Here is a 101,537-nt window from a genome sequence, read left to right on the forward strand (position 1 = left end):
CCCCGTCGTCCACGCCGACCTCTACCGCGTGCGCGACCCCGGGGAACTGGTGGAGCTCGGCTGGAACGAAGCCTCGGAGGGCGCGCTGGTCATTGTCGAATGGGCGGAGCGCGCGGGAGGCGAATTGGCGGCGGACCGTCTCGACATTGCGCTCGCCACCGACGCCAGCCGCGGCCCCGCCTTCCGGCGCGCCGACATCCGCGGCCACGGGGCGATGGCGGCGCGTCTCGCCCAGACGCGCGGCGCCAAGGCGGTTCTGGAGCGCTCGGGCTGGCGACACGCGGAACGCACGCGCCTGCAGGGCGACGCGTCGAGCCGCGCCTATGACCTGCTGCGCCGTCCCAATGGCGAAACCGCGATCCTGATGATTTCGCCGCCGCGCCCCGACGGCCCCGTCATCAAGAACGGTAAATCCTACAGCGCGCTGGTGCATCTGGCGGAAAACATCGGCCCCTTCGTCGCGATCGATGAGGGATTGCGGACCCTTGGCCTCTCGGCGCCGGCGATCCACGCCGTCGATCTCGAGCATGGTTTCGCCGTGCTCGAAAATTTCGGCAGCGACGCGGTCGTCAACGACGCCGGCCCCATTGCGGACCGCTATCTCGAAGCCGTCAACGTCCTAGCCTTTCTCCACAACCGCGATCTGCCGGACACCCTGCCGCTCGGCGAGGGGCAATACGCCATTCCCACCTATGACCTCGACGCGCTGCTGACCGAAACCGAACTGCTCCTCGACTGGTACGCGCCGCACATCGCCGGGGTGTCCTTCGCTTCCGGCGCGCGGGCCAAACTGGAAAACGCCTGGCGCGCGGCGCTGGCGCCTGCGCTGGCGGAGAAGAAAACCTGGTGCCTGCGCGACTACCATTCGCCCAACCTGCTCTGGCTGGAGAACCGGCCGGGCTTGCGTCGCGTCGGCCTGCTGGATTTCCAGGATTGCGTGCTCGGCCCCGCCGCCTACGACGTTGTCTCCTTGGCGCAGGACGCGCGCGTAAATGTTTCAGACGAACTTGAATTGAAACTGCTCGGCGGCTATGCGCTGGCGCGCAAGCGCGTGTTCCCGGACTTCGACATGGCGGCTTTCGCCGCCTCCTATGCGGTGATGGGCGCGCAAAGGGCGAGCAAGATCATCGGCATTTTCGCGCGCCTCGACCGCCGCGACAACAAACCGGCCTATCTGAAGCATTTGCCGCGCGTGATCGGCTATCTCAACAAGAATTTGAGGCACCCCGCGCTGCGCGAGCTCAAGGACTGGTTCGACCAGAATCTGCCCAAACTCGTATCGGAGGTTTGACATGACCTCCCGTCCCGAAAAGGCCTTTGTGTTCGCCGCCGGTCTCGGCACGCGCATGCGCCCGCTGACCCTGACCCTGCCCAAACCGCTGATTCAGGTCGGCGGCAAGACCATGCTTGATCACATGCTCGACCGTCTGGCCGAAGCCGGGGTGAACGAGACCATCGTCAACGTGCATTGGCTCGCGGACCAGATCGAGGCCGCGCTGAAAAAGCGCCGGTCGCCCGCGATAAAGATCTCGGACGAGCGGGCGCTGTTGCTCGACCAGGCCGGCGGAATCATAAAGGTTTTGCCTGATTTCGCGGGCAAGCCGTTCTTCATCTGCAATACGGACGCGCTGTGGATCGATTCGCCTGCCCCCGAGGTCACGCGGCTGCGCGACCACTGGGATGGCGACAAGATGGACGTGCTGCTGCTCCTCGCCAAAAGCTCCGAAAGCCTTGGCGTCGAAGGCCGCGGCGATTTCTTCATGGACGCGTCCGGCGCGCTGTCCCGTCCCGCGCCGGGCGAGGAGGCGCCCTACACCTATGCCGGCGTGGGCGTGATCAAATCCGCGCTGTTCGCGAACCGGGCGGTCGAGCCGTTGCGCTTGGCCCCGTTCTTCTTCGACGCCGCCGCCCGCGGAAAACTTCACGGTCTGGTCCTGCAGGGGCGCTGGCTGCATGTCGGAACGCCCGATATGATCGAACGCGCTGATGCGGCCTTCGCATCGCGATCGGAGGCCAAGACGTGCCCCCCCGCGTTTTCAACATAGCTCCGGGCTGCCCGTTCCTCGAAACATTTGTGGCAGCCTTTTATGAAGGCCGCGTGATCCCCGGGCTGAGCCGATCGTCCCCCAGCGATTTGGCGCGATGCCGAATTTTTGTGCCCACACAGCGCGCTGCGCAGGCTCTGGCCCTGGAGCTGAAGCGGCAGAACCGCGGCGGCCGCCTGCTGCCCGCGATCCTGCCGCTCGGCGCCCTGGAGGACGACGGCTCCGCGCTCCCCGACGATTTTTTCGACGCGCCGGCGCCCCGCGCGGCGGGCGAACTCGAACGCCGCATGATTCTCGGCGAACTGATCTTGGCGTGGTCGGCGCACCTCAAGCAAGCCATCGTCTCCATCGACCGCGACGGCTCCATCCGCCACGCCCCCGAGCCGCTGCTGGTGGGAACGCACCCGGTCGACGCCTGGCGCCTGTCCGGCGAACTTGCGCGCCTGATCGACGAAATGATCATCGAGGACGTCGCCTGGAAAAACCTCGACGCCCTCAACCTCGATTTCGACGAATACTGGCGCCTCACCCTGCACTTCCTCGACATCGCCGTCGAAGCCTGGCCGGCGATCCAGCGCGAGCGCGGCCTCGTCGATCCCGCGACCCGCCAAAAAGAGTCGATCAAGCGCGCGGTCGAAACAGTTTCGAATGCGGACCATCCGGTGATCGCTCTGGGCTCGACGGGCTCCAACATCAGCACGGCGCAATTGCTCGCGGCGATTGCCCGCGCCAAGCGCGGCGCCGTCGTGCTCCCCGGACTCGACACCCATCTGGACGCCCGCTCCTTCGCCGCCTTGCGCGACGCCGTAGTGTCGAAGCCGACCCACCCCCAAGCCTTTTTGGCGCGGCTGATCGCCGGCATCGGCATTGATCGGGACGACGTCGTCCCGCTCGGAACCGCTGCCGCAAAACTGGCGAAGCGCGAGGAATTCATCTCCGAAAGCTTTCGGCCCGCCGAGAGCACGGACCTTTGGCGGCATTGGCGCGCCCTGCAACACCCGGCTGACCTCCGCGCCGCGCTGGACGGCGTTTGCGTCATCGAAGCCGCCAACGAACGCGAGGAAGCGCTCGCCATCGCCGTTTGCCTGCGCGAGGCGCTTGAGGACGAGACGCGAATCACCGCCTTGGTGACGCCGGATCGCGCGCTGGCGAGACGCGTGCGCGCGGAAATGCTGCGCTGGGACGTCGAGATCGACGACACCGGCGGCGTCTCCCTCGGCCTGACGCAGGCCGGGACTTTGGCGAGCCTCCTCCTCAAACTGTTGGACGCAACGTCCTGGGCCGCCTTGCTCAGCCACCCGCTGGCGACATTCGGCCTGGAATCGCAAGCGCCGGACCTTGCGCGTCTGTTCGAGATCGGCGTGCTGCGGTCAGGCGCGCGCGTCACGGGGCGCTGGCGCCCGGAAGTGGACCGCGCCCGCGAGGCGGCGCAAAGGCGCGACGCGCATCCCCGACAAAAGGCGATTTCGGAGGAGCAATGGCTCCAACTGGAAGATTTTGCCGACCGCCTCGACGCCGCCCTGGCGCCGCTTCAATCCCTGACCGGCCGCTTCCCGCTGAGCCGCTGGCTCGAGGCGCATCGCCAGGCGATTGTCCTCACGACCGGCTCGGACATTCTTGCCCCCGGCGAGGATGGCGAGGCCCTCGCCGCCCTTTTCGACGACCTGTCCGGCGCGGCGAGCGCGCGTTACGTCTTCGATCTCGAGGCCTACACGACCTTCTTCGACGCCCTGGTCGGAGAGCGCGTGTTGCGCGGCGCCGAGAGCGGCCATCCGCGTCTCAAAATTCTGGGACTTTTGGAGGCGCGGCTGTTCGGCGCGACGCGCGTCGTTCTGGCGGGGCTCGACGAAACCGTCTGGCCGCCGGAGGCGCCGAGCAGCTCCCTGTTGAGCCGCCCGATGCGCGAAAAGCTCGGCCTCTCCTCCATCGACCGCAGGATCGGACAGACGGCCCACGATTTCTGCCAAGCGCTCGGGACGCAAGAGGTGATCATCACCCGCGCCCGGAAACGCGGCGGCGTCCCCACCATTCCCTCGCGCTTCCTGCAACGCATGGAGGCGCTGGCCGGCGCCGAGATTTTTGACGACCTGCGCGTGCGCGGCGCGCGTTGGCTCGATTTCGCCCGCCGCCTCGACCAATCCGCGCCCGTCGCCCCGTTGAAACGGCCGGACCCGAAGCCGCCGATGGAGCTGAGACCCAAAACCCTCTCGGTCACCAAGATCGAGACGCTGCGCCGCGACCCCTTTTCCATCTACGCCCAGCACATCCTGCAGTTGGAGCCGCTGCCGCCGCTGGATGAGGAAACCGGCGCGCGCGAGATCGGCGTCGCCGTCCACGCCGTTCTGGAAGAATTTTGCCGCGCCCACCCGCACGGCCCCCTGCCGGAAGACGCGCGCGAAAAACTCCTGGACCTCCTGAAACGCCAGCTCGGCGCCCTCGCCAATGATCCGGAGTTCCAGACGTTTCGCTGGCCGCGCCTGCAAAACGGAATTGACCTCTATCTCGCCTACGAGGCCGAGCGCCGTCCGGCGCTGAAAAAACTGTTCATCGAGGAAGGCGGCGCGCTCTCGATCCCATTGCGCGACGGCTCGGAATTCCTGCTGACCTGCCGGGCGGACCGCATCGAATTTTCGGTCGACGGAAACATGGCCGTTTGCGATTTCAAGACCGGCGCAGTCCCGAGTTTTGCGCAGATCAGCGCCGGCTTTTCGCCGCAACTGACCCTGGAAGCCGCGATGATCGCGCGCGGCGGTTTTAGGCGCATCAAACCCGGCCCGGTGACCTCAGGTTTTTACATTCCGCTCGGCGGCGCGCCAAAAAGCGCGGTCAGCGAAATCAAACCGGGCCCGCGCGCCCGCGAGAAACTGACCTTTGAGGAGCTCGCGGAAGAGCATTTCAGCGAACTGCAAAAACTGCTCAACGATTTTCGCGATCCCAGGCGCGGCTATCCCGCCCGCCCCTTCCCGCAATTCGCCTCGCGCTACAACGATTACGATCATCTGGCGCGCACGCGGGAATGGTCCATCGTCGGCGCCAATGAAGCGGACGACGCATGAAGCCGCCGATTCCGGAAAAGACGCGGTACGATCAAACGCGCGCCTCGGACCCGCAAAAATCGGCCTGGGTCGCCGCCAATGCCGGCTCGGGCAAAACCCATGTCCTGGCCCAGCGCGTCATCCGCCTGCTGCTCCAGGGCGCCCGCCCCGACCGCATCCTGTGCCTGACTTTTACCAAGGCGGCGGCGACCAATATGTCGGAGCGCGTGTTCCGCACGCTGGCGAATTGGGCGACCTTTTCGGATGCCGAACTCGGCGACGCCATCGCGGCGACCGGAGAAAAGCGCCCCGAGCCGGCGGGTCTTGCGGCCGCACGCAAGCTTTTCGCCCGCGCGCTTGAGACGCCCGGCGGCCTCAAAACCCTGACAATCCATGCGTTTTGTGAGCGGCTGCTGCACATCGCCCCGTTCGAGGCCAACGTTCCCGCGAATTTTTCGGTGCTGGAAGACCAGCAAAAGAGCGAACTGCTCGACCGCGCCCGCGCCGATGTCTTGGCTGCGGCCGCCGAAGATGCTGCGCTTCGCTCTGCGCTCGAAATCGTCGCCCGCGACGGCGGCGTCGATTTTGAGAAGACCATCGGCAGCGCCCTGGAAAAGCGCGCCGCCTTCCGCGAACTGAATCAAGAAGACGCCCAACAACGCCTCCGCACGGCGCTGGGCGCCGGCGCGCATGACACGGTCGAAACGGTCCTGCGCGCCATAGGCGCAGGAGACCTGCCCCCGGAGGACTGGCCGAAAGTGGCCGATTTTTTGGCCACCGGCTCAGCCACGGATCAAAAAAACGCCTCCGCCTTTCGCGCGGCGCACCAGCATTGGCGCGCAGAAAAGCTTGAGGCGGCCAGCCAGTCGCTGGCGTCGATCTATTTGAAAAGCGATGGCGGACCAGCAAAACTGCTGACCAAGGCGCTCGCGACCGCTCGGCCCGACATGCTGGCGGCGCTGGAGGCCGAGCAAAGCCGCCTGATGCTGCTGTGGGACAGATTGGCCGCCGCGCGCGTGTGCGAGCGAACCCTCGCCCTGGCTGTGGTCGTCAACGCCGTCGCGGATCGCTACGAGCGCGACAAGTCGATGCGCCAATGCATCGACTTCGACGACATGATCGAACGCACCTCGACGCTGTTGACCCGATCCTCGGCGGCCTGGCTCCTCAAAAAACTCGACGGCGGCATCGACCACATTCTGCTCGACGAGGCCCAGGACACATCGGCGTCGCAATGGGAGATCGTCGAGCGCATTTCGGCGGATTTTTTCGCCGGCGAAGGCCAAGCCAAGCACGTCCGCACCCTGTTCGTCGTCGGCGACGAAAAGCAATCCATCTTTTCTTTCCAGGGCGCGCAGCCCGAGCTGTTTTCGACGAAGCGGCGCATGTTCGCGCAAAAAATTCGCGAGGCGGACCAGCAATTCGAATCCGTCGAACTGCACCTGTCCTTCCGCTCGGCGCCCGGCGTTCTGGCCGCGGTCGATGAGATTTTTTCTTCGCCCGAGCGCAGCCGGGGCCTTTACGGCGGGCAGGAGCACGTCAAAACCGTGCACGAGGCCTGGAAACGCGAGCAGCCGTCGATCGTCGAACTCTGGGACGTGATCGCGGCCTTAGAGAGCGAACCCAGCCGCGACTGGCGCCTGCCGCTGGACTATCGCGACGAGACCGATCCGGCAGTCGCCTCCGCCCGGCGCATCGCCGGCGTCATCGCCGGCTGGCTGCGCGACGGCGAACCGATCGGAACGGGTCAAAACCGTCGCGCCATAAGGCCCGACGACATCATGATCCTGGTGCGCCGCCGCGACGCATTTTTCGAGGCGATGATCCGCGCCTTGAAGGAAAAGGGCGTGCCGACCGCCGGTTCCGATCGGCTGGCGCTCGCCGAGCATATCGCCGTCATGGACCTGCTGGCGATCGCGCGCTTCGCCTTGTTGCCCGAGGATGACCTTACGCTCGCGACGGTTTTGAAAAGCCCGGTGTTCGGCCTCGGCGACGAGGACCTGATCGCTCTGGCGCCGAACCGCGAAGGCGCGCTCATCCGGGCGCTGCAAACGTCCGAGCGCCCCGAACATCAGGCCGCCTGCGCAAAACTCGACCTGCTCGGCCGCATGGCGCGCGAGCTCCCCCCCTTCGATTTCTTCGCCAGACTTTTGGGGCCGATGAGAGCGCGCGAAAAAATCCTGGCCCGTCTCGGTCCGGAAGCCGGCGACGTCCTCGACGAATTCTTGAACCTCGCCCTCCAGCATGAGGGCAAGACGACGCCGAACCTGCGCACTTTCGTCGCCGAGGTGGAATCGTCGGAGGGAACGATCAAGCGCGATCTCGACACCGGCGCCGGCCAGGTCCGCGTCATGACCATCCACGCGGCCAAGGGGCTTGAAAGCCGGATCGTCTTCCTGCCCGACGTCTGCGCGACGCCGACCACCCGCCTGGATTTCCCGATCTTCCTGTTCGAGACGCCAGCCGGCCCGCTGCCGGCATGGTCGCCGCGAAAGGAGCTGGACTGCGCGCGGGTCGGGGCCCTGCGGGCGGACAAGAAGGAAGCGGGATTGCAGGAATACCGGCGACTGCTCTATGTCGCCATGACACGGGCCGAGGAACGCGTCTATATCGGCGGCCATCGCGGCAAGAACGCGCTTCAGCCGGAAAGCTGGCGCCTCATGCTGGAGCAGGCCCTGAGCGCAAACGCCCAGACCGCTCCCGCGCCGTGGAGCCAGGACGAAACCGTTCTGCGCTACGCGGACCAGCCGTCCGATGGGCCATGCGAAAAGCCCGAGGCCGCTGGTCCCGCGGAAAAAACGGAAATGCCGGATTGGCTCACCCGCCCGGCGCCCGCGCCACAAGCTTGAGCGCTATGCCTTTGTTAACCATAAATGCCTAACGCTAGAGCTGGCGTGATCGCGCGCCGCTCTAGCGAGGTTCAGGTGTCGAGTTTTCCGCGTCGAGGCGTTCGCCGGGCCGCGCTGTCGCTGACGGCGCTGCTTGCGTTCGCGCCGATCTGGACCGCCGGCGCGCAGCAGATCGATCGCCTGTCGAAGCCCGGGCCGCCCGCGCCGGCGCCGATGGACGATTCGCTCAGGCTCGGCGACGACGGATCGGCGTCCCTGGACGCAGCGGGCGCGCCGCCCGAAGGCGGCGCCGGCGAGCTTCCCGGAACCGACGCGATGGATTTGCGCAGCGGCGCCGACGACGAGGACAGGCCGGCGCCCCGGAGACCCGGCCAAAGACCGCCAAAGAGAATGCCGGCTCTGCCGCCGCTCGTCCCCTATGCGACCTCCGCCGAGGCGCGGCGGGCGGCGAGGCTGAACCACGTCCCGGTTCCCGGCGACGCCGATTACATCGCCCCCTCGCCGACCACGGCGGCGCCGCCGCCGATTCCGAGCAAGCCCCGCCCCAGGGTCGAGGAGCGGCCCTATGCGCCGATCGGGATCGATGTCGGCCTGCTGCGGGTCAGGCCGTATTACGAAAGCGATATCGGCTTCAACAACAACCCGGGCGGCTCGCAAAGCGGGAACGTCACCCCTTCGGCCTTCACCCGCCAGGAGATCGGCGCCGCAGCGGAATCCGATTGGGGCGCCCACAGCTTCACCGGCAAGATGCGCCTCGGCTATTACGACTATTTCAACGCGCATCCCTCCGATGCGCCGGACGGCGTGGGCGATTTCCTGCTGCGCCTCGACGCCGCCCGCGACCTGAAGATCAATGTGGACGGCGCCTACAGCCTGGGCACGCAAGGCGCGAGCTCGCCGAACATCATCAATGCCGGCCAGCTCTCGAACCGCCCGATCGTCGCCATTTTCAGCGGAGGTTTGGGCTTCACCAAAACCTTCAACCGGCTCGACCTCACCCTGCGCGGCTCCGCCGAGCGGGACTACTGGCAGGACGCCCATTTCACCGACGGCTACACGCAGAACCTGTCCGCCTATTCCTACAACGCCTATGGCGTGAGCGGGCGCGCCTCCTACGAGCTGAACCCGGGCGTCAAACCCTTCATCGAGGCGAATGTCGACACGCGCCTCCACGACGGCGCCTATTGGCGGGATTCCAACGGCGTCCAGGTTCGGGCCGGCACGTCGTTCGAGATCACCCGCTTGCTCACCGGCGTGATCAGCGTCGGCTATGGCCAGCGCAATTATTACCGCGATCCCCTGCTCATCCCGCTGCGCGGCCCGCTGCTCGATTCGTCCCTGCTCTGGACGGTGACGCCCCTGACCCGGGTGAGCCTGCGCGGGACGACCACGATGGACGAGACCACCATGCCCCTCTCGCCCGGCGCCCTCACCCACGCCGTCAATCTTGAAGTGGCGCATGCGCTGATGCGCAATGTGACGCTGACCGCCTTGGGCAGCGTCACGAACTCGCGCTACGAGGGCGTCAATCTGATCCAGACCACCTATCAGGGCGGTCTCCAGGTGGAATACAGCCTGACGCGCTCCGTCGTGGTCAAGGGCTCGTTCACGCATCAGCGGCTGGACTCGAACCAGCCCGGAAGCGATTATACGGCCAACATCATCATGGTCGGCCTGCGGCTACAGCGCTGAAGTCGGAAAGGTTTAGACAAGGTTAACGCGATTAGACTGCGCGACGCCACGCCCGCGCAAAGTGCTCCCGCCATGCTGAACCTCCTGAAGCCGAAGCGAACCGAACAGGTCGCCATCGCCCCCCCGAGCGAACCCGACAGCGCGCAAGCGCAACAGGATCTGCTCAGGCCCATCGCCGAAGCCATCTACCGGCTGCGCGCCGGCCTCCGGCCCGAAGGCGCGTTTCCCGATCCCGTGGGCGCGGCGCTGCTCGCCCTGTTCGAGGCGCTCCAGGCGCGCGACGAAGCCGGCTTGAGGCAGACCGTCGGGCTCTCGACCCAGGCCAGCGAAGCCATGGCGTCCTTCTCGCGCACCACCGTGGAAGTGCGCGAGATCGACAAGCTGGTGCAGGACATGTCAGCGGCGCTGGGACGCCTCGACGGCTCCATGAAAAACCTGGACGCGGTCGGCGGCCAGACCCGGACCGTGATGCTGGAGAGCGCCCAGCTCGTCCGCGAGGGCGCGCAAGCCGTGGGCGCCTCAACCGCCTCGGTGGAGCAGATCGGCGAAGCGCTGAAGAAACTCGCCGCGCGCGCCGCCGCGCTCACCGAGGCGACCGCGCAAATCACGGGCATTGTCGGCAATATCGAGGCCATCGCCTCGCAGACCAACATGCTGGCGCTCAACGCCACCATCGAGGCGGCGCGCGCCGGCGAAAGCGGCCGGGGATTTGCGGTGGTGGCGCAGGAGGTCAAGGCGCTCGCCGGCCAGACCGCCAAGGCCACGGACGATATCCGCCGGCGCATCGAGCGCCTGCGCGGCGACACCGAGGGCCTCGGCGCTTGCGTCGTCGACGCGGAGGCGGCGATGGAGCATTGCCGGGAGGTCAATGCCGAAGCCCATTCGAAAATGTCGGCGGCCGAGGCGGCGCGCGAATCCAACGCGGGCCGGATGAGCGAGCTTTTTCAAATTCTCGGCGAACAGACGGCGACGACCTCGCAGCTGGCGACGACCGCCGCGAAAATCTCAAAGCAGCTCGACAAGACCGTCGTACATTCCAACGCCGCCGTCGCCGCCTGCAAGGCGTCGGACAAGCTGATCGAAGCCCAGCTCGCCGAGTTCGACACGCGCAGCCCGCGCGACTACGTGCTGCACCGCGCCAAGTCGGACCACATGCTGTGGAAGAAGCATTTGAACGAAATGCTCGCGGGTGTGTCAAAGCTCGAGGCGTCGGAACTGGTCGATCATCATTCCTGCCGGCTCGGCAAGTGGCGCGACGGGCCGGTCGAGCCCTCGATCAAGCGGCATCCGGCCTTTGCCGCGCTGGAGCGGCCGCATGAGGCCGTTCACGTCCACGGCCGGCGCGCGGCCGAGTTTTTTGCGCGGGGCGACCGCGCCGGCGCCTTTGCCGAAGTCGAGAAAATGGAGGCGGCCTCGACCGAGGTCGTCCGCCTCCTGGATCAGCTGATCAACCGATGATCAGAGCGCCCCGACGATTCGTTTCAGCTCAGCCCTGAATTCCGGCTCGATATCCGGCCGCGCCAGGGCGAAGGCGACATTGGCCGCCAGGAACCCGACCTTGGAGCCGGTGTCATAGGTCTTGCCGTCAAAATGGTGGCCGAAGAATTTCTGCGCCTTGGCCAGTTCGATCATGGAATCGGTGAGCTGGATTTCGCCGCCGGCGCCCTTCTGGCCCTTGCCGAGCAGGTCGAAAATCTGCGGCTCCAGGATATAGCGGCCGGAAATGATGAAATTCGACGGCGCGGTTCCCTGCGGCGGCTTTTCCACCATTCCAGTGATTTCAAAGGCCTGGCCGAATTCCTGGCCCCGCGCCACCACACCATATTGATGGGTCTGGTCGTTCGGCACGGTTTCGACGGCGATCACATTGCCGCCATGGGCGTTGTAGGTGTCGACGCATTGCTGCAGGCAGCGTTTGCCGCTGGCGCCCGGCAAGGTGATCATGTCGGGCAGCAGGACGGCGAAAGGCTCGTCGCCGACGATATCGCGCGCGCACCAGACGGCGTGGCCGAGGCCAAGCGGCGACTGCTGGCGCGTAAAACTGGTGGCGCCCGCCGCCGGCAGGTCGGCCTTCAGCCCGTCCAGCTCCTTCAGCTTGTTGCGGCGCTGGAGCGTGTCCTCGAGTTCGTAGGCGATATCGAAATGGTCCTCGATCACCGCCTTATTGCGGCCGGTGACGAAGATGAAATGCTCGATGCCGGCCTCGCGCGCCTCTTCGACGCAATGCTGGAGCACGGGGCGATCCACGACGGTCAGCATTTCCTTGGGCACGGTCTTGGTCGCGGGCAGAACGCGGGTGCCGAGACCAGCGACGGGAAATACGGCTTTACGAATTTTCTTCATGGATCGTCCATCTCAGCTGATGAAGCTTCGGTAAGCTCATAGCACCGCAACGGTGGCCGCGTTAAGGAGATTGCGGCGCCCGCCCGCCTGCCGCTTTAGTCTATCCCCTTCCGTTCACGGGCGGATTCGACTAAATCGGGACGATTCCCGCGACGTCTCGTCGCATTGCACAGGATTTCACATGACCGTCCTCGTTACCGGCGGCGCCGGCTATATCGGTTCGCACATGGTTTTGGAGCTGGTCGAGGCCGGCGAAAAGGTCGTCGTGCTCGACAATCTCTCGACCGGCCGCCGCGACGCCGTGCATCCTGACGCGGAACTGGTGGTCGGAGAATTCGGCGACGCCGCTTTGGTGAAAGACTTGCTCGCCAGCCGGGGCGTCGATGCCATCATCCATTTCGCGGCGAAAATCGTCGTGCCCGAATCCGTGTCCGACCCGCTCGGCTATTATCTCAACAACACAGCCTCGGCCCGCAGCCTGCTGGCCTGCGCGGTGGAAAGCGGCGTGAAACATTTCATCTTCTCCTCAACCGCCGCCGTCTATGGCGATCCCGAGCAGAACCCGGTCACCGAGGACGAAACGCTCAAGCCGGTTTCGCCCTATGGCCGCTCAAAACTGATGGTCGAATGGATGCTGGCCGACACCGCCGCCGCCCATGACCTCAAATATGTGGTGCTGCGCTATTTCAACGTCGCCGGCGCCGATCCCAAGGGGCGCACCGGCCAGTCCTTCCCCAACGCCACCCATCTGATCAAGGTGGCGGTGCAGGCCGCTCTGGGCATGCGCAAAGGCATGGAGATGTTCGGCACGGATTATCCGACCCCCGACGGCACCTGTCTGCGCGACTACATCCAGGTCACCGACCTCGCCCGCGCCCATATGGACGCGCTCAAACATTTGCGCGCGGGCGGCGACAACCTGACCTGCAATTGCGGCTACAAGCGCGGCTATTCCGTGAAGGAGGTGATCGAGACGGTGAAAAAAGTCTCGGGCGTCGATTTCCCGGTGAAAATTTCGGGACGCCGGCCCGGCGATCCCGCGGCGATCGTCGCCGACAACGCCCGCGCCAAATCGGTGCTGGGCTGGACGCCCGAACATGACGATCTCGAAGAGATCGTGCGCCAGGCCCTGGCGTGGGAGAAGAAGCTCTTGGCGGAACAGGCGGACTGATCCGCCTCAATCCTCGACGGGACGGTAGAGGGAGGAATACAGCCGCGCCACGCCGAGCCGGCAAAAGGCGTTGGCGCTGAGATACATCGTGCCATCCCATCCCTTGTATTTGGCGTCGCATTTCGCTTGCAGGCCGTTATAGACCTGCTTGTCCGCGGCGCTCAGCTTTTGCCAAAAGTCCAGTCCGCACTTGCGTTCGGCGACAGGCGCGATGTCCAGGTCGCCGGAGGCCCCGAAGGCGCAGGACTCGGCGATTTCAGCGCCTTGCTCGCAGCCCGGCGCTGCCTTGATCGCCCGATTGACGCGGTCGATATAATCAGGCCCATGGTCCTTCACGGGACAGTCCAACGCCCAGGCGGGCCCGGCGCAAAGCAGCGCCAGCAAAGCGGTTTTGCGCATCGTCAGCGCTCCGTTTCGCGCCGCAGCCAGTCCAGATAGGAGGGATCGCCCGCCACGACAGGCGTGGCGATGATCTCAGGCAGTTCGTAGCTGTGCAGCGCGCGGATCGCGGCGGCGACGGCGTCGAAATCGCCGCGCCGCGCCTTGGCGGCCAGCAAATATTCTTTTTCGCGCGCCGCCGCGCCCTTCCAGACGTAATGGCTGACGACTTCCGTCACTTGCACGCAGGCGGCGAGCTTTTGCGTCACCAGCGCGGCGGCCATCTGGTGCGCCCTGGCCTCGTCGTCGACGGTGGTCTGGACGACACAAAAGGCTAAATCCATCCGCCGGTCTCCGCGCGAACAATGTCCTCCAGGACGTCGATGGCCTCTGGCCCATCGTTCAGGCAGGGGACGAGCGCGAAATTTTCGCCGCCGGCGTCCAGGAAGGCGTGGCGGTTTTCGACCCCCAGCTCCTCCAGCGTCTCCAGGCAGTCGGCAAAAAAGCCGGGAGCGATCACCACGATGTTCTTCGCCCCTTCGGCGGGCAGGCTTTCGACCGTCTCCAGCGTATAGGGCTGGAGCCATTCCTTGGGGCCGAACCGCGACTGGAAGGTCATGACCATCTTGTCGGCGAGGCCGGTGGCGAAGCCGAGCAGGCGGGTGGTCTTGGCGCAATGGCAATAATAGGGATCGCCGCGCTCGGAATAATCTTTTGGTATGCCGTGCCAGGACACGACGATGCGGTCGGGCGTGAACGGCAATTCCGTCAGTCTTTTGCGCAGGGTCGAGGACAGCGCCTCGATATAGATGGGACGCTCGTAGAAGGGCGCGGCGATGCGCAAAGTGGGCTGCCAGCGCATTTGCTTCAGCGCATCAAAAACCTTGTCGGCGACCGTGGCGAAGGTTGCGGCGCAATATTGCGGGTAGAGCGGGACCACCAGCAGCCGGTCGCAGCCCTGCGCCTGCAAGTGCAGAATTTTTTCCGCGATCGCCGGCTTGCCGTAGCGCATGGCCCAGTCGACGATGATGATCCGGTCGCCTGCGTCCGAAAGTCGCGCCGCGAGCTTTTCGGTCTGCGAGCGGGTGACCGTCTTCAACGGGCCCTCGTCGCGCTCATGGTTCCAGATCGCCTCATAGTCCTTGCCTTTTTGCGTGGAACGCTTGGGCAGGACCATCAGGTGGAGGATCGGCAGCCAGAGCCAGGGCGAGGTCTCGATGACCCGCCGGTCCGACAGGAATTCCGCGAGATAGCGGCGCATGGGCCAATAGGATGTCGCCTCGGGCGTGCCGAGGTTGACCAGCAGCACGCCGATCTTTCCGAACTGTGGCGGATGGAGTGTCGAAGAGGTCATGGCTAAATCGGGAAAACTCGTCTATTGTTATTCCGATAACGCTGCGCGGAAAGCAATGGATCAGGCCAGGGCCGTTTGATCCGCGTCAAGGAGCGCGCGCGTGACTTGTGTCTAAGAGGGAACATGAGCACTCTTTCGTCCAGTCTGGTCCTAGCCGAAAAGTCGGTCCCTCGCTATACGAGCTATCCGACCGCCCCTCATTTTTCCGACGCCGTGGGCGCCGAAAAGGCCGGAGAGTGGCTGCGCGCCCTCGATCCGCGCGCGCGTCTGTCGCTCTATGTACACGTCCCATATTGCCGGGAGCTGTGCACTTATTGCGGTTGCCACACCAAGGCGACGCAAAAAGCCGAGCCGCTCGACGCCTATGCGGCGACGCTCGAGCAGGAAATTGAGCTGGTCGCCAATGCGACCCCTGCGCGCACCGTCACCCACGCCCATTGGGGCGGCGGCACCCCGAGCCTGCTCGGCGGCGCCCGCCTGCTCGCCCTCACCGACGCTTTGCGCAGCCGCTTCGCCTTCGCCCCCGGCGCCGAAATCTCCATCGAGATCGACCCGCGCCACGCCGACCGCGAGCTGACCGACTCCCTGGCCGTCGCCGGCTTCAATCGCGTCAGCCTCGGCGTGCAGGACCTCAACGATCACGTCCAGCAGGCCATCGGCCGCGTCCAGCCGTTTGAAGTGGTGGAAAAGTGCGTCGCCGACCTCCGCGCCAGCGGGTTCAAGGCGATCAACCTCGACCTCATGTACGGCCTGCCCTACCAGACCGAAGAGGATGTGATCCGCACCGCCGAACTCGCGGCCTCGCTGAACCCGAGCCGCCTCGCCATTTTCGGCTATGCCCACGCCCCCTGGTTCGCCAAGCGCCAGCAGCTCATCAACGCCGCCGCCCTGCCTGGCGCCGCCGAGCGCCTGCGCCAGGCCGCCATCACCCGCGAAACGCTGGTGGCCAAGGGCTATCAGGCCATCGGCCTCGACCATTTCGCCTTGCCGTCCGACCCTATGGCGATCGCCGCCCGCAACGGCACGCTGCGCCGCAATTTCCAGGGCTATACGGTCGATCAGGCCGACGCCATGCTGCCCTTCGGCGCCTCGTCAATCGGCAAGCTGCCGCAGGGCTATATCCAGAACGCCCCCGATGTCGGCGGCTGGCGCCGCGCCGTCGAGGCCGGCCAGTTCAGCGTGGTCAAGGGCGTCGCCTTCACCCGTGAGGACATTGCCCGCGCCGCGGTGATCGAGCGCCTGATGTGCGATTTCAGCGTTGATTACGGCGCGATCGCCGAAAAAATGCTCGGCGACGTCGCCGCCTTCGACGGGGCGCAAGAGGAACTGTCGCAACTGGTCCGTGACGGCGTCGCCACCCAGGAAGGCCGCACCGTGGCGCTCACCGAACCCGGAAAACCCTTCATGCGTCTGGTCGCCGCGGCCTTCGACGCTTATCTCAAGGCGCGCGCCGCCAAGCACAGCGTCGCCGTCTAAGGCGAGACACGCAATTGGAGCCGGCGGCCGTTCAAAACGTCGCCGGCTTTTTCGTTTCGACGCGTTTGTTCGTGAAAACGCTATGGCCGCCGTGCGCAAAACCGACATAATGGCCGGCGAAAACCAGTCGAGCCACCGGAGCGCCCCGCCCGCATGATTTCCGAAAAACTCGTCTTTTCCCGCCGCGCCGTCCTCGCCGCCGCCGCGACCCTGCCGCTTCTGCGCAACGCGCGCGCCGAACAGGCGACGCATCGCAGCCACGGCCTGTCCTCCTTCGGCGATCTCGCCCTTCCCGCCGATTTCAAAGCGTTCCCCTACGCCCAGCCCGATGCGCCCAAGGGCGGTCAATTGATCATGGAGGCGGGCGGCAGCTCCTGGGATTCCCTCAACGGTTTCATCCTCCAGGGCAATCCGGCCCAGGGCCTGAGCCTTGTCTATGACACGCTGATGGCCGGCAGCCTCGACGAGGACAACACGCTCTACGGCCTCGTGGCCGAAGCGGTCGAATATAGCGACGACAAGAAGACCTATCGTTTCTTCCTGCGCAAGCAGGCGCGCTTCCATGACGGCTCGCCCCTCACCGCCACCGACGTGGTTTTTTCACTCAATGTGTTGCGGGAAAAGGGCCATCCGCTGATCCGCCAATTGCTGCGCGATCTCGATCGCGTCGAGGCGGAGGCCCCCGACCGGGTGCTGGTGGTGCTGAAGGACGGGTTCGGGCGCGACTCCATCCTCAATGTCGCGGGCCAGCCGATCTTTTCCGCCGCCTATTACGCCAAGCGCGATTTCGGCCGCGCCGGACTGGAGCCGCCGCTGGGCTCCAGCGCCTACAAGATCGGCGCGTTCGAGCAGGGCCGCTACATCTCCTACGAGCGCGTCAAGGATTATTGGGGCAAGGATTTGCCCGTGAATCGCGGCCAGGGCAATTTTGACTTGATCCGCTACGATTATTTTGGCGAGCGCGCGGTCGGTTTCGAAGCGTTCAAGTCGGGACAGGTGAACCTGCACGAAAGCTTTACGGCGTCCGAATGGGCGACCGGCTACGATTTTCCGGCCATGCGCGACGGGCGGGTGAAAAAACAGGAATTTCCGGACAAACGCAGCCCGGGTTTCCAGGGCTTCTTCTTCAACATGCGCCGTCCCCAGTTCAAGGACCCGCGCATCCGCGAAGCCATGGGCCTGTGCCTCGATTTCGAATGGTCGAACCGCAACCTGTTCTATGGCGCCTATACGCGCAACGTCAGCTATTTCGAAAACACCGAGATGAAAGCGGTGGACCCGCCCTCGCCCGAGGAGCTGGCAATCCTGGAACCCCTACGCGACAAAATCCCCGCGGAAGTGTTCGGCATGCCCTTCATGCCGCCGGTGTCGGACGGTTCGGGACAGGATCGCGCGCTGCTGCAACGCGCCAGCGTGCTGCTCAAGGAGGCGGGCTGCCAGCGCAAAGGCACGCAACTTTTCCTGCCCGACGGGACCCCGCTCGCCTTTGAAGTGCTGGAGTTCAACAACGCCTTCGACAAGGTGGTGCAGCCCATGTTCAAGAACATGCGCCTGCTCGGCATCGAGGCGAACCTGCGCGTGGTGGATTCCGCCCAATACAAGTCGCGCATCGACAATTACGATTTCGACATGATCACCGATCGAAAAATGATCGGCGGCGTCCCCGGCGACGAACTGCTGGCCTATTTCGGCTCGGTGTCCGGTAAATCGCCGGGCGGCATGAACCTGCCGGGCATCGACAATCCCGCCGTGGACGCGCTGGTGGATCAGGCGCTCCAGGCCAAGTCGCGGGCTCAGCTGATCGTGATCTGCCGCGCCCTCGACCGCGTGCTGCGCGCCGGCCGCTACTGGATTCCGCACTGGCACGCCTCCTCCCGCCGCGTCGCCTCCTGGGACTTTTTCGGGCATCCCAACGTCACCCCCCGCCTCGATCTCTCCTATTCCCAATTGTGGTGGTGGGACGCGGAAAAAGCCGCCGCGACCAAGGCCCGGGGCTGATGCTCTTTTACATCGCGCGCCGGCTTCTGCTGATGATCCCGACCCTGTTCGGGATTTTGGCCCTGTCCTTCCTCATCGTGCAGTTCGCGCCCGGCGGTCCCGTCGAGCGCGTCATCGCCCAGATGCAAGGCCAGGATTCCGGCGCGACCTCTCGATTCGGCGGCGGCGCGCAATCGACGCTCGCCGGCGCCCGCCCCGGCGCTGGCGCGGAATTTTCCGGCAAATATCGCGGCGCGCAGGGGCTCGACCCCAAATTCATCGCAGAGCTGGAAAAACAATTCGGCTTCGACAAGCCTCCGCTGGAGCGGTTCTGGCTGATGATCCGCAATTACGCGGTGTTCGACTTCGGCCGCTCCTATTTCCGCGACGCCCCTGTCCTCCAACTGATCAAGGACAAGCTGCCGGTCTCCATGTCGCTCGGCCTGTGGATGACGCTGCTGTCCTACGCCATTTCCATCCCGCTCGGCATCGCCAAGGCGCGCCGCGAGGGCGAGCGGCTCGACACCTGGACGTCCGCCGTCATCATCGTCGGCTATGCCATCCCGAGTTTTCTCTTTGCCATCCTGCTGATCGTGCTGTTCGCCGGCGGCTCGTTCTGGCAGATTTTCCCGCTGCGCGGCCTGACTTCGGACGATTTCGCCCAGCTTTCGACGCTGGAAAAAATCAAGGACTATCTCTGGCATATCGTGCTGCCGGTGAGCGCGCTCACGCTCGGCAGTTTCGCCACGACGACCTTTCTCACCAAGAACGCCTTCCTCGAAGAAATCCGCAAGCAATATGTCACGACCGCGCGCATGAAGGGTCTGACCGAGCGCCGTGTGCTCTACGGCCACGTTTTCCGCAACGCCATGCTGATCGTGATCTCCGGCTTTCCCGGCGCCTTCATCTCGGCCTTCTTCACGGGATCGCTGCTGATCGAAACGATCTTCTCGCTCGACGGCCTGGGCCTGCTGTCGTTTGAATCGACGCTCAACCGCGACTATCCCGTGGTCTTCGCCAACCTTTACATTTTCGCCCTGCTCGGCCTGTTCATCAACCTGCTGTCAGACCTCACCTATGCCTGGATCGATCCGCGCATCGATTTCGAGACGCGGGAAACCTGATGAAACTCACGCCGATCACGCGCCGACGCCTGCGCGCCTTCGCCAGCAACCGCCGCGGTTTCTGGGCGCTGTGGCTGTTCCTGATCGCCTTCGTCCTGTCGCTGGGCGCGGAATTCATCGCCAACGACCGCCCGATCCTCGCCTGGTACAAGGGCGAATTGCTGTTCCCGGCGCTGCAAAATTACCCGGAAGAAAAATTCGGCGGCTTTTTGGCGGAAACCGACTATCGCGACCCCGTCATCCAAAAAGAGATCGAGAGCAACGGCTGGATGCTTTGGCCGCCGATCCGCTATTCCTACAACACCCACAATCTCAGCCTGCCGACGCCGGCGCCTTCGCCCCCGACCTGGATGCTCACCGACGCGCAATGCGCGCACGGCAAGACTTTTGCGGGCGGCCCGGCGAAAAATTGTGCGGACATCGAATGGAATTGGCTCGGCACCGACGATCAGGGCCGCGACGTGGTGGCGCGGTTGATCTATGGGTTTCGCATTTCCGTCCTGTTCGGCCTGCTGCTGGCGTCAATCTCGTCGGTGGTCGGGGTGAGCGCTGGCGCCGTACAAGGCTATTTCGGCGGCTGGACCGACCTGTTGTTGCAGCGGTTCATCGAAATCTGGTCGTCGCTGCCGAGCCTCTATCTGCTGATCATCCTTTCCGCCATCGTGACGCCCAGCTTTTTCGTGCTGCTTGGCATCCTGCTAGCGTTCTCGTGGGTGAACCTCGTCCATGTGGTGCGCGCCGAATTTTTGCGCGCAAGAAACTTTGATTATGTGCGCGCCGCGCGCGCGCTCGGCCTGAGCAATCGAAAAATCATGGTGAAGCACGTGCTGCCCAACGCCATGGTGGCGACGCTCACGTTTTTGCCCTTCATCCTCAGCGCCTCCATCACGACGCTGACCTCGCTCGATTTCCTAGGATTCGGCCTGCCGCCGGGATCGCCGTCCCTTGGTGAATTGTTGTTGCAGGGCAAGAGCAATTTGCAGGCGCCCTGGCTGGGCCTCTCCGGCTTCGCGGTGATCGCCGTGACCCTGTCGCTGCTGGTGTTTATCGGCGAAGCCCTGCGCGACGCCTATGATCCGCGAAAGACGGTGTGATGGACCAGCCCCTCCTCCACATCCAAAACCTTTCCGTCTCCTTCGGCGACGCTCCTGCGGTGCGCAACGCCTCGCTCACGCTGTCGCGCGGCAAGACGCTTGGGCTTGTCGGCGAATCCGGCTCGGGCAAATCGGTCACGGCGCTGGCCGTGGTGCGCCTGCTGGCGCCGGGGGCGAAAATCGTCTGCGGCTCCATCCATTTCGACGGGCAGGAGCTCACCTCGGCGCCGGAAAGCGTGCTGCGCGACCTACGCGGCGTGCGCATCGGCATGGTGTTCCAGGAGCCGATGACCTCGCTCAATCCTCTTCATGTCATCGAAAAGCAGATCGGCGAAATCCTCGAAATCCATGGCATGGCTTCGGCGCAGGCGCGGCGCGCCCGAACGCTGGAACTGCTCAAGGAAGTCGGGCTGCAAAACGCCGAAGCGCGCATGGGCGCCTATCCCCATGAATTGTCCGGCGGGCAGCGCCAGCGCGTGATGATCGCCATGGCGCTCGCCAACAATCCCGACTTGCTGATCGCCGACGAACCGACCACGGCGCTCGACGTGACCGTGCAGGCGCAAATCCTCGACCTGCTGCGCGATCTGCAAAAACGCCATCGCATGGCCATCCTGTTCATCACCCACGATCTCGGGCTGGTAAAAAAAATGGCCGACGAGGTCGCGGTCATGCGCGGCGGCAGCGTGGTCGAAACCGGCCCCACCGCCGAGATTTTCGCGGCGCCCAAGCACGAATACACCAAGATGCTGCTCGCCGCCGAGCCGCAGGGCGATCCGCCGCCAGCGGATCCTTCCGCGCCAGAAGTGTTGTGCGCGGAAAATCTGCGCGTCTGGTTCCCGATCAAATCAGGACTGTTTCGCCGCGTCACCTCGCATGTGAAGGCGGTCGATGGTGTTTCGATCCGCCTGCGAAAAGGCCAGACCCTGGCCGTCGTCGGCGAGTCCGGCTCCGGAAAAACCACGCTGGGGCTGGCGCTGCTGCGGCTGATCCGCTCGGAAGGGCCGATCCTCTATCTCGGACGAAACATCGACACGCTCGGCGCGAGCAAAATGCGGCCGCTGCGCAAAAACCTTCAAATTGTATTCCAGGACCCCTACGGCTCGCTGTCGCCGCGCCTGTCGGTCGCCGAGATCGTCGAAGAGGGTCTGATCGTCCAAGACAAAGGTCTGTCAGCAAACGAACGGAGAAAACTGGTCGCCCGCGCGCTCGCCGATACCGGGCTCGATCCCGCGACCATGGACCGCTATCCCCACGAATTTTCCGGCGGCCAGCGCCAGCGCATCGCCATCGCGCGGGCGCTGGCGCTCGATCCCGACGTCATCGTGCTGGACGAACCGACCTCCGCGCTCGACCGCTCGGTGCAAGCCCAGATCGTCGATCTCTTGCGCGCACTGCAGGACAAGCGGAGCCTGTCCTACCTGTTCATCAGCCACGATCTGAAAGTGGTGAAGGCGCTGGCGTCGGAAATCATCGTCCTGCGCGACGGCAAAGCCGTCGAGCAAGGGCCGGCAGCGGAGATTTTCGCCAACCCGCGGGCAAAATACACGCAAGACCTGTTCGCCGCCGCCTTCGACGCCTGAAAAAAAAGCGCGGGCTTTTGGCCCGCGCTAAAAAATCACTTCCAGGCGTCGGCCTGTACCAGGCTGTCTTCCTTCCACGCATCCTGGGCCGCCTTGTCGGCCTGCCATTCAGGCAGGAAGGTGAAGGCTTCGTCCAGGATGTGCGGCGTGTGCTGGCCGTGCGAATATTTCAGGGCCCGCTCGAAATATTCATTGAGCGCCGGCTTGAAATAGGGATGCGCGCATTTGTCGATGATCACCCGCGCGCGCTTCCTCGGCGCCAGGCCGCGCAGATCGGCCAGGCCTTGCTCCGTGACGATCACCTGCACGTCGTGCTCGGTGTGGTCGACATGCGTCACCATCGGCACGATGCAGGACACCGCGCCATTTTTCGCCGACGACGGCGTCATGAAGATCGAGAGCCAGGAATTGCGGGCGAAATCGCCGGAGCCGCCGATGCCGTTCATGATGCTCGACCCGCGAATATGGGTGGAGTTCACATTGCCGTAGATGTCGGCTTCGATCAGGCCGTTCATCGCGATCAAGCCAAGACGGCGAATGACCTCGGGATGGTTCGAAATCTCTTGCGGGCGCAGCAGGATTTTTTCGCGATAGAGATGCACATCGCGATTAAACTCTTCCGCCGCCTCCGGGCTGAGCGACAAAGCCGTCGCCGAGGCGAACGACATTTTGCCGGAGCGCAGCAGGTTGAACATGCCGTCCTGCAGCACTTCCGTATAGGCCATGAGATTGTCGTAGGGCGCGTCCTGCAACTGCTCCATCACCGCATTGGCCACATTGCCGACGCCGGATTGCAGCGGCAGCAGCTCCTTGGGCAAGCGGCCGCGCTTCACCTCATGTCCGAAGAAATCGATGATGTGGCTAGCGATTAGGCGGGAGTTCTCATCGGGCGGCGTGAACGGCGAGTTGCGGTCGGGCGCATGGGTCTCGACAATGGCAATGATTTTTGACGGATCGCAGCGCAGAGCGGTTTCACCGATGCGGTCGGAGGCCGTGATCATCGGGATCGGCTTGCGCTTCGGCGGCAGTTGCGTGCCGTAGTAGACGTCGTGCATCCCCTCCAGCGCTTCGTTCTGCCAGTTGTTGACCTCGATGATGATCTTGTCGGCGCAATCGAGCCAGGTCTTGTTGTTGCCGACCGAGGACGAGGGGATCAGCGAGCCGTCCTCGCGAATGCCGACCACTTCGATAATGGCGACGTCGAGCTTGCCGAGATAGCCGCCCCAGACGAACTGGCCGACATGGGAGAGGTGGATGTCGAGATATTCCATCTCGCCGGCGTTGATGCGCTTGCGGCAGGTCGGATCGGACTGATAGGGCAGGCGCAGCTCCATGCCATCGACCTTGGCGAGGGCGCCGTCGAGCTCCGGAGCGGTGGAGGCGCCGGTCCAGACCGAGATCTTGAAATCCTCGCCGGCGGCGTGGGCGGCGTTCATGCGGTCGGCGAGCGCCAGCGGCACTTCCTTGGGATAGCCCGCGCCGGTGAAGCCGGACATGCCGACATTGCAACCCTTCGGAATCAGAGCGGCGGCTTGATCCGCCGTCATGATCTTGCTGCGAAGCTGGGCATTGCGAATGCGGTTACCGGCCATAGCTTAAAATCCCTGGGGATGACGGAAAAGTGCGTATAAGCTCCCGCCTGGAAGTTTAGCTATGCGACGATGGAATAATCACACCGTTGTTCCCGCGGGTTTTTGCTCCCGCGTTTCGCTGCAGCGCGGTGCGACGACGGCTGCAAAACATATACAAATCAAGGGCCAGACTGGCTTGCTGCACCTGCGAATTTCAAGTAAATTCGCACACCAACCATGCAATTATCGCATAACTGTTCGTCCGCCCTTCGGCAACTCATGGCCTTGTGCGCGGTAAGACTTTGGCGATAATCGCAGTTCAATCGGGGGCATCATGGGCAAGACGATCAGCGTCGACGTGCCGCACAAACTGGGCGCGGCGGAAGCCGAGCGCCGGGTCCGCAACGGATTCGGCGCGGTTCAGGACAAGCTCGGGGACAAGCTCTCGGCGGTGGATATCATCTGGGGACAAGGCCGCGCCGACCTCACCGTCACCGCCATGGGCCAGACGCTGAGAGGCGGGCTCGAATTCCTGCCCGAAGTGGTGCGGGTCACCATCGACCTGCCCTGGCTGCTCGCGGCGATCGGCGAAACCATCACCAACAAGATCGCCAGGAAGACGGAAGAGGTCCTGCGTCTGCCTCCCCCGAAAATTTGACGGTTGCGGCAAAGCGCGAGCGGACCGGCCCGATGGACCGTTCCGATGTCATGCGCGCGGTCAAGGGGCGAGACACCACGCCCGAGCGCCTGGTGCGCGGCCTGCTGCGGGAGATCGCGCCCGGCTATCGCCTGTGCCGGCGCGACCTTCCGGGCGCGCCCGACATCGCCTATATCGGCCGGAAAAAGGCGATTTTCGTCCACGGCTGTTTTTGGCACGGGCACGATTGCAAGCGCGGCGCGCGCCTGCCGAAAACCAACGCCGAATACTGGAGCCGCAAGATTGCGGGCAACCGGGAACGAGACGAGAAAATTCTGGCGCTCTATGCCGCGCAACGCTGGAGCGTACTGACTATATGGGAATGTGAAACCCGCGACCGCCAAAAGCTCGCGGCGCGACTTGAAGATTTTTTGCGAGGTTGATTTGCAATCCATCGAAACGCTTCGCCGCACGCCGGCCTGGTCCATCGCCGCGCCGCTGCTGGCGTTGGCGCTGCTGGCGGCGAAATTCGCCCATCTGATCGACCTCGATTCGTCTGTCTTGAAATTTTTCGCTTCCGGCCTGCTGGTCGCCGTGGTGTTCGCTTCGGTGCGCCACGCGCAGGCGGTCGCCGCCAAGATCGGCGAACCCTATGGCGCGCTGGTGCTGGCTTTGGCCGTCACCTGCATCGAGGCGGGGCTGATCGTCTCGCTGATGGCCGCAGACCCCGCCCGCAACGCGGCGCTGGCGCGCGACTCCCTGTTCGCCGTGGTGATGATCGTCTTGAACGGCCTGATCGGCGCCTGCCTGGTGATCGGCGACCTGCGCTATCGCCGGGTCGAGTTCCGCCTGGAGGGCACCACCGGCGCGCTCGTGACCCTGGCGACGCTGGCGGTGCTGACCCTGGTTGAGCCCAATGTCACCGAGACCGCGCCCGGCCCGCATTTTTCGACGCCGCAACTGGTGATGGTGGCGAGCGCCGCCCTCTGCCTCTATCTGGTGTTCGTCTTCGTCCAGTCGGTGCGCCACCCCCTCGATTTCCTCAGCGAGGCCAACGGCCTCGAGTCGCACGATGAGGATCGCAGCGTGCTGAGCTGGCCCCGCACTTTTGCAAACTTCGGCCTGTTGACGGTTTCGCTGACGGCCGTCGTGCTCTTGGCGAAAAGCCTCACCCCCGCGCTGGAGGAAATGGTGTTCGCCGCGGGTCTGCCGGCCGCCGTGATCGGCGTCTGCGTCGCCACGCTGGTCCTGTTGCCGGAGGTGATTTCCGCCCTGTTCGCGGCAAACCGCAATGAGACCCAGACCAGCCTCAATCTCGCCATCGGATCGGCGCTGGCCAGCATCGGCCTGACCATCCCAGTCGTGGCCGTGGCGAGTTTCATCCTGGGCGCGCCGCTGGTGCTCGGCCTCGACCGGCTCAACACCTCTCTGCTGCTGCTCACCCTGTTCGTCAGCACGGTCACGCTCGGCATCGGCCGCGCCACCCTGTTGCAGGGCGCCGTGCACCTGACGATCTTCTTCGTCTTCATCGGGTTTACGGTTTTCCCCTAAGTATTTGCCGCAAGCCCCCAGGCCTCATCCCATCGCCGCTCTTGGAAGGGCGGCGAAAATTCCTTACAAGCGCGCCCAGCTTTCGAAAAACTGGGAACGCCGCCATGTCCGCCTATGCCCCGCTGTTTCCTCTCGGCAAGGATGAAACGCCCTATCGCAAACTCACCGACAAGGGCGTGCGCGTCGAAAAATTCGACGGCGAGGACATTTTGGTGGTGGAGCCCGAGGCCATCCGCCTGCTCGCCGAGACGGCGATGGGCGACATCAACCATCTGCTGCGCCCTGGCCATCTCGCGCAGCTTCGCAAGATTCTCGACGATCCCGAAGCGACCGGCAACGACAAGTTCGTCGCCTTCGACCTGCTGAAGAACGCCAATATCGCCGCCGGCGGCGTGCTGCCCATGTGCCAGGACACCGGCACCGCCATTGTCCTGGGCAAGAAGGGCCGTCGCGTCTTCACCAAGGGCGGCGACGAGGCCGCTTTGTCGCAAGGAATCAAGGACGCCTACGAAAAGCGCAACCTGCGCTATTCCCAGCTCGCGCCGCTCTCCATGTTCGAGGAGAAGAACACCAAAAACAACCTCCCCGCCCAGATCGACATTTTCGAAGAGGGCGAGGATTATTACAAATTCCTGTTCATGGCCAAGGGCGGCGGCTCCGCCAACAAGACCTATCTGGTCCAAGGCACCCCCTCCCTGCTCACCCATGACCGGCTGCTCGAGGTCTTGAAGAAGCAGATCCTGGCGCTCGGCACCGCCGCCTGCCCGCCCTATCACCTCGCCATCGTCATCGGCGGCCTGTCGGCGGAGCTGAACCTCAAGACGGTCAAACTCGCCTCGGCCCGCTATCTCGACACGCTGCCGACCGAGGGCGGCGAAGACGCCCACGCGTTCCGCGACCTCGCGCTCGAAGCCGAAATCCACAAGCTCACGCAGGACCTCGGCGTCGGCGCGCAATTCGGCGGCAAGTATTTTTGCCACGATGTCCGCGTGATCCGCCTGCCGCGCCACGGCGCCTCGCTGCCGATCGGCATTGGCGTGTCCTGCTCTGCCGACCGCCAGTGCCTGGGAAAGATCACGAGAGATGGCGTGTTCGTCGAGGAGCTTGAGCACAATCCCGCAAAATATCTGCCAGCGGTCGAGGGCGAGCTCGGCGGCGACGTGGTCAAGATCGACCTGAACCAGCCGATGAAAAAAGTCTTGGAGACCCTGACCCGATATCCCGTAAAAACCCGGCTGTCGCTGACCGGCACGATCGTCGTCGCCCGCGACCTCGCCCATGCGAAAATCCGCGAGCGGCTGGAAAAGGGCGATCCCATGCCCGACTATCTGAAAAACCACCCGGTCTATTACGCGGGACCTGCCAAAACTCCGGCCGGTTACGCCTCGGGCTCGTTCGGGCCGACCACGGCGGGGCGCATGGACGCCTATGTCGATCTGTTCCAGTCGCATGGCGGCTCGATGGTGATGCTGGCCAAGGGCAACCGCTCCGCCCAAGTGACGGAAGCCTGCAAGAAGCACGGCGGCTTCTATCTCGGCTCGATCGGCGGCCCGGCCGCGCGTCTGGCGCAGGACTGCATCAAGAAGGTCGAACTGCTCGAATATCCGGAACTCGGCATGGAGGCGATCTGGAAGATCGAAGTTGAGGATTTCCCGGCTTTCATCGTCGTCGACGACAAGGGCAACGACTTCTTCAAGGCGCTGAACCTCTCCTGAGCTTTCCGCGCCGAAGCGAGCCCGGAGGATTGCTCCGGGATCGCGAGGGTCGAGAACCGCATCGGGTGCGGTCCATCCTGGCGTGGCGCCCACCGCAATCCAAGCGCGCTTCAAAAAGCTGGGCTCGCCCTGAACGACCTCGTCATCGACGGCGGCCGCATCGCGGCGCCGCGGACCACAGACCGGGGATGTTGATTCCGTGCAACGCGCGCCCGCGCAATTTGCAGCTACGTAGTTGCAACGCTTGAAAAACTCGCGGGAAAGTCGGGAGATAACGTAAGCAAGTTTCCGATCGGATCGGGGGCAAAAAACTCAGGGAGCCGAGCCATAGGCTTGGGATTTTTGATGCAGAGCCTGCAGCTTCTCACCCGCATACCGACCGTGGATCGCGACTTCATCGCGTCACGTCTCGAGGCCATCAACAACCGGTTGGTTGCAAGGGATCTGCCCGGGCTGCTCGCGCTGTTTTCGGACGATGTCGTTTTCGAGCTGATCGGCAACTGGAGCATCTTTCCCAGCGCGCGCCGCGCGCGCGGCAAGGAGGCCTGGACGCGGGCGCTCACCACGATCCACACGCAAGTGCAAAACCTGGGTTCGACGGTGAATGACGTCGTGATCGACGGCGAATTCGTCGCCTTGCGCCGCACAACCCGGTTGCGCAACTACGGCACGGGACGCGTCGGCGACGTGGAGATCGCGGATTTCTTGCGTTTCCGCGACGGCCTGATCGTGGAGATCACCGAAATCGTCGACTCCCTCGCCATCGCCCGCCTCGAAGACTGTTGATCCTGCGCAAGGCGGAGTTTCGAAAATACACCTAATGGGTTGTATTCCGTCAATGACTCGGCGCGGGTCAGTCCGCCAGAGGCCACTTTGCGCGAGTCCGGGAGCGCCGATGCAAAGCCTTCAGAACCTTGCTCGCGTTGCATCTGTCGATCGCGAATTGTTCGAAACGCGCGTCCACATGATGCTGGATCTGTGCGCCGCCCGCGACATGGCTGGCCTGCTGGCGCATTTTGCGGAAGACATTTCCTTCCAGGCGATCGGCAACTGGAACATGTTTCCGTTTCCAGGCCCCGTGCGCGGCAAGGCGGCGACCTCGCGGGCGCTCGGCATCATTCTCACCCAAGTCCAATGCCTCGATTCCGAGGTCCACGACATTGTCGTCGACGGCGACCGCGTCGCCGTGCGCCGCACGGCGCGCCTGCGCCATCTCGGCACCGGCCGCAGCGCGGGAATCGCGGTCGTGGATTTCCTGCGCTTTCGCGACGGACTGGTGACCGAACTCACGGAATTGCTGGATTCACTCGCCATGGCGCGGCTGGAGGAGGGCTGATTTGCGCAGCAAGGACACACTCAACGCGCTGGCCGAGGTCGACCGCCAGCTGATCGAAACCCGCATGCAACGCCTGCTCGAGCTTCGCGCGGAGAACAATCTGCGCGCAATGCTGGAGTATGTGGCGGAAGACATCGTCTTCGAGGTGATCGGCGACTGGATGGCTCTTCCCTTTTCCGGTCCGGTGAAAGGCAAGGCCAATGTCGCGAAAGCGATGATGAGCCTCATGACCCAATATGAGAACCTCGGCTCGACCGTGCACAGCCTCAGCATAGACGGGGAAAATGTCGCGCTGCGGCGCACGGCGCGCGTGCGCCATCGCGGCACCAACCGTGTCGCCGATGTCGCCTTCGCCGACTTCATCCGCTTCCGCGACGGTTTGGTCATCGGCTTTTCCGAAGTGGCCGACACGGTCACGCTCGCCGAGCTCGACGAGATCTAGATTTTTGTTTGAACGCATTTTCTTCACGCGAACCGGCATCCGCTTCGCTCGAAAATGCTCTATCGCAAAATGATCTGGACGCGCACGCGCCCCTTGGGCGCGGGCTTTTCGACGACGCCCGCCGGCAAATGCGGGCGTGGCGGTTTTGCCGGCGTCGCGCGATGCGACACGCGCGGGGTCTTTTGGACGACGGGCGCCTCGTCGCGCGGCGCCGCGCCGAGGGAGCGCGAGCGCGCCACCGGCCCCGATCCCGCAAGGCAATAATTATAGGCGTCGGCGTCGACATATTTCGCGCAAGGGTCCGACGCCCCCAGAGCGGCGCCGTCGCAGCACGCCATCAAAATCGACAAGGCCGCGACGACCCGCATCAACGCTTCGCCGCGACCAGGGCGAAATAGGCGCCTTGCGGATCGAAGAATTGCGCGATCCAGGCGCCGCCGGGCACTTCGGCGGGCCCCATGAGCTTGGTCCCGCCCGCCAGTTCCACGCGTTGGATGGCGGCGTCCAGCGCATCGACAACAAAATAATAGCCCCAGAACGCCTGCGGAATTTGTTCCGGCCGCTTCATCATGCCGCCCACCGCCAGGCCGCCGGTCGCGAACAGCCGGTACACCCCCATCGGCCCCATGTCGAGGTCCTGGGTTTTCGTCCAGCCGTAGCGCGCGGCATAAAAATTCATGGCGGCGTCGACGTCGTCGGTGAACAGCTCATGCCAGCCCACATGGCCAGGCGTCATCGGCGGGACCTCCGCCGGCTTCTCGCCGCCCAAATCCTGCCAGAGGCAATAGGCGGCCCCGAGCGGATCGGAAACCACGGCGAACCGGCCAATGTCGGCGACGGTTTCCGGCGCGCGCCAGATTTTTCCGTCGGCGGCGGACACCGCCGCAACCTCCGCGTCAATGTCCGCGCAGGAGACATAGCCCATCCACGAGGGACGGGCGCCCTGCGCCTTGGCCTCGTCGGGAAGCCGCATCAGCCCCGCGACGGGAATTTGGGCGGCGGAGAAGATGTGGTAGGCGCGATCCCCCGGCGCGGGCGCCTCGGTCCAGCCGATCACCCTGCCGTAGAAATCGCGGGCGGCTTCAATGTCTTCCGTCAGCAGTTCGACCCAGCAAAAGCTTTCCGCCATCTCCGCCTCCCAAATTAGCCCCGCAATTCGGCCCCCGTCTTCTTGCCGACTTCGGCGACAATTTTCGAACTGATCGCCTCGATCTCTCCATCCGTGAGCGTTTTTTCGCGAGGCTGCAAGGTAACGTTGAGCGCCACGGACTTTTTCCCATCAGGAACGCCTGGCCCCTGATAAAGATCGAACACGCCGACATTGACGATCATCTGCCGATCAGCCCCTTGCGCCGCCTTGATCAAATCTGCGGCTTTGACGTGTCTGTCGACGATGAAGGCGAAATCGCGCTCCAGCGGCTGGAAGTCGGACAGCTCCAGCTTCGGTTTGGCGCGCGTCGGCTTCGCCTTCGGCGCGGGCAGAACATCGAGGAGAATTTCAAAGGCGACCAGCGGTCCCGTCGCATCCAGCGCTTCGAGCGCGCGCGGATGCAGCTCGCCGAACCAGCCCAGAATGTTTTTGGGGCCGAATTGCAGCGTGGCCGAACGCCCCGGATGCAGGAAGGCTGGACCGCCTGAAACGAGTTGCACCGACTGCGCGGAAACGCCGAGCACCGAAAGCAGCGCGAACAGGTCGGCCTTGACGTCGAACACGTCGACCGCGCCCGCCTTGCCGTCCCAGTGGCGGCCAGCGCCGGCCGGCTTGGCGGTTCCGCGCCGCAGACCCGCGGCAGCGATGAACTGGCCGTCCGCCGCATCGGTCTTGAAAACCTGACCGACCTCGAACAGCGCGGTGTCGCCGAACCCCCGCGCGGCATTGGTCTTGGCGGCGGCGATCAGGCCGGGAACCAGGCTCGGCCGCATATCGGAGAGATCGGCGGCGATCGGATTTGCGAGCGCCAATTCCGGCGCGCCGCCGCCGAAAAGCTCGGCCTGCGCCTTGGAGATGAACGACCAGGTGACCGCCTCGACCATGCCGCGCGACGCCAGGGCGCGCCGCGACGCGCGCACCCGCCGCTGCAATTGCGTCAGCACCGCGCCAGCGACAGACCCTTGGCGCTCCAGCGGCGTCGGCGTGACGCGGTCGAGACCGGCCAGACGAATGATCTCTTCGACAAGGTCGGCCTTGCCCTCGATGTCGGGACGCCAACTCGGGGCGCGGACCTGCACATGGCTGGCGTTGCAGGGCTGCGCCGCCAGGGCGAAACCGAGCTCCTCCAGCTTGGCCTTCATGTCGCTGGGATCGAGTTCAACGCCGGTCAGGCGCTGCACTTCGGAGAGCGGGAAATCGATGGGTTCGGCGGGCGCGGGAACGACGCCAGCAACGGAAATTTTTGACGGCTCACCGCCGCAGAGGTCCAGGACCATGCGCGTCGCCAACTCAAGGCCGGGCACGGTGAATTCAGGGTCGACGCCGCGCTCGAACCGATAGCGCGCGTCCGAGACAATGCCGAGTTTGCGTCCGGTCTGAGCGATGTTCGCCGGGTCCCACAGCGCAGATTCGATCAGCACATCGGTGGTGGCGTCGTCGCAGCCAGTGCTTTCGCCACCCATCACGCCGGCAAGCGATTCCACGCCACGGTCGTCGGCGATGACGACAACGTTTTCATCCAGCGCATAGGTCTTGCCGTCGAGCGCGACAAGGTTTTCGCCGGCCTTGGCGCGACGGATGACCAGATCGCCCGAAACCTTGGCGGCGTCGAACACATGGAGCGGGCGTCCGCGGTCGAACGTCATGAAATTGGTGATGTCCACCAGCGCGTTGATCGGGCGCAGGCCAATGCTTTTCAGACGCTTTTGCAGCCATTCCGGGCTCGGGCCGTTCTTGACGCCGCGCACGAGGCGCAGCGCGAACAAAGGCGCCAGCTTGGCGTCTTCAGCGGCGAAATCCAGCTTCGGGGTCACCGGGCTGGGAAAGGCGCCGGCGACCGGCGACGGCGCCGAAGTCTTGAGTGTTCCCAGACCCGCAGCCGCGAGGTCGCGGGCGATGCCGTAAACGCTCGCCGCATCCGAGCGGTTGGGCGTGAGGTTGATCTCGATCAGCGGATCGTCGAGCCCGGCATAGGCGGCGTAGGACGCTCCGACCGGCGCGTCCTCGGCCAGTTCGAAAATGCCGCTCGAATCCCCCTCGAGGCCCAGTTCTTCCGGCGAGCACATCATGCCGCCGGATTCGACGCCGCGAATGACGCCCTTGGCGATGGTGAAATCCTTGGCCGGGATATAGGTCCCGGGCGGGGCGAACACGGTTTTCAGGCCGGCGCGGGCGTTAGGCGCGCCGCACACCACCTGCAAGGGCGCGGCCTCGCCGACATCGACCTGGCAGACGCGCAGGCGGTCGGCGTTGGGATGCTGGTCCGCCGTGACAATCCGCGCGATGCGGAAGCCGCCGAGCGTTTCGGCCGGGTTTTCCAAACCTTCGACTTCAAGGCCGATGCGGGTCAGGGTCTCCGCGATTTCGGTCAGCGACGCCTGGGTATCAAGGTGGCTTTTCAGCCAGGAGAGCGTGAATTTCATCGTCTGTCTCTGAAAGGCGCGGGTTCAGCTCGAAAGGCCGCCGGCAAGCGTCGGCAGGTCGAGCGGCCGAAAACCATAGTGCTGCAGCCAGCGCACATCGGCTTCGAAGAAGGCGCGCAGGTCGTTCATGCCATATTTGAGCATGGCGATGCGATCGATGCCCATGCCCCAGGCAAAACCCTGGAATTCATCGGGGTCGAGGCCGCAATTGCGCAGCACATTGGGATGGACCATGCCGCATCCCAAAATTTCGAGCCAGTCGTCGCCCTCGCCAAACCGCATTTCACCGCCTTTTCGCGAGCACTGAATGTCGACTTCAGCGGACGGCTCGGTGAAGGGGAAAAAGCTCGGGCGAAACCGCATCTTCACATTGGGCACTTCGAAGAAGGTCTTGCAGAATTCTTCGAGAACCCACTTCAAATGGCCCATATGCGCCTTGCGGTCGATGACAAGGCCTTCGACCTGATGGAACATCGGCGTGTGCGTCTGGTCGGAATCGCAGCGATAGGTGCGGCCCGGGCAGATCACGCGGATCGGCGGCGGATTCTTCAGCATGGTGCGCACCTGCACCGGCGAGGTGTGGGTGCGCAAAAGCTTGCGCTCGCCATCGGCCTTGCGGTTGAAGAAGAAGGTGTCGTGCATTTCGCGCGCGGGATGGCCGGGCGGGAAGTTCAGCTTGGTGAAATTGTAGTCGTCGCTTTCGACATCCGGCCCTTCGGCGATGGAAAAGCCCATATCGCTGAAAATCGCGGTCAGTTCGTCCATGACCTGCGAGATCGGATGGATGCGGCCGGTCTCCAGCGCGCCGGCGCGGGTCGGCAGGGTCACATCAATCGTTTCGCTCGCCAGCCGCGCTTCCAGCGCGGCCTCTTTCAACACGCTTTTGCGCGCGGAAAGCGCCTCGCCGACCTTGTCCTTCAGCGCATTGATCTTCGCGCCTTCGGTCTTGCGCTCCTCAGGCGACATTTTACCCAGAGTGGCGAGCAGGGCGGATATGGAGCCTTTTTTCCCGAGCGCGGCGACGCGGACGTTTTCCAGCGCGGCCTCGTCGGCGGCGGCGTCGACGGCGGCGAGGGTTTCGGCTTCGAGTTTTGTGAGATCGGACATGTGAAAACCTTGCGTTGCAGCGGGTAATGCCACGCGGAGGGAACGCTGGAAAGCAAAAAAGCCCGCCGGGTCGCAGCGGGCTTCTTCAAATCGCGTGCGCGAAAATCAGGCGGCGGCGGGCAGCGCGGCCTTGGCCTTTTCGACGATGGCGGCGAAAGCCGTCGGCTCGGAAATGGCGAGTTCCGACAGAACCTTGCGGTCCACTTCGACGCCAGCCTTGGAGAGGCCGTCGATGAAGCGGCTGTAGGTCAGGCCGAATTCACGCACGGCGGCGTTGAGGCGCTGAATCCACAGGGCGCGCATGGTGCGCTTCTTCGCCCGGCGGTCGCGCGTCGCATATTGCATCGAGCGGTCGACGGCGGCCTTGGCGGCGCGGATGGTGTTCTTGCGGCGGCCATAAAAACCCTTGGCGGCCTTGAAAACTTTCTTGTGCTTGGCGTGCGAGGTGACGCCGCGTTTGACGCGAGCCATGGATGATCTCCAGTTTTGACTTGGTTACGGACGGGCTGGGGATCAGCCGTTGGGCAGGAAGAATTTTTTGACGTTATCCCCGTCGGTCTTGAACATGATGTTCGTGCCGCGCAGATTGCGGATCTGCTTGTTCGTCCGCTTGATCATGCCGTGGCGCTTGCCGCGCTGGGCATAGACCACCTTGCCGGTGCCGGTGATCTTGAAGCGCTTTTTCGCGCCGGATTTGGTCTTCAGCTTGGGCATTTCGCTCTCTCGTTTGGGGGCCTTGCGGCCCGAGTGTTTCGGCAGGAGCCAAAAAACCCGCCACGGCAGCCCTTTACTGGCCGGGCGGATTGAAGCGGCGCTTATAGGGGCAAACACGGGCGTTTGGCAAGCGCCTACGCGATATCTCGCAGAAAATCCCCCACCGCCGACAAAACCTCGTCCGGCTTTTCGCGATGGGGAATGTGGCCGCAGTTCTTCAAGATCAAGGTTTGTCCATGCGCCGGAAGCGCGCCGATGCGTCGCGGGTGCGCCACAGACCCATATTCGTCGTGTTCGCCGTGGATCGCCAGGACCGGGCAGGTCACGCGCCGCAACGCTTCGTCAAGCGTCCAACCGGCGAACGCGTCGGAATGCCAGGCCTCGGTCCAGGCGTCGAGCACCCATTGCGCGTTATCGCCGTGGTAGCGGCGCAACCGGTCGAATTGCCCGGGCTTTTCGAATTCCGCCTTGGCCGCGCGAATACCGTCGAGAATGCAGTCCTCGACAAAAGCTTGCGCGGCCTCGGTCACCACCGCCGCCGTGACGGAGGGAAATTGCGCAGCCGCCGACAGCGCCATGCCGCCGCCGACGCTATGGCCGAACAGGACCACGCGATCCCAAGCGAATTTCGCGCACAGATAGGGAAGATTGAGCGCTTCATCGTCGATGAAGCTGGTCGGCAGCCGGCCTCGACGCGGATCGGAGCGTCCAAAGCCCAATCGATCATAGGCGAGCACGGCGCGCCCCGTCGCCTCCGACAAAAGCGCGGGAAAGCCGCGCCACAAGTCCACCGACCCCAGCGAGTCATGGATCAGGATGATGGGCGCCAGCGGCCCCTCCGCAGGCCAGTGTCGGGCGAAAAGCCGCCCCTGCGGCGTCGAGACAAAAAAATCTTCCATTCATTCCAACAAGGTGTTGTCCGCGTTTTCCCGATCCAGCATCGACGTTTTCTTTGTGTCGGGCAGAAAGAAATAGACCAGCAGCGAACAGAAAATCACCGCGCTGGCATAATAATAGAAGCCGCTCTCAAATCCCACCGACTTGAACCACAAAGCGACATATTCCGCCGTGCCGCCGAAGAACGACACCGCGACGGCATAGGGCAGGCCGACGCCTGTGGCGCGCAAACTCGCGGGGAAGAGTTCGGCCTTCACCACGGCGTTGATCGAAGTGTAGGGCGCCGTCATGATCCAGCCGAGCGCGACGAGGAAAAACGCCTCCCACGGCCCATGCGCCCGCGACAGGACCGAGAGCAGTGGAACCGTGCCGAGCGCGCCCATGATTCCAAAGGCCAGCAGCACCGGGCGGCGGCCGATGCGGTCGGACAATGCGCCATAGAGCGGCTGAATCAGCAAGGCGAACACCAGCGCTCCGGCGCTCACCCAGGTGCTCTCCCTGTCGCTCAAACCCACGGTGAGCTTCAAGAATTTCTGCATGTAGATCGTGTAGACATAGAAGGCGAGCGTGCCGCCCATGGTCAGACCGACAACGATCAGCGCCTCGCGCCTGTGCGCCCACAGGGCGCGCAAGCCGCCGCCCGCTCCCCGCGCCTTGGCGTTCTTGAACGCTTGCGTCTCCTCGAGGTCACGGCGCATCCACAGCGCGAACAGGGCGAGGCCTGCGCCGATGAAGAAGGGAATGCGCCAGCCCCAGGCGCGCAACTCCTCCGGCGTCAGCACGAGATTTTGCAGGACCAGCAGGACCGAGAGCGCGCCAAGCTGCCCGCCGATCAGGGTCACATAGAGAAAACTGGAATAAAACCCACGCCGCGAACTCTCGCCCATTTCGGCGACATAGGTGGCGCTGGCGCCATATTCGCCGCCCAGGCTCAGGCCCTGAATCAGGCGCGCCAACATCAGCGCCGCCGGCGCGAGCACGCCGATCTGCGCGTAAGTCGGGGTGAGCGCGATCAGCAGCGAGCCGCCGCACATCATCAGCACCGACAGCATCAGCGAACGCCGGCGCCCATAGCGGTCGCCGATCAGGCCGAACAGCCAGCCGCCGATCGGCCGCATGAAGAAGCCCAGCGCAAAAATGCCGGCCGACGACAGCATCTGCGCGATTTCGTCGGATTTGGGGAAGAAGGACGGCGCGAAATAAAGCGAGAAGGCCGCGTAGACGTAGAAATCGTAATATTCGACGAGATTGCCGAGCGAGCCGACGACGATCGCCTTCAGGCGCGACGGATCGATTTTTTCGGCTCCAGCCATTCCCGTCCTCCCGCCCGATCAGGGTTCGAGCGGGAAGAATGGGAGAAAGCGGACGCCATAAGCAATTCTTATTATTTGGGCGCGGCTCCAAACGTCATTTTGGAGCGAGCACCATGATCATCTGGCGACCGTCAAGCGAAGGCTCCAGTTCAATCTTGGCGATGCCGAGGGTCTCAGCCTTGACGCGCTCCAGAACCTTGAAGCCGAGATCCTGGTGGGCCATTTCGCGGCCGCGGAAGCGCAGCACGAACTTGACCTTGTCGCCTTCCTCGAAGAAGCGTTTTACAGCCTTCATCTTGGTTTCGTAATCATGGTCGTCAATGCCGGGACGCAGCTTGATTTCCTTGATTTCGACGACCTTCTGCTTCTTGCGGGCTTCGGCGGCCTTTTTCTGCTCGTTGAAACGATATTTGCCGTAATCGAGGATCTTGCAGACCGGCGGATTGGCGTTCGGGACGATTTCGACCAGATCGAGTCCCTCGCTCTCGGCGAGTTGCAAGGCCTCGAGCGTATCGGTGACGCCACGGTTCTGGCCCTCCGAATCGATCAGCTGGACTTCGCGAACTCGAATTTCCCGGTTGGTGCGGGGTCCCTCCTTCTGCGGAACCGGGGGGGCTTTCATGGGACGGCGAATGGCGTGTTCTCCTTGAATTGAACGGGTCAGCCCCGGCGTCGGGCGGCCGGATCGCCGGCCTGCGACGAAACGCCCCGCGACCGAAACCACGAGGACTGAACCCGGGTACATTGTGGCGATTCCCGCCAAAGTCAACGCGCTTTTACCGCAGCTGAAGCGATTTTGACCTGGATCATGATTTAATTGTTACACACGAAAGTGGCGCGCGTAAGTCGAAAGCGTCAGCGCGCTCATGCGCTCGGCGGAGAAGGCGCGCGCATGTTCGGCGCCGCGCAGAGCCAGCGCTTCGCGCGCCGACGCGCCAAGCCGCAGCGCCTCCTCAGCGGCGCGGGCGAAGGCGGAGGGCTGATCGGGGGCGATGATCCAGCCGGTGCGCCGCGCCGGATCGACCTGCGGCGGCGTCAGCACGGTTTCGACATATTGATCCGCCGCGCTCTGCAACACCGCGGTGGGCGCGCCCAGCGCCTGCGCCTCCACGCTCAGGCGCGCGTCCCCCGCCGGGGTCGCCACAAGAGCGGCGGCAAGGCAAGCGGCCGCGGGATCGCCGCCCGCCACGCGCAGCACATGGCGGTCGAGCCCGAGCTGCCGGGCCTCGGCCTCGAACGGGCCGGAGGAGAGGTCGGCGCCTTCGGCGTCGCGCCAGACGAACCGAACCTCTTGCGCTTCATTGTCCAAAAAATTGCGCTTGGCCAATTGCGCCGCCGCCAGCAGGAAGAATTTCTGGCGATCGGACGGCAGGCCGAGCCCGACCACCACGCGTTCATGCGGGCGCACGCCCCAGCCCTCACGCAATTTCTTCACCCGCGCGGGGTCCATGGGCTGGGAGAGGCTGGCGTGCAAATCGACCCCACGCAATCCCCGGACGAATCGTTGCGCGAGATGCGGCCATTCAGCTTCGGCCGCCTCCAGGGCCTGCCGGCTATGCACGACGATTGTGTCCGCTTCCAGCGCGGCCGGACCGAAATCCTCGGCGACCAGAGGGATGCGCAATCGGCGCGCCGCGTGCAGCGCCGCCGCGAACCCGGCCTCGCCGCGCAGATGAATCAATTCGACGCCTTCGCGCTCGGCCAGAACCGCGAGACGGCTGCGGTTCATCGAGGCGGTGATCGGATTGCGCGCCGCGAGATCGAACGGCAGGAACACGCCGCCGCGCGCCTGCAATTCGCTGACCAGCGGCCCCTCGCCGCCGGCGACCAGGGCGCGCGCCCCCGCCTCGTCCAGAGCGGCGGCGGTTTCAATGCAGGCGAACGCCTCCGGCCCCGGCTCGAGCGCGGGTATCAATTGCAGGATGGTGCGTCCGAACAGACATTGATGGTCGGCGATATCCTCTTCGCCCCATGGCGTCATGACGCCTCCCCGGCTAAATCACGAATCAGCAAGACCATAGCTGGCCGCAGGACCGCAACCAAATGCCCGAAAACCATATGGCGCCGCAATTTTTCACCACCGCGCCCGGACAGCCGCGCCTCGCCTATTTTTCGCGCGCGGGTTTACGTGGGCCTGGGCTGTTCTGGCTTGGCGGCTACCGCTCGGACATGCGCGGCTCCAAGGCCACTTTTGTCGACGCTTTCGCCGCCGAACAGGACCGCTCCTGCCTGCGCTTCGACTATTCCGGCCATGGCGAATCCGAAGGCGCCTTTGAAGACGGGACCATCGGCTTGTGGGCGGAGCAGGCGACAACAATCTTTCGCGCCCTGACCGAGGGGCCGCAAGTGGTGATCGGCTCGTCCATGGGCGGCTGGATCGCGCTGCTGCTGGCGCGCGCTTTGGCGAAGCTCGGCGAGGCGGATCGGCTGGCGGGCATGGTCCTGATCGCCCCTGCCCCCGATTTCTCCGAAGAGCTGGTCCTGCCAAACCTGCCCGAAAAGGTGCGCGAGACGCTGGCGCGGGATGGTGTGTGGCGCGACGACCAGAATATCTTCACCCAGGAATTTTTCGACGATGGCCGCCGCCAGTCGGTGCTGGGCGGCGCGTTGCGCACATGGTGTCCTGTCCGCATTCTCCAGGGCATGCGGGACGACGCCGTGCCATGGCGTCACGCGCTCAAACTGCTGGAGCATCTCGCCGCCGATCCTGCGACCCTCACCCTGATTCGCGATGGCGACCACCGGCTGTCACGGCCGGAGGATCTTGATCTCCTGCGCGGGGCGCTGATGCAAATTCCTTCGCCGCAATAAAAGGTTCCTTAAGGTTAAGGTGTTGTTCTCGTGACAGGCGGAGGCGCGGAAGGGCGTCACCGCCAGGCGTGCGTTCAAGGCGCGGCGAGGAATGGCATGTGTGGCCAAAGTCAATTGCGTGAATCAGTTCTCGAGTGGTCCCTGCCTGTCGTGCACGATTGCCTTCGGGAATTTTACCTCCAGCATTTTCCGGCGCGCTCAGCCGCCTTCACCCTGCTCAGCCAGCTTCACTTCAAGCTCTGGACCTCGCTCATCACGAGCGATTTCGAAGCTGCACGCACGGACGCCGCGACCCTGGACCGGAAGGCCGGCGGGCTGAAGCCGGGTTTCGACCTCTGCGCCGCTGCCAACCGCTATGTGGCGGCGGAAGTGCTCGACCTCTCGCTGCGCCGTTTCCGGCGCATGCCGGAGGAGGCCATGCGGAACCACCAGGAACTGCTGAACATCCTGCTGCGCCTCGCGCCAAAGGCGGCGGTTTCCCAGGCGAAACCGGCCTTCAGACGGGCGGCCTGACATTTTTCTTCAACAAAATGTGACACCTGGGTTGACAGGGACGGCCCGCCCCCATAGAAGACGCCCCGGGCCCAGGTGGCGGAATTGGTAGACGCGCTGGTTTCAGGTACCAGTGGTGCAAGCCGTGGAGGTTCGAGTCCTCTCCTGGGCACCAACTCATTTTTGAGTTGGTCGCCGCACTCTCCCGCAAAGGCGTTCGCGCCTTCCGCACATGCTGCGGAATAGTCCTCGCAGACAGTTCGCCCGCGATCGCGCCCCGGCGAGCTAAGGCGAATCGTAGTGGTTGCGCCGGCGCAACCTGCGTCCATTGGTCCCGCTTGACCCCCCCATGACACAAGCGTAATCGCGGCGGCGGGACATCTCGCCCCAACGCGAGGCGCCCATCTGTGAGGATGGCTTCATGTCAAAACCCGCCGCTCTGCCGAAAAATCCCAACTTTTCTTCCGGCCCCTGCGCAAAACGCCCGGGATGGTCGTTCGAGGCGCTTCATGATGCGCCGCTCGGCCGGTCCCACCGCGCCAAGGTCGGCAAGGCCAAGCTGAAGCTCGCCATCGACCTCACCCGCGAAGTTTTGCAGGTTCCCGCCGACTATCGCATCGGCATCGTGCCCGCCTCCGACACCGGCGCCGTCGAAATGGCCATGTGGTCGCTGCTCGGCCCGCGTCCCGTCGATGCGATCGCCTGGGAAAGCTTTGGCGAGGGCTGGGTCACCGACATCGTCAAGCAGCTGAAGCTCAAGGACACGCGCGTCCTCAAGGCGCCGTACGGCGAAATTCCCGACCTGTCCTCGGTGAATTTCGACAATGACGTGATCTTCACCTGGAACGGCACGACCTCCGGCGTGCGCGTGCCCAACGGCGACTGGATCCCCGCCGATCGCAAGGGTCTCACCATTGCCGATTCGACCTCCGCCGCCTTCGCGCAGCGCCTCGACTGGCCCAAACTCGACGTCGTCACCTTCTCCTGGCAGAAGGCTCTGGGCGGCGAAGGCGGCCATGGCGTGCTGATCCTGTCGCCGCGCGCGGTCGAGCGCTTGGAAAGCTACACCCCGGCCTGGCCGATGCCCAAAATCTTCCGCATGACCAAGGGCGGCAAGCTGATCGAAGGCATTTTTGAAGGCGAGACCATCAACACCCCGTCCATGCTCTGCGTGGAAGACTATATTGATGCGCTGAACTGGGCGAAAAGCCTGGGCGGCCTCGACGGCCTGATCGCCCGCGCCGACGCCAGCACCAAAGTGCTGGCCGACTGGGTGGCGAAGAGCGACTGGGCGACCTTCCTCGCCAAGGATGCGGCGATCGCCTCCAACACCTCCGTGTGCCTGAAGGTGAAGGACCCGGCGATCACCAGCCTTCCCGCCGACGCCCAGGCGGCTTTCGCCAAGAAGCTGGCGTCGCTGCTGGAGAAGGAAGAAGCGGCCTACGACATCGGCGCCTATCGCGACGCCCCTCCCGGCCTGCGCATCTGGTGCGGCGCGACCGTCGAAGCGGCTAATGTCGCCGTGCTCACGCAATGGCTCGACTGGGCCTTCGCAACAGCCAAAGCCGAACTGGCCTGAGGATTTTTCCCCGACGATTTTCGAGCCCCGCTTTGGACGTTTCCCCCAGAGCGGGGCTTTTTGGCATGAACTCAATGAGGACATAAAATGGCCCCTCGCGTTCTGATTTCCGACGCCCTCTCTCCCGCTGCGCTCGCCATTTTCAAGGAGCGCGGCGTCGAGGTCGATTTCCAGCCGGCGCTGGGCAAGAACAAGGAAAAGCTCGCCGCGATCATCGGCGATTATGATGGGCTGGCGATCCGCTCGGCCACCAAGGTCACGCCGGCCATTCTGGCGAACGCCAAGAATTTGAAAGTGGTCGGCCGCGCCGGCATCGGCGTCGACAATGTCGACATTCCCGCCGCCACGGCGCGCGGCATTATCGTGATGAACACGCCCTTCGGCAATTCCATCACCACCGCCGAACATGCGATTTCGCTGATGCTGGCGCTCGCCCGCGAAATCCCCGCCGCCGACGCTTCGACCCAGGCCGGCAAGTGGGAAAAGAACCGGTTCATGGGCGTGGAAATCACCGGAAAAATCCTGGGCGTGATCGGCTGCGGCAATATCGGCGCGATCGTCGCCGACCGCGCGCTCGGCCTGAAAATGCGCGTGATCGCCTTCGATCCGTTCCTCTCGGCGGAGCGGGCGAAAAACATCGGCGTCGAAAAGGTCGAACTGGCCGACCTGCTTTCGCGCGCGGATTTCATCACCTTGCACACGCCGATGACGCCGCAGACGAAAAACATTTTGTCCGCTGAAAACATCGCCAAGACGAAGAAAGGCGTGCGCATCATCAATTGCGCGCGCGGCGGTCTGGTCGACGAGGCGGCCCTGCGCGCGGCGCTCGACAGCGGCCATGTCGCGGGCGCGGCCTTCGACGTGTTCGTCGAGGAGCCGGCGACGTCAAACGTCCTGTTCGGCCACCCCAACATGATCTGCACGCCGCATCTCGGCGCCTCCACCAATGAGGCGCAGGAGAATGTCGCCTTGCAGGTGGCGGAGCAGATGGCGGATTATCTGACCCGCGGCGCGATCAGCAACGCCATCAACTTCCCCTCGATCACGGCGGAAGAAGCCCCCAAGCTGAAGCCGTTCATCGCGCTCGCCGAAAGACTCGGCTCCTTCGCCGGCCAGATGACCGACACCGGCGTGAAAAAACTGACCATCGTCTATGAGGGCCATGTCGGCGATTTGAAGATCAAGGCGCTGACCGCTTCGGCGCTCGCGGGTTTCCTGCGCCCGATGCTGTCGGATGTGAACGTGGTTTCGGCGCCGGCGGTGGCGCGCGAGCGCGGCATCGTCATCGACGAAACCGTGCGCGCGGCGGAAGGCGATTACGATTCGCTCGTCACCATCGAGGTCGAGAGCGAGTCCGGCGCGTTCTCGGTGTCCGGCGCCGTGTTCAACGACGGCAAGCCGCGCGTGGTCGAAATCGGCGGCATCCGCGCGGAGGCCGAATTCGCCCCGTCGATGATCTATGTCTCCAACGCGGACAAGCCCGGCTTCATCGGCCGTTTCGCCGGCCTGCTCGGCGACGCGGGCGTCAATATCGCCACTTTCGCGCTCGGCCGCGACGCCGAGGGCGGCTCGGCCATTGCGCTGGTCGCGGTGGACGGCGACGTGCCGGAAAAGGTGTTCGCCGGCATTTCCGCTTTGCCCGGCGTGAAGCAGACCCGCGCGCTGAAATTTTAAGCGCGCCCCCTGCGGCGCCGGGACCGGCGCCGCTCACTTGACTTCCCGCGCGGAAATCGACAGTTTCCGCGCGCTTTCCGGCGCGGCGACGTCCGCGTTTCCGCGTCGCGCCTCGCGCAGGGCTTAAAGGCAACATGGCTTCCTACCTCGATTTTGAAAAACCCGTCGCCGAACTCGAAGCGCGCGTCGAAGATCTGCGCGCCCTGTCGGAAAAGAAGGATTCGCCGAACATCGGCGAGGAGCTCGCCAAGCTCGAGGCCAAGGCCGCCAAGGCGCTGGCCGACCTTTATGCGGCGCTCACCCCCTGGCAGAAGACGCAGGTCGCCCGTCATCCGCAGCGCCCCCATTGCGTCGACTACATCGCCGGGCTGATCGAGGATTTCACGCCTCTGGCCGGCGACCGCAAATTCGCCGAGGACGAAGCCATCATCTGCGGCCTCGGGCGATTCCGCGGCCAGTCGGTCGCGGTGATCGGCCAGGAAAAGGGTTTTGATACGGCCTCCCGCCTCAAGCACAATTTCGGCATGGTCAAGCCCGAGGGCTATCGCAAGGCCGTGCGCGTCATGGAGCTGGCCGACCGCTTCGGCCTTCCCGTCATCTCCTTCGTCGACACGGCCGGCGCCTTTCCCGGCATCGAGGCGGAGGAGCGCGGCCAGGCCGAAGCCATCGCCCGCGCCACCGAAGCCGCGCTGGTGCAAGGCACGCCCAATGTCGCCACCGTGATCGGCGAAGGCGGGTCGGGCGGCGCGCTCGGCATCGCCGCCTGCAATGTCGTGCTGATGCTCGAACATTCGATCTACACCGTGGCCTCGCCCGAGGCGTCCGCTTCGATCCTGTGGCGCGATTCCAGCCGGGCCCAAGACGCCGCCACCAGCATGAAGGTGACGGCTCAGGATCTGATGAAATTCGGCATTATCGACGGCATCGTCGCTGAACCCGTCGGCGGCGCGCATCGCGACCCCGAGGCGACCATCCGATCGGTCGGCGACGCCGTCGCCAGCGCGCTCGCGCGCTTCGCCGAATTTTCGCCCGAGGCCGTGCGCGCCTTCCGCCAGGAGAAGTTCTTAGGAATCGGCCGCGGCAAGGTCTGATTCCCGCCGCAAATCGCCTTTACCCTTTTTGTTTGGCTTAAGGCGTTTTTAACCATGGCGTCGGATTGCGCGCCGCCGTGGTAAGGATGGTGTAAGCTTAATGGCGGTAAACCCGCAGCGACGCATAGGCGTCGCGCGAGGATGGATCGGAACATGAGCGATAAAAGATTTTTCCGTCGGACCGGCGGCGTCTTTTCGCACACGTCGGCTTTGCTCGGCGTCGGACTGCTCGGCGCCCTCTCAGGCTGCAACAGCGTCGGCACGGATCGCTCGATGCAGGCGCTCTCCAGCGAGACCGTCGCCTTGATGGCGGAAAAGGGGGTCACCCCCCATTCGCCCATGCTGATCCGCGCCTACAAGAAAGAATCCGAGCTCGAAGTCTGGAAGATGCGTCCGGACGGGACCTATGTCCATCTGAAGACCTTCCCGATCTGCCGCTGGTCCGGCCAGCTCGGCCCGAAGCGCCGCGAGGGCGACCGGCAATCGCCCGAGGGGTTCTACACGATCACCCCGGCGCAGATGAACCCGAACTCGGCCTATTACCTGTCGTTCAACGTCGGCTATCCCAACGCCTATGATCGCGCCCATGGCGCGACCGGCGGCGCGGTCATGGTCCATGGCGTCTGCTCGTCGGCCGGCTGTTTTTCGATGACCGACCGCCAGATCGCCGAAATCTACGCCATGGCGCGCGAAAGTTTCGCCGGCGGCCAAAGGTCGATCCAGATGCAGGCTCTGCCCTTCCATCTGAACCCGACCAATCTCGCCAAATTCCGTCTCGACCCCAACATGCCCTTCTGGAAAGAGCTGAAGAAGGGGGTCGATCATTTCGAGGCCACCCATCACGAGGTGAACGTCGGCGTCTGCGGCGGCCATTATGTGTTCGGCGTCAAATCCGCCGCCGGCCAGCCGCTCGACCCCGAGGCGCCCTGCCCGGCCCTCGCCGCCTCCGAGCCCGACGTCGAGGCGCAGGTGGCGCAGCGCGAACGCAGCGACGAGGCGCAAGTCGCAGCGCTGGTGAAACAGGGCGAGCGCCCGATTCGCCTGGTCTACAAGGACGGCGGACAGCACCCGACCTTCGCCAATATCACCGAGCACGAAGTCGGCCGCGCCGACGCCTTGACGCCGCCGGTGGAAGTGGCGCTCGACGGCGGCCAGGGCGTGAAGGCCCGGACAGCTCCGCTGGCCGTCGCGACAAAGATGGCGCCAGACCCGTCGCAAGCCCAGCCGGCGCAAAGCCAGTCGATCGTCGCACAGACCAAGCCGCCGGCGAGCGCCTCGACGGCCAGACACGCCACAGCGCCGGCGCCGGTCGGAAAAATCGGGACCGCGCCCAAGCCCCCGGAAAAACCGACAGCAGCCGCCAAACCGCTGGTCGAACCGAAGAAGGTCGCCCGCGCCGAACCGCGCTCCGACGATCGCTGAACCTGTGAAGTCGACAGGGGAGACGCCGGACCTGCGCGGGTTGCTCGCGGTCACGCCCAACCTGCACTGGCGCTATTCGGGTGTGACCTCCACGATCCTCGCCTTGGCGCCCTATGCGGCCCGGCAGGGTCTTGTGGCCTGCGTCGGCTCGGATCTGACGGCGGAAACGCCGCAAATCCCGTTCCGCCAGATTTTCACGCAAGGCTGGTCGCGGCCGCCGCGCGGAACCCACCGCATTTTTCACGCGCGCCGCAACAACGAGATGATCGTCGGACTGTTGCTGAAGCACGTGCTGCGCCAGCCCTGGAAAATCGTCTTCACCTGGGCGGGGCAGCGTCGGCAGAGCCGGTTCACGCGCTGGATGCTGCGGCGGATCGACGGGGTGATCGCCACCTCGGACGCCTCGGCCTCCTATCTGGAAGTCCCCTGCGCCGTCATCCATCACGGCGTCGATGTGCAACGGTTCCGACCGCTCGCCGACCGCGCGACGGCATGGCGCGAGTCCGGCCTGCCCGGAACATTCGGCCTTGGCGCCTTCGGCCGCCTCCGCGCGCAGAAAGGCACGGACGTCCTGATCGAAGCCGCCCTGCGCCTGCTGCCAAACTATCCGGATGCAACCCTGCTGCTCACCGGCCTGGTCACGCCCGACAATGCCGATTTCGTCGCCGGGCTGAAGGAAAAAATCGCGGCCGCCGGACTGGAGCAGCGCATCCTTTTTCTCGGCGAGCAGCCGCGCGAGAAAATGCCGTTCTGGTTCGCGCTGGTTTCGGTTTACGTTGCGCCGATGCGCTGGGAGGGTTTTGGCTTGACGCCGCTCGAAGCCATGGCCAGCGGAACCGCCGTGGTCGCCACCCGCACGGGCGCGGCGGCGCAGCTGGTGGCGGAGGGCGAAACCGGTTTTCTCATCCCGCCCGGCGACGTCGATGCGCTCGCCGCGGCATTGGAGCCGCTGCTCGCCGATCCCGAGCGCGCGTCACACATGGGCGCACGGGGCCGCGACAAAGCCCTGACGCAGCACGACATTGCGCGCGAAGCCGCCAGCATTCAGGCCTTTTACGAAAAAATCCTGGGCGTCAGCCTGTCCCGCGCGTGAACGCGTTCATTCCTCGACGGGCGCATCGCCATTGATCCTGGCGATCAATGTCGGTGAGGGTTTGAAGGTGAGGACGCGGCGCGCCGTGATCTTGGCCTCGACGCCAGTGCGGGGGTTGCGGCCGACGCGCTCGCGCTTGGCGCGAAGCGTGAAGGCGCCAAAGGCGCGAATCTTGACCGGATCGTTCTGCACCAAGGCGCCGACGATTTCCTCGAGCGTCATTTCAAAGAGCTCGCGCGCCTGCGCGCGAGACAGCGTCGGGCAGGCGTTGTAGACGGCGTCGAGCAGTTCGACGCGCGTGATGGTTCTGGATTCCGGCGCCTGCGTCGCGCCGAGGGAGTCCCGCACGGCGGACAATTTCTTGGAATGATATTGCTGGTCCATATTTCCCTCCGGCCTGGACGGTGACGGCGTCCCTTCCGGTTGTCGTTGGCGAAGCGCCTAACAATTCTGTTCGTTATTCCGCTCAAGCCTCGCGCGAAAGTGGCGTTGGTCATGTGTGTTAAATGACCAAGGTCAAGCCCGCCCGCTGCTAAAGCATGACATTGTCCGCAAAAATCAAAGATTTCAAGAGACCAAATAAAAAGGCCGCCCGGAGGGGCGGCCTTCCAATCGTAAAGATGTGAACGATGGATCAGAAATCCATGCCGCCCATGCCGCCGCCCGGGGGCAGCGCCGGACCAGCGTCCTTCTTCGGGGCCTCGACAATCGTGGCCTCGGTGGTGATCAGCAGGCCGGACACCGAAGCGGCGTCCTGGATCGCGGTGCGCACAACCTTGGTCGGGTCGATGATGCCGTGCTTGACGAGGTCGGCGTATTCGCCGGTCTGGGCGTCATAGCCGAAGGCATATTCGGAGGACTCGAGCAGCTTGCCGACGACCACCGCGCCATCGGCGCCGGCATTGTCGACGATCTGGCGCGCCGGGGCCTGGATGGCCTTGCGGACGATGTCCACGCCGGTCTTCTGATCGGAGTTGGTGACCTTGACGCCGTCAAGCGCCTTGATCGCGCGCAGCAGAGCCACGCCGCCGCCGGGCAGCACGCCTTCTTCCACCGCAGCGCGGGTGGCGTTCAGCGCGTCTTCCACGCGGTCCTTCTTTTCCTTCACCTCGACTTCGGTCGCGCCGCCGACGCGGATGATGGCGACGCCGCCCGCGAGCTTGGCCAGACGCTCCTGGAGCTTTTCACGGTCGTAGTCCGAGGTGGTCTCCTCGATCTGCGCCTTGATCTGGGCGATGCGGGCCTCGATGTCCTTCTTCTCGCCGTAGCCGTCGACGATCGTGGTGTTCTCCTTGTCGAGACGCACTTTTTTCGCGCGACCGAGGAGCGCCAGGGTGACGTTCTCGAGCTTGATGCCGACGTCTTCCGAGATCACCGTGCCGGCGGTCAGGATGGCGATGTCTTCCAGCATGGCCTTGCGGCGGTCGCCGAAGCCCGGAGCCTTCACAGCGGCGATCTTCAGGCCGCCACGCAGCTTGTTGACGACCAGGGTCGCGAGGGCTTCGCCTTCGACGTCTTCAGCGACGATGAGGAGCGGCTTGCCGGTCTGGACGACGGCTTCGAGCACCGGCAGCAGCGGCTGCAGGGTCGACAGCTTCTTCTCGTGGATGAGGATGTAGGGGTCTTCCAGTTCCGCGACCATCTTTTCGGCATTGGTCACGAAATAGGGGGAGAGATAGCCGCGGTCGAACTGCATGCCTTCGACGATGTCGGTCTCGGTCTCGAGGCTCTTGGCCTCTTCCACCGTGATCACGCCCTCGTTGCCGACCTTCTGCATCGCCTTGGCGATTTCCTGGCCGATGAAGGTGTCGCCGTTGGCCGAAATGGTGCCGACCTGGGCGATTTCGTCGTTGGAGGTGACCTTCTTGGAGTTCTTCTTGAGGTCGGCGACAATCGCCTCGACAGCAAGATCAACGCCGCGCTTCAGATCCATCGGGTTGAGGCCGGCGGCCACAGCCTTGGCGCCTTCCTTGACGATGGCGGCGGCGAGAACGGTCGCGGTGGTGGTGCCGTCGCCGGCGATGTCGTTCTGCTTGGAAGCGACTTCGCGGACCATCTGGGCGCCGAGGTTTTCGAACTTGTCGGACAGTTCGATTTCCTTGGCGACGGTCACGCCGTCCTTGGTGATGCGCGGGGCGCCGAAGGATTTTTCGATGACGACGTTACGGCCCTTGGGGCCGAGGGTGACCTTCACCGCATTGGCGAGGACTTCCACGCCGCGCAGCAGGCGGTCGCGGGCGTCGGTGGAAAAGCGGACGTCTTTAGCAGCCATGTTTAGCTCCGATAAAAATGAGGGGACGGATCAGCCGGCCAGACATCGCAAGGGATGTTCGCCGGGCTGAAATCACCGGTGATTTCAGGCGATCACGCCGAGGATGTCGGATTCTTTCATGATCAGGAGGTCCTGACCGTCGACCTTGACTTCGGTGCCGGACCACTTACCGAACAGCACGCGGTCGCCGGCCTTGACGTCGAGGGGGGCGAGCTTGCCGGACTCGTCACGCGCGCCGGGGCCGACGGCGACCACTTCGCCTTCCTGCGGCTTTTCCTTGGCGGTGTCCGGGATGATGATGCCACCCTTGGTCTTCTCTTCGCCTTCAAGGCGCTTGACGACGACACGGTCGTGGAGGGGACGGAAGGCCATGTTTATGTCCTTATCTTTGGTTGCAATCCGCCGGCTCGCAGCCGGGGTGAATGGGAGGGCTTGTTAGCACTCAAGTCAAACGAGTGCTAACAAGCTGCTGTCTAGATAGGGACGGGCCTGCGACGAGTCAAGGCTGAGGCGCGGCGCTTTTTTTGACAGGCTGCAGCTTTTCTCGCATGAGTTAATCAAAGCGAGGGAGTAAATCGTGGCCGCCGAGCCGATAGAGGACAAACAGGGCATTTTCGCGGCCCATCAGATCGCAGCGCTGGCGCAGAACGGCGCGATCCGCGCCAAACCGTTCGCCACGGACCAGATCCAGCCGGCGAGCCTCGACCTGCGCCTGGGACGCCGCGCGTTCCGCATGCGCGCCTCGTTCCTGCCGGGAGGGCGCAGCCTAGACGAGGCCATCAAGCGCCACGCCCTGCACGAGATCGATTTGAGCGCCGGCGCCGTGCTCGAAACCAATTGCGTCTATCTGGCGGAACTGTCGGAGGGCCTGGCGCTGCCGAAAGACATTTCCGCCGCCGCCAACCCGAAAAGTTCGACCGGCCGCATCGACGTTTTCACGCGCGTGATCGCCGACCGCGCCCGCGCCTTCGACACCATCGAAGCCGGCTATCACGGGCCGCTGTTCGCCGAGATTTCGCCGCGCACCTTTCCGATCCTGGCGCGCGAGGGCTCGCGTCTATCGCAGATCCGCTTTCGCCGCGGCCATACAAAATTGGACGGCGCCGGCCACGCCGCACTGCACGCCCGGGAAAAACTGGTGTCCAACGCCAATCCGGTCTTTGACGGCGGCATTCCCGTCTCCATCGACCTCTCCGGGTTCGAGGACGGTCTCATCGGCTATCGCGCCAAGCGTCACACCGGCCTGATCGACGTCGACAAACCCGCCTCTTGCGACGCCGCCGATTTCTGGGAGCCGATTTTTTCCCGCGGCGGCGGCGAACTGGTCCTGGACCCCGGCGAATTCTACATCCTCGCCTCCAAAGAGGCGGTGCGCGTGCCCCCGGATTATGCGGCGGAAATGACGCCCTTCGACCCGCTGGTGGGCGAGTTCCGCGTCCATTACGCCGGCTTTTTCGACCCCGGTTTTGGCGCGGAGGAAGCCGGCGGCGCCGGCGCCCGCGCGGTGCTGGAAGTGCGCTCGCACGACGTGCCCTTCATCCTGGAGGACGGGCAGGCGGTGGGCTGGCTGGTCTATGAAAAAATGGCGGAGAGGCCGCACGACCTCTATGGCGCCGGCCTTGGCTCGAATTATCAGGCGCAGGGCCTGAAACTTTCAAAACATTTTCGCGCGCCCCGTTGAAGGCGGCAGCGCGGCGGGTTAAGAGTTTCAGGAGCGCGGGCGTAGTTCAGTGGTAGAACGACAGCTTCCCAAGCTGTATGTCGTGGGTTCGATTCCCATCGCCCGCTCCAATTCGCGACAAAATGCGCAGGACCGCTGCGAAAAAACGCTGAACGGCTCCGCTCGCACGCCCCGTCTGACTGTCGCCTGATGGAATCAGCGCGTCGACGACGCCGGAGCCCGCCTCCACCAATTGCCGCGCGGTCACCCAGACATCACGGTTTTCGATTTTCGTCCGCATGTCGCGGAGCCAGAGGGTGTTCACCCGCGGCTGGGCAAAATCGGTCTCGTAAAAATTGTTGGTGACGACCGTCGCAATCCATTTGCTGGCGACCGCCGCGTCGGCGTTCTTCATGCTCTCGCGCCCTTTGGGAAGGTTGAGCTGCGCCTCATGGAACATGAAATGCGCGCCCGGATCGGCCGTGCGTCTGGCGCCCATCAGAAAAATCGGCACGCACATCGAGGCGCAGGCGGCGCCTTTCTCAACCCTTGTGTCTATGGCGCGTCCCCGGGCGGCCTCGCGGATCGCCGCCATCACCTCGCGCCCATGTGCGATGGAGCCGCCCGGAGAGTTCAAGGAAATCACCAGGCGGCGCGGATCGGATCGGACGCTTTTGATCGCCGTGGCGATGGTGTCGCGCATCGGCGAAGCGATCGGGCCGCTCCAGGAGAGCACGATGCGCTCTGCATCCGCGCTCACGGTCAATTGCTGGGCGTCGGGCCGAACCGACGCGGAAGGCGCCAGCACAGCCTTGGCGATGACAAAGGCCCCGCACATCATGCCCAAAGACTTCACAACCGACATGGCCGCCGCCTCCTCAAAGGACCGTGTCAGGCGGCGGCGCGAGGAGGCGGCGCCGCGTTCATCCGCGCCTGCAGCTCTTCAAGACCCGCGATCAACGCGCGATCGGCCGCGCCGCCTTTATATTGCCCCTTCAAGAGCGCATTCAGACCAACGAAGAAGGTCGCGAGCAAGCCGAACACCATGGCCACGAAGGTCAGCGTCCGGTTGAAGAGCTGCGTCTCAGCCGCATAGGCGATGCTCACCTGCGAAGGATTGGCCGCCGAGCGCACGGGAACCATCGCTTCGCCGCCGCCGCCGGCAAAAGCCATCATGAAGCTGACGTCGATCGGCGCCGCATTGGGTTCGGCCAGCGACTTCAGCATGGCGTTGCAGGTCGTGAGGATGAACTGGTGACGCGTGCATTTGCCGTCCGTCGCCGTCAAATCATAGGCGGGCCGCCACGTGTGCGCCAGCCGGTAATCGCGCAGGATGTCGCCGCCATAGGGGAGAACCAACCACCACAGCAAACCCGCCGCCGCAACCATCATCATGGCGAAGCTGACAGAACTGATATTCGACCAGAAGGGCAATTTGCCGGTCGACACAACCTCGGCCGCCGTCGCAAGATCCACCGGATTTTCAACCGGCCGGCTATAGGCCGCCGTGGTGTTGGCAGGTTTGCGCTTGCCAAATTCAACCATGACATACTCCAAAACAAAACCAATAATTACGCAACGTAAAAACGCGCAGCCGAAGAATTCGTAAACAGACGCTATCCACTCATCCTTTGGTGAATTGGCAGTAAAGCGGATTTCCTCAATGTCATCGATCCCTGTTCAAGTGGCTTGGGTCGCGAACGTGGGACGGCGCATTGGCTCATTGTCGCGAGGCGCCGCGCGCAAAGTCGGTTGAAATCCGCGCAAGCGCTGCTATCTCCTTGTCATTCTCAAGCCATCGCGGGGGCCCGATGCCGATCTACGGCTATGAATGCAAGAAGTGCGGTTCGACGTTCCAGACTCTGGTGCGTTCAGGCGAAACGCCGGAATGCCCGTCCTGCGGCGCGGTCGAGCTTGAACAGCAATTGTCGCTGATCGCCTCGCCGGCCAAGGGCGGCGAAGACTCGCCGCCGATGTGCTCGCCCGGTCCCGGCGGCGGCTGCGCCGGCTGTCCCGCCATGATGGGGTGAGCATGGGCCGGGCGCTCGCCATCCTGCTTGGTGGAGCGCTCAACGGCGCGCTGGTGGTTTACGCGAGAGGTTTTGCGGCCTTCGCAATGATCCCCGCGCTTTCCGGCCTCGCGCTTGCCTATGTCGCGCTGACCGTCGCGGCCCTCTTCGTCGGCGGCAATCTGAGCTCCGGCGAACGCGAGGACCGCAAAAACCGCTGGGTGCTGCCGGTCTTCGCCGTGCTTGGCCTCGCCATCGCGGTCATTCCAGCCTTCGACGATGCGCACGACATCTCCACCTTCGGCGGCGATGGACTGCGCCGGTTCGGCGTCACGCTTTTCGCGCTGGGCGGCGTCCTGCGGCTATGGCCGGTCGCGGTCCTCGGACATCGGTTCAGCGGCCTCGTCGCCATCCAACCAAACCACCGGCTGCAAACGAGCGGCGTTTACAGTCTGATCCGCCACCCCTCCTACCTCGGCCTGCTCGTCAGCTCGCTCGGCTGGGCGCTGGCCTTTCGCTCCAGCATCGGCGTCGTGCTGGTCGGACTGCTGCTCATTCCCTTGCTTGCACGCATCAAGGCCGAGGAGAACCTGCTCGCTTCGGAATTTGGCGCCGAATATGACGCGTTTCGCGCGCGGACATGGCGGATGATCCCCGGCCTCTGGTGAAACAAGATTCACTCCAACTCAGGATAGTCTCATGAAAACCCTGTTGGTCACCGGCGCGACGTCCGGTTTCGGCGAGGCCATTGCGCGGCGATCCATCCGCGATGGGCATCGCGTCATCGGCACGGGACGCCGCGTCGAGCGCCTCGAAAAACTGGCGGTCGAGTTGGGACCGAAATTTTTGGCGCGCCGCCTCGACATGATGGACACGGCCGCCATCGCCGAATTTCCGGACGCGCTCCCGGCAGACTGGCGCCAGATCGACGTTCTCGTGAACAATGCCGGCCTCGCGCTCGGACTGGCCCCAGGCTGGGAGGCCGACTTGAAACAATGGGACCAGATGATCGCCACCAACATCACGGGCCTCGCGCATATGACCCGCGCGATCCTGCCGCAGATGGTGGCGCGCAATGACGGGCTGATCGTCAATATGGGGTCTGTGGCCGCCAATTACGCTTATGCCGGCGGCCACGCCTATGGCGGCACCAAGGCCTTCGTGCGCCAGTTCACCCAGCACCTGCGCACCGACCTCGTCGGCTATAATGTCCGCGTCACCGACCTGGAACCGGGCATGGTCGACGGTTCCGAATTCTCTGTTGTGCGTTTCGGCGGCGACAAGGAGAAGGCCGCCGCGGTCTATGAGGGCACGCAATCGCTGACGCCGGACGATATCGCCGAGGTCGTGGCTTGGCTGGTCGCCCTGCCCCCGCACGTCAACATCAATCACATGGAGCTGATGCCGACCTGCCAGGCCGGCGGCGGCTTTGCCGTGAAGCGCAGATAAAAGCAGATAAAAAAGGGGCCGCTCGCGAACGCAGAGCGGCCCTTTTCAAAGCAGTGAAACCTCAGAGCCCGGCGCTGATCCATTTGGCGAGTTCGCCCTTGGGCGCGGCGCCGACCTTCTGCGAGGCGACCTTGCCGCCCTTGAACAGCATCAGGGTGGGAATCGAGCGGATGCCGAGCTTGCCGGCAATGCCAGGGTTTTCGTCGACATTGACCTTGGCGATCTTGACCTTGCCGGCATATTCCTTGGCGAGGTCTTCGAGCGACGGCCCGATCATCTTGCAGGGGCCGCACCATTCCGCCCAGAAATCCACCACCACCGGCTCTGCAGCTTGCAAAACGTCGGATTCAAAGGTGGCGTCGGTGACTTTGACAGTCGACATGGGAACCTCGCTGGGGGGAGAAGGCGCGAATCTTGAACGCGTCCGGTTGCAAGGAAAGTAGGAGTGGAGGGGGGTGGCGTCAAGGCGCGGCTTGTCCCGGAAGGGTTTCCACGCATTGACGAAATTTCGCTAAAATACCCCTTTGGTCAGGAATTTTCGCGGCTTGGCGTAGCCTCGGCCCCGGGGCGGGCCGCCATCTTTTCCGCCGGTCCCCGCCGGCTGCCAGTTCGGCACCAGCTGATGCTTTCCAGGGCCGATCAGGTCGGCGCGGCCCATGTTACGCAAAGCCTCGCGCAGCATCGGCCAGTTTTCGGGATCGTGATAACGCAAGAACGCCTTGTGCAGCCGACGCTGCCGCAACCCCTTGATCGCCTCCACCCGCTCCGAAATGCCGCGCCGCACCGGTTTGAGCGGATTGAAGCCGGAATGATACATGGCGGTCGAGATCGCCATGGGCGCGGGCAGAAACGTCTGGACCTGATCGGCGCGGTATTTGTTGCGCTTCAGCCAGAGGGCGAGCTGCATCATGTCTTTGTCGCTGGTGCCGGGATGCGCCGCGATGAAATAGGGGATGAGAAAATACTCTTTGCGCGCCTCGCGCGCCGCCCGGTCGAACAGCTCTTTGAAGCGGTCGTAAGCGCCAATGCCCGGCTTCATCATTTTGGAAAGCGGGCCTTTTTCGGTGTGCTCCGGCGCGATTTTCAGATAGCCGCCGACGTGATGGGTGACGAGTTCCTTCACATATTCAGGGCTTTTCACCGCGAGATCGTAGCGCACGCCCGAGGCCACCATCACCTTCTTGACGCCCTTGACCTCGCGCGCCTTGCGATAGAGCTGGATCAGCGCGTCATGGCTGGTGTTGAGGTTCTTGCAGATGTCGGGATAGACGCAGGACAGTCGCCGGCACACACTCTCCGCCTGCTTGTCGCTGCAGGCCACGCGATACATGTTGGCCGTGGGGCCGCCGACATCCGAAATAATGCCGGTAAAGCCTTCGCCCTTGTCCCTGATCTCCTCGATCTCGCGCAGAATCGATTCTTCCGAGCGGCTCTGGATGATGCGCCCCTCATGCTCGGTGATGGAGCAGAACGAGCAGCCGCCGAAACAGCCGCGCATGATGGTCACGGAATGGCGGATCATCTCCCAGGCCGGGATTTTGCGACCCTCATAGGCGGGATGCGGCGCGCGCGCAAAAGGCAGGCCGTAAACCGCGTCCATTTCCGGCGTGGTCAGCGGAATGGGCGGCGGCGTCAGCCAGACTTCCTTGTCGCCGTGCTTTTGAATGAGCGGGCGGGCGTTGCCGGGATTGCTCTCTCGGTGCAGCACCCGCGACGTGCGGGCGTAAGCCTCCTGGTCGGCGCTGACGAATTCAAAGGAGGGCAGGCGCACCACCACTTTTTCGCCCTTGACGTGAATCCCCTCGTCGCCGTCGAGATCATCGGCCGGCGCCTCCGTCCAGCCTTCGGGCGTGGCCGAGCGCAAAAAGCCGAGGCCGCGAATGTCGGAAAAATCCTGATCCAGACCTTTTTTAGCGATGCGATGTGCAACTTCGACCAGTGCGCGCTCGGCATTGCCGAACAGCAGCAAATCCGCCTTGGAATCCATCAGGATAGAGCGGCGCACCTTGTCGGACCAATAATCGTAATGGGCGATGCGGCGCAGCGACGCCTCGATGCCGCCAATGACGATTGGAACTTTGGGAAAAGCCTCGCGGCAGCGCTGGGCGTAGACGACGACCGAGCGATCCGGCCGTTTGCCGCCCTCCCCGCCCGCCGTGTAATGGTCATCGCGGCGGATTTTTTTATCCGACGTGTAGCGGTTGACCATGGAATCCATATTGCCGGCGGTCACGCCCCAGAACAGGTTTGGCTTTCCCAGAATTTTGAAGGCGTCGGCGCTGCTCCAGTCGGGCTGCGAGATCATGCCGACCCGGAACCCCTGGGCCTCCAGCACCCGACCGACAATGGCCATGCCGAAACTGGGATGGTCGATATAGGCATCGCCGGTGACCACGATGATGTCGCAGGAATCCCACCCCAGCGCGTCCATTTCCGCGCGCGACATGGGCAGGAAGGGCGCGACGCCGAAACGATGCGCCCAATATTTGCGATAGGAGAACAGCGGCTTGGCCGCTTCTTGCGCGATGGATGCCATGAGACGGTTTGTCGCGCGTTCGGGTAAGGGCGTCAATCGCGCCGTTCGGGCCTAAGCCAGAGCGCCAATACCCTCGCGATAGGTGGGAAACTTGGGCGTGACCTCAAGAACCTCACGCATCCTCTTGTTCGCCACCCGCTTGTTCTCGCCATAAAAACTCCGCGCCATCGGCGAGAGTTGTGTCGCCTCAAACACCTGTTCCGGCGGCGGAGTCACGCCCAACAATTCGGCGGCGTAAGTCACCACGTCCTGCGGCGGCGCCGGCTCGTCGTCGGTGACATTATAAACCCCGGATGGCGCGGCGCCGGCAAAACAGGCGTTGATCGCCTGCGCGATGTCGGCGACGTGGATGCGATTAAAAACCTGTCCCGGCTTGATCAGCCGTTTTGCGGTTCCGTCGCGCAACTTTTCGATCACGCTGCGGCCCGGCCCGTAAATCCCGGAAAGGCGCAGCACATAAACATTTTTGTGCGCCCGCTCGCCCAGCGCGAGCCAGTCCCGCTCCACCGCCACCCGCCAGCGGGTGCGGTCGTTGGAGGGGCGCAGTTCCGAGGTCTCATCGATCCAGGCGCCCTGGTGGTCGCCATACACGCCAATGGTCGAGAGATAGACGATTGTCTTCAATTTCGGCGCGGCGGCGATGTTGTCGGCGAGACGCCGCAGCACGGGATCGCCAAAAGCGTCGGGGCCGGCGCTCACCAGCAGCGCGTCGGCGTCGCCAAGCGCGTCGATCACGCGCGGGTCGATTTTTTCGGACGCGCCGTCGAACGGCAGCAGGCGAAAACGCCCTTCCGCCAAAATTTCCGGCGCGCGCTTGGTGGCGGTCACCTGCTCAAAAGCTTGAGACGCCTCGGCCGCGTAAAAACCCGCCGTGTAGCCGAGACCAAAAATCAGCAGTTTCACCCCATCCCCCATTCCGCCCGGACGTCGGGGTCCGGTTCGTTATGATTTCGCGCGGCGAGACTCGCAAATTCGTCGCGCGGCAGCAAGCGAGACAAGGCCCAGACCGCCATGCCGCGCACCAGCGGCGACTCGTGCCCCAGCCGCGCCTCGACCAGCGGCGCCAGCGAGGGATCGCCGGAATTGCCGATGGCCAGCAGCACATTTCGAAGAAAGCGCGCATGGCCGATGCGCTTCACCGGATTGCCCGAAAATTTTTGCCGGAACGCCGCCTCGTCCAGCGCCACCAGCTCCCTTAAAGGCGGCGCCACCAGATCGGCGCGCGCCAAAAATTTGGCCTCGCGCGCGGTTTGGGCGAACTTGTTCCAGGGGCAGGCGGCGAGGCAATCGTCGCAGCCATAGATGCGATTCCCGATCTTTTGTCTCAACGCGCGCGGAATCTGCGCCTTGGTCTCGATGGTGAGATAGGACACGCATAGCCGCGCGTCGATCTTGCCGCCGTCGAGCGCCCCGGTCGGGCAAGCGTCGACGCAGGCGCGGCAGGAGCCGCAATGATCCGCCTCCGGTGGGTCCGGCGGCAGGTCGAGGGTGGTAAAAATGCTGCCGAGAAACAGCCAGGAGCCGAATTCGCGCGACACCAGATTGGTGTGACGCCCCTGCCAGCCGAGTCCCGCAGCGGCGGCCAAGGGTTTTTCCATCACCGGCGCGGTGTCGACAAAAACCTTGACGTCGCCAAAAACCCCCAAAATTTTCGCCCGCGCCAGCAGCGCGCCGGCCAAAAGCTTGAGCTTGCCCTTGACCACGTCGTGGTAATCGCGATTGCGGGCATAGACGGAGATGTTGCCGGCCTCAGCCGGAACGGCGACGACATCGGGCCCATAGCTCATGCCGAGCATGACGATGCTGCGGACTTCGGGCCAGAGTTTTTGCGGATCGGCGCGCCAGTCCCGACGCTCGGCCAGCCAGTCCATGTCGCCATGCCGACCCTCGGCGACAAAAGCATCCAAAACCGCGGGAGCGAAAGAAAGGACATCGGGCCGCGTCACCCGGCAGGCGTCAAAGCCGAGCTTTTGGGCCTCCCGGCGCAAGAAATCTAAAAATCCACTTCCGCATAGATCGGGTTGACGGCCACCCCCGGCGCCCGGTCCGCCAGCAGCGGGCGAAAACTCGGTCGGCTCTTCAGGCGCTGATACCATAGTTTTGCGGGCTCTTCCTCGTCCCAGGGCACGTCGCCGAGATAGTCGACGCTCGACAGATGGGCGGCCGCGGCGAGGTCGGCATAGGTCATGCGGTCGCCGCCAAGCCAGTTCCGATTCTGCGCCAGCCAGGAAATGTAGCGCAGGTGATGGCGCACATTGACCCGCGCCGCGCGCACCACGTCCATGTCGGGTCCGCCGCTGCCGATCTCGGTGGCCATGAAACGCTTATAAACCTTTTCGGTCACCAACCAGTTGGAGACTTCGCCGTAAAACTTGTCGTTGAACCAGTTGACGAGGCGGCGGGTTTCCACGCGCTCGCGCGTCGTGGCCGGTAGCAGCCGGTGCATCCCCAGCGCATCGCCGAAAATCTCATCCAGCCATTCCGCGATGACGCCGGCGCCAGGCACGACATCCCCCTCGTCCGTCACCAGCACGGGCGTTTGTCCGGCGGGGTCGAGCATCAAGAACTCGCGCCGACGCTCGTGAACCCGTTCCTCGATCAGTTCAGCCTCCAGGCCATATTCGCCGAGCGCAAGGCGAATGAAGCGCGAAAGCGGACAGAGCGGATGATGATAGAGCTGAACCATGCCGGTGTTGTAGGACGTTTCTCGACGCGCCGCATCCATGGAGGCCCCGGCGCGGGTGAACAATCGTTCAAGTTTGACGGAAAGCCTTAAGGCTTCGTTAAGTCCGATTCCGTCCTGGCATAGGATGTGTCAAATCGGCAAGACCGTTTTCTCCGGCCAAAGGCAGAGATCGGCGATGGGACAGACGGGGCAATCGGGCTTGCGCGCCTTGCAGATGTAGCGGCCGTGCAGAATCAGCCAGTGATGGGCGTGCTGCAAAAATTCATCCGGCACGATCGCCAGCAAGCCTTTTTCCACCTCTTCCGGCGTCTTGCCCTTGGCGAGGGGGATGCGGTTGGACACCCGGAACAAATGGGTGTCCACGGCGATGGTTTTTTCGCCGAAGGCAATGTTCAGCACGACATTGGCGGTTTTCCGCCCCACCCCGGGCAGGCTTTGCAGCTCCTCCAGGGTTTTCGGAACCTGACTGTCGAAGCGCGCGATCAACTGGCGCGACAGTTCGACCACGTTCTTCGCCTTGGCGCGGAACAGGCCGATGGTCTTGATTTTTTCCCTCAAAACCTCTTCGCCGAGCTCGACCATTTTCTCGGGCGTGTCGGCGACGGCGAACAAGCCCTTGGTTGCGCGATTGACCCCGGCGTCGGTCGCCTGCGCCGACAAGACCACGGCCACCAGCAGCGTAAACGGATTTGAATAATCCAGTTCGCCACGAGGGTGCGGATTGCGCGCCGCGAGCCGCGAAAAAATTTCGCGAATGCGGGCGTCCCCAGCGGATTTTTTTTCGCGAGGTTTAGCGGCTCTGACCATGAGCCGAATTAGGCGATCATGCCCGGGGGAACAAGCCACAGTTTTGCACAACATATCGGCGCCCTGGCGGGGAGACTTTGACTGAAAGCAATGTTGATCAAATCACGGCTTGATATTGGTGATGTCGTTTTGACCTTCGAAAGGGCGCCAGAGATTTCCATGCGTATGGAAGAGCGGGCGGAGGCCGCCCAGTGTTCGTTTCTCGCGGCCTGCCGGCCGGAAACGGCGGAGTACCTGCTGCAGGGCGCCTTCCTGCAGCGGTTCCCCGCCCACACGCAACTCACTCGTGAAGGCGAGCGGGCGGATTTCCTTTATGTTGTGCTGGGCGGCGCGGTGGAGCTTTATGCGAGCTGGCGCGACCGCGAAACCACGGTCGTGGTGCTCGGCCCCAATGACGGCGTGATCGACGCTTCCGTGGTCCTCGATCAACCCTATCCGCAATCCGCGCGGACGCTCGAGGCGTCGCGCATCCTGATGGTGCCCTCGAAATCGGTGCGCCACGCTCTGGAAGAGGACGGGGGCTTCGCCGCCGCCTTCACGCGCGAGATCGCGCGCAGCTACAGCCAGATGGCCCAGGAGCTGAAGAACCAGAAACTGCGCACCAGCCTGGAGCGGCTCGCCAATTGGCTGGTTCAGCGCGACCGCGAGACCGGCGGCGCCGGCCGGCTGGTCATTCCGTTCGAGAAGAAGATTCTGGCCGCGCGCTTGGGCATGGCGCCGGAAGTGCTGTCGCGCTCCTTCGCGGCGCTCGCCAAATTCGGCGTGCGCGTCGACGGCGCCCAGGTGACCATCCGCGATCTGCCCGCGCTCGAAGATCTGGCCGGCGCGGAAAAGCGCCTGGAGGCCGCGAGCTAGGTTTCGGTCGGACCCGCCAGCATAGCGCGCAATTCCTGTGGGTCATGCGCGTCTTCGGGGAGAATTTGTTCTACATCCGCAGACGACCGGGGCACGATGATGGCTTCGGCCGGTTCGGGCGGCGGGTCTGGGGGCTCAGCGCCCGATTCGTCGCCGGCGGGCGAGCGGTGACGCCGTCGCGCGGCCTCCTCGCCGACCACCAAGCCGGCGAAGTCGTGGGACGTTTCCCCAGGCGCCTGTTCCGACCGTGAGACGGCGGATACGCGGGCGGAAGCATCAATCCGACTCAGCATGTCCATGGCGCGGCCCCCAAGGCTGGCCATGGCAGATTGCGCCGTAAAGCTTGTCCCGGCCTTGCGTCGCCGGTGGACGCGCCTAGCGGTAATAAGTGGTCGGATAGTTCTGCGACGGGTAATAGGTCGGCGACTGCCAGACCGGTTGCTGGACCGGCGGCGGGCTGGGAACCACCACGGGCGGCTGCGGAGGGCTCGGAGGCGAATAGGCGGGCGGGGAATAGACCGGCGGAGAATAGGTGGGCGGGGAATAGGCTTGGGCGAGGACAGCTGCGGAGGGATTTCGCGCGAAAACGGTTCCCGAGAATTGCGCGTCGGCCGCGCCCCACAAATAAGCCATCAACCAACCGGATGACAGAAGAAGACCCAAGCGAAGCAACATGACGCGCTCCTTTGACCCGTACAGCGAACCGCGTCCGCCGAACTTGATCTATCACTTTGTTCTAAAGCGTTTTCTTCACGCGAGCCGGTTTCTGCTTGGCGTGAAAACGCTTCCGAGGACTCGATTTTCCTTGCATCCGACCGTAACAGTTGGAGCTGGAGCGAGGCCTGCAATGGAGAGACCGATGCGCCGCATGCTTGCCAGTTGTTTCGCTTTTTTGATTGCAACGAGCGTCGCCGACGCCTCTCCGATCATGTGCGCCACGATCGCCCGAAAAGTCTCGGAGAAATTGCGCCTGCTGTCCGCGAAAGCGCCCCAGCCGGACGGCCCCGGCCTGTCGATTCGCGCCGCCTTCGCCGGCTCCCCCGCAAAAATGGATTCTGGAACGCCCGCAACCGCCGAAATGCTCGCCGAATTTCCGCTCAGCGACGCCGACCGCAAGCAATTGAGCAATTCCACGGTGCGAATCGCCCGCGCCGGCGGCGACGGCGGCCTTGTCCTGATCGATGACGTGTCCGGAACGGCCCAGTGCCACACCCCCCATCTGTTCAGCCTGGCCTCCGGCCAGAAGCACGCGCTCGAGGTTTCCGCGCCCAACGATCCCTTCGACCGTTGCGGCCATGCCGTAATGGCGCTGACCGAATTCGAGGGCAGCGCCTATTTCGTCGAGATGGACGACGGCGCCGACGAGACCGAGAATTTCAGGATCACCGGGCAAAATAACGACATGCTCGGCATGACCTGCTCGATCACGATACGCTACAAGATGGATTACGCCCCCGCCGAATCCTTCTGCGCCAAGCCGAACTTGTGCGCCCTCGGCCCCAAGGCCGCGGTTTGGGCGCGCGCCTGGCGCACCGGCGGCGCCGAATTGCGCGACCCCGCCTTCAGTCCCGCGCCGATTCCGAAATTCGCCAACGGCGACCGCGCCCTTCCGCTGTTCGGCGGCGTTTCGAAACTCGCGCCGCAGCCCTTCACCTACGAGGCTCAGGAGAATTTCTTCGCCATTTCAGGGGAGCCCGACGCAGACCTGCTTCGCATCGGCGCCGCCAAGCCCGGACCTGCGAATATGGCGGATTGGCAGACGTTTACGCTGGCCGGCCTCTACAAGGCGGATAACCCGGTCGCGAGCTTCGTCATTCGTCGTCACAGAGCCGGTTTCGAGTCCGTCACGATCAACAGGTGAGCTTCGCGGCGATCACTTTTTCGTGCGAGCGGAACCCGCTGGCGCCGTTCCCCCTTGGTTTTGCGCGCGAGACTGTGCGCAAAACCGGAGGTGTCCATGCCCACCATCATGCGAGGCCAGCCGCCGCGCTGGCTTTACGCGGATCGCATCAACCACGTCGAACTCGCCGACGTCCAACCCTGGTTCGAAAAAGGGTTTAGGGATTTGCTGGCGGCGCCGGTCGCCAGCATTGGCTACGGCCTGCTGTTCGCCGTCGCCGGATTGGCGATCGCCAGCATTCTTTGGGACACCGCCGCGCTCTACCTGCTCGCGCCCTTGTCCTGCGGCTTCCTGCTGCTCGGCCCGGCCCTCACGGTCGGCTTCCAGGCGATCAGCCGCGATCTCGAACAGAGAAAAAAACCCTCGCTGTTCCGGGCGCTGGACGCCTGGAGAACGGATGCGCCGGCCGTGCTCGGGCTCGCCGCCTTGCTGCTTGCGGTGTTCCTCGTGTGGATGCGGATGGCGATGCTGCTCTTCGCGCTGGTGTTCCCGCCGACCGGCCCCGACCTGGACAGCCTGCTGAGCACGACGTTCAACACCAGCGGCGGGACGCAATTCCTGATTCTCTTCATCCTGCTGGGCGCATTTTTTGCCGGAATCGTCTTCATGGGCGGCGCCTTCGCCCTGCAGCTCATGCTCGACAAACAGGTCGGCCTCGGCGAAGCCGTTCTGACAAGCGTGGCCGCGGTGACCGCCAATCCTGGGCCCATGGCGCTCTGGGCGGCCCTGCTCGCCGGGCTGACTTTCGCAGGCATGGCGCTCTTTTACGTCGGCCTCGCCGTGACCCTGCCGCTCGCCGGCCACGCCGCCTGGCACGCCTATCGCGCCGTGATCAAGCGATAGGTTTTGCGTCATTTGCTGGCATAATCCGACGCCTGCCCACGGAATCGCCGGAGCCGCCATGTGTGGACGTTTCGCCATCACCTCACCGCCCGAGGCGGTGAGGGCCTATTTTCGTTACGTCGAACAGCCCAACTTCCCACCGCGCTACAATATCGCGCCGACTCAACCCATCCCGCTGGTGATCGCGCGCGGCGAACATCGCCATTTCATGCTGGCGCGCTGGGGCTTTTTGCCCGGCTTCGTCAAGGACGTAAAAAAATTCCCATTGCTGATCAACGCCCGCGCTGAAACTCTGACCGAGAAACCCAGCTTTCGCGCGGCGCTGCGGCGTCGGCGCTGCCTGATCCCGGCCGACGCCTGGTATGAATGGCGCGCCAACCTGTCCGGCCCCAAAACGCCGTTTCTGCTGCGTCGCGCCGGCGGCGGCCTGATGGCCTTCGCCGGACTCTGGGAAACATATTTAGACCCGTCCGGCGGCGAGATCGACACCGCCTGCATCATCACCACCTGCGCCAATGGCGCGACCTCGGCGCTGCACGAGCGCATGCCGGCCATCCTCGAGCCGGAGGATTTCGACGCATGGCTCAACCCCGACGAAACCATTGCGCCGCCTTTGCCGCTGCTGCGGCCGGCGGCGGACGAGACCATCGCCTTCCACGCCATTTCCCCCCGGATCAACCACGCCAGCGCCGAGGGCGCGGAGCTGCAAGCCGCTGTTTGACGCGGGAAATGCGGACTTCCCCTGTCGGAACCCATCGCTGTGGCCAGCCGTTACAGGGGTCCCGCCCCCGGGCGGAACTCAGGGAAGGATCGACCATGGCGTCACCCCAGCAACAACCTATGGAACAGACGGCGATTTCAGGCTTCCGCACCTTCTTCGGCGGCGTCTCGAGCGTCAGCCGCAAGGCGCAGGCCATCGCCGGCGAATTCGCCAAATTGTCCGAGGAACAGCTCGGCGCCGGGGCGAAGGCGGCGGAGCGCCTGCGCAATGCGCAATCGCTTCAGGAGGTCACAAGCATTCAGTCCGAATTGCTGAAGGAATCCTACGAGGCCACCACCAACCATTACCGCAAGATTGCCGAGCTCGCGATCTCGACCCCGCAGGAGCTCGCGGAATCGGCGCGGGAATTCGCCTCGACCATGGCTCAAGCCGGACAGGAGACCGCCGAGCGCGCCTCTGACATCACACGCCGGATGGGCGAACAGGCCGCCCATGCGACGGAAAAGACCGGCGAGGCCGCGCAGCAAGCGATGCGCGGCGGCGGTCGCGGCTAATTCGCCTTCGCGCCAAGGGCCGCCGGACAATCCGGCGGCCTTTCAATCAAAGACGAAAAAAACCTTCGCCCACGATCACACTCGCGCCGGCAATGGCGACGTGGGTCAGTGCGCTTTTGTCGACGCGCATCGACAGGGTAATAAGGCTGGGACGGCCCATGGCGACGCCCTGCTCGATGTGGAGCATGTGTTCGCCGTCCTCCGGATTTTCGAATTTCGCGGCGACGGCGGCGAAAGCCGCGGCGGCCGAGCCGGTCGCGGGGTCCTCCGCCACGCCCAGGCCCGGGACGAAGACGCGGGCCTGCACGTGATGCGCTCCGTCCTGAGTCTCCCGCGTGTACAGGCAGACGGCGGGGCGCTCCATCGGCAGCGTGGCCCCGAGCGCGGAAAAATCAGGCTTCGCCCGGTTCAGGACGACGCGGCTTGCAACGGGAATGAAAGCGAAGGGCAGGCCCGCGCTGGCGATCACGGGCTTGTGGGCGTCGAAGCCGATGTCATCCTCGGTGAACCCCAGCGCAGCGGCGATGCGGGAGACGTCGAGGGTCTCCGCAAATATTTCGGGCAGATGCGGGACAACAAATTCCGCCCGTAATGCGCCCCTGACCCGCGCGACCTCGCAGACGACCGGCCCCACATCCTCTTCCAACACCAGCCGGATCGGCGCCTGCCCCAGCATGTCGCGCGCCCGCTCGAAGGCGATCAAAGCGGCGGCGCCGATGGTGGGATGCCCGGCAAACGGCAGTTCGACGGCGGGCGTAAAAATGCGCAGGCGCGCGGTGTTGATGGGGTCGCGCGCCCTGAGAACAAAGACGGTTTCGGAAAGATTGAATTCGCGGGCGATCGCGTGCATCCGCGCGCCGTCGAGCTCGTCGGCGTCGAGCACGACCGCCAGCGGGTTGCCCGCCAGCGGTCGCTCGGTGAAGACGTCAAGCCGGCGGTACGGAAGCTTCACGGGCTTTGGCGTCCTGCGCCGCAAAAGTGTTGTAGGCGCGCACCGAGGCCGGGATCATGCTCATGTAGAGCAGGCTGAGCACGATCAGCATCTGCATCGGAAAGAAGGCCAGCAGCACCAGCGCGGCGGCCGCCACGAACAGCACGAAGATGAATTCCTCGCGCGGCACCCGTCCCAGGCTTTTGCCGGAATAGTGCGGGATGCGGCTCGCCATCAGCAGCGCCACGCCCAGAACATAAACCGCCTCCAGCACGATCAGGCCAGTGGAGACCGTCAGGTTGAAGACCAGATGCAGGTAGAGCGGCAGCAGCACGACAATGGCGCCCGCCGGCGCCGGCATGCCGGTGAAAAACTTGGCCATCCAGGCGGGACGGTCGGGATCGTCGATCATGACGTTGAACCGCGCCAGACGCAGCGCCGCCGCAATGGCGAAGAACAGCACGGCCACCCAGCCGAGCGTCCCCAGTTCGTGCAGCGACCAGAAATACAGCACCAGCCCCGGCGCCACGCCGAAATCGATGAAATCGGCGAGCGAGTCCAGCTCCGCGCCGAACCGGCTGGACCCTTTGAGCGCACGCGCGATGCGGCCGTCGATGCCGTCGAGCACGGCGGCGACGACGATGGCGAGCACCGCGGTTTCAAAATGCTTGTCGGCGGCAAGTTTGATCGCGGTCAGGCCGGCGCACAGGGCGAGCAGCGTGACCACATTCGGCACGACGAAACGCAGGGGCAGCCCGCGCAGGCCGCGCAACTGGATTCGGGCGCGCGCGGGTGGGGTTTGTTCGTCCATTTCACCCGACCTTATAGGGGCGTTCCTCGGCGCTCGGGCTGTAATCAGCCAGAACCGTCTCGCCCGCGATGCATTTGGAGCCGAGGCCAACCGACAGGCGCGCGCCCGGCGGCATGTAGACGTCGACGCGCGAGCCGAAGCGGATCAGGCCAAACCGTTCGCCGACGCCCAAGCTCTGGCCCTCATGGACAAAGCTGAGGATGCGGCGGGCGATCAGGCCGGCGATCTGCACCACGCCGAACGTGCCCTGCGGCGCGTCGATCAGCATGCCGTTGCGCTCGTTGTCCTCGCTGGCCTTGTCCAGGTCGGCGTTGAGGAAGGCGCCGGGCTTGTAAGCGATGCGCGTGATGCGGCCGGTGACGGGCGCGCGGTTCACATGGCAGTCGAACACGCTCATGAACACGCTGACGCGCTGCATCGGCTCCGGGCCGAGCCCGAGTTCCGGCGGCGGGGCGAATTGACCGATCGAGCAGACATAGCCATCGGCCGGCGACACCACCAGGCCGTCGCGCACCGGCGTGACGCGCGCGGGATCGCGGAAGAAATAAGCGCACCACACCGTGGCGATTCCGCCGATCCAGCCGAGCGGCGACCAGATGTAGTGAAGCACGACAGCCGCAATGCCGAACAGGATGATGAAATTGCGGCCTTCCGGATGGATGGGCGCAACCTGCTTGCGGATCGACTCGATCATGGACATGGAGGAATCCTCATAAGAAAGTCCGGCGCTGTTTTGGCGCCAAATCGCGGCAAAGTCACGTGGGGGGCTCAGTAATGCGGCGGCGGCCGGTCGGGCGCGACGCGTTCGCTCACCGTTTGCAGTTCGTCGCGCAGGCGCAGCACCTCGCGGGTCAACCCGTCGATGCGCGCCCATTGCGCGGCGACGAGATCGCTCAGTTCCTGGATAGCGCGCTCCTGATGCGCATAGAGAGATTCGAGAGCTTCGACTCGCGCCTCGTCCGGCGGCATTTGCTTTCCTTCACTTGCGGCCGAACAGTTTTTCGATGTCCGCGAGTTTGAGTTCGACATAGGTGGGGCGGCCGTGATTGCACTGCCCGGCGCCGGGCGTGCGCTCCATTTCGCGCAACAGGGCGTTCATTTCCTCCGACGTGAGCCGACGACCGGCGCGCACCGAATGGTGGCATGCCATGGTCGCCAGCACATGGTCGAGCTTTTTTTCCAAGGGCGCGGCGGCGCCCTCTTCGGCGAGCGAACAGGCGAGGTCGCGAATCAGGGCGTCCAGCGCGCCGATCTTCAGCTCCGCCGGCGTTTCGTGCACGGCCACGGCGCCGGGACCGAAGGGCTCGATCGCCAGGCCCAAAGAGGCGAGCAGAGGCTCGGCTTCGACCAGCCGCGCGGCGTCGCCGGGATCGAGATCGACGATGAAGGGAGAAAGCAGCGCCTGACGCGCCACGCCGGCTTCCGCGCGCTGCTTCTTGAGTTTTTCATAGACGAGGCGTTCATGGGCGGCGTGCTGATCGACCAGCACCAGCCCGTCCTGGGTTTGGGCGACAATATAGGTTTCATGGATCTGCGCCCGCGCCGCGCCGAGCGGGGCTTCAACCGCCTGTTCGGGCGCGGGCTCCTGATGAGGCCGCGCATCGGCGGCGGGCGCCGATTCCTCGAAGGCGAAGATCGGCGTCTGTTGCATCTGCTGGACCGGAGCGGCTGGCGAGGCGCGCCAGTCCCAATTTTGCGGCGCGGCGCTACGCGTTTGGGCGAACTGGTCGAGCGCGCGCGGCGCCAGCGACGGCGTGGCGCGGTGCAAGGCCGAGGCGAGCGCTTGCTTCAGCGCGCCGATGACAAAACCGCGCACCAGCCCCGAATCGGCGAAACGCACCTCCGCCTTGGCCGGGTGGACGTTGATATCCACCTGCCGGGGTGGACAGTCGAGAAACAAGGCGAGCGTCGGATGACGGTCAGCGCCGAGGAAATCCATATAGGCGGCGCGGATGGCGCCGGCAAAAAGCTTGTCGCGGACGGGGCGGCCGTTGACGAACACATATTGCGCCGCCGCATTGGCGCGGTGCCAGGTCGGCAGACCGGCAAAACCCCAGAGACGCAGGTGCTCCCGGGCGGCGTCGACCTGAAGCGCGTTTTCGCGGAATTCGCGCCCAAGCACCTGGGTGAGCCGCGTCAACAGTCCGTCGAAACCATCCGGGCATGCCTGGTAATCAAAGCCGGCGAGACCGTCGCCGCCGAGCGAAAAACGCACGCCGTGGTTCGCCATCGCCAGCCGCTTGACGACATCCGCCACAGCCTGCGCCTCGGCGCGAGTGCTCTTCAAGAATTTGAGGCGCGCCGGGGTCGCGGCGAAGAGATCGCGCACTTCTACGCGCGCGCCGGGGGGCAAGGCGGCGGGCTTGACCTCACCGACCGAGCCGAACTCGACCTCGATCCGCGCGCCCTGCGGCGCATTTTTTTGGCGCGTCTGAATCTCAAGCCGCGCCACCGAACCGATGGAGGGCAGCGCCTCGCCGCGAAAACCGAGCGTGGCGATATTGGTGAGATCGCCATCGGGAATTTTTGAGGTGGCGTGCCGCTCGACGCACAGCCGCAAATCAGCCTCGTCCATGCCGGCGCCGTCGTCCACGACGCGGATCAGGCTTTGGCCGCCGTTTTCGATGGTGACGTCAATGCGCGAAGCCCCGGCGTCCAGGGCGTTTTCGACGAGCTCCTTCACGGCGGCGGCCGGCCGCTCCACAACTTCGCCGGCGGCGATGCGGTCCGCAAGAATAGGGTCGAGACGGCGGATGGTCATTCAAACTCGCAGGGAAATTCCCGAGCCTTTAATTTCCGAAAAGTCCGAAGCGCGGCGTCTTTTCGCCATGACCGGGCTTGCCATCCACGCGGCGCCGCCATGCGAACTGCCACAAAACTCAACTCGTCGCCCAGCGTGGATGCCCGGGACAAGCCCCGGCATGACGTGCGCATTGGCGATCAGCTTGCGCTCACGCCCTCGGGCCGCCCGACGACCGCAACCAGGAACCGCCCATCCCCCAGCAAACGCTTGGCCACGCGCCGCGTATCCTCCAGCGTCACCGCCTCGATCTCGGCGTTGCGGCGGTCGAGATAATCCGGCCCAAACCCCTCCTGCTGCAATTGCAAGAGATGGCCGGCGATCTTGGTCGAGGTGTCGAAGCGCAGCGCGTAGGAGCCGATGAGATATTTCTTCGCCTTTTCCAGTTCGTCTTCAGTCGGGCCTTCCGCGGCCATGCGCTCGGCTTCCTCCGCGATAACCGACAGCGACTCGGCCGCGCGCTCGTTCTTGGTCGACGTGGCGCCGATCAGACCCGCGGACGCCTTCGGCGTCGACAGCATGGAATAGACGGAATAGGTCAGGCCGCGTTTTTCGCGCACCTCTTGCCACAGCCGCGAGGTGAAGGAGCCGCCGCCCCAGATGTGGTTGAGCACGGTGGCGGCCATATAGTCGGGATCGTGGCGGCTCAGCCCGGGCCGGCCGAAGCGGATGTTCGACTGGGGCACGTCGAGATCGACCAGCACGCGCCGCCCGAGCCCCGAAATCCCGACCTGCGGCACAGGCGTTTTCGTCGCCCGCGCCGGAAGACCCGCGAACAGGGCGTCGAGCTTGACCGAAAGCGTGGCGGGATCGATCGCGCCGACAACAGCAACCTTCAGCACGTCGCGCGCCAAAAGGTTCTTGTGTTGCGCCACAAGGTCGTCGCGCCCCACCGCGTCGACCTCGCCGATTTCGCCGCGCGGCGAACGCGCATAGGGATGATTAGGCCAAGCGGCGCGCCGCCACGCCTGCGCCGCCATGGAATCCGGGTCCTTGGACTCGCGCTTCAACACGGCGTTGATCTGGCCACGCACGCGCTCCAGCGGATCGGCGTCGAAGCGCGGCGCGTTCAGCGCCAGCGTCACCAATTCAAAGGCCTTGTCGAGATTGCGCGTCAACGTCTGCAAATGGCCGCTGAATTCATCGCGGTCCGCCGAAAAATGCAGACGAATGGCATGGTCGTCGAGCGCGCGCTGAAAAGCCTCGGAGTCGAGGTCGCCGGCGCCCTCGTCGAGCATGCCGGCGAGAATGGAGGCCGCGCCGGCCTTGCCCTGGGGGTCCTGCGCCGCGCCGCCTTCGAAGGAAAAATCCATCGCCACCAGCGGAACGGCATAGTCCTCGACGAGCCAGGCCGAAATCCCTGCCGGCGTAACGATTTTCTGGACGCGCGCGGCGCGCGAGATCTTGGCGGGAGCGTTCATTGCGGCGATCCTCAAGCGGCTTGTTCGTCTTTGAGCAGATAGCCGGTCACGGCCCGCTTGCGGTCCAGCCACTTGGTCGCGGCGGCGACATCCTCGCGCGTCACCACCTCGACGCGGCGGCTCCACCCCAAAACATTCTCCACCGTGCCGCCAATGGCCAGCGAAGCGCCGAACCAGCGGGCGAGCGCCATCTGGCTGTCCTGCGCGTAGATGGAATCAGCGATCAGCCGCGTGACCGACCGGTTCAAATCCTCGGCGGAAATCCCGTCGCGGAAGAGTTCGGCGAGGACATCGTCAATGCCCGCTTCAAGCGTCTCCAGCGACACATCATCGGCGGGGACGGCGTAGACATAGAACCGGCTGTCATCGAGCGCGGAGGCGTAATAATAGGCGCCCGCGGACACCGCGAGCTTCCGCTCCAGGACCAGCCGGCGATAGATCAGGCTGGTCGGCCCGCCGCCGAGATAATGCGACAAGACTTCCAGAGCCTCGGCCTCGCCGGGCGCGGCGGTCTGCTGCGACGGCGCGAGATAGATGCGCTCGAAGCTCGGCTGCTCCACTTTTTCATCGGCGAGCTTGACGGTGCGCTCGGCGCGGGGCTCGGGCTCGCGCGGCCGGTCGCGGCGCGGCGGTTCTCCACGCGCGGGGATCTTGCCGTAAGTCTCGCGCGCGAGTTTTTCGACTTCTTCGGGCTCGACATCGCCGGAAACCACGAGAATCGCGTTCTCGGGGGTATAAAAACGGCGGTAATAAGCGAGGGCGTCGTGACGATCCAAAGTCTCGATTTCGTGGCCCCAGCCGATAATCGGCACGCCGTAGGCGTGATGGGTGAACAGCGCGGCATTGAGGGCTTCGTCGAGCTGCGCGCTGGGATCGGCCTCCGTGCGCATGCGACGCTCTTCCATCACCACATCGCGCTCGGGCAACAACACCTCATCCGACAGGGTGAGGTTGGTCATCCGATCCGCTTCATATTCCATCATCACGCCGAGATGCTCGCGGGCGATGCGTTGGAAATAGGCGGTGAAATCGTAGGAGGTGAAGGCGTTCTCCTGGCCGCCGAGTTCGGCGACGAGATGGGAGAATTCGCCGGGGCCGTGCTTGTGCGTACCCTTGAACATCAGATGTTCGAGGAAATGGGCGATGCCGCTCTTGCCCCGGGGATCGTCGGCCGAACCGTTGCGATACCAGACCATATGCGTGACCACGGGCGCGCGATGGTCCGGGATCACCACAACCTCGAGGCCGTTGTCGAGCTTGAAATGATTGACGACCGGCCCGGCATGCGACCCGTCTGCGCTCCCCTGGCCTTCCGCTGGCGCTTCATGGGGGCAAGGAGTCGGGGGCGGGCTGACGATCACGGGAGAAATCCTGGGGTGAGCGAAAAGGGCGTTCCGCCAATATAGGCGGCGAAAGCCGGAGCGACAGCCCCGGCTTGCAAAATTCTTGCCCCGCTCGCGTTCCGCGCGGAAAGCATCAGAACCAGTTGAAAAAACCCTTCTTGCCTTCGTCCTGGTCGGTGAAGCCGGAAACCTTGCCGTCGGCGCCCTGCACCTTGTCGAGATAACCCGACGGCGGCCGGGTCAGCGCCTCAGCGTTGAGCGGGCGCTGCACGCGACGCTCCTCGCCCGGTCGCGGCGCCGGAAGCGCGTCGCGGTTCTGGGGAATGGCGAGTTTGGGACGCTCGGAATAATCAGGCGTGGTCTCGTCGCCGCCGCCCAGCGCGCGGTCGAACCAGCCGGGCGGCGAAGGCGCGGCGGCCGGGGGCGGCGTAACCGCCGCGGCGGGAGGCGGCGCAGCCGCCGGAGTGGAGGCCGGCTTGGCTTCTTTCGGCTTGCGGTCGGGCTTGGCGGGCGGGGGCGCGGTGACATTGACGGGCGGCAGATTGCCGGCAGGTTTTTCCTCCTTGTCGGCAAACCCGAGCGCCCCAGCGGCGCGGTCGAACAGCGACGGCTCCGCGGCAGGCGCCGCCGGCGCCTGGGCCATGAAACTACGCGGATCAGGCTGACGCGCCGGTTCGAGCGCGCTGGAGTCAAACAGTTTGTTGAGCAGAAATTTCTTCGGCATGCCGTTAGGAAGGGTTTCCTCCTCCGGCTCGACGGGCGCCGCCGCCTTGTCACCCTGGCCCCCCGGACCGCCCGATGAACCGACTGGACCGGGCGCCGGCGCGGGGTTGGTCATGCGGTTGATGAGCGACTGCCGCGGCATCTGCTGGCCGAAGGCGGTTTGCGGCTCCGGCTCCACGACGACCGGAGCGGGCGCGGGCTCTGGCGCCGGCTCGACCTTGGCCGCCTCGGCGGGTTTCGCCGGCTTGTGCTTGACGACGGGCTTTTTCTTGACCGCCGGCTTGGGCGCCGCCTCGACGGCGGGCGCGCCCGGGCTGTCAAAAAGCGAGTCTCCCGCCCATGCGGGCGCAGCCAGCAACGCGGCCGCACAAAGCGGCGCGGCCATCAGGGCGAACTTGTTGCTTCTGGCCATTCGGCAAATCCTCAAAACTCTTGCGCCTATACTGCCGCTTCTTGGCGAATTCGCGGCAGGCAAGCTCAAGAGGAAACCGGCGCTTTTGTCGTCAGCGACTCATATATCAGCAGCACGGCGCCGGCAAATATCGCGACATCGGCGAAATTGAACACATAGTTCGCCAGCGGCCCCGCCCAGAACGGCGTGTGGAAATAGAGGAAATCGGCGACAGCGCCATGGGTCAGCCGATCCACCGCATTGCCGAGCGCGCCGCCGATCAGACAGCCGAACGCGGCGATGGAAAGCCCATTCTTCGCGCGCCACAGCAACACACTGAGCGCCAGAGACGCCGCCAGCGCGAGCGCGACCAAAGCATAGCGGCCAAGATCAGAGTCGGAATGCAGCATCGTATAGGCGACGCCGCGGTTCCAGCTCATGGTCAGGGCAAGAAACGGCGTCAGATCGATGCGCGGCGCATCCGGTTTGTCGAGCAGGCCGATCGCCCAGGCCTTCGAGGCCTGATCGGCGGCGAAAACCGCCGCCGCCAGGGCAAAACCGGCCAACCGGCGTTTCACGCGAAAACACCCGCCGCGCGCAGCTCGCGCAAGGCCTGGGCGTCGCGCGGGGTGACATCGGGAAAATCCGGATCAGCGCCGACCAGCGGCGAAATCCGCCAGGATCGCGCGCATTTTTTTCCGACCGCGCGGCGGCTGACCACGCCGACGCCGGGCGTTTCGGGCAGAGTGAACGCGCCCTCCGGCGCGGCCCCGGCGATCACCTCGATGTTGGAGGTGATGCAGACATCGGCGAAATCCACGCCTTCGAGCGCGGCGCGCAGGGCTTCGTCATCGATATAGACTTGCGGGTCCGCTTCGAGCGAGGCGCCAATCGTCTTGTTGGCGCGCTCGATCTCCAGCGCGCCGGTGACCACGGCGCGGATGCGACGCACCGCCCTCCAATTGGCCGCCAGCGCCTCGTCGCGCCCAGCTTCGAGCCCCTTCGGGAACTCGTGCAGATGGACAGAGCCGTCAGCCGGCCGGAAGGCGAGCCACGCTTCTTCCCCCGTAAAGCAAAGAATGGGAGCGAGCCATTTCAGCAGCGCATCGCACAAAATGTCGATGGTGGTCAGCGCCGCTTTTCGCGTCAGGCTGGACGGCGGATCGCAATAGAGGCCGTCCTTGCGGATATCAAAATAGAAGGCGGAGAGATCGCCGGTCATGAAGGCGGCCAGCGTCGCCACCACCTTTTTGTAATCGAAGGCGGCATAGGCCTCGCGCACCTGCGCATCCACTTCGGCGAGCCGGTGCAGCATATACCGCTCCAACTCCGGCATCTTTTCGCGCGCGACAGCCTCGCTCGCGTCGAAATGAGCGAGGGCGCCGAGCATCCACCTGATGGTGTTGCGCAGCTTGCGATAGGTCTCGGAGAAGGTGGACAGGATTTCCTTACCGATGCGCAGGTCGTCGGAATAGTCCGACGCCGCCACCCACAGGCGCAGAATGTCGGCGCCCGCGTCCTTGATCACGGTTTGGGGCGCGACGACATTGCCGAGCGACTTCGACATTTTGCGACCCTTCTCGTCCAGCACAAAGCCGTGGGTCAGGACGGAGTCGTAAGGGGCGCGGCCACGCGTGCCGCAACTTTCCAGCAGTGACGAGTGGAACCAGCCGCGATGCTGATCCGAACCTTCGAGATACATGACCTCGTCTGCTCCCCCGTCGTGGCGGCGCTTGATGCCCGCCAGGGTCGGAAAATGCTTGGGGTCTTCGAGCGTGAAAGCGTGGGTCGAGCCAGAGTCGAACCAGACGTCCAGGACGTCGTCGATTTTTTCGTAATCGGCGGGATCGTATTCGGGCCGCAAAAAGCGCTCCGCCGCGCCCTCCTTGTACCAGGCGTCGGCGCCCTCTTCCGCGAAAGCGGCGACGATCCGGGCGTTGACCTTCTCGTCCACCAGAATGTCGTGGCCGCCCTTTTTGACGAACACGGCGATCGGCACGCCCCAGGCGCGCTGGCGCGACACCACCCAATCCGGGCGATTAGCGATCATGCCGGTGATGCGGTTCTCGCCGGCGGCCGGAACCCATTTTGTCCGCGCGATCTCTTCCAGCGCGATGGCGCGAAGGGTCGGACCATTGTCGCCGCCGAACGGCTTGTCCATCGCAATGAACCATTGGGGCGTATTGCGGAAAATCACCGGTTTTTTCGAGCGCCAGCTGTGCGGATAAGAATGTTTCAGGCGCCCGCGCGCCAAAAGGGCGCCGGCTGCGATCAGCGCGTCCATCACGCGCGCGTTGGCGTCGCCCTTGTTCCCCTTGTCGTCGATGACGCGCCCGCCTTCGAAACCGGGGACGTCTTCGGTATAAAATCCGTCGGCGTCGACCGTATAGGGAATGCGCGCGTCGATCCCGCGCTCGTGCAGCAGACGGCTCGACGCCATCCAGATGTCAAAATCTTCGCGGCCATGGCCGGGCGCAGTATGAACAAATCCGGCGCCGGCGTCGTCAGTGACATGGTCGCCGTCGAGCAAGGGCACACCGAATGTGTAGCCCAGTCCCTTCAGCGGATGGTCGCAGGTGAGGCCGGCAAGCTCGCTGGCCGGAACTTCGCGAACCCGTTCGAAGGCCTCAACCCTCGCCGCCCTAAAAACCTCTTCGGCGAGTTTGTCGGCGAGAACAAATTCATCGCCCGCCTTGGCCCAATTGCCGTCCGGCGCGGCGATCACCCGATAAAGCCCGTAGGCGATCTTGTGCGAATAGGAGATGGCGCGGTTGCCCGGCAGCGTCCAGGGCGTGGTGGTCCAGATCACCACCCGCGCCGACGACCCGCGCACCGGAAACGCCACAAACACCCAATCCGACGTGTGGTCCTCGTATTCCACTTCCGCTTCGGCCAGCGCGGTTTTTTCCACCACCGACCACATCACCGGCTTGGAGCCGCGATAGAGCAGGCCATTGGCCGCGAATTTCAGGATTTCCGACGCGATGATGCTCTCGGCGGCGTAATCCATAGTGGCGTAGCGGCCGTCCCACTCGCCGGCGACGCCGAGCCGCTTGAATTCCTCGCGCTGCACATTGAGCCAGTTTTGCGCGAAGGCGCGGCACTCCTGGCGAAACTCGACGACCGGGACCTCGTCCTTGTTGCGGCCCTTGGCGCGATATTGCTCCTCGATCTTCCATTCGATCGGCAAGCCATGGCAGTCCCAGCCCGGGACGTAATTGGCGTCCTTGCCGCTCATGCGCTGCGAACGCACGACGATGTCCTTCAAAATCTTGTTGAGGGCATGGCCGATGTGGATGTTGCCATTGGCGTAGGGCGGGCCGTCGTGCAGCACGAATTTCGGTTTTCCCGCGCCGGCCTCGCGCAATTTGGCGGTGAGGCCGGTCTGTTCCCAATGCGCCAACAATTCCGGCTCCTTCTTGGGGAGGCCGGCGCGCATGGGAAAATCGGTCTTGGGCAGATAGAGCGTGGCGGAATAGTCGGGGCCGGTCTTTTCGGTCATGGAAGCGTCTCGCGGCGAGAAAATTATCGGTCAGGCAAATCCCCGGCGCGCGCGAAAGACTTAAGTCAGGCGCGGACCGGGCCGATAATTCGCCGATTGTGCAGGATAGGGAGGGACATGGCGGCCTTGTAACGAAAAAAGCCGCCGCTGGTAAGAGCGGCGGCCTAATTTTGTCAAGCTGAATGAGCTCAGTGCGCCATGGCTTTCACGACGCTCTCGACCACTTTCTTCGCATCGCCGAACAGCATCATGGTGTTGTCCTTGAAGAACAGCTCGTTTTCGACGCCGGCATAGCCCGAGGACATGCCGCGCTTGATGAACATCACCGTCTTGGCCTTTTCGACATCGAGAATCGGCATGCCATAGATCGGCGAGGCCTTGTCGGTCTTGGCGGCCGGATTGGTCACGTCATTGGCGCCGATCACGAAGGCGACATCCGCCTGCGCGAATTCGGAATTGATGTCCTCCAGTTCGAAAACTTCATCATAGGGGACATTGGCTTCCGCCAGCAGCACGTTCATGTGGCCGGGCATGCGGCCGGCGACGGGATGAATGGCGTATTTGACTTCCACGCCTTCTTCCTTGAGCAGGTCGGCCATTTCGCGCAGCGCATGCTGGGCCTGCGCCACCGCCATGCCATAGCCCGGCACGATGATGACTTTCGAGGCGTTCTGCATGATGAAGGCGGCGTCGTCGGCCGAGCCCTGCTTGACAGGGCGGGTCTCCACCTTGCCAGCGGCCGCAGCAGCATCCTCGCCGCCAAAACCGCCGAGAATGACGGAGATGAAGCTGCGGTTCATGCCCTTGCACATGATGTAGGACAGGATCGCGCCTGAGGAGCCGACGAGAGCGCCGGTGATGATCAGCGCCATATTGCCGAGCGTGAAACCGATGCCGGCCGCCGCCCAACCCGAATAGGAGTTGAGCATGGAGACGACCACCGGCATGTCGGCGCCGCCGATCGGGATGATCAGCAGGACGCCCAGAGCCAGCGAGATCGCAACGATCAGCCAGAACAGCGTGACGCCGCCGGTGGTGAAGAACAGCGCGATGCAGGCGGCCAGAGCGACGCCGAGGGCGATGTTGATCTGGTGGCGCTGCGGCAGCAGGATCGGCTTGCCCGCCATGCGGCCGTCAAGCTTCAGGAAGGCGATCACCGAACCCGTAAACGTGATCGCGCCAATGGCCGCGCCGAGCGACATTTCGATCAGGCTGGCGGCGTGAATGTCGCCGGGGATGCCGATGCCGAACGCTTCCGGCGCGAACAGGGCCGACGCCGCCACCAGCACGGCGGCGAGGCCGACCAGCGAGTGGAAGAAAGCGACGAGCTGCGGCATCTTGGTCATTTCGACCCGCTTGGCCAGCACCGCGCCGGCGCCGCCGCCGATGCCAATGCCCAGCACGAGCAGAACGAAGCTGCCAAAGCTCGACGGCGGGCGCAGGACCAGCGTCGTGAGAATGGCGATGCCCATGCCGATCATGCCGAAACGGTTGCCTTGCTGCGACGTCGTCGGATGCGACAGGCCGCGCAGGGCGAGAATGAACAGCACGCCGGAAACGAGATAGAGAAGGGCTGCGAGATTGGCCATCTGAGGTCAGCCCTTCTTCTTGTACATGGCCAGCATGCGCTGGGTGACGAGGAAGCCGCCGAAAATATTCACGGAGGCGAGGATCAGCGCGACAAAACCGAAGCCGCGCGCCCAGCCGGAGCCGGAGTCCGGGGTGTCCACGAGTTCGACGCCGACCGCGAGCAGCGCGCCGACCACGATCACGGAGGAAATGGCGTTGGTCACCGACATTAGCGGCGTGTGCAGCGCCGGCGTCACCGACCACACCACGTAATAGCCGACGAAAACGGCGAGAACGAACAAGGCGAGACGGAAGACAAAGGGGTCGATGGCGCCGCCGCTGACGGCATGCGCGGCGGCGGCCATCTGGTCGGCATAGTTCTGGGCGGCGTCGGCGGCGCTGCGCAGCGCCTGAGCGGCGCTCTGCGCGCGGTCAACCGCAACTGAGGGGTCTTGGGCCATGAAGGCTTCTCCGGAAAATGGGGGTTTTTAGGCCTGGAAATTCGGATGAACGACGGCGCCGCCCTTGGTGAGCAGGGTCGCCTTGATCAATTCGTCTTCCTCATTGACGACGACGGATTTGCTTTCCTTGTCGATCATGGTTTCGAGGAAGGTGAGCAGGTTTTTGGCATAGAGGGCCGACGCCGTCGCCGCGAGATGGCTGGCGAGGTTCAGCGAGCCGATCACCTTGACCCCATTGGGGCTGACGAAAATCTCGCCGGGCTTGGTCAGCTCGCAATTGCCGCCGCGCTCAGCCGCAATGTCGACGATGATCGAGCCGGGACGCATCGAGGCGACCATGGCGGCCGACACCAGCTTCGGCGCGGGACGGCCGGGGATCAGCGCGGTGGTGATGACAATGTCCTGCTTCGAAATGTGCGAGGCGACCAGTTCGGCCTGCTTCGCCTGATATTCCTTGGACATTTCCTTGGCGTAGCCGCCTGCCGTCTGCGCCTGCTTGAACTCCTCGTCCTCGACGGCCAGGAACTTGCCGCCCAGCGACTCCACCTGCTCCTTGGTGGCGGGACGCACGTCGGTGGCGGTCACCACCGCGCCAAGACGTTTTGCCGTGGCGATGGCCTGCAAGCCGGCGACGCCGACGCCCATGACGAACACTTTGGCGGCGGGCACGGTGCCAGCGGCGGTCATCATCATCGGCAGCACGCGATGGAATTCATCGGCGCCCTCGATCACCGCGCGATAGCCGGCGAGATTGGCCTGGGACGACAGCACGTCCATGGACTGGGCGCGGGTGATGCGCGGCATCAGCTCCATGGCGAAGGCGCGCACGCCGACGCCGGCCAAAGCCTTGATCAGCCGCTCCTGGCCATACGGGTCCATCACCGCTAGCACCACAGCGTCGGGATTGACCCCGGAAAGGGCTTGCGGCTCGGGACGGCGCACGCAGAGCACCACATCGGCCTTGGCGACGGTCGCCTGGGCGTTGGGGGCGATGGTCGCGCCGGCCTTTTCGAAATCGGCGTCTGTGATGCCGGCGCCCGCGCCGGCGCCCTTTTGCACCACCACCTCGGCCCCGAGGGCGATGTATTTCTTGATTGTGTCGGGGGTCGCCGCGACGCGCGCCTCGCGGTCGCGGGTTTCGGCGGGAACGGCAATACGCATGAATAACTCCGATTGGGCCCGCTGGACCGCGGGTCTGGACAATTCCGCCCGCTGCCGGGCAGGGACGGTGGGGTTAGTGCGTGTGAGGGGCGTCGGAATGGATCACGACGAGCGCCGTCGTCTTCCGATCCGTGGGATCGACAGACTTGGGTTGCGCCGTCATTGTCCTCTCCTCTCGCAAGACTTTCATGTCGCGGGCGCCATTGTGGCGCAATTCTTCCACAGGCCGCGACGTCAAGCCACTGCCATAAGGGTTCGGAAATTGATATAGAACTTTTTGTAATTGGCAAAGGCGCGGATGCTAGGTCCACGCCCCACTTTGGACTCAAACCGGCGCGTCCGAAGGCGTCCAGCCGACCTGCGCCAGCAGCGCCTGTTGCCGCTCCGCGATGGATTCGACCGAGAAATCCGCGAGCGCCTCCTCGAACAGAAGGTGAAAGTTTACGCGCGCGCGCAGATGCAGGAAGGCGCCGCTCAAGCCTAGCGCGGCGCGATGCATGAACACGAATTCACGCGGCAGCCGCACTGGGCCAAATTGACGCAGGCGCGCGCGCACCTCCCGCGCCTCGGCGCGGCCATAGCTGCCGACTGGCCCCTCATCGGCCACGGCGCGTTCGCGATCCTCCAGCAGCGGGCCCAGCAGAAACCGCGCCCAAACCGTCAACGCATCGATCAAATCGTCATTGAGGTTGCGAAAGCCCCAGCCGGTGTAGGCTTCGGCGATGGCTTCGCTATCGTCAGCCCGCAATCCGCGATAAAGCTGGATCACCGCACCGACCACGCCCGGCGGGAAGACCCGGATGCAGCCGTAGTCGAGCAGGTTGATCCCGGCGCCGTCGCCAAAAACCGTGTAATTGCCGAGGTGCGGATCGCCGTGGATCACGCCGAAGCGCACATAGGGCAACCACCACGCCATAAAAATGGCTCTCGCCACGGCGTTGCGCCGCTCCTGGTCCGCGTGATCCTTGAAGCTGAGCAGTTTTTCGCCTTCGAGCCACGAAAGGGTCAACAGCCGCCCGGTGGAGAGCGCGTCATGGACGGCGGGAACGCGAATGTCGGCTCGTCCGGCGAACATCGCGCCGTAGAGCTTGGCGTTGCTGGCCTCACGGCGATAGTCCAGCTCCTCGCGCAGCCGCGCCGCCAGTTCGACATAGGCGTCGCTGGCGTCCACAGAACCGTTCATGCGGCGCTGCAGCGACAGCGCCAGGTCGAGCTGAGCGAGATCGGCCTCAACGGTCGAGGCCATGTCGGGATATTGCAGTTTGGCCGCGACCTCTGCGCCATCCAGCGTGGTGGCGCGATGCACCTGCCCGAGCGAAGCGGCGAAAGCCGGCTTCATCTCGAAGGTGTCGAAACGCTTGCGCCAGTCTGGCCCGAGTTCGGAGGCCATGCGCCGCGAGACAAAGGCGGCCCCCATGGGCGGCGCCTCGCTCTGCAATTCGGCGAGCGCCTCTGCGTAATCGTCGGGCAGAATTTCCGGAATGGTCGCCAGAAATTGCGCCGCCTTCATCAGCGGCCCCTTGAGCCCGCCAAGCGCCACGGCGAGTTTTTGCGGATCGGGCTCGCGGCCCAACAACCGGCCCGAGATCATGCGGGCGGCGAGCCCCCCGGCCTGGGCGCCGACGGCGGCATATCGGGCGGCGCGGGCGCCAAAGCGATTTGATTCGTCGTCTGTCATGGACTTCCGCAAAAGGCGAGCGCTGGCTCCTTCTCCCGCATGAGAAGGCGGGGGATGAGGACTCGACGTCGTCAGGAAAGCTGAGCCGAGGGCTTCACCGGCCATAAACACCGGTTAAAGTCGCCTTGCCCAGCGCATTGGCGTTGACCATGAAGCCCGTCAGCGACGCCGTCGCATTTGGCGGCAGATCAAGCTTGGCCACTTTCAGCGCATAGAGGGTGAAATTGTAATGGTGCGGCTTGTCTCCCTTGGGCGGACAGGGACCGCCATAGCCGGGCGCGCCGAAATCGGTGGAGATTTCCTTCGCGCCCGCCGGAACCGGCGCGCCCTGCTTCAGCGAAGATACGTCGGCCGGAATGTCGATCACCACCCAATGCCAAAAACCGGCCCCGCCGGTCGGCGCGTCCGGGTCATGGACGAGCAGAGCAAAACTCTTCGTCCCCTCCGGCGCCCCGCTCCATTCCAATGCGGGCGATAGATTGGCGCCCTCGCAGCCGAATCCCTTGAACACGAATTTGTCGGCGATGGTCGCGCCGGGCGCGATATCAGGACTTTTCAGCTCCAGCGCGCCAGCGGCGCCCACGCCAGCGAACAGAAGAACACTCGCCAGGAAACCACCTTTCAAATCCATCGCTTTGTTCCTCACTGTCGCGCCAGGGCCGCGCGGATAAAAGTTTCGCAATGTTTCGGCTGAGTCATGGGCAGGCAGTGGCCGCCGTCGATCACTTTGAGGTCCGCCGTCGGCGCAAGGGCGCAAAAGGCTTCGCCCTGCGCCTTGGGGTCCAGCAGCCGGTCGCCGGCGCCAAACAGAATGCTGACAGGGTGCGAAATCGACCCGTATCGCTCCCTCATGGCCTCGAGTTCGCGCTGCTGCGCCGGCAATTCCAGCGCCCCCGCGAGCAGAGCGTTGGCGCGCAGAGGCAGCGCGCCGCCAGCACCCCGCCAAAAATTCTTTGGAACAGACTCGGGCGCGAAACCGGGATTGGCCGGCGATGCGGAACGCAACACCGAGAGCACTGGCCCCAGCAACCAGGCGGAAATCCATCGCGAAACACGTCCCTGCTCGGCCATCGCCTTGTAGAAGGCGGAGGCCGACAGGAACTGGGTGAAGGGCGCGATCAGCGCGAGACCGGCGATTTTCCCGGCATGGTCGAGCGCCAGAGACAGCGCGATCGCGCCGCCCAGCGAATGCCCGACGACAAGCGGTTTTTCCAGGCCGATCTTGTCGATGAAGGCGGAGAGCACGGCGGCGTTCTCCGCAATGGTCGAGGTGCGCGCGGCCTGGGAGTAGCCGCAGCCGGGACGATCGACCAGCACCACGCGGCGCTCAGGAAACAGCGCCGCCAGCGCATAGGAATAATGGTTGAGCTGGCCAAGCCAACCGTGGACAAATAGCAGCGGCGGCCCGTCTTGGCCCAGTTTTGCGCCGCTGTCGATGTAGTGGAGCCGCAATCCGTCGATCTCGACGAACTGGCCGATAGGCGGAACCCAGCGTTCGATCAACCGCGCCAACAGCAGATTGAACGCCACCAAAGCAGCGAAAACCGCCGCCCCCCACAGCACCACCAGCCAAAGCAGCGCCAGCATCAGAGCTTTTCCAGCTCGTCGATCATGCTCTCGATCATCGACAGGCCGATCGCCCAGAACGAGGGATCGCGCGCGTCCAGGCCGAAAGGCGCCAGCAATTCGCTGTAATGTTTGGAGCCGCCCGCCGAAAGCAGAGCAAAGTATTTTTCGACAAAGCCGGGCTCGGCGCGCTGGTAGACGCCGTAAAGCGAATTCACCAGGCAGTCGCCGAAGGCATAGGCGTAGACATAAAAGGGCGAATGGATGAAGTGCGGAATATAGGCCCAGTAGGTTTCATAACCGGGGCCGAATTCGATGGCGGGCCCGAGGCTTTCACCCTGCACGCTCATCCACAGTTCGCAAACTTGCTCCGCAGTGAGCTCGCCGTTCTTGCGCTCCTCGTGCAGCTTGCGCTCGAAACTGTAGAAGGCGATCTGCCGCACCACGGTGTTGAGCATATCCTCGACTTTGGAGGCCAGCAGCACCCGGCGCTCCGCGGGGTCCTTGGCCTCCGCCAGCAGCGCGCGAAACGTCAGCATCTCACCGAACACCGAGGCGGTTTCCGCAAGCGTCAGCGGCGTCGGCGCCATCAGCGGCCCCTGGGGCGCCGCCAGCACCTGATGCACGCCATGGCCCAATTCATGGGCGAGGGTCATCACGTCGCGCGGCTTGCCCTGGTAGTTCAGCAGCACATAGGGGTGGACGCTGGGGCTGGTCGGATGGGCGAAGGCGCCGGGCGCCTTGCCGGGCCGCACCGGCGCATCGATCCAGGAGCCGTCGAAAAACCGTTTCGCGATCCCGGCCATATCAGGCGAAAAGCCAGCGTAAGCGGTGAGCACGGCGTCACGGGCCTGAGTCCAGCTGTAGCTGGTCTGCGGCGCGTCCGGCAGGGGCGCGTTGCGATCCCAGTACATCAGCTTGTCCTTACCGAACCAGCTCGCCTTCAGCTTGTAATAGCGGTGCGACAGACGGGGATAGGCGGCGCGCACGGCGCTCACCATGGCGTTCACCACCTCGCCCTCGACGCGATTGGACAGGTGCCGGGAGTCCGCGACATCGACAAAACCGCGCCACTGGTCGGAAATCGACTTGTCCTTGGCGAGCACGTTGGAGATGAGGGTGAAGAGCCCCAGCTTCTCCTTCAGCGTCGCGCCAATGGCCTTGGCCGCCGCCTCGCGCAGCGCGGGATCGCGGTCCTGAAGCAAATTCAAGGCCGGCTCGAGCGTCAGCTCCTTGCCGTCGACGACGAAACGCAGGCCCGCGATGGTCTCGTCAAACAGCCGGTTCCAGGCGGCGTGGCCGGTGACCGATTTTTCGTGAAAAAGCTGCTCGATCCTGTCTTCAAGCTGATACGGCTTTTCGCGCCGCAAATCCTCGAGCCAGGGCCGGAAGTGATCCAGCGGCTTTTGCGCCATGGCGGCGGTGAGCGCCGCGTCGTCGAGGCGATTCAGCTCGAGCTGGAAGAACAGCAAATCCGTCGAGGCGGCGGTGATCTTTTCCTGGGCGTCGCCATAAAATTTCGCCCGAACCGGATCGAGCGTGTTCTCGGCATAGACCAGGCCCGCATAGGACATGATGCGGGTGATGAGATCGTCGATCTGCTCATAGACCCTGATCGCCTCGAACAGCCCCGCGCCACCCTCGGCGAGCAGGCCCGCGAGCTTGCCCCGGTAGGTTTCGGCGAAAGCGCGGCATTCCTGCGCCGTCCTGGCGAGATCGGCGGCGAATTCCGGCGAGTCCAGGCCAGGGTAAAGGTCGTCGAGACGCCAGACGGGCAAGTCGTCGAGCTTTTCGGCGCCCGCGTTCGCGGGCGAATCAGGAAAGGAATCGTAAATGTTCATGGGCGAAGACGCGCGAGGCTCCGGGAGGGGCTGCTGATGACATATTGGCGTGTTTGGCGCGGGGATCAACCGCCTTCGCGCCATTAACATCGCATTTACCGTAATGTCGCAGCATGTACGCAACGAAAGAGGCCCGCCGGCCTCACCCGAAAGTGACACATGACTTCGACCGTTCTGATCGCCGACGATGATCCGGTTCAGCGCCGCCTGCTCGAAGCGATGGTGCGCCGTTTCGGATATGACGTCGAATCGGTGGACGGCGGCGAGCCGGCGCTCGATCGTCTGCAAGCGGCCGAGAAACCGCCCGTCGATCTGCTGATTCTCGACCTGGTGATGCCCGACCTCGACGGGATGGGCGTGCTCGGACGCATGCGCGAACGGGGGATCACCACGCCGGTGATCGTGCAGACGGCCCACGGCTCCATTGAAACAGTGATTTCGGCCATGCGCGCCGGCGCGCTCGATTTCGTCGTCAAGCCGGTCGGCGCCGAGCGCCTGCAAATCTCGATCAAGAACGCCCTGCGCTTCGACGCGCTGGAGGACGAGATCCGCCGCATCGGCCGCAAGGCGGCGGGCGCGCTGACGTTCAAGGACATTTTCACGCGCTCGGAAGACATGATGCGGGCCGTTCGCCTCGGCGAGCGCGCCGCCAAGTCGAACATTCCCGTGCTGATCGAAGGCGAATCCGGCGTCGGCAAGGAATTGATGGCCCGCGCGATCCAGGGCGGTTCGGACCGGAAGGGCAAGCCGTTCGTCACCGTCAATTGCGGGGCGCTGCCGCACAATCTGGTCGAATCCATTCTATTCGGCCACGAGAAGGGGGCGTTTACCGGCGCCACGGAAAAACACACCGGAAAATTCGTCGAGGCCAATGGCGGAACTATTTTCCTCGACGAGGTCGGGGAATTGCCTCTGGACGCCCAGGTCAAGCTCTTGCGCGCCTTGCAGGAAGGCGAAATTGACCCGGTGGGCGCGCGCAAAAGTGTGCGCGTCGACGTGCGGCTGATCTCCGCCACCAACAAGAATTTGATCGAACTGGTGAAAAGAGGCGAATTCCGCGAGGATCTCTATTACCGGCTCAACGTCTTCCCGATTTCCATCCCGCCGCTGCGCAACCGCCGCGCCGACGTGCCCGATCTCGCCCGCCGGTTTCTTGCCCGTTTTGCGGCGGAGGAGGGCAAGCGCCTGCGCGGGCTGACCGCCGAGACCCTGTCGCTGCTGTCCACCTATGATTGGCCCGGAAACGTCCGCCAGCTCGAAAACGCTCTGTTCCGTGCGGTGGTGCTGTCTGATGGCGATGAATTGACCGTCGCGGAATTCCCGCAAATCGCCGCCCATGTCGAAGGTTTTGACGTGCGCGTGCCGCCCGCGCCCGCGCCGGTCGGGATGGCGCCAACCCAGCGCGAGATCGTCCGCGTCGAGGTGCGCGACCCCAACGTGCTGCGCCTGCTCGACGAGAACGGCGACGTGCGCAAGCTTGAGGCGCTTGAAGAGGACGTGATCCGCTTCGCCCTCACGCACTATCGTGGGCAGATGTCGGAAATGGCCCGGAAACTCGGGATCGGGCGCTCGACGTTGTACCGCAAGATGAAGGATTTCGGCTTGGCCGACGAGAATAGTGGCGGCGGCGCCGACGCCGCGTAAAAAATTCGTGCGCGTGGCCGACGCGCCTTGCATTTGCCGTTCGATCGGCTCTTGATAGGGGCGTGTCTGCCCCGGTCAAGGTGTCGTCGTGCGGCCGACATGGGGTTCACAGATGAAATCGCCTGTCGATGTCTCGGCGCGCGCCAGGGCGGAAGCCCTTGGCAAGGCCGCTTTTCTCGCGTTGACCCTGGTCGTTTCGGCCAGCGGAAACGTTCGCGGCCAGACGGCTGACACGACCGGCTCGATCCCGGACGTCGCCCCGCAAGCCAAGAGCGAAGACGTAAAGAGCGAAGACGTCAAGGCCGACGAGGCCAAGCCTGACAGCGCGCCAGAGGCCGCCGGGCCGCAAAAGCCCGCCGTCAATACCGCCATCCGCGCGGCGCTCACGCGCGCGGCGACGCAATCCATGTCCGCTGATCGACAGGCGGTGCTGCGCGCCGTCGACGCTTTTTACGCCGAACATGGCGACGCGCCGATTTTCTTCGGCGCAGGCGGATGGACCGCCCAGGCGCGCGGCGTGTTCGACCGATTGCAAAAGGCCCCAGAAGACGGTCTCGACCTGCGCGCCTGGCGCGTCTTCTCGCTTGATGCGGGGCCGGATAACGCACTCGCCACGGGTGAGGTCGCACTGGCCCAGGCGGTCGCGGCCTATGCGTTCCAGGCCAGCGGCGGCCGCATCGCGCCAGCGCGCATCAGCAAGCTGATCGACCGCAAGCCGGAGGTGGTTTCAGCGGCGAAAGCGCTGGAGGAGACGGCGGGCGCGGCGGATGCGGATGCGCGACTGGCGTCTTACAATCCCACGCACCCCGGCTATCGCGCCCTGCGCGACAAGCTGGCGAGCCTGCGCGAAGGCCCGATCGTGCTCGCCGAACGCGAGCCCGCGAGTTCGAAGCGACGCGCCAGCGACGCGCGCGCCCCCATCGCCGCCGCCATGACCAAGGCGGCGCAGGAAGCCGATCTTCTCGCGAATATGGAAATGTGGCGCTGGATGCCTCGCGAACTCGGGGCGGACCGGATCATGGTCAATGTCCCCGAATTCACGGCGCGCCTCTATCGCGGCGAGACGCTGGTTGCCACGCACCGGATCGTCGTCGGCAAGCCGAACACGCCGACGCCGCTGTTTTCCGATGAAATGCAATATCTGGTGGTCAATCCCGCCTGGTACGTGCCGCAGAGCATCATCCGCAACGAATGGGGCGGCCGGGCCCAGTCCGGTTTCGATGTGGTCTACCAGAACGGAATGATGTTCGCGCGGCAGCCGCCGGGCGAGCGCAACGCGCTGGGACGGCTGAAATTCATCTTCCCCAACCGCTATGCGGTCTACATGCATGACACGCCGTCGCGGCATCTGTTTTCGCAGGCGAAGCGGGCCTTCAGCCACGGCTGCATGCGCGTCGACCAGCCCTTGGCCTGGGCCGTCGCCATCCTTGGCGGCCCGCAAAACGGCTGGACCGAGCAGCGCATCGAAAAAATGTATGGCAAGAGCGAGCGGCGCATCAACCTGCCGTCGCCGCTGCCGGTCCACATCGGCTATTTCACCCGGACGGTCGATGATTACGGCCAGCTTCATGCCTTCGACGATGTCTACGGCTATGCGGCGGAAGTGAAGAAGCGGCTGGGCGTTGGGGGATAATCGTCCCCTCTCCCCGCGCCCGCGGAGAGAGGGCGGCGCGCCTCCTCAAAGGCTCTTCGCGTTGCCCTTCAGAATGGTGTAGCGCTTGCCGTCGCCATCCTCGTCGATGAACGTGGCGATGTCTCCGGCGACTTCGACCTTGTAACAGGTCTCCTCCTTCTCGCCCGGGAAGATAAAGCAGACGTTTTCGCCGCGTACGATCCACTTGCCGGTCGCGGTCTCGTCATCGTCGAGCTGTTTGACCACGCCGTTGGGCGCGTAGAATTCGCTGAGCGGCAGTCCGTCTGAATCCTTGCCCGAAACGGTGTTGCCGACGAGCGCGCTCCAGGCGGCCAGACCCGTGAGTTTTTGCGCCGGCGCGGGCTCGGCCGCTTGCGCCAGAGTCGACGACGGCGCGGCAGGCGCAGTCAACGGCGGCGCCGAGCCGTCGGCAGCCGCCGCCACGTCGAAGCGCGCGACCACCTGCGCAGGATCGTTGATCCCTTGCAATTCCGAGATTTTCGGAGCGGGCGCTTTGGCGTTGAACGACAGGGTCAGGTTCTTGCCATTCGCGATGAACTTGAGCAGTCCCTGCGACAGCGTCGCGGCGGCGGGAATGTTCGGCGCCAGCAGCGGCCCCTGCGCCGCGATCATGCTCCAGTCCGCCTTGACCGCGTCCGGCGTCTGGCTTTTTGAAAGCGCCGTCAGCGCCACCGCCTTTTCGAGCGCGCCGGCGTTGACTAGCTTCAGCTGGACCGATTGAACCTCGGAGGCCTGGATCGCGGCGGAGGTCGCCGCCGCGTCGCCGCCAAAAGCAGCCTTTTCGACGCCGCCCAGTTTCGCGCTGACGCCAATCGAACCGAGCTTGGCGAAATCGAGCGAGTAATCGTCGAGCACAAAGGTTTTGGTCGCGGCCTGGTAGGCGCCGGCGAATTTCATGGTGGCTTCGATCTTGTCATAGCCCAGCGCCGTCAGCGTGGCGCCGGCCTGCGAAGCCTTGGGCATGGCGACCGAAAAGCCGCTGGCGACGAACGAAGATTTTGCAGGCGTATCGCCATCGAAGCTCTGTTCCGCCTCGGCCGAATTCAGATGAATCCGAATGAGGTTGCCGCCGTCGGCCCCCGCGGGCGTGTCCTTGTCCGGCGCGCTGAGATCGAAGCCGCCCCAGGCGGCGCGGCTGATCCGCGCCTGCGCGGCCGACGCCTGGCCAGTCTTGATGGCCTCGGCGAGGTTGCGGATCTGCACGCCGTCAACGGCGATCTTCTGGCTTTTGAAGGTGATCGCGCCGCCGGTGTCGCCGGGAATGTCCGCGTCGACGCCGCCCAGCGAAAGATGCGCGATGGCGCCCTGATCGATCCCCTCGCCCGTCAGGTCGCGAAACACGATCGACCCCGGCTTGTCCGAGGTCGCGGTGGCTTCATTGACGGCGATGCGCGCGGCCTTGAGTTTTCCCACGAGGTCGGCCACGGCTTCGCGCGACAAGGCGCCGGAAAACAGCTTGTTCGCCTCTTCGGTGGTGAGGTTCGTATCGACGAGGTCGATATGCTTGAACGTGATCTTGCTGTGCTCGCCCGTTGGCAGGGAAACGTTGTCGAGGGAGATGTCCGCGGCCTGCGCCAGCGCCGGCGCGGCGACGAGCAGGGCGAGGCTGACGAACGAAGGCGAGCGGAAGCTGATCATCGGCAATCCTTGATTCGGGCGGGGTCCACCCGTGGGAGACGAAACGACTTTAGAGGGACGGCGCGGCCCGCGTCAAAACGACGCTACGGCGCGGCGCCCGCGACAATGCGGCGACAAGCGCCGTCCCCGTCTTGGGCGTGGCTTTTTCCCATCGGCTGGTGTAAGGGTTGCCTCCGAAACTAAGCGTTAACGAATATCGTCAATGGTTCGTAAAACCTGAGCGGACGCCAATGCGCGCCGGACGAGCCGATTGGAGCGCGATTGATCTTGGCGAACCTCAAGACCGCTTTTTTTCGAGCACACACGAAGGCCAACAAAATTCGCTGGCGCGGACGCGCCAAAACCTTCGCAGCGCTGCTCGCCGCATTTTCGACGCTTGCGCCCAACGCGCTGGAATCCGCCGCCGCCAACGGCGACACCCGCACGCTCTTTCTCTATCATTCCCACAGCAAGGAAACCATCGCGGCGACCTTCCGGGTCAACGGACATTACGACGCGGCGACGCTGGAGAAACTGAACTGGTTCCTGCGCGACTGGCGCAATGACGAACCGACCCATATGGACCCCAAGCTGTTCGACGTGCTGTGGGAGGCCTATCGCTCGGCTGACCGCATGGGTCCCGACGATCCCATCGTCGTGGTCTCGGCCTATCGTTGTCCCTCGACCAACGCCATGCTGCGCCGGCGTTCTCGCGCCGTGGCCAAACATTCGCAGCACATGCTCGGCAAGGCGATGGACACGACCATCCCGGGCCTGTCCATGGCGCGGATTCGCGAGATCGGCATGCGCATGCAGCGCGGCGGCGTCGGCTATTATCCCAATGCCGGCACCCCCTTCGTGCATCTCGACGTCGGCGGCGTGCGCCACTGGCCGCGCATGACCTACGAGCAGCTCGCGCAATTGTTTCCGGACGGAAAGACCGTTCATATTCCGAGCAACGGCAAACTGCTGCCAGGCTATGAGGAAGCCCGCGCGGAAATTCTGGCGCGCGGCGGCGAGGCCATTTCGGTCGCCGAGGCGCAAAGCTCGGGCGGGATTCGCGGCTTTTTCGCCGCCTTGTTCGGCGGCGGCGACGACGAGGACGAAGCGCGGCAAGTCGCGTCCGCCCAACCGAGCCGCGCCGCCGGTCGCAACGCGCGCCGGCAGGTCGCCGACGGCGGCGAGGACGACGAGGGCGGCGCGCCGCTCGAACCGCAACGCCGCATCATGGCCAAGGCCGAGACCAATTTGCCGCGCGGCGAAACTTTTATGGGCGCCCCGCCCGCGGTCAGCCCCGCGCCGGCTCCGGCCGCCGCGCCGCCGCCCGCCGCCGTTCAGCCCGCGAGGCTCGAACCAGCTGAGACGGACGCCCGGCCGGAGGCGCCCAAGCCGCAGCCCATCGAGGAAGAGGCCAAGGACGACCAGCCGCATCCGCTGGACAGCGCTCCGCTTCCGCCCAAACGTCCCGCCGCGCTGGACGAGCTGGTCGCCGATGCGCCGACGCCGCCGCCCCGGCCTGTGGACCTCGCCGCATTGCCGTCGGTCATCACCCATGGCGGCAGCTTCCCCAAGCTGCGCCCCAGCGACGCCGGCGCGCCCCTCGCCTACGCCACGCCGGCGCGGCCCCAGGACAATCGCCCCCAGGACAATTCCGCCCCGCTGCCGCCGCCGCGGCCCTCCCTGCAAGCCCTGAGGCCCGCCGCCGCGGCCAAGGCCGAGCAGACGCGCGGGACCCCGCCCATGGCGCCGGCGCGTGTCGACCGGGCCGCACTCGCGCCCATGCTGGCGCCGACGGCCCATCGCGCCGGGGCCGCCGCGGCGCCGGCGCTGCGGGCCGCAGCCAAGGTCGATCCGCTCGCGGCAACCCCCGTCGCCGGCGCGCCCACGCGCTTCGGCGCCAAGCCCGACACGCTGGACCACCGGACCTTCAGCCGGACCCAGGACTGAGTTGCGCCAAGCATGGTTAACGTCACATTAACCTTTGCGTCCCATCCTCCCACCTGGTTCGACTGACTTCGCGAGGCGCCGTGATCCTTGCTCCCATCGACAGCCGCGAGTTCGCTTACGTCCGCAGCCAACGCCGCACGGATCCGGCGGCTTGCCGTCTGGCCCCCCTCTTTCGTCTGATCCTGATGGTCCTCCTCGGCGGCTCCCTCGCCTTCGTGGCGCTTGACGCCCGAAGCAGCCATGCCGCAGCTCCTGCCGCGATAACGCGCTGAAGAGTCTCGCCTCGTCTCGGGAAAAAGGCTATAAGAAGCGCATGCTGCGCTTTCTGATCCGCCGCCGCCGTTTGCTTGCGCTCGTGTGCGCGCTGTCGCTCGCCGGTCCGGCCGAGGCGCAGGACGCCATATCCGATTTCTTCGGCACGCTTTTCGGCGGACGTCCGTCAAACACGCAGCGCTACCGCCCGCGTGTTGCGCGCCCCCCGCAAATCCGCCCCAAGGTCCGAGCCGCGCCGCATCCGCGCGAGCGCCGCATCGCCAAGGAAAACCCCGCGCGTCCGGCCGAGGCGCAAGGCGCTGGCGCCGTCGTTCCACAAGCGGGAGATCAGGCGGCGCAACAGCAGCAAGGCAGTTTCGTCGTCGCGGTGCTCGGCGATTCCGAGGCGGCGATTCTCGCCAGAGGTCTCGAGGACGCTTTTTCGGGGGATCGCCGGGTGCTCGTCCTCAACAAGGCGCAGGACGACAGCGGTCTGGTCCGCGACGACTTCTACGACTGGCGCAAGGGCGCGACGGCCCTGCTCGAAGGGCCGCAGCGCGTCGACATGGCGGTGATGCAGATCGGCGTCAACGACAATCAGGCCCTGCGTCAGGACGCGGGACGCGCGCTGGAGCCCTTGTCCAAGGAATTCAACGAGGCTTACGCCCGACGCGTGGAGGAAATCGCAGCATTCTTCCGCGACAAGAACGTGCCGCTGGTCTGGGTCGGCCTGCCGATCATGCGCAACGCCGCCCTGTCGAAAGCGGCGCTCATCTTCAACGACATCGCCAAGCAGAACGCGACCGCCGCCGGGGCGCATTACGTCGACCTCTGGGAGGCGTTTTCCGACGTCAATTCTGTCTACAAGGCGTCGGGACCGGATGTGAATGGCGCGATCGTCCGACTGCGCAGCGCCGATGGCGTCCATTTCAGTCCGGCCGGCGCGCGCAAGGCCGCCTATTTCGTCGAACCGGAAATCAAGAAGGTTCTGGCGTCGCTTCAGACGGCGCCGCCCACGCAGCCGGAACAGCCCGCCGCCGTTTCGCCCGACGCGCCAGCTCAACCCGCCGCGCCCGGCGGAACGGAGCCGGCGGTCGCCGCGCCCCAGCCGCCTCCCGCCCCGACCCTTGTCGGCAAGGTTCTGCCCTTGAACGATCAGGCGCTTTCTCCGGGCGGCTCGCTCGCCAGCCTGCCTGCGCCAGCGAATGTCACCCGTCCCCCCGGCGCCCCGGCGAAAGCCGGCCGCGCCGACGATTTCTCCTGGCCCGCGAAGGACGCGGCCGCGCCGCAGAAATGATCAAGACGCAAGCGGGGTGATAACCGCGGCGGTGAAATCCATTACCCGTTCGCCCCGCTGGTTGACGGCGGTATTGAGGCTCTGAACCAGACCCAGCCCCGGTTTCGAGATCGGGCGTTTCGCGATCACCTGGGTGGAGAAGCGGATGCGGTCGCCGACCAGCACCGGCTTGCGCCAGACCAGATTCGCAAATCCCGGCGAGGCGCGGCTCGGCACCTCGCCGCCCGCCGCCTCCCGCCGCAGCGCAATGAACTGGCGCATCCAGCAGCAAGCCGTTTGCAGGCCCGCCGCCGACATGGCGCCGAGCACGTGATTTTTGCCCGCAGCTTCATCGAGATGGAAGGGGAACGGGTCGAAAGCTTGCGCATAGGCCCTGATGTAGGAAGCCGAAAACAGCTTTTCGCCCAGATCGGCGTAGGCGCCGACTTTTGCGCGCGCATAATCGTCGGGAAGAGCGGCAAGCCTATCGTCGATGCGCGGCGGCGGCGCAGGCGGGGCCGCACGGCGCGGTGATTCCGGCGGAAGCTCTTTGAGGGGCTCACGCCGGGCAAAAAGGGTCGAGCCGGTCTGCCGCATCACCTCGACGCTGTTCTGGTTGCGCAGGATCGTCTCGAACTTCACGATGCCGGCGTCAGGCCGGGAGCGCAGATCCGTCTTTTCCAACGTTCGGGTCTCTGCGCTGAGACAATCGCCGGGCCGCACCGGGGCGAGCCAGCGGTTATCCTCGATGCCAATCCCGGCAAGACAGGCGCTGCCGCCCAGCCAATCGTCCACCATCATCCGCATCAGGGCGGAACAAGTGTGCCAGCCAGAGGCCGCGAGCCCGCCAAGCAGGGTGCGCTTCGCCAGTTCGGCGTCCATATGAAAGGTCTGCGCGTCATATTCCGCCGCGAAGCCGATGATAGCTTCCTCGGAAAAACCGTAGGCGCCATAGGTCCGCGTCTCCCCAGGCGCGAAATCTTCATAATGGATCAGGCTCATGTGCGCGTCCCTTTTCGCCATCCTGCCGGCGCGGACCTGGATTGACAAGGAGCGCCGGCGCAAACAGCTTTTGCGCAAACGGAGAAGAACATGCTCGTCGATGGCAAATGGTCGGAGAATTGGCAGCCCGTTCAGGCGACAGACGGCAAGGGCGGCTTCGTGCGCCAGACCTCAACCTTTCGCAACTGGGTGACGCCCGACGGCGCGCCTGGCCCCACGGGTGAGGGCGGCTTCAAAGCCGAGGCGGGGCGCTATCATCTTTACGCAGCGCTGATCTGCCCCTGGGCGTCGCGAACCCTGATGGCCCGCAAGCTCAAAGGCCTCGAAGCGGTCCTCAGCGTTTCGATCGTCGAACCCGCATTGACCGACCAGGGCTGGAGATTCGGCGATTATCCCGCGGCGACCCGAGACGTGGTCAACGGCGCGACCTATCTGCACGAAATCTACACCCGCGCCGATCCGCATGTCACGGGACGGGCCACCGTGCCGGTGCTGTGGGACAAGCAACGCCAGACCATCGTCAACAACGAATCCGCCGACATCCTGCGGATGCTAACCACCGGATTCGGCGCCCTGGCCAGCGACGCGCTCGACCTCTACCCGGAGCCACTTCGCGCAAAAATCGACGCGCTCAACGACGAAATCTATCCGCGCCTCAACAATGGGGTGTACCGCGCCGGATTCGCCACGACGCAACGGGCCTATGACGAAGCCTATGAAGATGTGTTCGCCATGCTCGACGCTTTGGAGACGCGGGTTGCAGGCGCAGGCCCCTTCCTGTTCGGCCCCAACCTTGTCGAAACCGACATCCGCCTGTTTGTCACGCTGATTCGCTTCGACGCCGCCTATCACGGCCTGTTCAAATGCAACAAGCGGCGCCTCACCGACTACCCAGCCCTGAGCGCCTGGCTGAAGCGCGTTCTCGATCTTCCCGGCGTCCGCGAGACCGTCAGCATCGACCACATCAAGCGCGGCTATTATTCGATCAAGGCGCTGAACCCGAACGGCATCGTTCCGCGCGGCCCCGACCTTTCCAATCTCGGTCTTTGAATATGGCGCGTCCCCTGATCATCCTGCTGCATGGCGTGAACGCCGACGGCGCGAACCTCGACCCGTTGCGCGTTTTTTTGGCGGAACATTTGCCAGGCGTCGATGTCGTGGCGCCCGACGCGCCCTTCCCCACCCCGTTCGGTTTCCAGTGGTTCAGCCTCGACGACATCACCCCGGAAAACCGCCGACGCCGGATCGTCGGCGCCCGAACCGCCTTCGACGCCGTGCTTCGGGCGCTGGTCGCGGGACGCAATCGCGTCGGCTTGTGCGGATTTTCGCAAGGCGGGATGATGGCGCTGGACGCGCTGGTCACGGGAAGATGGCCTTTGCTCGCTGTCGCCGGTTTTTCCACCCGGCTCGCCTCGCCACCGCCGTTCACGCCAACGCAGGCGCCGGTCCTGATCATCCACGGCGACGCGGATTCGGTGATCCCCGCCGCCGAGGGCGTGGCGGCGGCAGAGGCCTTGCGCGCCCTGAAACTGGATGTGCGAAGCCATGTGCTGCCCGGCGTCGATCATTGCATCACGCCCGAAGGCATGGGACTCGCTGCGGCGTTTTTCGGCGAGCGCCTTCTCGTCGCTTAATAGATGCTGACCGGGAAATATTTGAGATAGAGCTCCGCGAGCTTGCCGGATTCATCCAGCTTTTGCAGAGCCCAGTTCAGCTTGCGCCGCGTCTCCTGGTCGTCGGGGCGCACGGCGACGCCAACGCCCTCGCCGAAATAGGCGGGCTCCAGCCAGGCGCCGCCGACGAAAGCGCAGCCCGGCGTCTCGTTCATCCACTGGCTGAGCGAAATGGCGTCGCCAAAACCGGCATCGACCTGCTTCTCCAGCACGGCGCGCATCATTTTTTCACGCGAGTCGAACGGAACCACAACCACGCGCGGGAAAAAACGGCGCAGGAACGCTTCGTGGGCGCCACCCGCCTCGACGCCGATTTTCTTGTCGGCGAGACCTTCCGGTCGCACATCGAGCGCCGGGGCGCCCGCCACGGCGACGAAGCGCGCGGGCGTAAAATAATAGGGTTCGGTGAAGATCGCCCGCCCCTCGGCGGCGGCGGGTTTGATCGATGCGATCAGCGCGTCGCCCTCCTTGGCGTCGAGAGCGTCGAGAAGATTTTCCCAGTGACGTGGCTGTATGGTGCAGCTCGCCTGCAATTGCTCGCAAATCGCCCGGGCCACTTCGACGTTGAAACCCGCGAGCGCCCCCTCGGGATCGACAAAGGCGAACGGCGGATAATCGTCGGTGGTGAGAAAGCGCAACGCCTGCTTGCCGGGCCCCGGCGGTTCCGGCCGGCGATGCGGATCGGAGAAGGCCGGCAAGAACACGCCCTCCGCGCGCAAGGGGCCAAAAATACAACCTGATGCGAGAAAAACATTAATTATCAAGGCTGTGGCGATCGCGCGCTTGGCCTGCCGCAGGAAGTTCGGGATAAAGGGGTCTTGGAGCTCAACCGGCATTTCAGCTCTCTCTTGTCCCCGAACTCTTACCACAGGCGAGGGCCGTTGCAGGCGCCCGAGACGAGAAATTCGCTGCCGACAGAGATTGGCTTCCTCGTGGAGGCCGGAGTCGATCTCGACATGCTGGGCTGGGCGGCGCGGCGCGCGCGATACCAGGGCGTCGGCGCCGATGAACTGCTGATTGCGGAAGGTCTGATCACTGAGGATTTTTACTACCGCGCGCTGGCGCGGCGGCTGAACTGTCCCTGCCTCGAAGGCGCCGCGACGCTCGCGCCCGGCTTCGACTATCGCGCGGCGCTGCGGGCGAGCGTCGCCCGCGCCGATCCGAGCCGCGAAGCTTTTGATTGGGTGCTGTCGCCGCGCGGTCGTCAGGTCGCCGAACTTTTGGCGCTGTACGGCGTCGCGCGCCATCGCATCGCCATCTGCCCGCCAAAGAAATTCTCGGCGCTGGTGCGCGAGGCCGGACGGCGGGCGCTGGCGGACGACGCCGCCTTCGCGCTGTCGCGCGCGGAGCCGCGCCTTTCCGCCTGTGCGCCGCAACTGCGCTGGAGCAATTTCTTCTTCATCATCGCCAGCATCGGCCTGATCGCGGGTGTGATGGCGGTCTGGCGCAACGTGTTCGACATCGTTTCCCTGATCCTGTCCTCGCTGTTTTATGGCGGCATTTATGTGCGGCTGTGCGCCACGGCCGCTTCCTCCCCCAACGCGTCAACGCCGAAGACTCGCCCCCTGCGCGACGCGGAACTGCCCACCTACACAATCATCGCGCCCATGCGCCGCGAGGCCGCCGTCGCCGCACAATTCGTCGCCGCCTTGCGCGCGCTCGACTATCCGGCATTAGGTAGCAAACTCACCAAGCGGCGTATTGCCGCGATTACAGCGAGGTAGGACAATGTGCGGCTTCGTTCAGCGCGAGCTTGATAGACTGCGGAATGGAATTCTTGACCCGAAAAATTCTGAGCGGCGCGAGGCGCTTTATGCCGCTCAGCAAGCCTTGGAGTGGGCGCGTGAACCGTCCGGGTTCGCCGCGCCCTATGCTGTCGCTATGGGCATTCAGGAAGGGCAAGAAGATTATTCGGGTGAACCCCATCGCTCTCCGTCTTGAGGTATTCTTTCCCTCCGGCACTCCTTGCGATTATCACCTTTGCGGTTCTGCCACCGCCATTGGTCCAAAAGCTCCACTTGCCGTCTTTCATCCCAGCGATAGCGGCGTCCTCCGTGAGTCTCCACCGAGAACCATCGCCATTGATGCCGCCAACGTTCTTTATTCTTTCGTGAGCATTTTGGCGGTCGCTCTTATTTATGCATTTTATTTCAACGCTAATAGTCATGGCATATGCCCCAAAGTTATGAGAGCGTGGGGCTAAAAATGGCCGACCCCCTCGCAATCTCCATTCTCCGTCGCAAGCGCGATGAAATCGAATCCGTAATTGCCGCATATGAAGCCAAGATAGAGGAAGCCAAGCGCGACCTCTCAGCGGTGAATACGACGCTGCGGCTTTTCGAGTTGAACGGCGAGCCCGAACAGTTCCCGGTCTATGTCGAGGTTCGTCACCTCTTCAAGCGCGGGGAGATCGTGAAGCTTTGCCGCGCCGCGTTGTCTCAGGAAGGACCGCTAGACACCAGAGAGCTTGCCTTGCGCGTCGTCCGCGCCAAGGGGCTGGATGAAGGCGATAAGGTTCTGAGGAAGTCCGTATCGTTTCGGATCGTGCAGGCGCTTTCCATGGCCGCGAAGCGGGGGACGGTCGGCGACATTGGGAAGCGGAAGGGCGTAAGGGTCTGGTTGGCTATTTAGCTTGTTAACCCTTTGATTTTGATTCGATTTAAAAAATCTTTACTTTTCAAGTGGATAGCTTATCCTGCCTTCAGGCTATTATGTAGCCAAAAAAAGAGCGACCCCTAAGGGTCGCCGAGTTCAGGGTATCAACCTCCGTTAGCGCGGTGGCCGCCGGAAGTGGGAGCAAACATGCTCCCACTTACCAAACCGGCGCCGGTCATATTCCCGCACAAAGACGGTCTTCACCGTGTTGGGCCAGAAATCGAACTGCATTCATCTCACCTCCTTTCCGGGGTCGCCACCCCGCGCGGAAAGAGTGAGCGATCATCGGATCGGAGAATCAGAATCGTTCGCCTGACCTTCTTAAAAGGACTCTGAATTCGGCGGCGGTCAAGTAATTCGGCCGAATTTCCTCGCGAGCCGCGACGCCGTTAAGCTTATGGACAACGGAAGCCAGACCCTGCAGATTCCCTAAGGTTATTTTGGGGGATTGCCATGAAGAGATTTGCCCTGGTGCTGGCCGCCCTGTTCTTTGTTTCGCTCGCCTCTGACGCAGAAGCGTATCGCTGCAACCGGCGCCACTACCGCAACTATTACGGGGTCATTGTCCACTCGCCCTCATGCGGACGCCACGGCGCCCATAAGATGGCGATCTGCCGAGACGGTAGCCGTAGCTATTCGCATCACCGACGCGGGACCTGTTCGCGGCACCACGGCGTCCGGCGGTGGCTGTAGGCTTATTGCTGGACGAAAGCGATAGGGTGCTGAGAAAGGCGCCGCTTATCGGATTCGGCAAACTTCTTATGACTGCTTCAAAGCGGCGGGAAATTCGCGGCGAGAAGCGGGCAGAAGCTCGGTCTGGACGGACGGCCTAAACCTGATTGTGTCAAATTCATTGGGCGCCTTGCTGAAATTCGCTTGGACGCCATCTCTTGTAAATGATAGAATTGATGACATCGCATAACGATATCTTTATGCCGGCATGCTTCTGAGAGAGGAGATGGACCGATGCCCAACTACTCTGCTCAAGCTATCGCGAACGAATTTTTGCGACGGCGCGGATCATGCTCCATCCCTCAGCAAATGTATATTCAAAAACTCGCATATATTGCGAACGGCTGGAATCTCGCCATCAATGGCTTCGCCCTAATTGAAGAAGACCCGCAAGCATGGGATAACGGCCCTGTTTTTAGGTCGATCTGGGATCATGTGCGGGACTTTGGATATAAAGGAAAAAACTGCACACTTGCTGACCCGGCTACAAAAGAAGAAATTAGAGCTGACTTGGCTCCCGAGGAAATCGCTGTAATTGAGCACGTTTGGAGAAAGTATGGGCCTTTTAGCGCCTCACTGTTGTCGCGTATGACGCATGAGACAGGTACCCCTTGGTATAAAGCATATTTTGAACGCGGCAGAAACTCCAAGTTAGACAAAGAAGAAACAAGACAGCATTATGTTGCATTAGCGATGGCTGGCCGTGACGGAAAATGACAAAAAAATAAGCCTTGATGATCTTGATCGCGCACCATCATCACTTCCTGTCACTGAGCCAATTGACTGGCAGCAGAGATATACCACCATAATGGTGCAGTTTACGGCAAATGCCGACGAACTGTTGTCGTTGAAAGAAGAAAATAGCAGGCTTCGCGCAAACAATAAGACAAGAGAGCTTTTGGATGGGCTGATAATTCCGTTTGCGTCTAAGTCGTATTGGTTCATGTGCCTATATTCCATTGCCGTTGCGTTGATGTTAGTTTGCCATGGGGCGGGTCCGGCTGTGTCAGTTGTCGGAGCCAATTTCCAGACATTCCCTTCCAAGATGATCTTCCCCTCAGACTTAAGCCTTGAAAGCTGCGGGCTCAGGCTGGTGCGCTGATATGAAGTCCCTAGGCGCCGGTTCACCTCCGCGAGCAAGTCTAGAGCTATCATCCCATCAGCATGTTCTGAGAGCGTCCAAAGAACCGCGCCCTTTATTGTTCTGTCCGGAAGGGGCTTAAAGACGACTTGCTCACCAAAGACCTTCTTGGCAAACCCCTCAAGCACTTGCTGACCGGTAATTGCGTCAAGGGCGGCATCAAGTTCTGACCGCTCCTTATCAATCGCGTCTATTCGCGCCCTAATTTCACGCATTTCCGCTAGAGCGCGTTCGGCGGCTTCAGATTCAATGGGGGATTCCCAACTGGCTTGAACAATGCGATTCTTTCTTCGTGATTGCGAGGGAGGAATCCCA

General features: G+C 64.2%; 93 protein-coding genes, 2 tRNA genes and 1 pseudogene (1 of these 96 only partly in view). 47 read left to right on the top strand and 49 right to left on the bottom strand.

Annotation, left to right across the window (positions count from 1 at the left end; all coding sequences use genetic code 11):
- The 6 genes from tsaE to M2320_RS00805 all read left to right on the top strand — a co-directional run.
- Positions 1-1,291, top strand: partial view of a tRNA (adenosine(37)-N6)-threonylcarbamoyltransferase complex ATPase subunit type 1 TsaE gene (gene tsaE / locus M2320_RS00780; RefSeq protein WP_264595660.1) — the 3' portion only. 233 nt of this gene lie to the left of the window's left edge; 1,291 of the gene's 1,524 nt are visible here — the last part of the coding sequence; its start codon lies beyond the left edge, outside the window; it ends in the stop codon at positions 1,289-1,291.
- 1 nt (position 1,292) lies between these two features.
- Positions 1,293-2,045, top strand: a complete 753-nt coding sequence (locus tag M2320_RS00785) for a nucleotidyltransferase family protein (protein WP_264595661.1) — start codon at positions 1,293-1,295, stop codon at positions 2,043-2,045.
- 29 nt (positions 2,046-2,074) lie between these two features.
- The gene (gene addB, locus M2320_RS00790) at positions 2,075-5,101 is read left to right on the top strand and encodes a double-strand break repair protein AddB (RefSeq protein ID WP_264595662.1); all 3,027 of its coding nucleotides are present in this window, start codon (positions 2,075-2,077) and stop codon (positions 5,099-5,101) included.
- A complete protein-coding gene (gene addA / locus M2320_RS00795) occupies positions 5,098-7,929 on the top strand; it encodes a double-strand break repair helicase AddA (protein ID WP_264595663.1) in 2,832 nt (943 codons plus the stop codon). Before addB ends, addA begins: the two co-directional genes overlap by 4 nt.
- A gap of 45 nt (positions 7,930-7,974) precedes the next feature.
- Positions 7,975-9,621 carry an outer membrane beta-barrel protein gene (locus tag M2320_RS00800; RefSeq protein WP_264595664.1) on the top strand — a complete coding sequence of 549 codons (1,647 nt, stop codon included), beginning with the start codon at positions 7,975-7,977 and terminating at the stop codon, positions 9,619-9,621.
- 72 nt (positions 9,622-9,693) lie between these two features.
- Positions 9,694-11,079 (top strand): methyl-accepting chemotaxis protein, encoded by a 1,386-nt coding sequence (locus M2320_RS00805; protein ID WP_264595665.1) that lies wholly within the window; start codon positions 9,694-9,696, stop codon positions 11,077-11,079.
- Here M2320_RS00805 and M2320_RS00810 read toward each other — a convergent pair whose 3' ends face one another.
- Positions 11,080-11,964: a UTP--glucose-1-phosphate uridylyltransferase gene (locus M2320_RS00810; RefSeq protein ID WP_264595666.1), complete on the bottom strand. Its 885-nt coding sequence runs from the start codon at positions 11,962-11,964 to the stop codon at positions 11,080-11,082. It lies immediately after the preceding gene.
- A 181-nt stretch (positions 11,965-12,145) separates the two neighbouring features.
- Here M2320_RS00810 and galE point away from each other — a divergent pair, with 181 nt between their 5' ends.
- Entirely contained in the window at positions 12,146-13,135 is a 990-nt protein-coding gene (gene galE / locus M2320_RS00815) for a UDP-glucose 4-epimerase GalE (RefSeq protein ID WP_264595667.1), read from the top strand.
- Between the two features lie 6 nt (positions 13,136-13,141).
- Here the strand turns inward: galE and M2320_RS00820 are convergent, their stop codons facing one another.
- Genes M2320_RS00820 through hemH form a run of 3 tightly spaced genes read right to left on the bottom strand, consistent with a single transcriptional unit; the run spans position 13,142 to position 14,867 of the window.
- Positions 13,142-13,534, bottom strand: coding sequence for a hypothetical protein (locus M2320_RS00820; protein ID WP_264595668.1), 393 nt, complete (start codon positions 13,532-13,534; stop codon positions 13,142-13,144).
- 2 nt (positions 13,535-13,536) lie between these two features.
- Positions 13,537-13,857: a divalent-cation tolerance protein CutA gene (gene cutA / locus M2320_RS00825; RefSeq protein WP_264595669.1), complete on the bottom strand. Its 321-nt coding sequence runs from the start codon at positions 13,855-13,857 to the stop codon at positions 13,537-13,539.
- Complete coding sequence (gene hemH / locus M2320_RS00830) at positions 13,848-14,867, bottom strand: ferrochelatase (RefSeq protein WP_264595670.1); 1,020 nt, start codon at positions 14,865-14,867, stop codon at positions 13,848-13,850. The genes cutA and hemH overlap by 10 nt, the downstream gene beginning before the upstream one ends.
- Before the next feature lie 123 nt (positions 14,868-14,990).
- On the opposite strand from hemH, the gene hemN reads away from it, so the two are divergent.
- The 5 genes from hemN (at position 14,991) to M2320_RS00855 (ending at position 22,121) form a co-directional block, all read left to right on the top strand.
- On the top strand, positions 14,991-16,343 hold the full coding sequence (hemN, locus tag M2320_RS00835; protein WP_184426126.1) for an oxygen-independent coproporphyrinogen III oxidase: 1,353 nt from the start codon (positions 14,991-14,993) through the stop codon (positions 16,341-16,343).
- A gap of 153 nt (positions 16,344-16,496) precedes the next feature.
- Positions 16,497-18,341 (top strand): extracellular solute-binding protein, encoded by a 1,845-nt coding sequence (locus M2320_RS00840; RefSeq protein ID WP_264595671.1) that lies wholly within the window; start codon positions 16,497-16,499, stop codon positions 18,339-18,341.
- Complete coding sequence (locus tag M2320_RS00845) at positions 18,341-19,444, top strand: microcin C ABC transporter permease YejB (RefSeq protein WP_264595672.1); 1,104 nt, start codon at positions 18,341-18,343, stop codon at positions 19,442-19,444. The genes M2320_RS00840 and M2320_RS00845 overlap by 1 nt, the downstream gene beginning before the upstream one ends.
- A complete protein-coding gene (locus M2320_RS00850) occupies positions 19,444-20,538 on the top strand; it encodes an ABC transporter permease (RefSeq protein ID WP_264595673.1) in 1,095 nt (364 codons plus the stop codon). The genes M2320_RS00845 and M2320_RS00850 overlap by 1 nt, the downstream gene beginning before the upstream one ends.
- Entirely contained in the window at positions 20,538-22,121 is a 1,584-nt protein-coding gene (locus tag M2320_RS00855) for an ABC transporter ATP-binding protein (protein ID WP_264595674.1), read from the top strand. The genes M2320_RS00850 and M2320_RS00855 overlap by 1 nt, the downstream gene beginning before the upstream one ends.
- A gap of 35 nt (positions 22,122-22,156) precedes the next feature.
- Here the strand turns inward: M2320_RS00855 and M2320_RS00860 are convergent, their stop codons facing one another.
- A complete protein-coding gene (locus tag M2320_RS00860) occupies positions 22,157-23,713 on the bottom strand; it encodes an acetyl-CoA hydrolase/transferase family protein (protein WP_184426136.1) in 1,557 nt (518 codons plus the stop codon).
- A gap of 313 nt (positions 23,714-24,026) precedes the next feature.
- Between M2320_RS00860 and M2320_RS00865 the strand changes: the two genes are divergently transcribed.
- The 7 genes from M2320_RS00865 to M2320_RS00895 all read left to right on the top strand — a co-directional run bounded on the left by M2320_RS00865 (position 24,027) and on the right by M2320_RS00895 (position 29,373).
- Complete coding sequence (locus tag M2320_RS00865) at positions 24,027-24,350, top strand: polyhydroxyalkanoic acid system family protein (RefSeq protein WP_184426138.1); 324 nt, start codon at positions 24,027-24,029, stop codon at positions 24,348-24,350.
- Between the two features lie 32 nt (positions 24,351-24,382).
- Positions 24,383-24,772 carry a very short patch repair endonuclease gene (locus tag M2320_RS00870; protein WP_184426140.1) on the top strand — a complete coding sequence of 130 codons (390 nt, stop codon included), beginning with the start codon at positions 24,383-24,385 and terminating at the stop codon, positions 24,770-24,772.
- Between the two features lies 1 nt (position 24,773).
- Positions 24,774-25,880, top strand: coding sequence for a calcium:proton antiporter (locus M2320_RS00875; protein WP_210304361.1), 1,107 nt, complete (start codon positions 24,774-24,776; stop codon positions 25,878-25,880).
- A 104-nt stretch (positions 25,881-25,984) separates the two neighbouring features.
- A complete protein-coding gene (locus M2320_RS00880; protein ID WP_264595675.1) occupies positions 25,985-27,595 on the top strand; it encodes a fumarate hydratase in 1,611 nt (536 codons plus the stop codon).
- A 345-nt stretch (positions 27,596-27,940) separates the two neighbouring features.
- Entirely contained in the window at positions 27,941-28,381 is a 441-nt protein-coding gene (locus M2320_RS00885; protein WP_264595676.1) for a nuclear transport factor 2 family protein, read from the top strand.
- Between the two features lie 109 nt (positions 28,382-28,490).
- Entirely contained in the window at positions 28,491-28,931 is a 441-nt protein-coding gene (locus M2320_RS00890; protein WP_264595677.1) for a nuclear transport factor 2 family protein, read from the top strand.
- Position 28,932: 1 nt separating this feature from the next.
- Complete coding sequence (locus M2320_RS00895) at positions 28,933-29,373, top strand: nuclear transport factor 2 family protein (protein ID WP_264595678.1); 441 nt, start codon at positions 28,933-28,935, stop codon at positions 29,371-29,373.
- A gap of 59 nt (positions 29,374-29,432) precedes the next feature.
- Here M2320_RS00895 and M2320_RS00900 read toward each other — a convergent pair whose 3' ends face one another.
- The 10 genes from M2320_RS00900 to M2320_RS00945 all read right to left on the bottom strand — a co-directional run bounded on the left by M2320_RS00900 (position 29,433) and on the right by M2320_RS00945 (position 38,958).
- Positions 29,433-29,741, bottom strand: a complete 309-nt coding sequence (locus M2320_RS00900) for a hypothetical protein (RefSeq protein ID WP_264595679.1) — start codon at positions 29,739-29,741, stop codon at positions 29,433-29,435.
- On the bottom strand, positions 29,741-30,502 hold the full coding sequence (locus tag M2320_RS00905; protein ID WP_264595680.1) for a VOC family protein: 762 nt from the start codon (positions 30,500-30,502) through the stop codon (positions 29,741-29,743). Before M2320_RS00905 ends, M2320_RS00900 begins: the two co-directional genes overlap by 1 nt.
- A 14-nt stretch (positions 30,503-30,516) precedes the next feature.
- Positions 30,517-32,946, bottom strand: coding sequence for a phenylalanine--tRNA ligase subunit beta (gene pheT, locus M2320_RS00910; RefSeq protein ID WP_264595681.1), 2,430 nt, complete (start codon positions 32,944-32,946; stop codon positions 30,517-30,519).
- A 24-nt stretch (positions 32,947-32,970) separates the two neighbouring features.
- Positions 32,971-34,053, bottom strand: coding sequence for a phenylalanine--tRNA ligase subunit alpha (gene pheS / locus M2320_RS00915; RefSeq protein WP_264595682.1), 1,083 nt, complete (start codon positions 34,051-34,053; stop codon positions 32,971-32,973).
- Positions 34,054-34,158: 105 nt separating this feature from the next.
- Positions 34,159-34,524: a 50S ribosomal protein L20 gene (gene rplT / locus M2320_RS00920; protein WP_264595683.1), complete on the bottom strand. Its 366-nt coding sequence runs from the start codon at positions 34,522-34,524 to the stop codon at positions 34,159-34,161.
- A 42-nt stretch (positions 34,525-34,566) separates the two neighbouring features.
- Positions 34,567-34,767: a 50S ribosomal protein L35 gene (gene rpmI / locus M2320_RS00925; RefSeq protein ID WP_184426160.1), complete on the bottom strand. Its 201-nt coding sequence runs from the start codon at positions 34,765-34,767 to the stop codon at positions 34,567-34,569.
- Between the two features lie 134 nt (positions 34,768-34,901).
- Complete coding sequence (locus tag M2320_RS00930; RefSeq protein ID WP_264595684.1) at positions 34,902-35,666, bottom strand: alpha/beta fold hydrolase; 765 nt, start codon at positions 35,664-35,666, stop codon at positions 34,902-34,904.
- Complete coding sequence (locus tag M2320_RS00935; protein ID WP_264595685.1) at positions 35,667-36,977, bottom strand: MFS transporter; 1,311 nt, start codon at positions 36,975-36,977, stop codon at positions 35,667-35,669.
- Positions 36,978-37,071: 94 nt separating this feature from the next.
- The gene (infC, locus tag M2320_RS00940; protein ID WP_184426166.1) at positions 37,072-37,599 is read right to left on the bottom strand and encodes a translation initiation factor IF-3; all 528 of its coding nucleotides are present in this window, start codon (positions 37,597-37,599) and stop codon (positions 37,072-37,074) included.
- 198 nt (positions 37,600-37,797) lie between these two features.
- Positions 37,798-38,958, bottom strand: a complete 1,161-nt coding sequence (locus tag M2320_RS00945; RefSeq protein WP_264595686.1) for a glycosyl transferase — start codon at positions 38,956-38,958, stop codon at positions 37,798-37,800.
- Between the two features lie 62 nt (positions 38,959-39,020).
- Here M2320_RS00945 and M2320_RS00950 point away from each other — a divergent pair, with 62 nt between their 5' ends.
- The 8 genes from M2320_RS00950 to M2320_RS00985 all read left to right on the top strand — a co-directional run bounded on the left by M2320_RS00950 (position 39,021) and on the right by M2320_RS00985 (position 47,139).
- A complete protein-coding gene (locus M2320_RS00950; RefSeq protein WP_264595687.1) occupies positions 39,021-39,788 on the top strand; it encodes an alpha/beta hydrolase in 768 nt (255 codons plus the stop codon).
- 96 nt (positions 39,789-39,884) lie between these two features.
- Entirely contained in the window at positions 39,885-40,301 is a 417-nt protein-coding gene (locus tag M2320_RS00955; RefSeq protein WP_264595688.1) for a hypothetical protein, read from the top strand.
- Between the two features lie 69 nt (positions 40,302-40,370).
- Positions 40,371-40,455 (top strand) — tRNA-Leu (locus tag M2320_RS00960).
- Positions 40,456-40,701: 246 nt separating this feature from the next.
- Positions 40,702-41,859 carry a phosphoserine transaminase gene (locus M2320_RS00965; RefSeq protein WP_264595689.1) on the top strand — a complete coding sequence of 386 codons (1,158 nt, stop codon included), beginning with the start codon at positions 40,702-40,704 and terminating at the stop codon, positions 41,857-41,859.
- Between the two features lie 87 nt (positions 41,860-41,946).
- Positions 41,947-43,533 carry a phosphoglycerate dehydrogenase gene (serA, locus tag M2320_RS00970; protein ID WP_264595690.1) on the top strand — a complete coding sequence of 529 codons (1,587 nt, stop codon included), beginning with the start codon at positions 41,947-41,949 and terminating at the stop codon, positions 43,531-43,533.
- A gap of 134 nt (positions 43,534-43,667) precedes the next feature.
- Complete coding sequence (locus tag M2320_RS00975) at positions 43,668-44,624, top strand: acetyl-CoA carboxylase carboxyltransferase subunit alpha (protein ID WP_184426176.1); 957 nt, start codon at positions 43,668-43,670, stop codon at positions 44,622-44,624.
- Between the two features lie 153 nt (positions 44,625-44,777).
- On the top strand, positions 44,778-46,046 hold the full coding sequence (locus M2320_RS00980) for a L,D-transpeptidase family protein (RefSeq protein WP_264595691.1): 1,269 nt from the start codon (positions 44,778-44,780) through the stop codon (positions 46,044-46,046).
- Positions 46,047-46,050: 4 nt separating this feature from the next.
- Entirely contained in the window at positions 46,051-47,139 is a 1,089-nt protein-coding gene (locus tag M2320_RS00985; RefSeq protein WP_264595692.1) for a glycosyltransferase family 4 protein, read from the top strand.
- Between the two features lie 6 nt (positions 47,140-47,145).
- Here M2320_RS00985 and M2320_RS00990 read toward each other — a convergent pair whose 3' ends face one another.
- The 3 genes from M2320_RS00990 to groES form a co-directional block, all read right to left on the bottom strand.
- Positions 47,146-47,523 carry an integration host factor subunit alpha gene (locus M2320_RS00990; protein WP_264595693.1) on the bottom strand — a complete coding sequence of 126 codons (378 nt, stop codon included), beginning with the start codon at positions 47,521-47,523 and terminating at the stop codon, positions 47,146-47,148.
- A 250-nt stretch (positions 47,524-47,773) separates the two neighbouring features.
- The gene (gene groL / locus M2320_RS00995) at positions 47,774-49,411 is read right to left on the bottom strand and encodes a chaperonin GroEL (protein WP_184426182.1); all 1,638 of its coding nucleotides are present in this window, start codon (positions 49,409-49,411) and stop codon (positions 47,774-47,776) included.
- 84 nt (positions 49,412-49,495) lie between these two features.
- Entirely contained in the window at positions 49,496-49,783 is a 288-nt protein-coding gene (groES, locus tag M2320_RS01000; protein ID WP_264595694.1) for a co-chaperone GroES, read from the bottom strand.
- A gap of 205 nt (positions 49,784-49,988) precedes the next feature.
- Here groES and M2320_RS01005 point away from each other — a divergent pair, with 205 nt between their 5' ends.
- Together M2320_RS01005 and M2320_RS01010 are read left to right on the top strand one after the other, a co-directional pair.
- Positions 49,989-51,092: a 2'-deoxycytidine 5'-triphosphate deaminase gene (locus tag M2320_RS01005; RefSeq protein WP_264595695.1), complete on the top strand. Its 1,104-nt coding sequence runs from the start codon at positions 49,989-49,991 to the stop codon at positions 51,090-51,092.
- Positions 51,093-51,127: 35 nt separating this feature from the next.
- Positions 51,128-51,202 (top strand) — tRNA-Gly (locus tag M2320_RS01010).
- Between the two features lie 125 nt (positions 51,203-51,327).
- On the opposite strand, the pseudogene M2320_RS23330 reads toward M2320_RS01010, so the two are convergent.
- Together M2320_RS23330 and M2320_RS01015 are read right to left on the bottom strand one after the other, a co-directional pair.
- Positions 51,328-51,936 (bottom strand): annotated as a pseudogene (locus tag M2320_RS23330) (ATP-dependent Clp protease proteolytic subunit); the annotation flags it as partial.
- Between the two features lie 26 nt (positions 51,937-51,962).
- Positions 51,963-52,616 carry a hypothetical protein gene (locus M2320_RS01015; RefSeq protein WP_264595696.1) on the bottom strand — a complete coding sequence of 218 codons (654 nt, stop codon included), beginning with the start codon at positions 52,614-52,616 and terminating at the stop codon, positions 51,963-51,965.
- Between the two features lie 266 nt (positions 52,617-52,882).
- Between M2320_RS01015 and M2320_RS01020 the strand changes: the two genes are divergently transcribed.
- The 3 genes from M2320_RS01020 to M2320_RS01030 are packed head-to-tail and all read left to right on the top strand — an operon-like array spanning position 52,883 to position 54,529.
- A complete protein-coding gene (locus tag M2320_RS01020; protein ID WP_184426227.1) occupies positions 52,883-53,101 on the top strand; it encodes an FmdB family zinc ribbon protein in 219 nt (72 codons plus the stop codon).
- Between the two features lie 2 nt (positions 53,102-53,103).
- Positions 53,104-53,748 (top strand): methyltransferase family protein, encoded by a 645-nt coding sequence (locus M2320_RS01025; RefSeq protein WP_264595697.1) that lies wholly within the window; start codon positions 53,104-53,106, stop codon positions 53,746-53,748.
- Positions 53,749-53,779: 31 nt separating this feature from the next.
- The gene (locus M2320_RS01030) at positions 53,780-54,529 is read left to right on the top strand and encodes an SDR family NAD(P)-dependent oxidoreductase (protein WP_264595698.1); all 750 of its coding nucleotides are present in this window, start codon (positions 53,780-53,782) and stop codon (positions 54,527-54,529) included.
- Positions 54,530-54,590: 61 nt separating this feature from the next.
- Here M2320_RS01030 and trxA read toward each other — a convergent pair whose 3' ends face one another.
- The 6 genes from trxA to nth form a co-directional block, all read right to left on the bottom strand.
- Positions 54,591-54,911 (bottom strand): thioredoxin, encoded by a 321-nt coding sequence (gene trxA, locus M2320_RS01035; RefSeq protein ID WP_184426234.1) that lies wholly within the window; start codon positions 54,909-54,911, stop codon positions 54,591-54,593.
- Between the two features lie 129 nt (positions 54,912-55,040).
- Entirely contained in the window at positions 55,041-57,065 is a 2,025-nt protein-coding gene (locus M2320_RS01040) for a YgiQ family radical SAM protein (protein WP_264595699.1), read from the bottom strand.
- 51 nt (positions 57,066-57,116) lie between these two features.
- A complete protein-coding gene (locus M2320_RS01045) occupies positions 57,117-57,968 on the bottom strand; it encodes an SDR family oxidoreductase (RefSeq protein ID WP_264595700.1) in 852 nt (283 codons plus the stop codon).
- Positions 57,965-59,053 (bottom strand): tRNA epoxyqueuosine(34) reductase QueG, encoded by a 1,089-nt coding sequence (queG, locus tag M2320_RS01050; protein ID WP_264595701.1) that lies wholly within the window; start codon positions 59,051-59,053, stop codon positions 57,965-57,967. The genes M2320_RS01045 and queG overlap by 4 nt, the downstream gene beginning before the upstream one ends.
- Before the next feature lie 5 nt (positions 59,054-59,058).
- Positions 59,059-59,751 carry a glutathione S-transferase family protein gene (locus M2320_RS01055; RefSeq protein ID WP_184426388.1) on the bottom strand — a complete coding sequence of 231 codons (693 nt, stop codon included), beginning with the start codon at positions 59,749-59,751 and terminating at the stop codon, positions 59,059-59,061.
- 129 nt (positions 59,752-59,880) lie between these two features.
- A complete protein-coding gene (nth, locus tag M2320_RS01060) occupies positions 59,881-60,558 on the bottom strand; it encodes an endonuclease III (RefSeq protein WP_264595702.1) in 678 nt (225 codons plus the stop codon).
- 159 nt (positions 60,559-60,717) lie between these two features.
- On the opposite strand from nth, the gene M2320_RS01065 reads away from it, so the two are divergent.
- Positions 60,718-61,413: a cyclic nucleotide-binding domain-containing protein gene (locus M2320_RS01065; RefSeq protein ID WP_184426245.1), complete on the top strand. Its 696-nt coding sequence runs from the start codon at positions 60,718-60,720 to the stop codon at positions 61,411-61,413.
- 375 nt (positions 61,414-61,788) lie between these two features.
- Here the strand turns inward: M2320_RS01065 and M2320_RS01070 are convergent, their stop codons facing one another.
- Complete coding sequence (locus tag M2320_RS01070) at positions 61,789-62,088, bottom strand: hypothetical protein (protein WP_264595703.1); 300 nt, start codon at positions 62,086-62,088, stop codon at positions 61,789-61,791.
- Between the two features lie 184 nt (positions 62,089-62,272).
- Between M2320_RS01070 and M2320_RS01075 the strand changes: the two genes are divergently transcribed.
- From M2320_RS01075 to M2320_RS01090, 4 genes are all read left to right on the top strand, one after another.
- A complete protein-coding gene (locus M2320_RS01075) occupies positions 62,273-63,274 on the top strand; it encodes a hypothetical protein (RefSeq protein ID WP_264595704.1) in 1,002 nt (333 codons plus the stop codon).
- A 96-nt stretch (positions 63,275-63,370) separates the two neighbouring features.
- Positions 63,371-64,156 (top strand): DUF2189 domain-containing protein, encoded by a 786-nt coding sequence (locus M2320_RS01080; RefSeq protein WP_264595705.1) that lies wholly within the window; start codon positions 63,371-63,373, stop codon positions 64,154-64,156.
- A gap of 58 nt (positions 64,157-64,214) precedes the next feature.
- Positions 64,215-64,877, top strand: coding sequence for an SOS response-associated peptidase (locus tag M2320_RS01085; RefSeq protein WP_264595706.1), 663 nt, complete (start codon positions 64,215-64,217; stop codon positions 64,875-64,877).
- Positions 64,878-64,972: 95 nt separating this feature from the next.
- Entirely contained in the window at positions 64,973-65,431 is a 459-nt protein-coding gene (locus tag M2320_RS01090) for a phasin family protein (RefSeq protein WP_184426255.1), read from the top strand.
- Between the two features lie 46 nt (positions 65,432-65,477).
- On the opposite strand, the gene M2320_RS01095 is transcribed toward M2320_RS01090, so the two are convergent.
- The 17 genes from M2320_RS01095 to M2320_RS01175 form a co-directional block, all read right to left on the bottom strand.
- Positions 65,478-66,383 carry a PhzF family phenazine biosynthesis protein gene (locus M2320_RS01095; protein ID WP_264595707.1) on the bottom strand — a complete coding sequence of 302 codons (906 nt, stop codon included), beginning with the start codon at positions 66,381-66,383 and terminating at the stop codon, positions 65,478-65,480.
- Positions 66,358-67,173, bottom strand: coding sequence for a CDP-alcohol phosphatidyltransferase family protein (locus tag M2320_RS01100; RefSeq protein ID WP_184426259.1), 816 nt, complete (start codon positions 67,171-67,173; stop codon positions 66,358-66,360). Before M2320_RS01100 ends, M2320_RS01095 begins: the two co-directional genes overlap by 26 nt.
- A 1-nt stretch (position 67,174) precedes the next feature.
- Entirely contained in the window at positions 67,175-67,873 is a 699-nt protein-coding gene (locus tag M2320_RS01105) for a phosphatidylserine decarboxylase (protein WP_184426261.1), read from the bottom strand.
- Between the two features lie 68 nt (positions 67,874-67,941).
- Positions 67,942-68,142 carry a SlyX family protein gene (locus tag M2320_RS01110; protein WP_264595708.1) on the bottom strand — a complete coding sequence of 67 codons (201 nt, stop codon included), beginning with the start codon at positions 68,140-68,142 and terminating at the stop codon, positions 67,942-67,944.
- A 10-nt stretch (positions 68,143-68,152) separates the two neighbouring features.
- Positions 68,153-69,934, bottom strand: coding sequence for a DNA mismatch repair endonuclease MutL (gene mutL, locus M2320_RS01115; RefSeq protein WP_264595709.1), 1,782 nt, complete (start codon positions 69,932-69,934; stop codon positions 68,153-68,155).
- Positions 69,935-70,113: 179 nt separating this feature from the next.
- The gene (locus tag M2320_RS01120; protein WP_264595710.1) at positions 70,114-71,394 is read right to left on the bottom strand and encodes a M16 family metallopeptidase; all 1,281 of its coding nucleotides are present in this window, start codon (positions 71,392-71,394) and stop codon (positions 70,114-70,116) included.
- Positions 71,395-71,405: 11 nt separating this feature from the next.
- Complete coding sequence (locus M2320_RS01125) at positions 71,406-72,752, bottom strand: M16 family metallopeptidase (protein ID WP_425540641.1); 1,347 nt, start codon at positions 72,750-72,752, stop codon at positions 71,406-71,408.
- Positions 72,753-72,870: 118 nt separating this feature from the next.
- Positions 72,871-73,872, bottom strand: coding sequence for a hypothetical protein (locus M2320_RS01130; protein ID WP_264595712.1), 1,002 nt, complete (start codon positions 73,870-73,872; stop codon positions 72,871-72,873).
- A 65-nt stretch (positions 73,873-73,937) separates the two neighbouring features.
- Positions 73,938-74,429 carry a signal peptidase II gene (gene lspA / locus M2320_RS01135; RefSeq protein WP_264595713.1) on the bottom strand — a complete coding sequence of 164 codons (492 nt, stop codon included), beginning with the start codon at positions 74,427-74,429 and terminating at the stop codon, positions 73,938-73,940.
- A complete protein-coding gene (gene ileS / locus M2320_RS01140; protein ID WP_264595714.1) occupies positions 74,426-77,353 on the bottom strand; it encodes an isoleucine--tRNA ligase in 2,928 nt (975 codons plus the stop codon). The genes lspA and ileS overlap by 4 nt, the downstream gene beginning before the upstream one ends.
- A gap of 188 nt (positions 77,354-77,541) precedes the next feature.
- Complete coding sequence (locus tag M2320_RS01145; protein WP_184426276.1) at positions 77,542-78,942, bottom strand: NAD(P)(+) transhydrogenase (Re/Si-specific) subunit beta; 1,401 nt, start codon at positions 78,940-78,942, stop codon at positions 77,542-77,544.
- Between the two features lie 6 nt (positions 78,943-78,948).
- Positions 78,949-79,383, bottom strand: coding sequence for a proton-translocating transhydrogenase family protein (locus M2320_RS01150; protein ID WP_184426278.1), 435 nt, complete (start codon positions 79,381-79,383; stop codon positions 78,949-78,951).
- A gap of 27 nt (positions 79,384-79,410) precedes the next feature.
- Entirely contained in the window at positions 79,411-80,544 is a 1,134-nt protein-coding gene (locus M2320_RS01155; RefSeq protein ID WP_264595715.1) for a Re/Si-specific NAD(P)(+) transhydrogenase subunit alpha, read from the bottom strand.
- A gap of 325 nt (positions 80,545-80,869) precedes the next feature.
- Positions 80,870-82,222: an ABC1 kinase family protein gene (locus M2320_RS01160; RefSeq protein ID WP_264595716.1), complete on the bottom strand. Its 1,353-nt coding sequence runs from the start codon at positions 82,220-82,222 to the stop codon at positions 80,870-80,872.
- A gap of 94 nt (positions 82,223-82,316) precedes the next feature.
- A complete protein-coding gene (locus M2320_RS01165; protein WP_264595717.1) occupies positions 82,317-82,853 on the bottom strand; it encodes a YbhB/YbcL family Raf kinase inhibitor-like protein in 537 nt (178 codons plus the stop codon).
- Between the two features lie 11 nt (positions 82,854-82,864).
- Entirely contained in the window at positions 82,865-83,809 is a 945-nt protein-coding gene (locus M2320_RS01170) for an alpha/beta fold hydrolase (RefSeq protein ID WP_264595718.1), read from the bottom strand.
- A complete protein-coding gene (locus M2320_RS01175) occupies positions 83,809-85,629 on the bottom strand; it encodes a M3 family oligoendopeptidase (RefSeq protein ID WP_264595719.1) in 1,821 nt (606 codons plus the stop codon). The genes M2320_RS01170 and M2320_RS01175 overlap by 1 nt, the downstream gene beginning before the upstream one ends.
- A 159-nt stretch (positions 85,630-85,788) precedes the next feature.
- On the opposite strand from M2320_RS01175, the gene M2320_RS01180 reads away from it, so the two are divergent.
- On the top strand, positions 85,789-87,273 hold the full coding sequence (locus M2320_RS01180) for a sigma-54-dependent transcriptional regulator (protein ID WP_264595720.1): 1,485 nt from the start codon (positions 85,789-85,791) through the stop codon (positions 87,271-87,273).
- A 112-nt stretch (positions 87,274-87,385) separates the two neighbouring features.
- Positions 87,386-88,906, top strand: coding sequence for a L,D-transpeptidase family protein (locus tag M2320_RS01185; protein WP_264595721.1), 1,521 nt, complete (start codon positions 87,386-87,388; stop codon positions 88,904-88,906).
- 45 nt (positions 88,907-88,951) lie between these two features.
- Here M2320_RS01185 and M2320_RS01190 read toward each other — a convergent pair whose 3' ends face one another.
- Positions 88,952-90,565 (bottom strand): hypothetical protein, encoded by a 1,614-nt coding sequence (locus M2320_RS01190; protein WP_264595722.1) that lies wholly within the window; start codon positions 90,563-90,565, stop codon positions 88,952-88,954.
- A gap of 261 nt (positions 90,566-90,826) precedes the next feature.
- Between M2320_RS01190 and M2320_RS01195 the strand changes: the two genes are divergently transcribed.
- Both M2320_RS01195 and M2320_RS01200 read left to right on the top strand, forming a co-directional pair.
- Positions 90,827-92,491, top strand: a complete 1,665-nt coding sequence (locus M2320_RS01195; protein ID WP_264595723.1) for a DUF882 domain-containing protein — start codon at positions 90,827-90,829, stop codon at positions 92,489-92,491.
- A gap of 313 nt (positions 92,492-92,804) precedes the next feature.
- The gene (locus tag M2320_RS01200; protein ID WP_264595724.1) at positions 92,805-94,040 is read left to right on the top strand and encodes an SGNH/GDSL hydrolase family protein; all 1,236 of its coding nucleotides are present in this window, start codon (positions 92,805-92,807) and stop codon (positions 94,038-94,040) included.
- Here the strand turns inward: M2320_RS01200 and M2320_RS01205 are convergent, their stop codons facing one another.
- Positions 94,041-95,021 carry a MaoC/PaaZ C-terminal domain-containing protein gene (locus M2320_RS01205; RefSeq protein WP_264595725.1) on the bottom strand — a complete coding sequence of 327 codons (981 nt, stop codon included), beginning with the start codon at positions 95,019-95,021 and terminating at the stop codon, positions 94,041-94,043. It abuts the gene before it with no gap.
- A gap of 90 nt (positions 95,022-95,111) precedes the next feature.
- On the opposite strand from M2320_RS01205, the gene M2320_RS01210 reads away from it, so the two are divergent.
- Positions 95,112-96,071 carry a glutathione S-transferase family protein gene (locus tag M2320_RS01210; RefSeq protein ID WP_264595726.1) on the top strand — a complete coding sequence of 320 codons (960 nt, stop codon included), beginning with the start codon at positions 95,112-95,114 and terminating at the stop codon, positions 96,069-96,071.
- A 2-nt stretch (positions 96,072-96,073) separates the two neighbouring features.
- Positions 96,074-96,655, top strand: coding sequence for an alpha/beta hydrolase (locus M2320_RS01215; protein WP_264595727.1), 582 nt, complete (start codon positions 96,074-96,076; stop codon positions 96,653-96,655).
- Here M2320_RS01215 and M2320_RS01220 read toward each other — a convergent pair.
- On the bottom strand, positions 96,652-97,530 hold the full coding sequence (locus M2320_RS01220; RefSeq protein WP_264595728.1) for a transporter substrate-binding domain-containing protein: 879 nt from the start codon (positions 97,528-97,530) through the stop codon (positions 96,652-96,654). The two genes, M2320_RS01215 and M2320_RS01220, sit on opposite strands and share 4 nt — an antisense overlap.
- A gap of 45 nt (positions 97,531-97,575) precedes the next feature.
- Between M2320_RS01220 and M2320_RS01225 the strand changes: the two genes are divergently transcribed.
- Entirely contained in the window at positions 97,576-98,418 is an 843-nt protein-coding gene (locus M2320_RS01225) for a hypothetical protein (protein WP_264595729.1), read from the top strand.
- A 155-nt stretch (positions 98,419-98,573) separates the two neighbouring features.
- On the opposite strand, the gene M2320_RS01230 is transcribed toward M2320_RS01225, so the two are convergent.
- Entirely contained in the window at positions 98,574-98,969 is a 396-nt protein-coding gene (locus M2320_RS01230) for a DUF3892 domain-containing protein (protein WP_319801401.1), read from the bottom strand.
- Between M2320_RS01230 and M2320_RS01235 the strand changes: the two genes are divergently transcribed.
- The 3 genes from M2320_RS01235 to M2320_RS01240 all read left to right on the top strand — a co-directional run bounded on the left by M2320_RS01235 (position 98,900) and on the right by M2320_RS01240 (position 100,798).
- Positions 98,900-99,325 (top strand): hypothetical protein, encoded by a 426-nt coding sequence (locus M2320_RS01235; protein ID WP_264595731.1) that lies wholly within the window; start codon positions 98,900-98,902, stop codon positions 99,323-99,325. The genes M2320_RS01230 and M2320_RS01235 overlap by 70 nt on opposite strands.
- 477 nt (positions 99,326-99,802) lie before the next feature.
- On the top strand, positions 99,803-100,042 hold the full coding sequence (locus M2320_RS23335) for a DUF3761 domain-containing protein (RefSeq protein WP_425540638.1): 240 nt from the start codon (positions 99,803-99,805) through the stop codon (positions 100,040-100,042).
- A 273-nt stretch (positions 100,043-100,315) separates the two neighbouring features.
- Positions 100,316-100,798 carry a Panacea domain-containing protein gene (locus M2320_RS01240; RefSeq protein ID WP_264595732.1) on the top strand — a complete coding sequence of 161 codons (483 nt, stop codon included), beginning with the start codon at positions 100,316-100,318 and terminating at the stop codon, positions 100,796-100,798.
- Here the strand turns inward: M2320_RS01240 and M2320_RS01245 are convergent.
- Positions 100,769-101,537: hypothetical protein (locus tag M2320_RS01245; RefSeq protein WP_264595733.1), on the bottom strand; the 769-nt coding region annotated here is incomplete at its 5' end. The genes M2320_RS01240 and M2320_RS01245 overlap by 30 nt on opposite strands.

It is taken from the genome of Rhodoblastus acidophilus (genome assembly GCF_025961575.1).
GTDB classification, from domain to species: domain Bacteria; phylum Pseudomonadota; class Alphaproteobacteria; order Rhizobiales; family Beijerinckiaceae; genus Rhodoblastus; species Rhodoblastus acidophilus_C.

Coding starts and splice junctions, on each gene's coding strand:
- M2320_RS01025 (WP_264595697.1), top strand. CDS start 53,104: ATGGGCCGGGCGCTCGCCATCCTGCTTGGTGGAGCGCTCAACGGCGCG.
- M2320_RS01105 (WP_184426261.1), bottom strand. CDS start 67,873: ATGTCCATGATCGAGTCGATCCGCAAGCAGGTTGCGCCCATCCATCCG.
- M2320_RS01205 (WP_264595725.1), bottom strand. CDS start 95,021: ATGAGCCTGATCCATTATGAAGATTTCGCGCCTGGGGAGACGCGGACC.
- M2320_RS01240 (WP_264595732.1), top strand. CDS start 100,316: ATGCCCAACTACTCTGCTCAAGCTATCGCGAACGAATTTTTGCGACGG.
- M2320_RS01075 (WP_264595704.1), top strand. CDS start 62,273: ATGCGCCGCATGCTTGCCAGTTGTTTCGCTTTTTTGATTGCAACGAGC.
- M2320_RS01175 (WP_264595719.1), bottom strand. CDS start 85,629: ATGAACATTTACGATTCCTTTCCTGATTCGCCCGCGAACGCGGGCGCC.
- M2320_RS00965 (WP_264595689.1), top strand. CDS start 40,702: ATGTCAAAACCCGCCGCTCTGCCGAAAAATCCCAACTTTTCTTCCGGC.
- hemH (WP_264595670.1), bottom strand. CDS start 14,867: ATGACCTCTTCGACACTCCATCCGCCACAGTTCGGAAAGATCGGCGTG.
- M2320_RS01150 (WP_184426278.1), bottom strand. CDS start 79,383: ATGGCCCAAGACCCCTCAGTTGCGGTTGACCGCGCGCAGAGCGCCGCT.
- M2320_RS00885 (WP_264595676.1), top strand. CDS start 27,941: ATGCAGAGCCTGCAGCTTCTCACCCGCATACCGACCGTGGATCGCGAC.
- M2320_RS01070 (WP_264595703.1), bottom strand. CDS start 62,088: ATGTTGCTTCGCTTGGGTCTTCTTCTGTCATCCGGTTGGTTGATGGCT.
- M2320_RS00975 (WP_184426176.1), top strand. CDS start 43,668: ATGGCTTCCTACCTCGATTTTGAAAAACCCGTCGCCGAACTCGAAGCG.
- M2320_RS01185 (WP_264595721.1), top strand. CDS start 87,386: ATGAAATCGCCTGTCGATGTCTCGGCGCGCGCCAGGGCGGAAGCCCTT.
- M2320_RS01090 (WP_184426255.1), top strand. CDS start 64,973: ATGGCGTCACCCCAGCAACAACCTATGGAACAGACGGCGATTTCAGGC.
- serA (WP_264595690.1), top strand. CDS start 41,947: ATGGCCCCTCGCGTTCTGATTTCCGACGCCCTCTCTCCCGCTGCGCTC.
- M2320_RS01065 (WP_184426245.1), top strand. CDS start 60,718: ATGCGTATGGAAGAGCGGGCGGAGGCCGCCCAGTGTTCGTTTCTCGCG.
- M2320_RS00845 (WP_264595672.1), top strand. CDS start 18,341: ATGCTCTTTTACATCGCGCGCCGGCTTCTGCTGATGATCCCGACCCTG.
- M2320_RS00905 (WP_264595680.1), bottom strand. CDS start 30,502: ATGGCGGAAAGCTTTTGCTGGGTCGAACTGCTGACGGAAGACATTGAA.
- M2320_RS01160 (WP_264595716.1), bottom strand. CDS start 82,222: ATGACAGACGACGAATCAAATCGCTTTGGCGCCCGCGCCGCCCGATAT.
- M2320_RS01220 (WP_264595728.1), bottom strand. CDS start 97,530: ATGCCGGTTGAGCTCCAAGACCCCTTTATCCCGAACTTCCTGCGGCAG.
- pheS (WP_264595682.1), bottom strand. CDS start 34,053: ATGTCCGATCTCACAAAACTCGAAGCCGAAACCCTCGCCGCCGTCGAC.
- M2320_RS01230 (WP_319801401.1), bottom strand. CDS start 98,969: ATGCGGCAATTACGGATTCGATTTCATCGCGCTTGCGACGGAGAATGG.
- M2320_RS01210 (WP_264595726.1), top strand. CDS start 95,112: ATGCTCGTCGATGGCAAATGGTCGGAGAATTGGCAGCCCGTTCAGGCG.
- M2320_RS01110 (WP_264595708.1), bottom strand. CDS start 68,142: ATGCCGCCGGACGAGGCGCGAGTCGAAGCTCTCGAATCTCTCTATGCG.
- addA (WP_264595663.1), top strand. CDS start 5,098: ATGAAGCCGCCGATTCCGGAAAAGACGCGGTACGATCAAACGCGCGCC.
- M2320_RS00860 (WP_184426136.1), bottom strand. CDS start 23,713: ATGGCCGGTAACCGCATTCGCAATGCCCAGCTTCGCAGCAAGATCATG.
- infC (WP_184426166.1), bottom strand. CDS start 37,599: ATGAAAGCCCCCCCGGTTCCGCAGAAGGAGGGACCCCGCACCAACCGG.
- M2320_RS00855 (WP_264595674.1), top strand. CDS start 20,538: ATGGACCAGCCCCTCCTCCACATCCAAAACCTTTCCGTCTCCTTCGGC.
- M2320_RS00805 (WP_264595665.1), top strand. CDS start 9,694: ATGCTGAACCTCCTGAAGCCGAAGCGAACCGAACAGGTCGCCATCGCC.
- rpmI (WP_184426160.1), bottom strand. CDS start 34,767: ATGCCCAAGCTGAAGACCAAATCCGGCGCGAAAAAGCGCTTCAAGATC.
- nth (WP_264595702.1), bottom strand. CDS start 60,558: ATGGTCAGAGCCGCTAAACCTCGCGAAAAAAAATCCGCTGGGGACGCC.
- M2320_RS01030 (WP_264595698.1), top strand. CDS start 53,780: ATGAAAACCCTGTTGGTCACCGGCGCGACGTCCGGTTTCGGCGAGGCC.
- M2320_RS00870 (WP_184426140.1), top strand. CDS start 24,383: ATGGACCGTTCCGATGTCATGCGCGCGGTCAAGGGGCGAGACACCACG.
- M2320_RS01040 (WP_264595699.1), bottom strand. CDS start 57,065: ATGGCATCCATCGCGCAAGAAGCGGCCAAGCCGCTGTTCTCCTATCGC.
- M2320_RS00950 (WP_264595687.1), top strand. CDS start 39,021: ATGCCCGAAAACCATATGGCGCCGCAATTTTTCACCACCGCGCCCGGA.
- M2320_RS23335 (WP_425540638.1), top strand. CDS start 99,803: ATGAAGAGATTTGCCCTGGTGCTGGCCGCCCTGTTCTTTGTTTCGCTC.
- M2320_RS00810 (WP_264595666.1), bottom strand. CDS start 11,964: ATGAAGAAAATTCGTAAAGCCGTATTTCCCGTCGCTGGTCTCGGCACC.
- groL (WP_184426182.1), bottom strand. CDS start 49,411: ATGGCTGCTAAAGACGTCCGCTTTTCCACCGACGCCCGCGACCGCCTG.
- trxA (WP_184426234.1), bottom strand. CDS start 54,911: ATGTCGACTGTCAAAGTCACCGACGCCACCTTTGAATCCGACGTTTTG.
- M2320_RS00935 (WP_264595685.1), bottom strand. CDS start 36,977: ATGGCTGGAGCCGAAAAAATCGATCCGTCGCGCCTGAAGGCGATCGTC.
- M2320_RS00890 (WP_264595677.1), top strand. CDS start 28,491: ATGCAAAGCCTTCAGAACCTTGCTCGCGTTGCATCTGTCGATCGCGAA.
- M2320_RS01190 (WP_264595722.1), bottom strand. CDS start 90,565: ATGATCAGCTTCCGCTCGCCTTCGTTCGTCAGCCTCGCCCTGCTCGTC.
- M2320_RS00900 (WP_264595679.1), bottom strand. CDS start 29,741: ATGCGGGTCGTCGCGGCCTTGTCGATTTTGATGGCGTGCTGCGACGGC.
- M2320_RS01165 (WP_264595717.1), bottom strand. CDS start 82,853: ATGGATTTGAAAGGTGGTTTCCTGGCGAGTGTTCTTCTGTTCGCTGGC.
- hemN (WP_184426126.1), top strand. CDS start 14,991: ATGAGCACTCTTTCGTCCAGTCTGGTCCTAGCCGAAAAGTCGGTCCCT.
- M2320_RS01130 (WP_264595712.1), bottom strand. CDS start 73,872: ATGGCCAGAAGCAACAAGTTCGCCCTGATGGCCGCGCCGCTTTGTGCG.
- M2320_RS00785 (WP_264595661.1), top strand. CDS start 1,293: ATGACCTCCCGTCCCGAAAAGGCCTTTGTGTTCGCCGCCGGTCTCGGC.
- M2320_RS01180 (WP_264595720.1), top strand. CDS start 85,789: ATGACTTCGACCGTTCTGATCGCCGACGATGATCCGGTTCAGCGCCGC.
- cutA (WP_264595669.1), bottom strand. CDS start 13,857: ATGGATTTAGCCTTTTGTGTCGTCCAGACCACCGTCGACGACGAGGCC.
- M2320_RS01155 (WP_264595715.1), bottom strand. CDS start 80,544: ATGCGTATTGCCGTTCCCGCCGAAACCCGCGACCGCGAGGCGCGCGTC.
- M2320_RS01015 (WP_264595696.1), bottom strand. CDS start 52,616: ATGGTTGAATTTGGCAAGCGCAAACCTGCCAACACCACGGCGGCCTAT.
- M2320_RS01085 (WP_264595706.1), top strand. CDS start 64,215: ATGTGTGGACGTTTCGCCATCACCTCACCGCCCGAGGCGGTGAGGGCC.
- pheT (WP_264595681.1), bottom strand. CDS start 32,946: ATGAAATTCACGCTCTCCTGGCTGAAAAGCCACCTTGATACCCAGGCG.
- M2320_RS01120 (WP_264595710.1), bottom strand. CDS start 71,394: ATGAACGCTCCCGCCAAGATCTCGCGCGCCGCGCGCGTCCAGAAAATC.
- M2320_RS00880 (WP_264595675.1), top strand. CDS start 25,985: ATGTCCGCCTATGCCCCGCTGTTTCCTCTCGGCAAGGATGAAACGCCC.
- rplT (WP_264595683.1), bottom strand. CDS start 34,524: ATGGCTCGCGTCAAACGCGGCGTCACCTCGCACGCCAAGCACAAGAAA.
- M2320_RS00955 (WP_264595688.1), top strand. CDS start 39,885: ATGTGTGGCCAAAGTCAATTGCGTGAATCAGTTCTCGAGTGGTCCCTG.
- M2320_RS00990 (WP_264595693.1), bottom strand. CDS start 47,523: ATGGACCAGCAATATCATTCCAAGAAATTGTCCGCCGTGCGGGACTCC.
- M2320_RS01200 (WP_264595724.1), top strand. CDS start 92,805: ATGCTGCGCTTTCTGATCCGCCGCCGCCGTTTGCTTGCGCTCGTGTGC.
- M2320_RS00980 (WP_264595691.1), top strand. CDS start 44,778: ATGAGCGATAAAAGATTTTTCCGTCGGACCGGCGGCGTCTTTTCGCAC.
- M2320_RS01235 (WP_264595731.1), top strand. CDS start 98,900: ATGGCCGACCCCCTCGCAATCTCCATTCTCCGTCGCAAGCGCGATGAA.
- ileS (WP_264595714.1), bottom strand. CDS start 77,353: ATGACCGAAAAGACCGGCCCCGACTATTCCGCCACGCTCTATCTGCCC.
- mutL (WP_264595709.1), bottom strand. CDS start 69,934: ATGACCATCCGCCGTCTCGACCCTATTCTTGCGGACCGCATCGCCGCC.
- M2320_RS00865 (WP_184426138.1), top strand. CDS start 24,027: ATGGGCAAGACGATCAGCGTCGACGTGCCGCACAAACTGGGCGCGGCG.
- M2320_RS01215 (WP_264595727.1), top strand. CDS start 96,074: ATGGCGCGTCCCCTGATCATCCTGCTGCATGGCGTGAACGCCGACGGC.
- M2320_RS00930 (WP_264595684.1), bottom strand. CDS start 35,666: ATGGAAGATTTTTTTGTCTCGACGCCGCAGGGGCGGCTTTTCGCCCGA.
- M2320_RS00840 (WP_264595671.1), top strand. CDS start 16,497: ATGATTTCCGAAAAACTCGTCTTTTCCCGCCGCGCCGTCCTCGCCGCC.
- groES (WP_264595694.1), bottom strand. CDS start 49,783: ATGGCCTTCCGTCCCCTCCACGACCGTGTCGTCGTCAAGCGCCTTGAA.
- M2320_RS00945 (WP_264595686.1), bottom strand. CDS start 38,958: ATGACGCCATGGGGCGAAGAGGATATCGCCGACCATCAATGTCTGTTC.
- M2320_RS00850 (WP_264595673.1), top strand. CDS start 19,444: ATGAAACTCACGCCGATCACGCGCCGACGCCTGCGCGCCTTCGCCAGC.
- M2320_RS01145 (WP_184426276.1), bottom strand. CDS start 78,942: ATGGCCAATCTCGCAGCCCTTCTCTATCTCGTTTCCGGCGTGCTGTTC.
- galE (WP_264595667.1), top strand. CDS start 12,146: ATGACCGTCCTCGTTACCGGCGGCGCCGGCTATATCGGTTCGCACATG.
- M2320_RS01100 (WP_184426259.1), bottom strand. CDS start 67,173: ATGGACGAACAAACCCCACCCGCGCGCGCCCGAATCCAGTTGCGCGGC.
- M2320_RS01055 (WP_184426388.1), bottom strand. CDS start 59,751: ATGGTTCAGCTCTATCATCATCCGCTCTGTCCGCTTTCGCGCTTCATT.
- M2320_RS00820 (WP_264595668.1), bottom strand. CDS start 13,534: ATGCGCAAAACCGCTTTGCTGGCGCTGCTTTGCGCCGGGCCCGCCTGG.
- M2320_RS01020 (WP_184426227.1), top strand. CDS start 52,883: ATGCCGATCTACGGCTATGAATGCAAGAAGTGCGGTTCGACGTTCCAG.
- M2320_RS01170 (WP_264595718.1), bottom strand. CDS start 83,809: ATGCTGGCGCTGCTTTGGCTGGTGGTGCTGTGGGGGGCGGCGGTTTTC.
- M2320_RS01080 (WP_264595705.1), top strand. CDS start 63,371: ATGCCCACCATCATGCGAGGCCAGCCGCCGCGCTGGCTTTACGCGGAT.